The sequence below is a fragment of the Microcystis protocystis FBCC-A270 genome (assembly GCF_050500235.1).
In the GTDB taxonomy this organism is placed as follows: Bacteria; Cyanobacteriota; Cyanobacteriia; order Cyanobacteriales; family Microcystaceae; genus Microcystis; species Microcystis ichthyoblabe_A.
Genome location: NZ_CP191407.1, coordinates 230,687 through 341,487 on the forward strand (window position 1 = coordinate 230,687; position 110,801 = coordinate 341,487).

The following is a 110,801-nucleotide window of genomic DNA, read 5'->3' on the forward strand; positions in this document are numbered from 1 at the left end:
ACCTTGCTCAAGCTATCCGCTATGCAGTGGATAATGGCGCTCGCGTCATTAATATGAGTTTGGGATGGTCTGATTCAACTGCTTTACGCGATGCCCTTGCCTATGCCGCTAGTCGCAATGTGATTACGGTTAGTGCAGCTGGCAACTCTAGCTTGTCTTCTCCCGGAACACCTGCATACTACGCTACCCAATACGGTTTTTCCGTCGGTGCCGTCAATAGCAACCGGACAATTGCTAGTTTCTCCAATCGTGCCGGAACTAACAGCAGTATGCAGCACGTTATGGCTCCGGGGGTGAATGTTTATTCGACCTTACCAGGCAACCTATACGGGAATTCCAGCGGAACCTCGATGGCGGCTCCCCATGTGGCAGGAGTAGTGGCTTTAATGCTCGGGGCTAATCCCAACTTAACCCATGCTCAAGTCCGCAGTATTCTCACTAGCAGTGCTGTCCGTCTTGCTTAAAACGCTATTAATGCTCACAACCCAGAGCATTCCTAGTTAACCAATGCTGAAGAAAGTCTCTGTTGGATTCTGCAGGAGGCTTTTCTTCAGCCAAAATAACAGCCAAATCGCCAAAACTATGATTTATCCTAACTTTCGCTGGTTCCTAAGTTTGACCATTATTCTAGTTACAATGATGAGCTTTACTGACCCGAATTTTTCTCAATCAAAACAGGGTATTTCTGGCACTATTCTTCGTCTTAGCGGCGACCAAATGCCCACTATAGACACAACATCCTTAAGAACAAAACCTGAACCTATTAAAACAACTGTTTGGATTTTTTCAGGTAGAATTCCCGCTCAAGGAACCAACTGGCCAGTAGCCCAAGCCCAAAAACATCCTCACCTAATCAAGCAAATAAGTAGTGATTCTCAAGGTAATTTTTTGGTGGAATTGCCCTCAGGGGAATATACTCTCCTCGCTCAATATGATGACAATTTGTACCTCAATAATTTTTTAGGGGACGGCAGCTATGGAACCGTACAAGTGACTAACGGTCAAATTGTCAATATTCAGTTAATTAACACGGAAAAAGCTTATTTTTAGCAATTATTGTCCCAAAACGCTCAAGAAATAACATTTCTTGAGAGTGAGATAGAAGAAAATAATTTACTATCTTGCTTGATTACGTCTGCATTTCGCCAGTATTTGAATTGGCGAATTCCTAGTCTTTTTAATTACGATAGGTCTGGCTCTGTAATTTCTTCGGCGATGTTCTCTAGCATTCTTGGAATCTCTTCTTCCGTTACGTCATTTCTTCGGCTAACATTTAAAATATCACCTTCTTTTAATTGTTCGAGTATATTCTCGGCTAGTCTTTTCGTATAAGTTCGTTTACTGGCGACAAAATCTAACTCTTCGCTCAAGGGTTTCCGACAATTATCGCACTTAAATTGACGACGATTAACTTGTGGGTACACTGGTTGTCCTGAGAGCGGCGAATCTTTGACTAAATGGGGTTTGCTGAATAAATCTAAAAACCTTGTTTGATAAGACTTTTAGACTTTTTTGAAATCCAAAAGTGGTGGACATGGGAGTGATCAGGGGGAAAATCCCAGGACTTTTTCCCTGAAAATTAGGTAATTGACCCCCTCAAAATGGGTAAAACCCCACACTCTACCCCCACGAAAAACTTTTTGCCACAAACCCTATCTAGTGGGTGGGGATTGATGATTGCTCTTGCCGATCGAGTAATCGATCGAGGATGATAGAAAATAGACAAAATACATAGGCAGTAAGGGGAAGCAGTGGAAAAGGGAACGCTGGTAGAATTTCGGGTGCAAGGAGAAAGGCGCTTAGGGGTGATCGATCGCCCAGAAGGTAAAAAAGATTGGATCGTCATCGATCAAGGGGGAAACCCGCATAAACTGCGTCCCCAACGCTTCGATTACATTATCAAAGCAGGTCCGTCCAACCATAAGGAGATTGGCAATTTTCTGCGGGAAGTCCAACCCTATCTAGATCCCAGTGGTTTAGAAGTGGCCTGGGAATTATTAGCCGGGGAAAATCAGTTAGTCACTCCCGAAACCATGGCCGAGATTCTCTTTTCCGATCGCAGTCCCCAGTCTTGCTATGCAGCCCATTGTCTCTTGAGTGATGATAAAGTTTATTTTAAAAATAAAGGGGATGGTTACGAGGCCCGCTCGGAAAATCAGGTAGAGGAAATCAAACACCAGCTAGAGGTAGAACAACAGCGTCAACGGGAAAAAGGCCAATTTCTCCAACGTCTCCAACAGACCCTGGCCGGTGAAACGGTAGAATGGTCAGAAAGCGATCGAATTCGTCTGGAGTCTCTAGAAAAATTTATCCTCCAACCCGAACAAAAATATCCGGCAGCCACGGACATACTCTCGCTGCTAGGCCGTTCCCAAACCCCCGAGGCTGCTTTTGAATTGTTAGTCGATTTGAAATGGTGGAGTAGTCACGAAAACCTTTTCCTGCGACGCAGTTCCTACCCTGTTCAATTCTCGAAAAAGGTACTTGATGTGACGCGTCTTAATTTACTCAATCCCCCTGCGGATGCGGATGTCAACAATCGTCTCGATTTAACCCACCAAAAAATTTATACCATCGACGATGAAAGTACCGAGGAAATCGATGACGGATTATCGGTGGAAATGCTCGCGGATGGTGGTCATCGTCTCTGGATTCATATTGCCGATCCTAGCCGTTTAGTGCTTCCCGATGATGAATTAGACCTAGAAGCGCGTCGTCGCAGTACCAGTCTCTATCTTCCCACGGGAATGGTTCCCATGTTTCCCCTAGAGTTGGCCGCCGGTCCAATGAGTTTGGTACAGGGTAAACTTTGTCCCGCATTGAGTTTTGGGGTAATCCTCGATGAAACGGGGGCGATCGCCGATTATCGTATCCATCCCAGTACAATTAAACCCACCTATCGCCTCACCTACGAAGATGTGGACGAAATGTTACATCTGGATCTGCAGCATGAACCGGAAGTGAAGATTCTCAACCGTTGGGCCAAACAACGCCACGCATGGCGCAAATCTCAGGGATCGATTAACATCCAAATGCCAGAATCATCTATTAAGGTGAAGGCTAACGACGAAATTATCATAGAATTGCAGGAAGTTTCCCCATCTCGGCAATTAGTGGCGGAAATGATGATTTTAGCCGGAGAAATCGCCGGTCGCTACTGTCAGGAACACGAGATCCCCGTGCCTTTCCGCGGACAACCACAACCGGAATTACCCCCCGATGAGGAGTTAATTTTACTACCTGCGGGCCCAGTGCGTTCCTGTGCCTTGCGTCGCTGTATGCCGCGCAGTGAGATGACGACGATTCCTAACCGTCATGCTAGTCTGGGATTGAATACCTATTCCCAAGTAACTTCGCCAATTCGCCGTTATACTGACCTTTTGACCCATTTTCAACTAAAAGCCCATCTCCGGGGCGATAAACTGCCTTTTACCCGGGATAGAATGCAGGAAATTCTCTATAGTGTCGCTAGTTCGGCCCTGGAAGCCACCTCGGTGGAACGACAAACTAATCGTTATTGGAGTTTGGAATTTTTGCGACGACAGGGAGATCAAGTCTGGCAAGCTTTGGTATTGCGCTGGCTGCGGGAAGAGGAAAATTTAGGCTTGATTTTATTGGAGGAATTGGGGTTAGAATTACCCCATCGTTTTGAGCGATCGGTATCTTTAGGCGATCGCTTTCAAGTACAAGTTAGTCGCTCTGATCCCCACCGCGATGAGATCCGTTTTCGCGAGTTATCGGGTTTTGTCTCCTCCCAAGCAAGTTAATCTCTCGCGGAGACAGAATTCAGGAGTCGGGAGATAGGGGTTTAGGGGTTTAGGGAAATTTCAGCCAAATGCTCCACTCCCCTCTACCCTCTCCTTGAGTTAGCGGGTTCGTCATCTGATCCGTCTATTTCGGGTGCGGAACCTCTTGGCAGACTTTAAATACCGAACAATTTATTATACTAAATCCGTTGAGTATAGGCCACATATCAGGAGAGGCACTCATGCAAGAGGCAAAAGGGAGAATAATCGCTCTTCTGGAACTTTCGGAAATCCCCGACCGAATCCAGATTCTGAAACCCTTGCTTGACAAGTGATCGCTAACTTTTTTTCTAATAAAAACTCAAATTTGGCTCTCTTGGATTTGGTGGGTAAAATGTATTCTAAGATACATTCCTCCTAGCGAGGGGGTGGAACGAACCACAAAGACACAGAGGACACAAAGATTGATCGATCCTATGTAAGTTAAACTTATCACACAGAACCTAGAAGATCCGAAGAGCGATAAGCCGTCAGCTTTTTGCTGTGATCAGTAAACAGTGAACTGAAAACTCAAATCCGATCCCTGATAGCTGTCTCCTGACTCCTGACCCCACTAACAAACTTTTTCAGAAAACCCTACTCACTTTTCACCCGATCTGCCCGGTCTTGCTATTGTTAAAAGTATAGAACCTCCGAAAAAGGTCTCAACTCTGTGCAGTTAAAACAAGTCATCATCGCTCATAAGGCCAACCATCCCCAAAGTAAAGCATGGGCGGAAAAATGCGCTAAACAGTTAGAAGCCCGTCAGTGTAAAGTTTTAATGGGACCCAGTGGCTTTAAAGATAATCCCTATCCGGTATTTTTAGCCTCAGCATCGGAAAAAATCGACCTTGCCATCGTTTTGGGGGGAGATGGAACCATTTTAGCTGCCGCTCGCTATTTAGCTCACGAAGACATTCCGATTTTAGCGGTGAATGTCGGCGGCCATCTGGGATTTTTAACGGAACCCTTTGATATTTTCCAGGATACGGAGACGGTCTGGGAGCGTTTACAATCCGATCACTATGCGGTACAACAACGGATGATGTTAACGGCCAGAATCTATGAAGGGGATAAAAGAAATCCGCAGCCAGTGAGCGAGGCATTTTATGCCCTGAATGAGATGTGTGTGAAACCCGCTAGTATCGATAGGATGCCCACCTCAATCCTCGAAATCGAAGTGGACGGGGAAATAGTAGATCAGTACCAAGGCGACGGACTATTAGTGGCTACTCCCACGGGATCCACCTGTTACACCGCTTCCGCTAATGGTCCGATTATACACCCCGGCATGGAAGCGATCGCTGTCACCCCGATTTGTCCCTTGAGTCTCTCCAGTCGGCCGATTGTCATTCCCCCGGCATCTCTGGTCAGTATTTGGCCTCTAGGAGACTACGAGTTAAATACTAAACTCTGGATGGATGGTGCTTTAGCCACTTCCATTTGGCCCGGGCAATGGGTGGGAGTTACTAAAGCCGAAAAATTCGCCCAATTTATTATCCTGCGGGAAAGTTATTCTTTTTATCAGACTCTACAGGAAAAACTGCAATGGGCCGGGGCGAGAATTCATTATGATGGCAATCGTCATAATTAGGGTTTGCGGCAAAGTTTTTCGTGGGGACAGGGTGTAGGGTGTAGGGTTTTACCGATTTTGAGGGGGTCAATTACCTAATTTTCAGGGAAAAAGTCCCTGAATTTTCCCCCCAATCACTCCAAAGGTCGACACTTTTTGAGGGAAAAAAAGTCTAAAAACCTTATCCAACAAGGTTTTTAGATTTATTGAGCAAGCCCTAAGTATATCTTCTAAAATTGGTCATTACTTCCGATTTTATCAGTAAATCTAGGCTTTTGGGGGTAGAACCCCCCAAACCCAGAAGCGCATTTGCTGATTGTCGGTATTTCTGCAAGAGAGGGTCAAAAGTTGTCAAAATATTTGACAAAGTTGCCACTTTATGGTAAGAAATTGGGTTATTATTATCCCTTAAATTTTAAATTTCATCCCATCCAGTTAAGCCAGAAGACATAACATAACTGGTAACAGTTGCTTCAAAAAAGTTAGCTTTGGTGTGGCCTTCTTTTTTGGTATCGGAAAAGCGTTCCAGATGGTTATAGGGACTTTTGTTATACTTTTCTTCCCTGTATAAAGGCTCAAGTCCGATCGCTTTTAGCCGAATATTAGCGAGGTATTTAGTGTACTGTTCGGTACTGTATTCGGTAATACCTAAAATGTCGTTGCCAACGATGTGATTTGTCCAGCGACATTCGTGTTTAACGGCACTATCGAACATCTCATAAATCTGTTCAACGGAATGGGGAAAAATTGCCATGGCTTCAGGAATAAGTTTTTGATACAAACGGACGTGACTTAATTCGTCCCGGTTGATCATTTTGAAAACGTCAGCACTACCGGACATTAGCTGTCGAGAAGCGAGATTATAGAAAAAGATAAAGCCGTTATAAAAATACAAACTCTCCAGTAAATAGTCGGCAAGAAGAGCGATAAAATAGCTTTCAGTAGTTTGTTTATCGATGTATTGCTGGTAGAGACTAGCAATAAATTCACAGCGATCCTTGAGAACTTTATCGGTGCGCCAAAAGTCATAAACTTCGCCTCTGCGATCCGAGGGAATAATCGTTTCAATTAAGTATTGATAACTTTGATTGTGCATGGCCTCTTGAGAAATTTGTTCCGCCATACAAAGACTAATTTCTGGCGCAGTGACGCTACCTTTTAGGTGGGGAATATTACAGGTTTGCACGGAATCAAGAAAAGTTAGATAGGACAAAATACCATCATAAGCATATCTTTCTTCGTCGGTAAGATGCCCGTATTCAGTCACGTCTTGAGTGATATCTAAGCGTTGCGGGATCCAGAAATTTTCCCGCATTTGTTGATATAAACCCACCGACCAGGTGTAGCGGACATCGTTTAATTGCATCAGGTTGGTGGTGTTACCAAACCAGATCGAACGGTTTTCGATCGCATCATCTCCCGACGGATTGAAGATCGGGGAAATGGGCATCGAATGGCAAGAATTAACTAAATGTAAGGACATGACTACTTGGACATTAAGGCACTTTTAGTTTATAATAGGTTTTCGGTAAAAAGTCAAATGGTTTGATTAGGGATAAATTCAAAATCTAGGGCTTCTGCCAAAGTAAATGGGCAATCGTTCGGGAATTTATCTAGGTTTATCCCTGTTTCAATAGCGGCTTTTTTTCTAGCCTTATTATAGCATTTTTTGAAATTTTCTTCTGTTAAAAAACTCTTAAGACTAGGGCTATTTTCTAAATCTTCTTCGATTCTTTCGCGATGCTCAAAAAGGTTTAATGCCCAGCTTCTGGTTTGTTTTTCTGGCTCTTGTAAGTATTTTAGTAAATGCCATAAAATCACGCTCAGATTGCTTTTTAATGCTTTCTGTTGACTGATAGATATAGATTTTATTTCTTCAATTAAATTCTCTAAATCTAATTCAGAAAATTGATTATTTTCTAGCAAAAATATGGTTTTATCTATCCAGGGATAGTAGTCTTTTTTGTATAAGTTCTTTTCCATAATTCGCCAATTCAAAAATGAAACGCATCAACCTCAAGAGTTGACAAAGAAATGCTCATCAGGTACTGTCTGATCATTAACAAAAACAAATCAGACCCAAAAACGAAGCCCCCAACATCTTAACATAGAACAAAGAAACTTGCTCTACCAACTTAGTCAAGAGGGAAATTTATCGTATAACTGCTAAAATAGCAATGACTAAAATATCGGTTAATAAATGTTTTTGGGTTGGGGACACTCTCGGTTCAGGAATATCGGCTCTTCCAGGTTTGGTGGGTAAAATGTATTCTAAGATACATTCCTCCTAGCGAGGGGGTGGAACGAACCACTCCAGACACAAAGGACACAAAGATCGATCAATCCTATGTAAGTTAAACTTATCACACAGAACCTAGAAGAGCCATTAATTTTGCTGAGATACTTAAAAAGTAAAAAAGGGGTTGGGGGAAGAACCTCGGCCTGACTGTAGCCAATTTGACAGAATTAATCGATAGATAAGAGTGAATGGAAGTAACTAGGATAAGTTCGCAGTTTTTAGCAATCTTATCCCGTTTTTTCCCTGTAAATGCTGTATCTGTGCGGCTTTTCCCAATTATCTCCCTCAACACTCCTACCACTTAATTTCCATGCAGGGTTATAATTGTATTAAGATGTGTAACAATTCTCTGGCAAACTCTTGACAAAGGATAACAAATCTGCTCTACCAAAAAACAGGAAAGGTTTTATTTCTATGACATTAATTCAAACCGCCCAATTATCGCTAGAAACTTTGGCTTTAGCCTTTTTTAAGCAGACAGAAGGACGCTGGCAATCCCAGAGACGTTATTACACCCTCACCCAAGAAACGGAACCCCAAGAAGTTATCAGCGCCATCGAGATTAAATATTTACCCCAGGGCAGCGAACCATTAATTCAACTGGCCCGTTTACATAATCTGGAAGATACAACTTTATTAGGTGGTACGGAAGTGACTTGGCAAAGTAATTATCTCCGTCCCCAGAGTAAAAAACCCTCCAACGGTTCCACTATATTCGGTATTTTAGATAATATTCTCTATCGCGATCGGGGATTTGCGACGGATAAACCCGTTAGTGCCATTTATACCTTTCCTAACCCCTCTACTCTCTGTCTGAGAACAGAATACGCCGGTTCTGTCTTTGAAGAGGAAATTAAACTCATCGGTCAACAATATCGCACTCGACAAACTATTATCTCTCGCGCCGGTCAAGAATTGATGATCGGTCAATATCTAGAAAAACGGGTTAATTAGTCAAAAAAATGGCGGCTATTCCCAGAATTTTGACTTCTATCCTAGGAATAGGGCTGAAATCAAATCAGCCCTTCCCATAACTCCCCTTTAAACCGGGGTTAAATTGTCTTGATTCTGACTAGCGAGAAACTTCTCTAATTCCGTAATCGCATCGGCATCGACTTTAGTTTGCATGGGACAGAATTTCGGTCCACACATCGAACAAAACTCCGCAGTCTTATAGATATCTGCGGGTAAAGTCTCATCGTGGTATTCCTTAGCGCGATCGGGGTCCAAGGATAACTGAAATTGACGATTCCAATCAAAATTATAACGAGCAATGGAGAGTTCGTCATCACGATCCCGCGCCCCGGGACGATGACGGGCGATATCTGCCGCATGAGCCGCTATTTTGTAGGCAATTAAGCCATTTCGCACATCTTCAGCGTTGGGTAAACCGAGATGTTCTTTCGGGGTGACATAACATAACATCGCCGTCCCGTACCAACCCGCCAGAGCCGCCCCGATCGCCGAGGTGATATGATCGTATCCGGGGGCAATATCGGTGACAAGGGGACCAAGAACATAGAAAGGTGCTTCGCTACACTCCTCCATTTGTTTTTTCACATTAAATTCAATTTGGTCCATGGGAACATGGCCCGGTCCTTCCACCATCACCTGTACATCGTGTTCCCAAGCGCGACGCGTCAGTTGGCCGAGGGTTTTCAATTCCGCTAATTGGGCTGCATCGGAAGCATCGTGGGTACAACCGGGACGTAGGGAGTCACCGAGACTAAAAGAAACGTCATAACGCTTGAAAATCTCGATAATTTCGTCGAAATGGGTATATAGAGGATTTTGCTTGTGGTGGTGCAGCATCCACTTAGCAATAATACCACCCCCCCGGGAGACAATCCCGGTCAGACGAGTTTTGACTAAAGGCAGGTGTTCGATGAGGATTCCCGCATGAATCGTCATGTAATCCACCCCTTGCCTGGCGTGTTTTTCGATAATATGGAGGAAATCTTCGGGGGTGAGTTTTTCAATATTGCCGTGAACGCTTTCCACCGCTTGATAGATGGGTACAGTACCGATGGGGACGGGAGAAGCATTGATAATCGCGGTGCGAATTTCGTCCAAATTACCGCCACCGGTGGAAAGATCCATTACCGTATCGGCGCCGTATTTGACCGCTAGGTGTAATTTTTCCAGTTCTTCGTTAATATTCGAGGAGTTAGGGGAAGCCCCGATATTAGCATTAACTTTACACTTAGAAGCAATACCGATCGCCATGGGTTCGAGGTTGAGGTGATTGATATTAGCGGGAATAATCAGTCTTCCTCGGGCGATTTCGCTGCGAATCAATTCGGGAGAGAGATTTTCCCGTTTTGCCACATACGTCATCTCTTCGGTAATTATCCCCTGACGGGCGTAGTGCATTTGCGATACATTTGCTTGTCCGCGCCGGGGGGCAACCCATTCTTGTCTCATAATTTTATTTCCTCTGTAAACAGCTTCCCTACGCTGGAATTACCCAGTCTCAGGTTCTAAGGGTCTTTCTCAGCCTGATTGCCTCAGACACCCCTAGCTATGACGGCAATTGTATCACTGTTGACGACTGAGGAGATCAAGCTTAAGATTGTTGTTTGATTAGGCGGTTATCAGTTATCAGTTATCAGTTATCAGTTATCAGATGTGAGTTTTGGCTCTTCTGGTTTCTGTGTGGAAACGAGGTCTATACTGATAGTTTATTTAACAAAATAGTCCTAAAAGTCTTTCCCAGTAAACATTTCACGATTTCATAAGCAAAAATTATCACACAAAGTCGAGAAGAGCCGAGTTTTCAGTTCACTGATTACTGTTTACTGTTTACTGTTCACGGCAAAAAACTTCCCACTTCCCCACTCCCCTGCTGATTCCGAAAAAAAGGGGCAGGCAAAAGCCTACCCTAGGATTAATTATCAATCAAACCTTAGACATCGTAGTAGAGAGAGAACTCGTAGGGGTGGGGACGTAAGCGCATCGGGTTAACTTCGTTATCGAGTTTGTAGGTGATCCAGTTGTGGATAAAGTCTTCGGTAAAAACACCAGAATCGGTCAAAAAAGCGTGATCTTTTTCGAGACTTTCTAGTGCTGCTTCTAGAGAACCGGGGGTAGAGGGTATTTTTGACAATTCTTCGGGACTGAGTTCATAGATATCCACATCGAGAGGTTCTCCCGGTTCAATTTGATTTTTAATCCCATCGATACCAGCACAGAGCATAGCTGCAAAAGCGAGGTAGGGATTAGAAGTCGCATCAGGACAACGGAATTCTAAACGTTTAGCTTTCGGGTTGCTTCCCGATAAAGGAATCCGAATCGAAGCGGAGCGATTACCTTGGGAGTAGGCCAGGTTTACTGGGGCCTCAAAACCGGGGACGAGACGCTTGTAGGAGTTGGTGGTGGGGTTAGTTAAAGCTAAGAGAGCGGGAGCGTGTTTAAGCAAACCACCGATGTAGTACAGTGCCATTTGGCTGAGTCCGGCGTATTTATCCCCGGCGAACAGGGGTTGACCATCTTTCCAGATAGACTGGTGAACGTGCATCCCGGAACCATTATCGCCAAAGATGGGTTTGGGCATAAAGGTGACGGTTTTACCGTATTTCTTAGCCACGTTCTTAATGCAGTATTTGTAGGTCATCAAGTAGTCGGCGGCCCGTACTAGGGTAGAGAATTTAATCCCTAGCTCGTTTTGACCACCGGTAGCGACTTCGTGGTGATGTTTTTCGATGGGAACTCCGCAGTCGGCCATGGTTAAGAGCATTTCCGTGCGAATGTCTTGAGAGGTATCGGTGGGACTAACGGGGAAATAACCCTGTTTGTAGGCGGGTTTATAGGCAAGATTTCCGTCCTTTTCGTCTTTACCGCTATTCCAACGACCTTCGACACTATCCATGTAGTAATAGCCGGAGTTGGCGGTTTGGTCAAAACGAGCGCTATCAAAAAGGAAAAATTCTGCTTCCGGTCCAAAATATACGGTATCACCTAAACCGGTAGTGCTAAGATAATTGATCGCTTTCTGGGCAATAGAGCGAGGATCGCGGCTATACCATTCACCGGTTCTCGGTTCTTTGATGCTACAGATCATGCTTAGGGTCGGTTCCTTGTAGAAGGGATCGATCCAAGCGGTGGTAGGATCGGGAACCATGGCCATGTCGGATTCGTTAATTGCTTTCCAACCGCGAATACTGGAACCATCGAAGGCAACACCATCGCTGAAAGAGCTTTCATCGATTTGATCGTAGTAGAACGAGCAGTGTTGCCAGATACCTGGCATATCAATAAATTTCAGGTCAATAATCTTAATATTGTTGTCCTGAATCATTTTCAAGACTTCTTGTGGCGTTTCGGGCATGGAAAACTCCTTTGACTTATGGATCGGTTCTTAAGCTTCTCAAAAAACCCATCCTAAACAGTCACTTTGTCCAGTTTTGTATTTTTCGATACAAAATCTTTGATCCTAGCTTGAAAAAATCTGTAATTTTCTTGTTGAGTTCGGTAATCGCCCGGAATGGCGATTTGCCTATCAGCTTCTACTGCCTCTTGCCACACTTCAAGGAGGTTCGTTTGTGCAAACATTGGCCGTTTGGAGATTTTCTGCTCACTGAAAAGCTTCCAGGGTAATGATTTGGTAGTAGTGGCGTAGCCCTCTTGCTTACCTGGTAGGAAGTGTGTAAAGTATTTATTAATAAAAATAATTGGAACCCGATCAGTCTTTGAACCTCCTCAGAAAACTGGTGATTTTCTAGTAAAGATATGGTTTTCTTTATCCAGAGATAGTAATCATGTTCGTATAAGTTCGTTTCCATAATTATTCCCATTATTTTGATATTTCAGGAAACCAATCCTCATTTAACGCCTGTTCTATAGTACAAATTGGAGCTAAACTGACCAAATTTTCAGCCATTCCCGATAATTCGATAAAAGAAATACGAGCTTCTTGAAAAGAGTTGTTAAAAATTTCAATCAGATAAGGCTGTAAACTAGGACTATCGGCAATAATTCTTTTTATGGCACGACGAAAATTCCTAATTTCATTTTTCCATCCTCTTTGATTATATTCTAATTCCGACTGCCAGTAAACCAGTTTTAGCAAATGTTCTAATAAGCGAGTTAAATAACTTTCTAAACTTCGTTTCTCACTTTTACCAATGCTGCTAATTTCTTCAATTAAATTCTCTAAATCCAAATCAGAAAACTGATTATTTTCCAGTAAATTAATGGTTTTTTCTAACCAGAGATAGTAGTCTTTTTCGTATAAGTTCTTTTCCATAATTATCCCCCATTATTTTGATATTTCAGGAAACCAATCCTCATTTAACGCCTGTTCTATAGTGCAAATTGGAGCTAAACTGACCAAATTTTCAGCCATTCCCGATAGATCCAAAAATAATTTACGAGCATTTTGATAACAGGGCAAGAAAATTTCCGATAGATAGGACTTTAAACTGGGACTGTCTTCAATAATTTGTTGAATTCCTAGGCGAAAATTCCTAATTTCATTTTTCCATCCTCTTTGATTATATTCTAATTCTGATTGCCAGTAAGCTAGTTTCAGCAAATGTTCTAATAAGCGAGTTAAATAACTCTTTAAGCTTTGTCGTTGACTTTTGCCCATGTCGCTAATCTCCTCGATGAGATTATCTAAATCCAAATCAGAAAACTGGCGATTTTCTAGTAAAGATATGGTTTTCTCTATCCAGAGATAGTAATCCTGTTCGTATAAATCACTCTTCATTGCTTAATCCTCTCCGAGAAACTCAGGAAACCAATTTTCATCTAAAATTTGGTTGATTGATCCAATAGGTGTAGCACTTAAAAGTCTTTTATCGATGCCAGAACCTTCGACAAATAGATGGCAAGCATCCTCATAACATTTATCGAGAATCTCGGTGAGATAAGATACTAAGTTTGTATTATAGTTTCCATCCTTTTTGTTGCTAATAATTCTTTTTATTTGAATGCGAAAATTTAAAATCTCTCGTCGCCACTTGTTTTTATTGTAATCGCGCTTAGATTGCCAATAAGTTAATTTAAGTAAATGTTCCAAGAGTTTAGTTAGTAAACTCTCTAACTTCTGACGTTCTCTTCTGGACATATCTTTTATTTCTTCAATTAAATTTTCTAAATCCAACTCAGAAAACTGACGATTTTCTAGTAAAGATATGGTTTTCTCTAACCAGAGATAGTAATCCTGTTCGTATAAAGTCTTATCCATAGCTGTGATTAGGTGATCAATAAAACTCACCTTTAAATTATATAAAAAAATTAAGGTGGGCATTGCCCACCCAAGTTAACTTTAATTAGCGCAACTAGAACAACTATCGTCAGACTCTCGAAAATTGTCCTTTTGTACGGTACGGACATAATAAATCGCTTTACACCCCAATTCCCACGCCATGATTAGAGTATCAAAGATATCTTTAGCGGTGAGACAACGGTTAGGTTCTGCGGGAAAGTAAACCCCTTCATTGAGGTTGAATAATAACTCCATAGAAATCCCCGTATCGATCCATTCTTGCATAGTAGCGATCGCTTTTACCACCTGCTGCTGTTCGAGATTTTTATTCTCTGGATAAAACCAGAAAGCTTCTTCAATAAAAGGTGGTGCGATGGGAACGGTTCCCTTTGCCCATTTATCGTAGAAAAAGCGACTATAAACCGGCAAAACACTAGCGGTACATCCCTGTACCAAACTGGAGGAAGTATTAGGAGCAATGGCGGTAATATGGGAATTACGGATGCCAAATCGTTGAATATCTTCGGCTAATTGTTGCCATCTTTGCGGTTGCACTGCGTTATTTAAAAACCATTCCACTGGTTTGGCACCGATTAATTTACCTTGGCTCCATTCGCTACCCAAGAAAGCTTGATAAGCGCCGCGTTCTTTGGCTAATTCCATCGAGGAATAGGTACACCAATAGCCAATTTCTTCAAATAAATTACTAATTTCTGACAGGTTATTGTAGGATAATTTCCGTTTAGCTAACCAGTCAGCCAATCCCATCGCCCCTACCCCAATAGTGCGATATTTATCGTTGTGGTTTTTAGCATTATCAAAGGGAGGGTTAGTGATATCGATAGTATTGTCGAGAATTCTGACAGCGATTTGACAATTAGACTCGATTTCTTCCTTGTCGATGTTGGCTAAATTAAGGCTAACTAAATTACAGCAATGGGCAGTTTTATCCGGGGTGACATTCGAGAAACTCTCCGTGCATAAATTTACACCAGGGATATAGCCATCGTGTTTATTAGGATTAGCGCGATTGATGGTATCTTTGAAGGCAATGTAGGGCATTCCTGTTTCTACTTGGGAACGCATGATACTTTTAAATAAGTCCCGGGCATTGATTTTTTTATAGAGGAGAACCTCTTTATCTAAATTAGCCTCTACTAAACGATAAGCCTCTTCAAATTCTTCCCCCCATAGTTCCGCTAATTCTATACCTAATTTTGTCCGAACTTCGTAGGGATCTACTAATGTCCACTCGGCTTTAGTTATCACCCGACGCATAAATTCATCGGTGATAACTAATTGGGGAAAAACATCATAAGCTTTGCGTCTTTGATCACCGTTTTCTGTCTGCATTTCCAGAAATTCTGGCACATCTAAATGCCAGATGTCAACACCGATAGTTACTGCCCCAGCGCGTCTTCCCCCCTGATTTACTGCAATAGCTGTATCGTTGAGTAATTTAATCCAAGGAATAATCCCCCCAGAAGCATTAGCTTTCCCCATTACCCAGCTACCAGTGGAGCGAATTCTACTCACATTCACCCCGACACCGCCACCATTTTTGGAGATGCGGGCAGCATTAGTAATCTCGCTGAAAATGCTTTCTAAACTGTCATCAATGGAAAGTATAAAACAACTGGTTAGGGAACCTTTGGGTGTGCGTAAATTGGCTAAAATTGGGGTAGCAAGAGAGATTTTTCTTTGAGCAATTGCTTGATAAAATTTCTTAGCCCAGGGGAGTCTATTAGCTGGCTCTTCCACAGTGGCAAGCAGTAAGGAACAGGTTAATAATGCCTCTTGGGGTAACTCATTTTTGAGTAAATAACGGCTAGTGATTAACAATGCCCCAGCGTAATCATAATCGATATCCCAATCGGGATTAATCCAAGAACCGGCTTCTTTTAATTCTGCTTCGGAATAGATGAGAATCCTTTCGTCGTACAGCCGATTTTTAACTTGAGTTTTGACGGTTTTCTCGTAATTTCCGTACTGATAACCTCGGACTACTAAGGTATCTTTCCACAGACTCCAAATATGCAATCTTCCCGCTACATAGCGCCAATCCGGTTCCTCGGGACTACACATTTCTAGGGCGCAATTGATTAAATTATCCTGTATTTCCCTAGTGGTAATCCCATCCCGCAGGCGTGTGGTTAAACCCGCTTCTAAGGCGATTGAATTGACTTTTTTACCTTCACAAGCCCACTCTACCACGTCGCGAATTTTGCCGATATTTAAGCTGGTGGTGGAACCATCGCGCCGAATCACTCTAATTCCATGGCTGCCCATATTAGCTAAAGGGGTAGAACGAAAGGGTATTACTTCGTTATTTTTGTGAATGGAGACGGCAGTAGTCAAGGGCTTCGATTGCATAATTGGGAAATTGCGGCGTTAAAAAACTTGACAAATTAATCTATTTGTACTAGAGCATTCTATCAGATTTTCTGGGAAAACACAACATCTAGCGTGTTAAATAATTTTATCACTCTATATGTGGTATAACCAGGATTATTTTGTTCCCTAAAAACCGTGTTTTGGATGACATTTTCTGGAAAAAATTCTCGATTCTCTCTCAAAGTGGTTCTTTTGTATGCTTGACAAAAAGCTTTTTCTTTGATAGCAAAACAGACTGACTGCTGAGGAGGTTATGGTGAGATTTTATTTGTTCTTAACTTTTCGATAATTTAAGACAAGAGTGGATTAAAAGTCAAATTTCCTCTGAGAACCTCTGAGAGAGTAAAATTTCTCTTTTCGCTATTTAGTGGCTTACCGCTAGAATAATAGGACAAAACGCTATATATAGCGTCTAGCCAGTAGAGGACAAGGATGAAATATTTAGAAGAATGGCGTGGTAGCGGGGTGGATGCGGAGTTAATCGCTCTCAATGTCACCAGTTTAGCGGGGTTATCTCCCAGTGAATACCTACTCTACTCCCAAGAATTACCGCGACGCAATGATGGCAGAGTTAGGGATAGTATTCTCAAGCGTTATGAACATACCAGTCAAGGCGGTTGGTGGTGTTCAGGAATCGACCTACTAACGGGCAATTATGACTCTTGGGGCTGTTTTAAGCCCGATTTTCCCCGTTTAAGCTTCGATAATGCTAAACCGATTAAGTACGAACATCCTCCCCAAACCCCCACGGGAGTCTTTGCTTTGCGGGTTCCCCTGAAAATTTGGCAAAAAGTAGCCCAGCGTATCAGTATTAATATTTTAACTGAAGAAGTGGATAATAAGCAAGAGGATCTCGGTTTTTGGTCCTGGGTAATCAAACATCCAGAGATACCTATTTGTCTTACGGAAGGAGCGAAAAAAGCGGGGGCATTACTAACAGCAGGTTATGTGACAATTGCTTTACCCGGGATTCACAATGGTTATCGTACTCCCAAGGACGAACTAGGTAGGAGAATCGGTAAATCTCATCTAATTCCGCAGCTAGAAAAATTAGCTAATTCCGGACGCAAGATTTATCTAGTTTTCGACCAAGAAACTAAACCGAAAACCCAGCAAGCGGTTAATTTAGCTTTACAGAGAATGGGTTATCTATTCACCCAGGCTAACTGTGAGGTAAAGGTGGTTACTTGGGATGCTGCTGACGGTAAAGGAGTGGATGATTTACTAATCAATCGAGGAGAAGATTACTTTAAACAAGTCTATCAAAAAGCTACCTCTTGGGAGATTTGGAAGGCAGCAAGTTTAAATAGTTTAACTCTCCCACCTCATCTAGAGTTAAATAGCCGTTACTTGCCAGATATTTCTGTTCCTACATCAGCGCAGTTAATAGCGATTAAATCGGCTAAAGGTACGGGAAAAACTGAGTTTTTAGCCAAGATAGTTAAACAAGCTATTGCCAATCAACAAAAAGTTTTAGTTATTGGTCATCGGGTGAAACTGGTAGAGGAGTTGTGTCAACGCTTTGGTTTAAACTATATCAGCAAAATTAGAGATAATCCTGCGGCACAAATTTACGGTTATGGTTTATGTATTGACTCTCTCCATCCCCAATCACAAGCTAAATTTAAAGCAGAAGATTGCCAAGGTGCTATCATTATTATCGATGAGATCGAACAGGTTCTATGGCATGGGTTAAATGGGGATACTTGTAAAACTAATCGTGTGGCAATTTTAAAATCCCTAAAGTCCTTGCTGCAAACTGTGGTCAGCAGTGGGGGTAAAGTCCTAGTCGCTGATGCTGATTTAAGTGATATTTCCCTAGATTATTTAACTTCTTTAGCTGCAATTAAACTAGAAACTTTCTTGATTAGTAACGAGTGGAAACCTAGTTATCAAGAAGCTTGGCGAGTTTATAACTACTCCGATAATACTCCCCAACGGCTAGTTAATGATTTGGTCAAGCATATTAAAGACGGAGGAAAACCCTTTGTTTGTCTATCAGCACAAAAATTAACCAGCAAATGGGGAACAATTACCCTAGAGTCTTATCTAAAAAAGCAATTTCCTCATAAGAAAGTTCTGCGGATAGACTCAGAGTCATTGCAAGATTCTAGTCACGCTGCCTATCAAGCGATTGGCAATTTAAATCAGTTGTTACTTAACTATGATATAGTTCTAGCTAGTCCCGCGATCGAAACGGGAATTAGTATTGATATTCAGCAACACTTTTCCTCGGTTTGGTGTTTAGCACAGGGAATTCAGAATCCCACTTCTATCGCTCAATTTTTAGGAAGAATTAGAGAGAATATTCCTCGTTATATTTGGTCAGCAGTGTACGGATTTAATCAGGTGGGCAATGGATCCACTTCTATCCCCAAACTTCTCACCTCTGGACACCGATTAACCGAGGTTAATATTCGCTTACTACACCAATCAGATTTAGAATCTCTGGAGGATTTAGATACAACTTTTCAAGCGGAATCTCTCCTCTGTTGGGCAAAAATGGCCGTAAGAGTCAATGCTTATATGCTTAATTATCGTCAGTCAATTCTAGGGATTTTACAAGCAGAAGGTCATAGAATTAAAGAACGAAATCAGGAAGAAGAACTAGACATAACTAATCAGTTAACGGAAGCAATTGAAGAAATTATGGAACATAATTATCGTTCTGAATGCGAGGCAATTGCCAGCGCAGCCGAGATAACGGAATCAGAGTGTCGTCTGCTAAAAAAACAGTTAGTTAAGTCAGTAAAAGAAAGGAGAATTATCAGGAAATATGACCTATACAAACGCTATGGAATCCCCGTCACACCACAATTAGTAATTAAAGATGATCAAGGATGGTATCAAGAACTACGCTTACATTACTTTTTGACAATTGGGCGACAATTTTTGTGTGATCGAGATGCTTTAATTGCGCGTAAACTGATAGAATCAGGTCACGGAAGTTTATTTATTCCCGATTTTAATAGTAGTCAATTAGGAGTGATTATCGGGACGTTAGAATTGTTGGGAATTCCCGTATTATTAGCTAATCCTGAAAGAGAATTAAATAATCATGATGCCGATTTACAAAAAATGGCGGAAATTGCCATTAAAAACCGTAACGAGATTAAAACTATCACCAAGATTAACCTCGCTAATACTTCCCGTCCTCTGACGATTATTCGTAATTTTTTAAACTTGTTAGGTTATGAATTAACTGACAAGGGCAGCCAGAGAATTGCTAAAAAATCTCTAAAAGTTTATCAGATTGTTGCACCTTATGACGGTAGAGAACAAGTGTTTCAACAATGGTTATTTAGAGACGAAAAATGTGCGGGAAGTTCCGAGTTTTGGTATGAATAAGGTTCTTATACCAATTCTCCAAAGTCTGACTACAGAAGTTTAATCCCCCTAAATCCCCCTTAAAAAGGGGAACTTAAAGGGGGATTTAAATTCGATGTGTAGTTTTCATTTAGAGAAATGGTATTAGGGACTTGTTATACAAATAATTAACCTTATATCTTGTGAAAAAATTAAGATCGATGTCGGCTGTATTAGCGCAGCTTGATGCAGATTAAATTGTTAATTTTGCCACAATACAAGGCGTTGCTGAATCAAGCTATGAATGCCAACCGTGCCATCCTATCTAAAAGTTAGTTTGCCAGAAGCTTCCTATCTCAAATCAGCAACACCAACTCCTGCAAACCGACACCGACACCCACCCCCAAACCACCGGACAAAACAGCGATCGAAACGAGATTAAATCCAGTTAATAGAGTTTAGATTTGATAGGGATTACCCAAGCGATCCACAAAAACATTGTAATCTAAAGGTAAACGCCCCGGATTAAGCCGAGGTTCCGCCGCGTAACCGATGGGAACGACAACAGCGATCGCCAGATCGGGATGATCGGCAGCACCGATCACAGCTTTTACCTTGTCCTCGATCCAACCGTTGAGAAAACAACTAGATAAACCGAGACTTTCGGCAGCTAAAACCAGATGAGTAGCGGCGATCATGGCATCTTTAATCGCGTATTCCCGGGTTTTTTCGCCCAAATCCTTTTGAAATCCCGGGATTGCCTGTTTAAAATATTTTACCGTGCCTTCGCTCCAGGCACCTGTACTGAGAGCCTGTTCATAGATAGGAGTTAGCTCTCCTCCTCCTGCGGCAGCATCGGCAGCGAAAACAAAAGTAACTGGTGCTTGGATAATTTGCTTTTGTCCCCAAGCGGCCTCGGCTAAAGCGGCCTTTTGTGCCTCATCTTGTACTAAAATAATTCGCCAATCTTGGATGTTGAAACTACTAGGTGCGGCAACGGTTAATTCTACTAGGGTTTTCAGCAGTTCTGGGGCGATCGGATCGGTGGTAAAATTTTTAATAGAACGACGTTGATTAATCGCCGTGGGAACATCGAGAGGCAAGGTCATAAAGTCAATGGATCAAGTTAAATACTTCTAATTATTATAAGGTCAAGCTATCAGCCTCAGTCTTAGGTGTGAAAAAACAGAAATAGTAAAACATCAGGGTTAAATTGTGGCAGTCAGGAAAAGATCGACTATACTGTTAAACTTAAACAGGTCATAACCCAATGACCATCTAGCTATAATCATGTCACCGCCACAAAAATCATTTTATGCTTTCTGAGCCGGAACCGAGGGACACTCTCACCACTGCCACCGTCAATATGGGCGATCAAAGTGCCGATATTAAGCCAATTTTAGCCTTAAAAGAGTTGGTCGCCAGTTTATATCGTGAACAAAACAAAGTTCAAAATCTCTTAAGTTCCCTCGGTTTTGCCCTGCGGAGTTTCAATAATTTAAACCAATTCCTCGATCTTACCCCCTTGATGGCCGCACGAGTGGCAGACGCGGAGGGAGGGGCGTTGATTTTGAGTAAAAATAACGGTCAAGTGGCGCTTGATCAACTGCATTGCCAAGATAATCAAATTAATGGGGAACTACGCCGACAATTAGAGGCAATTATCCGACAATTAAACCAAGAAACGCCACTTGAGAATAAAAATAGTCGATCGCTTCTCGATAGTCTCGACCATCAAATCCGGCAAACTCTCGGACAGGGTACGCAGATTTATAGTACACCAGTTTTGGTAAAAAATAGTGAGCGGGGACGTTTATACGTTTTCAGTCGCGATCCCGATTATGGTTGGACACCCACCCGTCGTAAACTGTTGCAGCTAGTGGCCGATCAAACGGCGGTAGCTATAGCTAATAATGAATTAACGATCGAATTACGGGCCAAGGAACGTCAGGATCGAGAGTTAGAAATCGCTTCCGAAATCCAAAATCGTCTTTTACCCCGGCAATGTCCGAAAATTCAGGGGGTAGAATTGGCAGCCCACTGCAAAACGGCTAATCGCGTTGGTGGCGACTATTATGATTTTATCCCCTGCAACTACGATCAATTTAAACCGGCAAGGGAGGCGGAAATGGAAGCCAGTACCGCTCCTTGGAGTATAGTCATCGGTGATGTCATGGGAAAAGGTGTCCCAGCAGGATTATTGATGACCATGACCCGGGGAATGTTGCGAGCGGAAGTGTTAAATCGTCACTCCCCGGCCCAGATTTTGCGTCATCTTAATCGGGTTATGTATGCCGATCTCGATAATTCTCATCGTTTCGTGACATTATTTTATTCCGAGTATGATCCCCTGACGCAGCGTCTTGGCTACAGTAATGCTGCCCATTATCCCACCCTCTGGTGGCGGGCTAAAACGGCAGAGTTAGAGTCTCTTGACACGGAAGGGACATTAGTTGGTTTAGAGGCCGATTCTATCTATGATGATGCCCAAGTGCAATTAGAAGCGGGAGATACGCTGATCTATTATACCGATGGCTTTACCGATGCAGTCAACTCGAAAGGGGAAAGATTTGATCAGAAAAATTGGCTATCGGCAGTTAAAGAAGCCTGTCAACAGTACAACGATCCTGAACAGATTCTAAAATATTTATTTGGAAAAGTGGACGCTTTTACTGGGTTAGGAAATGACAGTAGTGACGATATGACTTTAGTAGTTATGCGAGTGAAATCGGAGGAATAAATCATCGGTTTCTAGCTAAGTAAATTAGCCTAATTCGGCTCTTGCCATGGAGCAAATAAAGGCAATAAAGCTAACCCGGGTAAAGCGGCAATTACTGTGATTAAAAAGAACCACTGCCAACCGATCGCCGCTGCTAAAACTCCGGCGGGAGCGACTAAAATATCGCGACTAAAAGCCATTAAACTCGATAAGAGGGCGTACTGAGTAGCAGTAAAACGAGCATTACAAAGACTCATTAAAAAAGCCACAAAAGCGGCAGTACCTAGACCGCTGCAGAAGTTTTCAATATTAATAGCTAAGACCATAAAAGGATAATTTTGCCCTAAATTTGCTAAAATAAAATAGGCTAAATTACTAATAGCTTGTAGGCCGCCAAAAATCCAGAGCGATCGATTAATTCCCCAACGACTTAACAGGGAACCACCTAATAAAACTCCCACCATAGTTGCTATCATGCCCATACCGCCTTGGATCGCCCCGATAGCGGTTTGACTGAAACCAGTTTTTAAGAGAAAAGGAGTCACCATATTATTAACTAAAGCATCCCCTAAACGATAGAGAACAATAAAGGCGAGAATGCCGATTCCTTGACCTAATTGATAGCGTTGAAAAAACTCCCAGAAAGGCAACCAAACCGCCTCTAAAAGAGTTTGGGGAGTATCATCTCTAGGGGGAGTAGCTGGGGCGAAAAAAGACCAAATAATCGTTAAAGCCATCAATCCAGCTAGGAAAAGATAGACAAGGGGCCAGGGAAAGTGATCGGCTAAAATTAAAGCGATCGAACCAGTTAAAATTAAAGCCAAACGATAACCTAAAACCCCGATCGCTACCCCGGCACCCATCTCCCATTTTTCTAAAATATCTGTGCGATAGGCATCGTAAGCAATATCTTGAGTGGCACTAAAAAAAGCAATCAGTAGAGCATTAATTGCCAATAATTCCAAAGATTGTTTTGGTTGTTGAAAAGCCATGAAACCAATCGCTAAAGTTAGACAAATTTGAGCGATTAAAATCCAACCGCGACGACGACCAAGAAAAGGAGGAACATAGCGATCGAGTAAGGGAGACCAAAGAAATTTAAGAGAGTAGGGGAGAGCGACTAAACTAAATAAACCGATCGATTTCAGATCAACTCCTTCGGTGGTCATCCAAGCTTGCAGGGTGCGACTGGTGAGCAATAAGGGTAATCCAGAAGCAAAACCTAAGAATAGCAAAGCCGCCATTTTTTGACTGCGGAACACTTGCAAATAAGCGGAAATTTCTTTGATCATAGAGGGGGTAGGAGGATAGATTAGATTAAAGAATATAGTTAATTGACCCAAAAAGAAAGAAATTAGTTCTGACCGGCATCATTCCATCTTAACCATGGCCCGGCGATCAAAAAAAATTCCCGAAAAATAGCGGTCTTTCCCCCAGCCGTGGCTATAGGCAGTAGAATAGATGAGATTTTGATTCAGTAGTCTTGAAAAATTGCGGTCTTCTCCTTAAGATAGATGCTTGATTCCCCCAACTAGCTCCCATCCCTATTTACCCTTCCTAGATAAGGACCGCCACCCCCATCTTCCCTCCCGACTCCTGTGATTAAAGTGGACTCCTGTTTTATCTCATACCTATTGTCTCATCCCTCCGACTCGGAAGCGACCGGTGACACTGCCGCCATTACCGTCGAGGTGCGTTTGGCCCAAAGCCAAGATCTCAAAAGCTTGGCGGAGATTATCGCCGATAGTTTTTTCCCCACGGCCAATTATTGGTCTTTTCTGCGTCCTATCTTTAAATTAGGCATTTACGAGGACTTACGGGGACGATTGCGCGCCGATACCCCTTACTACCACTGTCTGGTAGTCAGTCAAACCAGCGTCACTGCCACGGGTCCTGAGGAAATTATTGTCGCTACGGCGGAAATCGCCTTAAAATCCAGTGCTTTTTTAGCTGTTCCCATTCCTTATATCTCTAATTTAGCCGTTAGTCCCGATCACCGGCGTGCCGGTCTGGCCCGGAGATTGCTGCTCAAGTGTGAACAGATCGCTAGAGAATGGGGTTTTGAAGAACTTTCCCTCCATGTTCTCGATAATAATCTAGCAGCCCAGTCACTGTACTTAAGTAGCGGTTATCGTCTGCAAAAAACCGACGGTTGGTTGAGCAATTGGTTATTTAATCGACCACAAAAGTTATTTCTGCACAAAAAAATCAGCCATTGAGGAGTCAGGATTCAGGAGTCAGGAGACGGTAATCAGGAGTCAGGATTCAGGAGACAGTAATCAGGAGTCAGGAGTCAGGAGATTATTTTTATTTATTCTCCCCATTTCCCCACACCCCACACCCTACACCCCACACCCCACACCCCACACCCCACACCCCACACCCTACACCCCACACCCTACACCCTACACCCCACATCCCACACCCCACTTTCCCACTTTCCCACTTCCCCACCAGCAAACCCTAGATATTTCGACAAAATTGCCATGCAGAACAACGATAAGGAAAAATTCTGCTATATTATCTGCTAACTCTCTAGAAAACCCAATTAGTTTAATAATCTTTTCCGGGTATCTGAGAAAAAAAATAGTTCATCCCTTTAAAATATGGTTTTAGGGAGATATTTAGTGATTGTGTGAGGCAATTTGTGGTTAACAAGACAAAATCAAGGGCTAAAAGTAGAAAATCAGGCAAATTAGCAGCTAAAACTGTTAAAAAGCGGCGATTGTCCAGTAAATGGTTCCTGACAGCCCTAGGCTTAACTGGCTGCGCCCTAGTTTCCGCTACGGCCGGTGCTATGTTGGCTGTGTCTCTCTCCTCCACACCTTTGCGACAAGCTGCTCTTAGTCCTCAAGAAGCCGCCGCTTTTAACAATCAGCAGGCCATATCCTATGAAAATCTGCAACTTCCCGCCCTCAACCGCCCCGTTAATATTCTGGTAGTCGGCGCGAAAGTGTTGACATCCGATGTCAAGGAGGCACAAACCCCAGATTTGGGTTATCATGCCCCGGTTAATTCCTTGGAGGGTTTAACCGATACCATGCTGTTACTGCGTTTTGACCCCCAAAGACAGAAGTTAACCATGCTTTCCATCCCCCGGGATACCCGCACCGATATCGAGGGTTACGGGGAGAAAAAAATCAATGAAGCTAACGCCCTCGGTGGACCTGCTTTAACGGCGGAAACGGTTAGTCATCTTTTAGAGGGAGTCGCTATCGATCGCTATGTTCGCATTAATGTGCAGGGTGTGGAAAAATTAATTGATGCTTTAGGGGGGGTGACGGTATATGTTCCCAAAGACATGAAGTACCAAGATTTTAGTCAACACCTCTACATTGACCTGAAAAAAGGGGAACAACACCTCAACGGCGAGAAATTCCTCCAGTTTGCCCGTTTTCGTTACGATGCTAAAGGCGATATCGGTCGTATCCAACGACAACAGCAATTAATGCGGTCTTTAGTGGAACAAACCCTAAAACCAGCAACTTTATTGAAAATTCCTGATATTATCGAGGTTATCCGCAATAGTATCGATACTAATCTCAGTTTAGAGGAGTTACTCGCCCTAGCCGGTTTTGCCTCCAAAACTGAGCGAGCTGATGTGCAAATGCTACTCCTACCAGGAGACTTTAATGGTGATGGGCGGCAAGGGATCAGTTATTGGTTGCCCAATCAAAGTAAAATTCAAGAGCTAGTGGCTCAACATTTCAACCACGGCTTTTTTATGGCTGACACTGAAGAAACTACGCAACCGACTCGCATCGCTGTGGAAGATAGCACCGATAATCCAGAAGCGGTGCAAACTCTAGTCAGATATCTGCGCTCATTGGGTTATGAAAATGTTTTTGTCTCTAAGTCTTCATCGCCAATTCTAGAAACTACCAAAATTATTGCTCAAAAAGGGGATAATTCCCTCGCTGCTGCCCTGCATAATAGCCTTGGTGTCGGGGAAGTTTTGGTGGAAAGTACAGGGAATCTCGCTTCTGATGTGACAATTAAAATTGGTCAAGATTGGCAAGAAAAATCAGCTAATCTTTCTGAGCTATCCCCTGGCAACTAAGAGAAAAATCAAGTTTATCTGAGTTAGTAGTTGCCCATTGACAAAAAACTCATCCATTATCAGTTATCATTGATTAGTGATTCTGTTTACTAATTACTGATTAGTGATTACTCTCCCATGATTCCTTTTTTTGAGAAACTAAAAACTCCTTTAACTAAGCAAAAAATCTCGGTTCTGCAAATTAATTTAGGGAAAAGATGTAACCTTGCTTGTAGCCATTGTCATGTGGAAGCTAGTCCAGTTCGCTCCGAAGAAATGACTCCAGAAGTATGCGAACAAATTATCGAACTGATCGCAAGATTTCCCCAAATTAAAACCGTCGATCTGACCGGCGGCGCTCCCGAAATGCTCTACGGTTTTAAACCAATTGTGGAAACCTCTAGAAAAGCGGGAAAAGAGGTAATTGTGCGCTCGAATTTAACTATTTATTTTGAGAAAGGATTTACTGATATTCCTGAATATTGCGCTGCCCATCAGCTGCGGGTGGTGGCTTCTTTACCCTGTTATCTTGCCGATAATGTGGATAAAATGCGCGGTCTGGGAGTCTATGATCGATCGATCAATGCTTTACAATGGTTGAACCGTCTTGGTTACGCTCAAGAGCCGAATTTGATTGTGGATTTAGTCTATAATCCCCAGATTCCTAAGTCAGAGAATTTTTCTCTCACACCGGATCAGGTATCCCTAACACGGGATTACAAAAAGTTCTTGCAAGAACATTTTAATATTTCTTTTAATAATCTGTTTACTATCACTAACTTACCCGTCGGAAGAACCCGTTTCCATCTGGAACACCGGCAACTCTATCAACCCTATCTTCAATTCCTCGAAGACCATTTTAATGCCGATACTGTCGAACATTTGATGTGTCGTCATCAGCTTTCCATTGATTATTTAGGTAATATCTATGACTGCGATTTTAATCAGATGGAGGCTCTGGCTGCTTGCACCAGTCAAGGCCAAAAATTAACCCTGTCGGATTTATTACAAGCGGGTAGTTTAGATGTAATTGCAGAGGTACAAACCGCTTCCTATTGCTACGGTTGCACTGCCGGGAGCGGTTCCAGTTGTGGGGGAGCTTTGACTTCAACCTGAACAAGTGTACTGGATTGACAGCCTGTCTCGGGAAATTTAGTACAAATGCTCGGAATAGCTCTCCCTGCTGCCCACTCCGGTGCTGTCTTAACGGGGTAGGGTGTAGGGTGTAGGGTGTAGGGTGTAGGGTTTTACCGATTTTCAGGTGGTCAATTAGCCAATTTTCAGGGAAAAAGTCCCTGAATTCTCCCCCCGATCGCTCCAATCGCTGGCACTTTTTAGTCAAAAGTTGGACTATTGATTAGGGACCGGAAAAAACCGCCGATTCGATATCTTGACGACTAAGGGAGTATTTAAAAGCGCGATTGATGTCACTGCCATCATTGGCTGCCCGAAAGTAACGAACGGTGATTTCTTCGATATCGAGGCAGATTTCCGCTTTCCATGTCAGTTTTTCCACAGTCCAACAGTGGACATTCTCGGTATTTTTCCGACAACCTAACTTAACTAGCCATGCTTCGATCGCCGGTAAGGGATGATTATAGAGGGGAGTATCAGCAGTGGGAATCTTCATCGCATCTAAATCAAAAATAATTGGGCTACAGTGACAGCATTCTCTCCTCGAAGCATAGCAATAATCACCGCCAGTAACAAGCAGCCGAGCAGGGTGAGTGCCAAGATAAACAAAGCAAAAATTTCTCCCGAAGATAGGGGGCGATCGGTCGGATCGAGATAGGCGCTACGATTAGCTATGGGTTGATCGCCATCGGGGATGGTTTGGATGACATTCCAGCGCGAGTAACCTATCTGTAAATCATACAGGGAACGGCGATCGGGATTACTCAGGGTGGCATAAGCTTCGTTAAGACGCTGGAATTTAGCCGTTGCCACTTCGGGGCTGAGTTCGGTAGTATCGGGGTGGTATCGTTTGCTCAGTTCCCGATAGGCTCGTCGCACTTCGATCACCGAGGCACTCGGATGTAGTCCTAGAATGGCATAATAAGTATTGGCAAAGCGCGAGTTAGCGGCAATGACTCGCGAGGTGGTTTGGGAATTATCGCGCTCGAAGGTCACAAGATTTTTTACACTAAAAATTGTCTTAATATTTTAACCCTGTTGATCATGAAATCTCGTTATCGGCTGCGTCTTCAGATCTGTCTTGTCTTTCTCATTGTTGCTCTGACGAGTTGGTCTCCTTGGCTAACCCCTAGCGCCTACGCGGGGATCGATGACGATCGCCTCGATGGTAATATTTTTGTGGTCTATGCGGGTAATGGTTCCCTCGTACCACCGCGTTTAAATTTAGCGGAAACTTTTCAACGGAAAATTCCGGCTATTATTGTCTATTATCTGGATGATAGTAGTGATTGTAAGCGATTTGCGGCGATTGTCTCCCGTTTTCAAGAGTTTTACGGTCGCGCCGCCAGTATTATCCCCGTTACTGTCGATTCTATCCCCTTAAAGTCTTCCTATCGTCCCGATGAACCGGGTTACTATTATCGCGGTGGGGTTCCCCAAACGGTGGTTTTAGACCAACAGGGTAAAGTGGTTTATGATGGTTTGGGCAATGTTAAATATGAAGATGTGGATGATGTCTTAAGAAAGGTTTTTGAGCTTCTGCCTCGATCAGAATCGGTAGAGTTAAAAAGACGCTCTTTTAACGAGTTTAACGCTGAATTGCGCTAGTTACCTCTTTTTTATCCTCAATTGAACCAAAAATAATCATTTAGAGATGCTGTCAGCAGCGTCTCTATCTTGTTTTTAGCAACAATAAAATTATTTACTTATTGCTTTTATTATCATTTAAGATTTATTTTAATCAATAAATGCTAGGCAATTCAGATTTTATCTAGAGTAACATTTGAAAAACATTTGCAACAGTGCCAGACTAGAAAAAGTTTGCTAACCTAATTATACTGAGAACAATAATCATTCTTATAGGTGTAGGAGACAGCAATGAAAATCAAGCAAAATTTCCTAACAGCAGCGATATTACTGGGTTTTTCTAGTCCGGTACTGGCTAATAGTCTCGAAAACCTCTCTAGTAACCCCATGGCACAGGTAACAAGTGTCAATCAATTGCGGGATGTTTCTCCCACCGCCTGGGCGTTTGAGGCCTTAAGAAGTCTCGTGGAGAGGTATGGTTGTATAGTAGGTTATCCTGACCGCACTTTTCGCGGTGAACGCGCTTTAACTCGTTGGGAATTTGCCGCCGGGTTGAATGCCTGCTTAAATACCCTAGAAAGATTGATTCAAGAAGGAGTAGCGGTATTAAAAGAAGATCTAGACAAAATCAAGCGATTAGTCAAGGAATTCGAGACAGAATTAGCGGCATTGGGTGCTAGGGTTGATAACTTAGAAAATCGAGTCGCTTTTCTGGAAAATAATCAATTTTCCACCACTACTAAATTAACCGGGGAAGTGGTGATGGCATTATATGGGGTAGCCACAGGAGAAAAAAACGGTGGTGAAGGGATTCCCCAAGTGCCAGCTTTTGGTTATCGGGCCCGTTTAGAATTAAATACTAGCTTCACAGGTAAAGATTTACTCTATACCCGTCTAGCAACGGGAAATATTGCCGATTTAGCCGATACTACGGGAACTTTTGCAAGTACCTTAGCCTTTACCCAACCGGACGGCAACGATTTACTGCTAGAAGTTTTAAACTACAGTTTCCCCGTCACGGAAAATATCTACCTCTGGTTAGAAGCGACGGGAGGTGCTAAAGATGACTTTACCAATACCCTCAACTTTTTGGATGGAGATGGTGCTAGTGGGGCGCTTTCCGCTTTTGGTACCCGCAATCCCCTTTATTTTGCCCCCGGACAAACTGGACTCGGTTTACAGGGTAATTATGGGGCTTTGCAATTCAGCGCCGGTTATCTTGCCGGGGATGCTAACGATCCTAACCCGGGAGCGGGTTTATTTAACGGTTCCTATACTGCCCTAGGGCAGCTGGGTTATGTTCCAAACGATAATTTTGGCATTGCTTTATCTTACCTTCATGGTTATAACCAATTAGATACGGGAACGGGAAGCCAGCGCTCGAATTTCCGATTTTTCACCGAAGAACTATTCGGGGAGGCTGTCCCGACAATTAATAATAGTTTGGGGTTACAATTTACTTGGCGAATTGTCGATGGTTTTGTCCTCGGTGGTTGGGGTGGCTATACAAAAGCTATCACCCTTAGCACCTTAGATGGACAACTAGAACGCGGGGATTTAGATATCTGGAATTGGGCGGTAACTTTGGCTTTTCCTGATTTATTTAAGGAAGGAAATACGGCTGGTATTATTGTTGGTATGCAGCCCTGGGTATCTAGTTCTAGTATTCGATTAAATGATGGTAGTGCCACTAATGATCCCGATACTTCCTTTCATATCGAAGGATTTTATGAGTGGAAACTCACCGATAATATTGCCCTTACTCCGGGGGTAATCGTGATTACTTCCCCTAACTCAAATAACAACAATTCCACCTTAGTTATCGGCACTATCCGCACAACTTTTACTTTCTGATTTGTCTAGGCAGCCAGTCAGAAATAAAGATAAAGTATGACGGGATTTAACATCATTTCTCGACAACTGGCTGCCGTTCCGCACTCTCAACTAACTGAATTAAGGGGGCATTTATGGTATTTTTAGAGACAATTTACCCTACTTTTGTGGTTTCTTTTTCGGTGGATTTAGAGGGTTTTAGTTTACGCTTCAGGGTTGAAGTTGTGGCGAAGAGGTCGAGGACGATTTGAGGAACACTGTTAAATGTGATTAAATAGGGTACAATGAAAATTGAAGATACACCTAGTTAAGCCATGAAACAAGTTCTCAAAAATATTAAGGTATCGGAGATTCCTGCACTAATCGCTCAGTTAGGTTTTTCTCCTGAACAAGAAGTTAATCTGACGATTGAGGAAAATTCAGAAAGTCTTATCTCAATTATGGATAAAGTCGGCAAAAAAGCTCAAGCTAAAGGTTTGACAGAAGATAAACTAACAGAACTATTAGTAGATGAATCCTAATCGAGTTGTTATAGATACAAATGTTTTTATTAGTGCTTTACTCAATCCCCTAGGAACACCCAAAAAAGTAATCAATATAACAGTCAGTCAATTTACTATTCTCCAGAGCGAGGCAACTTATCAAGAATTGGCAACGAGAATAAGTAAAAAGAAATTTGACAAATATTTAGAAAAAGATGATAGGTTAGATTTCTTGTCGTCTCTTAGAAATAGGAGCTTATTTGTTGATATATCGCATGAAACGAGAGTTTGTTCCGATTTAGATGATAATAAATTCCTAGAATTAGCTGTATCTGGAATGGCACAATACATCATAACAGGCGATAATGCTCTTTTAATTCTCAATACTTATCAAGGGATTCCAATTATTACTCCAGCAGAGTTTTTAGTGATTTTCTAGTGTCTTTGAGAATTTTTTGAGGGAGGAATTCAAAAAAATAAACCCATCAACTGACTGAATGAAGAGGAATTTATGGTATTTTTAGAGGTAATTTAGCCGACTTTTGTGGTTGCTTTTTCGGTGGATTGGGACGGTTTTAGTTGGCAACTGATAATAAAGTCTCTTCTATTAGCTTTGGTAACTCAATAGCATAAAACCGATTCTTAATGTGTAAAATGTGTAAGAGGAAGAGACGCAAAAAATAAACCCCCTCAACCGACTAAATGAAGGGGGTTATGATATTATTCCAATAGGAAGGGATAGATAGGGTTATAGCCATGAGTATTGATATCTCCGATGAAATTCTCAGTGCAACACGCATGACTGAAGCTGAGATGAGGCAGGAAATTGCGGTCATGCTCTTTCAAAAAGAGAAGCTCACCCTTGCTCAAGCGAGTCGATTTGCAGGAATGAATCGTATTGCTTTTCAACACCTACTTGCAAGTCGTCAAATTCCAGTACACTACGATGTCGAAGATTTTGAACAGGATATTAAGAACTTGCGGGAGATGGGAAGATTGTGATTGTTGTCAGTGATACATCCCCTATCAACAATCTTGCCGCCATTAATCAACTTCATCTGCTACAACAACTTTACGAAATAGTTTTTATTCCTGAAGCAGTTTATCGAGAATTAACTGAGCCTGATTTTCCAGTAGCAGGTTCAATAGAAGTCCAAACCTTAGATTGGATTCAAACTCGAACGGTAACTAACCACACAGTGATTAAAGCTCTTGCTGATGAACTAGATAAGGGAGAAGCTGAGGCTATTGCTTTAGCACTTGAGTTGGGAGCAGATCAAGTTTTGATTGATGAGCGTCGTGGTCGTAGGATTGCTGCTAGACTTAATCTTCGATACACAGGAATTCTGGGCATTTTGGTTGAGGCGAAGAATCAAGGGTTAATCTCTGAGGTGAAACCCCTACTAGACGCTTTGATCAATCAAGCAGGATTTTGGGTTGCTGCGCCTTTATACAGCAGTGTTTTACAGATGGTTGATGAAGGAAAAAACAAACCCCCTCAAGATTGAATGAAGGGGTATTTATAGTATTTTAGAGGTAATTTAGCCTACTTTTGTGGTTTCTTTTTCAGTGGATTGAGAGGGTTTTAGTTGGCAACTGATAATAAAGCCTCTTCTATTGGCTTTGGTAACTCAATAGCATGAAACCGATTCACAGAAAAAGCGTAATCTTCACCACTTTCATCAATAACCCGAATTAGACTGTTTATTTCTGCTGTCTCATCAGGGATAACGCGGTATATTTTGCCCACCTCTAGTGAAGCTTCGTAGCCTTCATTATTGAGACAAACTGCGAACTTATTTGTTGGAGATGACTCTATTTTCATGGTCAATCTAGAAACGGTAACTTGAGCTTAAATTCTTTTTTGCCGATGCCATGAGCTTCATACCAATGGACTTCAGCTAACCTTACTATACCATTGGCAAGCTGAACTTGGGCTATGCCCTTTAATTTTCTCCATTTACCTTTGCCATACTGTTTTTGCAACCGTTCCCGATTACGAATTCCTGTTCCTGTGGCAATAATCTCGATATTCGTGATACCGCTGATAATCTCAAAGTCCACGATCGATCAAGCAATCTTAAAGAGTGGCCCCCTATTATAGCATCTATTGCCAAAAAAGAGATATAAAAAAACAAACCCTCCTCAAGATTGATTGAAGGGGTATTTATGGTATTTTAGAGGCAATTTAGCTTACTTTTGTGGTTTCTTTTTCAGTGGATTAAGAGGGTTTTAGTTGGCGCTTCAGGGTTGAAGCTGCGCCGAGAGTGCCGAGGGCAAGGAGACTGAGGGTTGAGGTGGGTTCAGGGACTGAGGTTGGTGCGTTGCTTCCTGTCAAAGTTCCTTGCAATCTTACTCCTTCTAGGAAGTTATCTGTTGGATCAATAATCCGAATGGTTAGTTGATTCTGTCCTTGATTGAGAAGTGCAGCCGTGGAAGAACCTGCGGCAAGAGAAAATGGTGTTAAACTACCCCAAGCGCCAGCACTTAGTGAGGCAATCTGTTGCCCATTGAGAGCCAAAATACCAGTATCATCTACCGCCCAACTCCCTGTAATAGAGACTGTCGAGAGATCGACCCCAGTCAGATCAAAGGCACGAGTATAAGTTCCAAGTCCATTAGCTGGTGTATTGGCATCTCTAGCAATCCAAGTGGAATTATACTTTAGACGTTCATAATCTGAGATTTATTAAACTTCTGAAATCGTAGAGTCAGCAAGGAATCCAGTTCTTTTTTATGTTTCAGATGGGCATCATTCAGACATTCATAAATGGCTGAAGAAAAGTCAGAAAAGTTTTCATAATATTTACCATGTAAACATTTCTTTTTGACAAATTTCCACAGCCTTTCAATTAAATTTAGATTAGGCGAATAAGACGGCAGATAGAGTAGCTCTATTGACAAAGAAAGAGCCAATTCTTCAACAATTTTACATTTCTGATAGCGGGCATTATCTAAGACTAGAGTGATGGGAATCATTAGTCCTAAAGCAGCTATTTTTTCAAGAAGTTCACAGACTTGAGTTGCCGTAATATAAGTGTCATTAGTAACTAGAATAACTTCATGAGTTATTGCATTTAATGCTCCTAAAACATTGAAGCGTTTACGCCCGCTCGGTGACTTAACAAAAAGTCTCTCAAAACACCAAACAAAACCGAGAAATGCTCCCATGACGAAGTGAGCGGCATCAACAAAAAAAACAGCCCTTTTTCCTTCTTTAGCCTCATTTAGTCTGGGTTCTAGCTTTTTTTCTTTGTAGTCTTCTTGTTCATCTGGGTCAGCTTTAGAAGGAAGAGAACCTATTTTTAAACATTTCATTCCCAAGGATTTTAAGAATTTCCTCACTTGGGTAGGACTTCGTTTTATCCCTGTCAATTCTTCTATTCTATATACAGCTTCATTTATTGTGGCTGGTGGATTTTTCTCGAAATATTTTTTGAGTGTTTCTCTTTGAGACTCTAATTCACTTTTAGGGCGATAGAAGTTGATTTCTTTTAATTTTTCTATTCCGCCCTCTTGATAATCTCGAAGATAGGTTAATAAGGTATTTGGCGAGATTCCTGCTAACTGACAAATTTTTTTGTGCGGTATCTTTTGGCTTTTTAACCAGAGAACTTCCATCTTCAGTTGAACCCGGGGATAAGGATGATGAAATCTTTCATAATACAGTGAGTTCTTTTCTTCTTCCGTGAATTCTAGGTTAATCATGTTTTTAATGAGTGCTTTGCTTCTAATTATGACTCTTGAACTATATTATTGTCTTTGAGTAAAAAATGCAAGTTATAACCGTGCAAAGTATAGGCCCATTAGCCAACCATCCACCAAACCAATTTGGATTGCCCGGATAGACTGTTTGAGCCGGAGTAGTAGTTGAACTGCCTTGAGGGTTATCTACAGTCCAGTGAGCGTCAGATTGTGCTCCTGTTGTGATTAAGGTATTGGAAGCATCTAATCCTGTTGCTAAATTAATAGTGATCGCTTGAGCTTGAGTCGGAAAAAATAAAAAAGGAATGACTAGAGTAGAAACGGCGGCTAAGTTTTTTAGCATTCTAACCTCTCTTTTTTGCTAAATATATATATTGTTAAGTGCGATCACACTCTCTCGCAGTCAGGTCAAGCGACAGCCTAACCCAACAGCAAAGGCGAATAGCAAAACAATACACATTTCCCCCCCCACAACTGTATCAAAAGCTACAATTTAATAAATCTTTGCATTCCTCTCCCTTCAGATTTTGGGGTTTTTGGGGAGTTCAAGAGCTTGGAATTGTACAATAAGGTTGTACAAGTCTTCCCTAAAAATCATGTTAAGCAAAGAAACCACCTACTCTCAGGCGAGAATGAATTTAGCCAGTATCTTAGATCAGGTGTGTGACGAATCGCAAATTATCGTCATTAAGCGTCGCAATCAGAAAAATGTGGCCTTAATTGCTGAAGATGAGCTTTCCAGTTTATTAGAGTGTGTTTATTTATTGCGATCTCCAGAAAATGCCCAACGCTTATTTCGCTCTTTAGCATGGACCCAGACAGAAGATGCAACTCCTCAAACATTAGCTGAATTGAAAGGGGAGTTAGGAATTGAGTCCTAAAAGAGAAAATAAGCCAGATAAACCTCAAAACAATCCTATTCATGGTTATTTGCCCGTTTTTAGTCCTGATTTCAAAGCAGATTTAGCTTGGTGGTATCGGAACGAACCGAAAAAAGGCGATAAAATTTTAGACTTAGTGGCAGATATTTTGGATGGCGATCCGTTTACAGGATTGGGTAAACCCGAACCTCTTAAGTATATTGCTGCCGACACTTGGTCACGACGGATCGATTTAGAGCATCGTTTAGTTTATAACTGAACTTCCCCCATACATATATACTATAATAGCCGAAAACCCTTATCCATCAATGGATACGCCCCTTAACTTTTCTTAATGTACCCATGTAATTTGTAACATTTCTTAATGGACAAGAATTCTCTCTATTTGCTAGAATGATAGCCATGTATATAGAAAAAGTTCCTAACCGTAATTCCCCCCCCGCCGTTCTTCTTCGGGAGTCCTACCGAGAAGGAGATCAAGTCAAAAAAAGAACCCTGGCCAATCTCTCAAAATTACCCGATGATATTATCGACAATTTGAAACTGGCTCTCAAAGGGGCAACACTGTCCATGAATGAAGGCATTCCCAATCATTTTGAAGTGATTAGAAGTCTTCCTCATGGTCATGTGATGGCTATTTTAGAGACGATTAAAAAATTAGGTTTAGATAAAATAATCAGTGAAAAATCCTCACGAATCAGAAACTTAGTAGTGGCGATGATTGTGGCAAGAATCATCAATCCTAAATCGAAACTAGCCACAGCGAGAGGGTTTAATAGCGAGACTTGTAGTCAGAGTTTAGGACAATTGTTAGACTTAGAGAAAGCCGATGAAGACGAATTATATAACGCCTTAGATTGGTTATTAGAAAAACAAGAGAAAATTGAGAAGCACCTAGCAATTAAACACTTAGAATCAGGAACATTAGTCTTGTATGATGTCACTTCTACCTACCTAGAAGGAAATGGTTGTGAACTGGGAAAATATGGTTATAACCGAGATAAAAAGAAAGGGAAAACTCAGATAGTTTTTGGTCTGCTCTGTTCAGCCAAGGGTTGTCCGATAGCGGTAGAAGTATTTGAAGGAAACACTTCAGACGGTGCTACTTTAAGCGGACAAATTGAGAAAGTCAGAAAGGGTTGGGGGATTGAGAATGTTGTCTGGGTAAGCGATAGAGGAATTTTAACCAACTCGAAAATCAACGAATTAGTAAAACCCATAGAAGGATTAGACTATATTACTGGTTTAACTAAGCCTCAAATTCGGAAACTGGCTGAGGTAGAAGTGATTCAATTAGGATTATTTGATCAGGTAAACTTGGTGGAATTTGAGAGTGAAGATTATCCCGATGAAAGATTAATTGCTTGTCGGAATCCCTTAATCGCCCAGAAAAATCAACTACAAAGAGAGGCATTATTAGAAGCGGTAGAGAAGGAACTAGATTTGATTGTTCAGGCGACTCAAAGGGAGAAAAGAGCTTTAAAGGGTCAAGATAAGATAGCTTTGAGAGTGGGCAAGGTTCTTAATCAGTTTAAGGTCAATAAATACTATAACTTAGAGATAACAGAGGAAGGCTTTTCTTATCAGCGTCAGCGGGAATTAATCGCTCAAGAAACGGCTTTGGATGGTGTGTATGTGTTAAGAACTTCTCTGGAGTCAACTTTGATGGATGCAGCGACGACGGTTAAAGCTTATAAAAGTTTGTCTCAAGTGGAGGAGGCATTTCGCTGTTATAAGTCAATTGATTTAAAGGTACGTCCTATCTATCATTATAAGGGTGATAGAGTCAAAGCTCATATCTTTTTATGTATGTTGGCTTATTATGTGGAATGGCATTTAAAACAGTGCTTGGCTCCTTTGTTATTTGAGGATGAAGAAATTGATGATGGTTCTCTGAATGTGATTAAAGCGAGTCGCAGTGAATCCGCTCAGTCTAAAGAGAGAAAAAAACGGAATCAAGAGAACCTCCCTGTGCATAGCTTTCGGACTTTGTTGGAAGACCTGGGGACAATTTGCTTGAATACAGTGGAATGTACGATTAGGGAGGGAAGTTATCGTTTTTCTAAGATAACTCGACCGACCCAACTGCAACAAAAAGCGTTAGATTTATTGGGAGTTTCCCTGATTTGTACCCAGTAACGGGGCGGCGGAAATTCTCTTAATCCCTTCTACAGCACAGGTTATGGCCTTTTGTCAACGGGGAAGTCCAGTTATAAAGTCACAGGAAATAAGGTTTATTTTTTACAAGCTCGCTATCATTATCAATCAGGCTAAACTCAGACAAACCCATTAAGAACTGTTACAGGAGAAAGGGGACAAAGAACGTAGTACGTTCCCCCTCGCAGCTTGGGTTAGGCGATAGCCCAACCCAAGACAGAAGGAGGATAACAGCACAGCACACACCCCCACAACTGTATCAAAAGCTACAATTTATAAATCTTTACATTTCTCTCCCTGACGAGCTATCCACCATGAAACCCATCCTCAACGCCCAGATGATTTCGGAAGTTAGAGGACAACCAGAATCACGACCAATATCAACGGACGGGACTCAACTGCCCCAGTTCAACGCTCACCGCATCAAAGCGATTGTCCCCAGGGCGATAGGAGAGAATTTCCAAGCCAATCGGCTCGCCACTGGTGGAATCCTTAATCAGAATCACCCCATCCCCCAGTTCAGTACAAATCTGCTCCTTTCTGGGTTGCTGCCAGAAGACAGTGAGTAATTCCGTTTCCGGTTCATAGAAAACTTTTACTTGAGCCATAGCATTTCCCCTTCTTTAATCCCATCGGTTTGGTAGGCAGTAATCAAGAACCCATCTCCATTTAAACGCCGAGCCACTGCCACAACCCAACGTTTTTCCTGTCGCTGGCGATAGAATAGCAGCACCCCAGCATCGTGGCTACTGCGTCGAATTTCATCCGGTAAAGCTAGGGTAAGGGTCACTAATTCCTCCAACTCCTCAAGGTCAGGATGTTTGCCCATTAGCCTCTGCCAATAACCTTCTGAAGTTCTAACTGTAAATCCCAAAGGGGTAACAACTTCAAATTTCATTGCCAATCATGGATAGGATTCTCGCTTCGGTGTTCGATAAATATAGTGGTCGTGTTGCCGATGCTCAATCTTCAATTCCTGAATCTACAAGACAATTGGCAATGAGTTGGTCAAATTGCTCCCAATCTTCACTATCCCATGATGAATCATCATTTGAGGGAGTATTTTGAGCAGATTCAATCAAGGTAATAATAACCGACCCTCCATAAAACCACACACTATCCCCCGTAACTGTATCAAAAGTTACAATTTAATAAATATTTACATTCTCCTCCCTTGAGATTTTGGGGTTTTTGAAGAGTTCAAGAGCTTGAAATTGTACAATAAGGTTGTACAAGTCTCCCCTAAAAATTATGTTAAGCAAAGAAACCACTTACTCTCAAATACAGTATTTTATCAACTGTAGATATCTCGGCGATGTCCAACCTTGTGGATGGTAATGCGTTCTGCTTCGGGTGCAAAAGAATAGATAACTCTATAGTCACCGACTCGAAGCTTGAAAAGACCACTCAAATTAGCACTTAAAGCTTGAGGACTAACATTTTCAAAATTATCCGACAACCAGCGAACTTTCCGCAAAATTCGCTCTTAAATGATAGGAGCGAGTGCTTCTAAATCAGCAATTGCTTCGCGGCTAAATTCTACAAAGTAAGCCATTACCAGTTTAATCCTAATTTTTTGGCTACTTCCTCGGCTGAAACCCCCTTTTCTCCTATTTCAGTCCGTCTTAGAGAGTCAAGAACTTGTTGCTTAACTTCAGGTTTGACTTCTTTGTCTTGGTCAGGATCGAGTAAGATAGATTGGATGGTTTCGGCAACAGTTTCTTGAATGAGGAGCTTGAGTTCTTCAACAGTTAGCTCTTTAACTTGCATATTTTTAACTAGGAGAGAAGAATAAATAAACTACTCCTAATTTTGGCACTAAATTGGCTATTTGGCTCTTCTCGACCTTGTGTGATCATCAATGCTTTGTCTCGTTCTAAGGTAGAACCTCTGGAAATACCTTGCCAGGAAGATCCTAGCAACGAGGTGATAGTTGTTTAATAAGCGAAAGGAAAAAATAAACCACCTCAAGATTGATTTAAGGGGCATTGATGGTATTTTTAGAGGCAATTTAGCCGACTTTTGTGGTTTCTTTTTCGATGAATTGGCAGGGTTTTAGTTTGCGTTTGAGGGTTGAAGCTGCGCCGGAGCCGAAAGGGATAATAATTAACACATACCGCTCAAACTGTTATCTTTTGATGATGAGTAATTTGTTTAGCTTGCTCTTGCTGCTAAATCGGTAGTGATACTGGCATTATATCTGGATAATGTTATCATCCCGACAGGGGTAAATTTTATTGCGATTGCGTTAGCGCAAATACAATGTTGATAAAAATTAATGTAGTAACCATAATGTAGCTACATTTGGAGAGTAAAATTGAAGTGGACATGGGACGACAACAAAAATCGGACAAACAGGCGCAATCACGGCTTGAGCTTTGAAGCCGCTCAATATGTTTTTGCCGATCCTCTCGCTGTCAGCCGTCCTGATCCATACCCAGAGGAAGAACGCTGGCAGACTATCGGACTGATCGGTAAACTGACTGTGTTTGTGGTGCATACTGGGCCAGAGTCTAATTCAGTGACAGGAGAGGAAACGGGACGAATTATTAGCGCACGCAGGGCAACAGCCCATGAAAGGAGGGCTTATGAAGAAGGGAGATTCTAATCCAGTACCGCTAGAGATACAGGCTGAAATTGACGCTCTAGCCGCATCACAAGAGCCTATCCGCACAGATCTGATCCCAGAGGCTACGGGAGATTGGAGCAGGGCGCGGCGTGGTGTATTTTGTCGTCCGCTCAAACAGCAGATCACTCTAAGCCTTGATGCTGACCTGATAGACTGGTTCAAAACCCAGGCCACACAAGAGGAGGGGTATCAGACCAGTATTAATCGCGTCCTGCGAGAATATGTGGAAACACGGGCAAAAAAATAAACCCCCTCAAGATTGATTGAAGGGGCATTTATGGTATTTTTAGAGGCAATTTAGCTTACTTTTGTGGTTGCTTTTTCAGTGGATTTAGAGGGTTTTAGTTGGCGCTTAAGGGTTGCACCTGCGCCGAGAGTGCCGAGGGTGATGATACTCAAACTGTTATTTTTTGTACTGTAGATTTTGTGGTTATTTCCTTAGGATGTCTGAACAATTGACCTTCATTTTGGTAGAAAACTTCATAATCCGGGGCCAGTTCAAGACGTAACTGTTTCCATAAACTAATTCCTTCTTGTTTAAAATCCATTTCAGCTTGCTGATTAGGAAAATCTGATAAAGGTGGATAGTCTTGATTTAAAGTCTTATCGTAAGTATCCTGCCATGCGTTTAAACGCTGAATAGTTGCTTGACTTAATGGTAATTCTTCAGGAGCAATGTTATCAATTTCATCTACTCCCCAAAGTGGGTAACTTCCATAATCTGCCCAAAGTTTGATTCTGATTGCCATAACTATCATTCCTGAATAAGTTTGTTAATTAATCGAGTTGGAGTTGGATTAGCACTCACTAAGTAACCATTATGACTAATTTCTAGAGAAACATACTGAATAATTCTATTGATTTCTACTTTATAAATTATGCGACTTTTTCCTTGTATGCCAATAATTGTCCCCTCACTAATAGCTGTTATAATTAAATCAGGAATTTGTTCTTCGGTAATACCTCTCTGGAGGAAATCTTCTCGATGATTTTCTAGAATATGCAGTAATCCAGAACCTCTCTCTCCTCCTTTTCCTGTTTCTAGAAAAACAATTTTCCCGCTAGGATCTTGAGTAATTATGATAATATTTTCTGGGGTATGTTTGATTGCTGCTTTTTTAAGTTCAGCAATCAGGAGTTTTTTCTGATCGTTGTTCGGATTCGACCTCATTGCCGATTATAGCTCAAGATTGCGTAAGTTGATCTAGTTTACTCATCCCTCAATTATACAATAAAACCCCCTCAAGATTGATTGAAGGGGCATTTATGGTATTTTTAGAGGTAATTTAGCCTACTTTTATGGTTTCTTTTTCGGTGGATTGGGATTGTATTAACCAGATTTAGGCTGAATTAAAATGTGTCTAAAACACTAGCTAAATCCTCAAGAAAATTAGCTCTCTCATCTTCAGAAAGTTCGTCTAAAAATTGATTTAACTTCAGGTAAACTTTGCCTTCGTCGGTTAAATTTGTAAGACTAACTTTAAGTCCGTACTTAGATAAAAGCTTTTCAACCTCTAGTTTCTCCTGATCAGTAAAATCAGATGGATTACATAAATCCCAAACTGCTCCAGGTATAGAACCAATTTTGTTAACTATAGCATCGACAGAGAGACTACTAACTCCATCAACAATTTGTTTACCATGCTCTTTAGCAAGCTTTGCAAGCCGTTCCGCAAGATTATCTTTCCAGCCCATTTGACAAGAATCCTCCTGTTGATTTTTGTGGGTTTTACTCAAGCATTACTTCTACCGCACTGAGCAGTGCGATCGCACTCTCTCGCAGTCAGGTCAAGCGACAGCCTAACCCAACAGCAAAGGCGAATAGCAAAACAATACACATTCCCCCCCAACAACTGTATCAAAAGCTACAATTTAATAAATCTTTGCATTCCTCTCCCTTCAGATTTTGGGGTTTTTGGGGAGTTCAAGAGCTTGGAATTGTACAATAAGGTTGTACAAGTCTCCCCTAAAAATCATGTTAAGCAAAGAAACCACCTACTCTCAGGCGAGAATGAATTTAGCGAGTCTCTTAGATCAGGTGTGTGACGAATCTCAAATTATCGTCATTAAGCGTCGCAATCAGAAAAATGTGGCCTTAATTGCTGAAGATGAGCTTTCCAGTTTATTAGAGTGTGTTTATTTATTGCGATCGCCAGAAAATGCCCAACGCTTATTTCGCTCTTTAGCATGGACCCAGACAGAAGATGCAACTCCTCAAACATTAGCTGAATTGAAAGGGGAGTTAGGAATTGACTCCTAAAAGAGAAAATAAGCCAGATAAACCTCAAAACAATTCTATTCATGGTTATTTGCCCGTTTTTAGTCCTGATTTCAAAGCAGATTTAGCTTGGTGGTATCGGAACGAACCGAAAAAAGGCGATAAAATCTTAGACTTATTGGCAGATATTTTGGATGGCGATCCGTTTACAGGATTGGGTAAACCCGAACCTCTTAAGTATATTGCTGCCGATACTTGGTCACGACGGATCGATTTAGAGCATCGTTTGGTTTATAAAGTCACAGGAAATAAGGTTTATTTTTTACAAGCTCGCTATCATTATCAATCAGGCTAAACTCAGACAAACCCATTAAGAACTGTTACAGGAGAAAGGAGACAAAGAACGTAGTACGTTCGCCCTCGCAGCTTGGGTTAAGCGATAGCCCAACCCAAGACCAAAGGGAGATAGCAGAAGGATACACACTCCCCCCCATAACTGTATCAAAAGCTACATTTTAATAAATATTTACATTTCTCTCCCTAGCTTAGGGGTTGACAGAGCAGGGAGTCTCAGGTGTTTTCCGCTGCTTTACCCCTTCTCAGAGGAACTATCGTCTTCCTTGAGTTATTGTGGCGCGGTCTGTCGGATTCGTCTTTGCGTTCACCTCTGTCTCGAAGTTGTTGAAGCGGATTTTCTATGGTTCTTCGTTACTTGGTATGGTTCGATAGGGGGGCATAAATGGACTAAATCCTTATCTGGCAAGAGATTTAATTGATTAGTTCGCTCTAGATCGAAAACAATTAACAAAAATCGCCAAATGTCTTTCTCTATAAGAGTTTAATTCCTTGTAACCCCGTCCATTGCATAAGACAAACCGAGGCGTTGTCAAATTGAAAGATGCTCCGAATCAGCTTGGAACTGAAATTACTTTGATAGCAAGGATTGCATTGCATCTTTCATATTCTGATCTGACAACGCCCAAACCGAAGAACCTAATAAAGTTTTCCCACAGTCGGTAGTGTTGCTCCACTATTCGGATCTTGTAGATGAGGTTTAGGGGCCAAAGCGCGAATTTGATGCGTTGTGGAGCCTTGTTTAATTGTGCAATCCATGACAATACCAAAAAGATTACCAGTTACAGAATAATCATAGTCGGTATTTTTTATTTCACCCTTGTAGGAAAAGTCATTCGTTGTCATGGCAATTTCCATCATCTTCTGAATGATAACACCCTGGTTTTTAGGGCTAAGCCCCCACTTTTCCATATTGCGTTTGGTCTCGCTGTATGAAGATTTAACACCACCCGAAAGAAAATCAAAAAAACTCAGACCACCACTAACGTCTGTTTTGGCTAAATCACTATATGAACCCTGTTTTGATGCATCCAGAAGTGACTTCACCAAATTATCGAGATTTGTGATATCGGCTGGCGTAACGCATAGCAGGTGAAGCTCAAAATCCACGTTGATATCACCATGTGCGGGAACAGTGTAGGTAACACCGGTAAGTTGTCCTTGGCCGTAGGAATCCACACTAACGCCGTCTTCACTAGAATCTAAAGCAATTAAAGGGAGTCGAATGTACATTTGATGACCTCACTATCTTTGAAAAAAGGGCTGTGGCGAAAGCGAAAGTCCGCCCCATAAAGGCCTAACTGTGTGATTGCCCTCTCGCAGCTAGGTGAAGCAACAACTTAACCCAGTACAGAAGGCGGATAGTAAGACAATACACACTACCCCCCCCCACAACTGTATTAAAAGCTACAATTTAATAAAAATTTACATTGCTCTCTCTTCAGATTTTGGGGTTTTTGGGGAGTTCAAGAGCTTGGACTTGTACAATAAAGTTGTACAAGTCTCAAAAGACCAAGCAAATTAGCGCTGAAAGCTGGAGGATTACAACTTTTCTCCCGTCGATCCTAGACATCATTCTAAAAGTCGGCACTTAAAGGGGTGCGGGGGAAAGGAATCACATCGCGAATATTGGTCATTCCCGTCATGAATTGTACCAGACGCTCGAATCCTAAACCAAAACCGGCGTGGGGAACGGAACCGTAGCGACGCAGGTCTAAATACCACCACAAATCATCGGGATTCATTCCCTGTTCCTGCATTCTTTGGATTAATACATCTAATCGTTCTTCCCGTTGGGAACCGCCGATAATTTCGCCGATCTTGGGCGCTAAAATATCCATAGCGGAAACGGTTTTATTACTGTCATCTAGACGCATATAAAAAGCTTTGATTGTCTTGGGATAATTAGTGACAATCACGGGTTTTTTAAATAGTTCCTCCGCTAGATAACGTTCGTGTTCTGACTGTAGATCTACGCCCCATTCTACCGGAAACTCGAACTGACGATCGGCTTTTTCTAATAACTCGATCGCTTCGCTGTAGGTAATCCGGCCAAACTCACTATTAACGATATTTTCGGCCGTACTTAACACCGTTTTATCGATACGTTCGTTAAAAAACTGCAAATCTTCGGGACAATTTTCCAAGACGAATTTAAAGATATATTTCAGAAAAGCTTCCGCTAAATCCTGATCTCCTTCCAAGTCACAAAAAGCCATTTCCGGTTCCACCATCCAAAACTCGGCCAGATGACGGGAAGTATTAGAATTTTCGGCGCGAAAAGTCGGGCCAAAAGTGTAAACATTAGATAAAGCCATGGCCATTACTTCCGCTTGTAATTGTCCACTGACGGTTAAATAGGCCCGTTTACCGAAGAAATCCTCGGCAAAATTGGCGGGTTTTTTTAAATCTAAACTGGTGACTGTAAATAATTCTCCCGCACCTTCGCAGTCGTTAGCGGTAATAATGGGAGTATGTACCCAAATAAAGCCCTTTTCTTGGAAAAAAGTGTGGATAGCGGTAGCGCAAGCGTTTCTAACCCGCATTACTGCTCCTAGGGTGTTGGTTCTTGCTCGCAGATGGGCAATAGTTCTCAGAAATTCAAAGGAATGACGTTTCTTTTGTAGGGGATAATCCGCAGGACAGTCACCATAAAGGGTGATTTCGGCCGCTTTTAACTCGATATTTTGCCCTTTACCCGGGGAAAGAACCAAATTTCCCGAAACAGCGATCGCTGTTCCTGTACTAATTGTTTTTAGTACATTATCATAATCGGGTAAAGTCGGTTCGAGGATAACTTGTAAGTTGGCCAGGGATGAGCCATCATTAACTTCCAGGAAAGTAAATTCTTTTAATTCTCGTTTTGTTCTCACCCAACCCTGCACGGTGACGGATTGATCCGGTTGTCCTGTTTGAAAGATTTCCTTGATTCTGCTAGTCATTGCTTATCCCTATGTTAAGTGGCTGAGTGGAATTAAATATAAGATGAACGTAGGTTGGGTTGAAGCATGAAACCCAACGCCAGATTATGTTACGCTACCGCTAACCCATCCTACAAATAATTGTGTCTCCCTACTTAGAACCAAAGAGTATTTTAGGATAGAAGGTTCAGATCAGGCTAAAATCAATCTCGAACAGGTGTCATGCTTCTGGTGGAAAAATTATTAAGTAAGCCCAAAAGCCGTAAATTAGCGATTTTTCTGGCTTTTATCGGTAGTATTCTCGCTTTACCCTTTCCTATCGCCGGTATTCATAAATTCTATCTCGGTCAACCTCTCTGGGGAATTATCTATCTTCTCCTTTGGCAAACTCCGATTCCCCGGGTGGCTTGCGCGATCGATGCGGTGTGGTATTTAATCCAAGATAACCAATTTTTGGCTAACTATTTTCCCACTGCCACCGCTGCTGCCACTGTCCCCAGTTTAGAGCCTAAACAAGTAGAGGCGATCGGGGCAGCTTTAAGGGAATTAGAGCGCCTCCGGCAAGAAGGATTAATTTCTGAGTACGAATTTGAAGAAAAACGGCGACAACTACTATAATGACACCGCAAAACTGGTTAGGACGCACTTTTAACCCTTTAAAAGCCAAAATTAGCAATGATCCCTATTATCGCTTCCGTTCCCTTGATGAGATCGCTATGGCGGCACAATTGGGCATTAAAATTAATGTCAGTCAAGCGGGTGTGGATGATTGGCTGCGATTGCCAGGGATATCCATCCATCAAGCGCGAATGTTGGTGGAATTGCTGGGTATGGGGGTAGAATTGCTTTGTCTTGAAGATCTAGCGGCTGCTTTGAGTGTTCCTGTGGCTAGATTGAAAGTTTGGGAACCGATTCTAGAATTTGCCTATTATAGTCCCGAAAGTCACCTCGCACCCCCTAAAATCAATCCTAACACTGCCTCGATCGAGCAGTTAACCACCCTGCCCCTAATCAGCGATAATTTGGCAGCTGCCATTATTAAAAACAGGGAAGAAAAGGGATTATTTAAGAATATTGTGGATTTTAAAGGGCGTTTATCCCTAGACGCTCAGGAAATCTCCCAATTAATGCACTTTTTCCAGTTTTAATCCCAAATACTCAGGAAAGGAGACAGGAGATAGGAGTCAGGAGATAGGAGATAGGAGACAGGAGATAGGAGATTATTTCTATTTATTCTTCCGACACCCCACACCCGACACCCGACACCCCACACCCCACACTCCACTTCCCCACTTCCGGGCAAATCTAAATGTCTTCAGATTCCTCCGCATCACTAGGGGGAACTAGGGCTACCGCAGCGATCGCATCGTCCTCATCGAGTTTTTGTACCCGGATGCCTCCGGCCGATCGCGATTGAGGAGTAATAGCATCGACGGATTGACGGATGATAATGCCCCGTTCGGTGATAATCATAAATTCCTCGTGGGGGTTAACAACGTGCAGAGCCGCTAATTTATCGTTCTTTTTGCGGAATTTAATCACTCTGACTCCTAATCCCGCCCGATTTTGCAGACGTAGGAGGGTAACGGGAACCCGTTTTCCTAGTCCTGCCATGGTAATTGCTAACACCCAGGGGCCATTATTAGCCACTTCGGGGTTAATTTCTTCGCTTTCGTCCTCGGTTTCTTCTTGGTTAGATTCAGCGATTTGGGCGACAATTTGACTAGGCAGAATGTCCATACTAATTAATTCGTCACCTGAGCGCAATTTCATCGATTTTACGCCCTTAGTTGCCCTTCCCAGGGAGCGCAATTGTTGACTATCGGCCTTAAAATGAATTGCCATCCCCTGACGAGAACCGATAATGACGCTATCTTCCTCTTTAGCCAAGCGAACCCAACGCAGTTGATCACCGTCTTCGAGAGAAATGGCGATTAAACCGTTTGATCGAATATTACTAAAGGCAGCGAGGGCGGTTTTCTTGATAAATCCCTTTTGTGTGAGCATAATCAGGTAATTATCCTCGCTGAACTCGCTGACTGCCACCACCGAGGTGATTTTCTCCCCTTTGGGAATCTCTAACAGTTGCACGATGGGAACGCCGCGAGCGGTACGGGAACCGGTGGGGATATGATAGGCATTGAGACTATAGACAACCCCGCGATCGGTGAAAAAGAGAACGCTATCGTGATCGCGGCAGGTGATAAAGTGATCGATGCCGTCGTCTTCTTTCATTTTCGCGCCAGCTTTGCCCCTTGTTGCCCGATTTTGGGACTCAAAGGTATTAACGGGCATTCTTTTGATGTAACCCTGTTCGGTGACGAGAATTAAGGCCTGTTCGTTGGCAATCAGGTCAGTTTCGGCGATTTCTCCTTCCCGTTGTTCAATATGACTGCGACGGGGGGTAGCGTGAATCGTTTTGATCTGTTGCAGTTCTTCCTCGATAATGCTGTCGATCCGTTCTTTTTTGGCTAAAATATCCTGAAGATCGCCGATTTTTGTCAGTAATTCCCCGTGTTCTTGCTGAATTTTCTCCGATTCTAGGGCGGTTAACCGTCGCAGCTGCATTTGTAGGATTGCGTCCGCTTGCACCTCTGAAAGACCAAAATTCTGCACTAATCCCTCTTTTGCACTAGCTGTGTCGGCAGCACTGCGAATCAGGGCAATGACTGCATCGAGACTAGCGAGGGCAATTAGTAAACCCTGAAGGATATGATCCCTTTCCTCGGCCTTGCGGAGTTCATAACGGGTACGACGGGTGATCACTTCTACCCGAAAATCGAGGAAAACGCGGAGAAACTCTCTTAAAGTCAGTAATCTCGGTTCGTTATCGACTAATGCCAACATATTCGCCCCAAAATTCGACTGGAGGGGCGTTTGTTTATAAAGATTGTTGAGGACGACGCGGGGATAGGCATCCCGTTTCAGTTCGATCACCACCCGGATGCCGTCGCGATCGCTTTCGTCCCGCACATCGGAAATACCGTCTATTTTGCGATCATTGACCAAATCGGCGATTTTTTCGATTAATGCCGCTTTATTGGTTTGATAGGGCAGTTCGGTGATGATAATAGCATCTCGATCGGGTCTTCCCCTTTGTTCGATGGTTTCAAAGGAGGCGACTCCCCGCAGGGTAATGGAACCGCGGCCGGTGGTGTAAGCTTCCTGAATACCGTCTCTACCGAGGATATGCCCCCCGGTGGGAAAGTCCGGCCCCGGGATATAACGCTGTAATTCCGTATCGGTGAGATCGGGGTTATGGATGAGGGCAACGGTTCCATCGATAATCTCGGCCAGGTTGTGGGGGGGGATATTGGTGGCCATACCGACGGCGATACCCGATGAGCCATTAATTAGCAGTTGCGGGACTCTAGAGGGTAAAACCACGGGTTCCTGTTGGGAACCATCGAAGTTATCGGCAAAATCGACGGTTTCTGACTCGATATCCTGTAGTAGGGCGTTGGTGGCCAGGGTGTGCAGACGACACTCGGTATAACGCATGGCTGCCGGGGGATCGTTATCGATCGATCCGAAGTTACCATGACCGTTAATCAGGGGATCGCGCATGGAGAAATCCTGGGCCATGCGGACGAGAGCATCGTAAACAGCAGTATCCCCGTGGGGGTGGTATTTTCCTAATACTTCCCCGACGACTCTAGCGCATTTCCGGAAGGGGCGATCGGGGGTTAATCCTAGTTCGTACATCGCATAAAGAATGCGCCGGTGTACGGGTTTCAGTCCGTCCCTAGCGTCGGGCAAGGCGCGCCCAACGATGACGCTCATGGCGTATTCTAGGTAGGAACGGGACATTTCATTGCTTAAGTCTGTGGGGACGACATGATCCTGGGCGGCGGTCATAGGGGGGTTAACTCCAATAACAAGGCAAAAAAAGCGTTTTTGTGATTAAATTCGCTAAAAATCGGGCTTTTGCCCTTTTGATGTGCAGAATATGCCCATTTGTACGACTATTTTACCATAAAATCCCTCTTTTTTGGGGTTTGAGGCGGCACTCAAACTTTTGCCGAAAGTCTCTTCCCTCATTCCGGCCCGATCTTGACACTCTGTGGACTATCTGTCACAATATTGTCATATAGGCCATTTGTTCTTAAAGTAATGGATTTGCAATTATCATTATTTCCAGATAATCAACCAAGTCAGGCGGTAAGCAAACAGAAAAAAGCCAAGTTAGGTCGTTACGAAAGAATTCAGCGCGAACTAGCAACGGTAAAGCGTGATCCCTATCAAGTCCTGGTCGATGTTAACGTTCCGCTTCAGCCTCTCAATAGCTATAATTTTATCGATCTATTCTCCGGTGCGGGTGGTATCACCCAAGGTTTATTGCAAGCAGGTTTTAACCCTGTAGCCAGTGCAGAAATTAGCCCGATCGCCTCAGCAACCCATCAAAAGAATTTTCCCAATTGTCATCATTTTTGTGGTGATATACATGATTTTAATACTCAAGAATGGTTGGCCAAAATTGGCAATCCATTCATTCATCTTGTGGTGGGCGGACCACCATGTCAAGGATTTTCCGTTGCTGGAAAACGAGATGCTAATGATCCACGGAATCATCTGTTTCAAGAATTTATCCGCCTTGTTTCTGAAATACAGCCTTGGTACGTTGTCATGGAGAATGTACCCGGTATTCTAACAATAAAAAAAGGAGAAATTAAGCAAAATATTCTGGAAGCTTTTCAAAGTATTGGCTATAGAAATATTTCAATAGCAATTCTTGAATCTGCCGCCTATGGCGTTCCTCAAATAAGACCAAGAGCTATTTTCATAGCTAATAGATTTGGGCTGCCAAATCCTTATCCAAGTCCTCAATTAGTACCGGAGAAATACCAACCGATTGAAGCCGCCATCTGCGATTTACCTGCTTATGAACCTCTTCCCAGTATCAATCACGAATGGACTCGTCACTCCCCCGAATATATGGCCAGAATAGCTCAAGTTCCTCCCGGGGGTTCCTTATATGAAACTTATGTTGATGCCTTCAAACGACAGTATCGGGGTAAGCCAAGTATGACAATTAAAGAAAATCATGGCGGTACTCATATCCATCCCTATTTAAATCGGGTTATTTCAGCCAGAGAAATGGCTAGATTACAAACTTTTCCCGATTCCTTTATTTTTGAAGGAACAATGAAAAAAGCGATGTGGCAAATTGGAAACGCCGTACCTCCACGTTTGGCAGAGTGTATTGGCTATGCTCTTATTCCCTACTTAAATCTAATAGCTACAGGTAATAAAAATATTGGAGAGGTGGCAAGATAAATCACCGCTCTTCAGTCAATTTGATATTAAGAGAATTACGCCATGTTTCAAAATCATACCAACCGCAACCTACACAGCCCTGTTCTGCTTCTGCTCCAGATTGAGGAATATTTTCCGGCCAGTTCTCTCCACCGGAATACCAAAATCTGATATCCATTGGTGTTCCTCGCTTACCAGTTTTAATACATTTTTCACAACTTCTTGACTTTAATAAATTATGATTTCCCGCACTATCTTTTTTGAGAAGCTGAAACTTGTTTCTCATCTCAGCTACACTCATATTGACATCATGACTTGGTTCACTTATCCCCCAACGTTCCATAGGAAAACGATGGTCAATAACCAGTTCATGTGACTGTCTGATTCTGTTTTCAATCACATCTTTATATCGATAAAACTCCAAAATTCTAGCCACTAATTGAGGCGGTATGTTGGCAGAGGCATTCGCCGCTCGCATCTCTCCAGTCCATCGATCCCAAGTTGTTGTTTTCTGACAAATTGGACAGTATTCTCGTTTTGTTTCTATTACTAGCCCCTGGCGACCGCTCCTATTTCCGCGCTCTAATCCTTGGATACCACCGCCACCAGCATATTGCTCCGATGCTATTTTTTTTCCTTCACAGGTACGACAATGCCAAGCTCGATCTGATAATAACTCGAAGACTTTGTACTGTGATGAACCCTGTTTAAACTTTGCTTTTATAGCTTCTACTAAATCAGAACTCATTCCGGTTTCTCTATTTCTATCTCTAAATTTTCCAGTAATTGGGATACAGTTATGTTTAAGCCCTTCGCCAGAGTGACAAGAGCGGTAAGAGAAGGATTTCTTACTCCTCGCTCTAGTCCAGATATATAGGTACGATCAAGATGGCAACGTAGCCCTAGTTCTTCTTGTGATATGCCTAAAGCTGCTCTATGCTCTCGGATCATTAACCCCAATGCCCTTAAAATTACTGCTTTTGATTTTTCCATAAAGTCTATAATCGTCTTTAGTGGACGATAAGTCCACGGACTATATGTCACAGGAATAATTTTCCTCTCCTCCCGTCAACCAAACAGCCTCTTAATCAGAATCAAAAGATCGTCAAGGCAGCTCACAGGGGGACAAAATCGGATTTTTTAGCAGTTTTTCCCCCGATAATTTAGGATAAAATAAAAATGCGATCGAGAGTTAATACCATGGCCCGATCGGCAGCTCGAGAATCGATGATAATTGAGATTAATGATCCCTTAACTCCAGCGAAAACTATTAACCTGATTTTCCCAGCCCAAAAATTCCCCCAAAATGCTTAATCCTCTCCTCTGGCAAAGTGCCAATCCCCACCCCGATAATCTGGAGAATTTCCAAATTATTAGCCAATGGTGGCAAGATTTAAATCTTAAGGAAGTCTTCTGGCAACAGCGTTTAATTCCCGATACTGGCTCTCTGGAAGATATTAATTGGGAGCAGCAAGGTTTTGATGAAAAGTTTAGCCTCCAAATGCCCCAAATTCGCGGGATTACCCTCTATTGGCATAAATCTACTTTTGCTGACGAAAGAAGCATGACACCTAAACAATTAATTTTAGATCGGGAACGGGAGCAATTAGACATTTATCCTCAATCCCAAGCTAGTTTAGTTATTCGGGTGACGAAACCCCATCTAGTTTATAAAAAATTCGAGCTAAAAAATCCTCTCCTAGTCGGCAAAAAAGCGGAAAGTGAATATATTTTACTGATCAGGGATAAAGAACAGCAAATAGAAGTTAAAATTAATCTTAGTCCTGAAAATTATCGGCAATTTCTAGAAACCATGACTGAGGAGCAATAATGTGGCAGGGAAACCTAGAACTAATTTACAAGCAAAAAAATCTCGCAACCCAGATTAATCACGTCTATGCTACCGCCCCTTTAAAAGTACAAAGACCTTTTTATCCCGAGGGAAAAAACCTTTGTCACACGGTGATTTTACACACTGCGGGGGGAATAGTTGGGGGTGATGTTCTTCAACAAAAAATTCATCTCCAAGCCGCTACTAATGCCCTGATTACCACTGCTTCTGCTGGAAAAGTTTACCAGAGTAATGGTCAGATGGCACAGCAATTAATCGAGATTAAAATCGATGACAATGCCGGTTTAGAATGGCTACCCCAAGAAACAATTATCTTTAATGGTGCAGCATTTCGCCAACATTTACGAGTGGATTTAGGGGAAAATAGCAGTTGGTTGGGATGGGAAATTACCCGTTTTGGTCGCAGTGCGCGAGGCGAGAAATTTTTAGCGGGAGAATGGCATTCTAATTGGGAAATTTGGCGCTCAGGACAACCTTTATGGCTCGATCGATCCTTCCTGTTGGGTGGTAAAATGATCGAGGGATTTTCTGGTTTAAATGATAGCGCCCTGATCGGTACTTTAGTTTATATCGGTCAACCGGTGGGCAGAAATTTAATTGAGAAAGTGAGAGATTTTTCCCTAGAAGGGGAGATGGGAGTTACTAACACTTTAGGAGATGGTCTTTTGTGTCGTTATCGGGGTAATTCTAGCGGTGAAGTGCGACAATGGTTTCAGCAGGTTTGGCAAATTTTAAGGCGAGAAATGAGCGATCGAGAGGCAATTATTCCGCGAGTTTGGTTATCTTGGTAAAGGCGGTCAATTTTAATTTTCTCAAGTCACTTGAATGCCTGTATCGGTGATTGGGGCTATCCAAAATTGTAGATCGGGAGCGACGAGAATTTCCCGGGCCTCTTTAACGATAGTTTCCGCCACTTCCTGAGATGAACAGAGAGTAAAAACCGTTGGGCCAGAGCCTGACATCATCGTTCCCAAGCCGCCTAAATCCCCTAGAACCTGTCTTAACTCGGCTACGAGGGGAAATTCCGGTAAAACCACCTTTTCGAGGTCATTATGGATAAATTTGCCGATAGCGGCTGGTTGTTTATGGGCGATCGCTTGTACCAAAGCCCCGGAACTCACCTGCTGACGACGGTGATGAAAGTCCTCTGGAGAAGACAGATAGGTATCCTGAAATTTTTGCCGATAGCTTTGGTAGGCCCAGGGTGTAGGAACGGATAAATGATCGTATTTGGCTAAAATCACCCATAATCCGGTTAAAGGAGCGATCGGATCGAGAATTTCTCCCCTTCCCGTACAGATAACCGTTCCTCCTGTCACACAAAAGGAAGTATCGGACCCCAATCTTGCCGCTAAAGTTTCTAATTCCGGACGGGTTAAGCCTAATTCCCAGATTAAATCGATACCGACTAACACCGCCGCTGCGTTGGTGGAACCCCCCGCTAAACCGGCAGCCACGGGAATATGTTTCTCGATGGTGATATCGATGCCGCCGTAATTGGCAAAGAGGCGGGGGAATTCCTTCGCCATTAAAGTGGCGGCCCGATGGGCGAGATTACTGCTATCTTGGGGGACGAGGGGATGATGGCAAAAGAGACGGAATTCCTGCAATCCGTTCGGCCGGAGAGTGATGCGATCGCATAATGCCACCGTCTGCATCACCATGACTAACTCGTGGAAACCATCAGGGCGATCGCCAACGATTTCTAGATATAAATTAATTTTAGCGGGGGCTAGAAGGGTATAACTGTGCATTTGTCAAGAAAAAAAATCTAAAATTTTGGCAATTGACCTAATTTTTCCGCCAAGTCAATCCATTGCGATAAAGTGAGATCTTCGGCACGAGCGAGGGGATTAATTTCTAATTGTGTCAGGATTTGGATTAATCGATCGCTATCTAGACAATTTTTTAGATTATTGCGTAACATTTTGCGCCGGTTGGCAAAACCAAGGCTAACTAAAGTGGACAAAAAGGCCGCATTACTGACATTATTCGGCAAAACACGGGGTAAAAGCTGAATTACCGCCGAATCCACCCGGGGAGAGGGGGAAAAGGCCCGCCGGGGTACGTCACAAATCCATTGACAATCGGCAAGGTATTGAATGCGGACGCTGAGAGCGCTGTAAGCTTTGGTGGAGGGGACAGCGACTAATCTTTCGGCGACTTCTTTCTGGACCAAAAGGGTAATACTCTGGTAAGGGGGGGTGAAGGGATGGGCGATCGAACCGAGCAGCTTTTCGAGGATCGGACCGGTGATATTATAGGGAATATTAGCCACTACTTTATTAACCGGCGGCAGTTGCTCCGGTTTAAGGCTAAGAAAGTCGCCCGGGATGAGATGAAAGTTATCTTGTTGGCCAAATTTTTTGTTTAAAATTGTCCATAGATCTCGATCAATTTCTACAGCGACAACCAATTGAGCGCCATCGAGAAGACGACGGGTTAAAATGCCTGTACCAGGACCGATTTCTAATACCCGATCCTCTGATTGTAAATTAGCAGCGCCGATGATGCGATCGAGTATCGATTCATCTTTTAACCAATGTTGTCCAAAACGTTTACGCGGTTGAATTTTCATACCTCTATTTTAAAATCAGAGGGTTGTTCTCGACAATAACACCCCTGAAAATATGGGCCATGCGATCGATAACCGCATCAATTATCATAGAGCCTAGGCAAAGATAGCAAAAAAATTAGATACAATGTCAGATGTGAACGATGTTTTCGCAATTGTAGCCGGAGCGGTTCCGGGGGCGTTATCTCGTTATTATATTACCGAATGGACAAAAGCAAAATTCGGCTTGCGCTTTCCCTATGGAACCTTTATTATTAATTTAACTGGCTGTCTAGCTATCGGCTTTTTTTGGGCTATTTTACCCAGTTTTCCCTTTTATTCCCACGCACTAGATTTAATGGTTAGAACGGGATTTTTAGGAGCTTATACCACCTTTTCTACCTATAGTTTAGATATCTTGATCCTCTGGCGCAATCAGCAAAATTTTCTCAGTCTTTTTTTTGCCGTTGCTAGTATAATTTTCGGATTGATTGCCGTGAGAATCGGGGCAGCTATTGCCCAATTTTTTCTAGGTTAAGTAGGTAGGCGTTAAAAACTATCAGATGCCCCCCTTATCAAGGGGGGATTAAGGGGGGATCGAACCTAAAATCCATTTTTAATTTAATTATAATCAGCTACTTAATTCTCCAATTTATTGACTATTGAAGGGCAGGAGAGACAGCATGAATTTTTTCAGGGGACGTTATAGTTTATTCGTGGCGATTGGAGCTATTTTTGGGGCTTTGAGTCGTTTTTATATCGGAGAATTAATTGACAGTATTTTCGGTCAAGAATGGGGATTTTTGGGGACATTTTTTGTCAATATTTCTGGTTGTTTAATTATTGCCTATATTTTTACTATGGTTAAGGAAAATATTCGCATAATTGCCCCAGAATTAGGATTGATGATTGCCACGGGTTTTTGTGGTTCCTATACAACTTTTTCCACCTATAGTTTGGAGGTCAACAAGTTTTTAGAGCAGGGAAACGTGACTTTCAGTTTAATTTACTGGTTGGGCAGTGTTCTTGGGGGGATGATTGCGCTTAAAATTGGAGTTATTTTAGCAAGAACAGGTTTTCCTAGATGAATTATTAAGGGCGCAAAAATAGATAAATATCTAAGCACAATTGAGACCATCTTTTTCCTTTCCTACTCAGTGTTAATAAGTAATGTCTCCATTGGTTTGAAACCAATTGACGGCATCAGCTAAAGCTTGTCTAATCGGCGATTGGGGTAAGCCTAGTTCTTGCACTGCCTTCGAGGAATCGTAGTACATGGACTGTTTTGACATTTTCACGCCATCAAGGGGTATAGAGGGGGATTTTCCGAGGACAGGAAGAACTTTTTCATCTAACCAAGATATTAGTAAAGGAATCCAAAAAGGTAAAACAATTTTCGGGGCATTTATGCTGGTAATTTCGGCTAATTCTGTCAACAAAGTTTTTAAAGAAGTGTTTTGATGACCTAAAATATATCTTTCGCCAGTTCTGCCCTTTTCTAAAGCTAATAAATGTCCCCAGGCCACATCGCGCACATCAATTAGATTTAATCCCGTATTCACATAAGCGGGCATTTTTCGCCGCAAAAAACGGAGAATAATGTCGCTGGTGGGTGTAGGCTTGATATCAAATGCTCCTATGGGCGTACTAGGATTAACTATAACGATATCCTGTCCTCTTTGTACTGCTTTGAATGCCTCCTGTTCTGCCCAATACTTCGATTTTTTATAATAACCCACTAATTGATGGGCGGGACTTTGATAAGTTTCATCGACACTTTCACCCTTTTTACCCACTCCAATAGCGGCCACGGAACTGGTATAAACTATTCTGGTAATTCCCGCTAAATGCGCCGATTCCAGGACATTTCTTGTGCCTAAAACATTGTTTTGGTAGAGTTGATATCTATCCTTTTGCCAGAGAGAATAGTGCGCCGCTACATGAAAGAGAACTTCGCATCCGACCATTAATTTAAATAAGTTCTCATCATTTAAATCACCCCAGACAATTTCCACGTCTAAACCCCACAAATTTCTGAGATTACTGTGGGGACGGACGAGGACGCGCACTTGGTAGCCTTCGACTAAAAGCAATCGCACTAAATTCGCCCCGATAAAACCTGTTCCACCCGTCACAAAAGCACGCATTGCTCAAACTTTCCCCTGTTTTCGCTTCCTATCGGTAACTGAAATTTAATCACCTTAACTTCATCATTACTATACCTTAATCTTAGTCAAGATTTAAGCTTTTCTTGATACAATTTCAGGGCGGGTTATCTTAGACTAAGAGCAGTAAATCTTCAGTAAAAATGCTCCTATGAATCCATCTCCAGAGTCAACTTTTGTTTGTCCGATTATCATCGAAGACGACAGAACAGGATTAGACACAGAAACTATCCGACGGGCTTTAAGGGATAATTTACTCTATATTCAAGGTAAATTACCGGAATTAGCCAGCAAAAACGATCTTTATATGGCCCTAGCTTATACCATACGCGATCGTTTATTGCAGCGTTGGTTAACCACCCAACAAACCTATCTAAAAAAAGATGTCAGAACCGTTTGTTATCTCTCGGCCGAATTTTTAGTCGGTTCCCATTTGGCCAATAATTTAATTAATCTCGGTATCTACGAACAGGTCCAGAAAGCTGTCAGCGAATCGGGATTAAAACTAGAAGAATTAATTGCCCAAGAAGAAGAACCAGGGTTAGGAAATGGTGGTTTAGGTCGTTTAGCTGCCTGTTATCTCGATTCCCTTTCTACCCTAGAAATTCCAGCTATTGGTTACGGTATTCGCTACGAATTTGGTATCTTTGATCAAGAAATTCACGACGGTTGGCAGGTGGAAATAACCGATAAGTGGTTACAGTATGGAAATCCCTGGGAAATTGCCCGACCGGAAGCGGGAGTAGAGGTAAAATTTGGCGGTTATACCGAATCCTATACCGATGAAAATGGTAATTATCGCAGTCGTTGGATTCCCGATTATGTAGTCAAAGGAATTCCCTACGATACCCCAATTCTCGGCTATCGAGTTAACACCGCTAATACCATGCGTCTATGGAAGTCAGAAGCTTGTGAATCTTTTGATTTTGGACGCTTTAATCGCGGCGATTATTATGGTGCGGTGGATAATAAAGTTCACTCGGAAAATATCAGTAAAGTTCTCTATCCTAACGATGAACCAATTCAAGGCAAAGAACTACGTTTAGAACAGCAATATTTCTTTGTTTCCTGTTCCCTACAGGATATGATTCGTATTCACTTACATGAGAACCCCAGTCTCGATAATTTTCATCAAAAATGGTCGGTACAATTGAATGATACTCATCCTTCCGTTGGGGTGGCCGAGTTAATGCGCTTGTTAATTGACGTGCATCATTTCGATTGGGATAAAGCTTGGTTTATCACTCAAAATACCTTCGCCTATACCAATCATACTCTTTTGCCAGAAGCTTTAGAAAAATGGCCTTTGAGTATTTTTGGTCGTCTTTTACCGCGATTAATGGAAATTATCTACGAAATTAACCATCGTTTCTTGGATAAAATTCGCATTATTTATCCCCAGGATGACGGCAAAATGTCCCGTTTATCTATAATCGATGAAAGCGGCGAAAAATACGTCCGTATGGCTCACCTTGCCTGTGTGGGTTCTCAGGCAATTAATGGGGTGGCAGCCCTCCATACAGAATTACTGAAAAAAGATGTTCTGCGCGATTTCTATGAACTCTTTCCCGAAAAGTTTAGCAACAAAACCAATGGAGTTACTCCCCGGCGCTGGATAGTTTCTAGTAATCCCCGCTTGACTTTTGCGATTACCGAAAAAATCGGCGAAAATTGGATTAAGCATCTGGAGGATTTACGCGGTTTAGAAAACTATGTGGATGACGGTGGATTTCGGGACTCTTGGCGACGAATTAAATACGATATTAAGGCAGATTTAGCCAATTATATCGCTAAAAAAGTCGGCATTAAAGTTGATCCTAGTACCCTCTTTGATGTGCAGGTAAAACGCATTCACGAATATAAACGGCAACATCTCAACGTTTTACATATCGTCACTCTCTATCATCGCCTCAAAAATAATCCCAATCTCGATATTACCCCCCGTACCTTTATTTTCGGTGGTAAGGCAGCCCCGGGTTATTTTATGGCGAAATTAATCATTAAATTGATTAATTCTGTGGCAGAAGTGATCGATAATGATCCGACAATTGGAGGACGGTTAAAAGTGGTTTTCCTACCCGATTATAATGTCACCTTCGGTCAACGGGTTTATCCAGCTGCCGACTTGTCCGAACAAATTTCCACGGCCGGGAAAGAAGCTTCGGGAACTGGTAATATGAAATTCTCTATGAATGGGTCCTTAACTATCGGCACTCTCGATGGGGCAAATATCGAAATTCGTGAAGAGGTGGGAGCGGAAAATTTCTTTCTTTTCGGCTTGACAACCGAGGAGGTTTATGCTAAGAAAGCCGCCGGTTATAATCCCCAAGAATACTATTACCATAACGAAGAATTGCGGGCAGTATTAGACCTCATTGGTTCGGGATTTTTTAGCCGGGGTGATAGTAGTTTATTCCGTCCGCTTGTGGATAATCTTATCTACAATGATCCCTATATGTTACTGGCCGATTATCAGTCCTATATCGATTGTCAGGAAGGAGTCGGTTGGGCCTATAAAGATCAAGAACATTGGAGTCGTTTAGCAATTCTTAATGTGGCCCGCATGGGGAAATTCTCTAGCGATCGATCGATTCGGGAATACTGCGAGGAAATCTGGCGGGTACAACCGGTAAAGATTGAATTACCCGATTATATTCAAGCTAATGCCGGTTTATCGGTAAATTAGAACAAATCTAGGCAGTGGGAACGTCTTCATCGATCCTACTGCCCACAGGATAACCAGCCTTGAGCGACTCTAATCTAGATTTTACGGGATTGACGGGGCTCGAACCCGCAACTTCCGCCGTGACAGGGCGGTGCTCTAACCAATTGAACTACAATCCCATTTTTGCGACAATTCCAATTGTAACTTCATCATCAGGGTTATGTCAAGCATCTCTGGGAAAATTTTTTTTGAGGGAGTGGGGAGAGAGGAGATGGGGAGAGGGGGGAAACAATTGATAACTGGGTTTTGAAAGTTGGATTGGGAGTTAATCGTACTATCGATCAAAAACGGATTTGCTATACTTCAAACGGTCACAATGCGAGTTTTTGCGGCTCTTCTCGACTTTGTATGATAATCAGTGCTGATCATTCCTAGTAGTCTTGCTAGGCAAGGCTTTGAAGACTATAGTTCTGGAAAATTATCCCTGACAGGGGGACAAGCGAGCTAGAAACCTTGCCAACAAAGGCTTATGGCTTCTCTCACTAGAAATAGATCTAGCAATTCTAGGCAAAAAGCTAACGAAAGAACTAGGGATAGGGGCTAGCTTACTAGGAATTATTATTAATAAGTGAGAGATGGTGCGGCAAACTTTGTCGAGCTAAAACAATGAAAAGCTTACGATATATCGATTTCAGCCTTCTTGTCCCCCTGTCAGAAATTATCCCTATTCTTCTTCCTTCCACACAGAAACGAAAAGAGCCGTTAGTTAAAGCCAAAAAATCCCAATCAAGTCAATCAGGAAAAATGTAAAGAATTATCAAAAAAAGTCCTTGGGCTAACACCCGCAGCAAAGACTTTGAGCTAGAATCTAGTTGTGGACAGACTAAGAAGGAGGTTTCTATGAAACTTAACTTGTTCGCTTCACTAATGGCGGCTAGTACGCTGGCTGTTGGGGCTTTGGCTATTGGTGGGCAGCCCAGTTCTGCTCAAACTCAGAAGTTTTTTTGCAGTATGAGCAGAGAAGGAGGACCTGCAACCTTTGTTGTCACTGAACTTGCGGGTAATGTTGAGCTAATTCGTTGGCAAGACGATTCTTTTCCTCCACCTCATACTCCTCAACAGCGTTGTGTAATTGTATCTCAAAGATTCCAAAGATTTTACTCCAATGGTACATTGAAGTTTATTAAAGCGTCAACACTCAGAGGGGAACCTATCTTGTGCGTTGCCACTTTTAAAGGCGGCCCTTGTCTTAAAGACGGAGTGCTAGTGACTTTCAAACGCGGGACAAATCCTGAGATTATTTTAGAACAGATCAAAGATAATGCCAGACTTGCTTCAGGTAAACCCGTCCTTCTAAGTGGGGGTAGCGAAATTTCCGAAGTCAATGGCGAATTCTACCTAGATGTAAACAGTTTGTTGGGAGGGGTGAATCCTTCAAATTCTTCCTCGCCATTTGATCAAAATTCAGACCTGTGGGATCAGTGAGTGAATTACAAAACAAACTAATATGCGGTGGTGGACAGTAATAGTAGTTGCTTGTATGGGGAGTTCATCGATCTTCATTCCTTTTGGGTTGCTCAATGGTGGGGTGTCTATTCCAAGTAGAGACTCAAAGATTTCTCTTTTGGGTTTATCTTGGCAAGCGGCTGGGCTATCTTTAATATCGGAGCAATTGCCAAAACAGGCTCAGTCTATCACAGTCAGAATTCTCTCAAGAGAAGTCATAGGGTCGGGATTCCTAGTAAACCGGCAGGGAACAGTTTATACAGTTCTGACTAATGCCCATGTCCTGAGATCTGGTACTCCCCCATATCATATTCAGACTTCAGATGGCCATGTTTATTTAGCTAATTTATTCCAGTCTGTATCATTTAAGGGTAATGATTTGGCTTTGTTGCAGTTTCGTAGCTTTAAGGTTGTATATAAAGTAGCGTCTTTTGGTGATCCTGCGATAGTGGGAGAAGAGGTGTTTGCTGCAGGGTTTCCCTTGTCAGTAGAATCATCTACAAGGCCAATCTCACCGTCCATTACAGACTATAATACTGGCTTTGTTTTTACCAGCGGGAAAGTCACGCAGATACTAAGTAAGCCCTTAAAAGGTGGCTATCAAATTGGCTATACTAATGTAATTGAAAAAGGAATGAGCGGGGGGCCACTATTCAATCATCGGGGTGAAGTTATTGCTATTAATGGAATGCACGCAGAACCTCTCTGGGATATTCCCTATGAATTTACAGATAATTCTGAAGCAACACCAGATCAACATAAGAAAATGAGCCAATATAGTTGGGGAATCCCCATTGAAACCTTCAAACAGTTAGGACTTCCAGCACTCAGAACCCACAAGCAGTAGTAATTCTTCAAAAGAAATATGATAATGATGAAATTTTCCTATCAAATTCCAGTCGCACTAATTGGGGCAGTGGTTTGTCTAGTGCAACCTCAGCTTGCTATAGCGTTGACACTTCAAGAGATTCAAGTTATTGCTGAAGAAATTACGGTAAAAATTGACGGTGCAGGAACTGGCTCTGGGGTGATTTTTGACCGACAAGGTAACAAATATTTTGTCTTAACTTGTCGTCATGTTTTCTATAACGACAAAAGTAATGAATTTCAAGCAGGACAATATGAAATTCAAACCTCAGATGGAAATCGTTATCCTATTTATAATAGAAAAGAAATACCAGGGCTAGACTTAGCAGTAGTGGAGTTTGAGAGTAATAAAAATTATAGAATTGCTAAGTTAGGCGATTCTGACAAAATCATAGGTTCTGCAATAGTTTACGCTTCGGGTTGGACGGCTAAACAACCAAAAACCGAAAAACGTGAATACAGTTTTAATGTTGGCTCTTTTATAGAACGACGCTCTACGCCAGAAGGTGGAGGTTATGCTTTAGTTGTTAATAATACTATCTTTGTTGGGATGTCAGGGGGTCCGTTGTTAGATGAAAAGGGTTTTCTAATTGGTATTAATGGGCTACGTGAGTCACCAGATGATAGAGCTTTGAGGTTGGCAATTCCTATCAAAACTTTTTTGGCGGCTCGGAATAATCCAGTACTATCGCCACCTGCGGTAGCTCTTCAGCCTACTGCAGAAGACTTACTAACTCTAGGAATATCTAAGGCCAATAGCGGTAACTATGAAGAAGCGATTGCAGCTTACAATCGCGTTTTGCAAATTTCACCTAACAATGTTGATGCTTATTTACAAAGAGGCATCGCATATATCGAGCAAAACAAATATCAAGCAGCCATTGCGGATATGACTGAAGTTATCAAGCTGAACCCGAACAACTCCAGAGCTTATTTTTGGCGTGGTTTAGCTCGTGATTATAGTGAAGATAACCAAGGTGCGCTCGAAGATTATAGCCATGCGATCCGTCTCGATCCAGAATACAGCGGAGCTTATAACAACCGAGGAACTGTCTATGCAGAACTCGGGGAATATCAGAAAGCAATCTTGGATTACACTGAGGCAATTCGCCTCGACCCTGATGTTTTTCTGGCTTACGAAAATCGTGGCGATGCCCGCTATTCTTTAAAAGACTACCAAGGAGCGATCTCTGATTATACTCAAGCCCTTAACTTCTTAGAATACTCTGGCTTGGGTTTTCAATATCGGAGACATGAATCTGGTCAAGGGCTAATTATTACCAAGATTTTTGAAAACTCTCCTGCTTTCAAACAAGGCTTGATTCTAGATGATTTAATTATAGCTATTAATGGTAAATCAACACTGAACAAAAGTGCGGAAGATTTAGTTGAACTAACTGTTAATCAAATGAGCAGTGAGTCGGTTACTCAAGTCACCTTGAAGCTTAGACGCAAAGATAGAGGAGATTTTGATGTTACTCTAACTAAGGAGAATATTGCTGTCCCTAGATCTGCGAGTATCTATTTCGGCAGAGGAAACGCCCGCTATTACTTAAAAGATTATAAAGGGTCAATATCCGATTACAATGAAGCAATTAAGCGCAACCCAAAATATGCAGCTGCCTACAGAGAACGGGCAGATGCTAGAGATGAATTAGGGGAACACCAAGAAGCTATTAAAGATCTGAACCAAGCTATTAGCCTCAACCCCAAAGATGCTCGTGCCTATTTTCTTCGGGGTTGGATTCATTCTAATCGGTTTAAAGCTTATCAGGAAGCACTCAAGGATTATAATCAAGCAATTCTCAACGATCCTCAATATCGCATTGCGTACTTTGAGCGAGGTTTGATTCATCGTGAGTTGGGAGATAATCGGGGAGCAATTAATGATTATACTCAGGTTATTCGTCTGGTTCCCGATTGGGCGAATGCTTACTACAACCGCGGGCTTTCATATAGAGATCTCGGAGAAAAACCAAAAGCCTTAGAAGATTTTAAAAAAGCAGCAGAACTTTATAAACAACAAAATAGAAAAGAAGATTACCAAGATGCGATTGACAGAATTAATGAGCTTCTAGGTGGAAGAGTATAAATTTCTCTCTCAATCTGTAGACCTGTTATCAAAATTGATTTTTCTCCTCATATTTTGCTAGAGATTTGGATTCAGTTCAACTTGGAATGAATTAATCATAACCTTTGTTACAAGCGGCAAAAACTCAGGAAATTCTTTATTTTCCGCCGTGTAGGTGATTCTGTAAATTTTTTCTCCTTTTATCATTAAGAACTGTAAAGATTTCAACTGAAAACCTAGATCATCTTGCCAAGTATACTCAATGAGATGAGCTTGATTATTCGCTAAGGTCGTCTGCTCAGACCTAAGAATAATGCTGGAGTTTTGTTGATTTATTATTTTAGAGATAGTGTCATTCACATAATCGTCTAACATAGGTGGACCAATCAAATATTCGTCTAGGCTAATAGTAAGGCGAGGAGGAAAAGAGGATAAATCGTTTTTATCTGGTGAAAATTTGACAAAAATTCCTGATCCTTCTAGGTCGCCTTTTCCCTCTTGTAATTGCCAGTTACGGGGATATTTTATTGAAATTCCGTACTTGTGGAATTGATAGGTTTCAATTTCTGGCGGTCGATTTGGAGGTGAATTTTCATTGTGATTTGACATTGAGATAATGCTAGGTATAATAAACACCAGTGCCATCGAAGCGGCAAAAACAAAGGGAAGTGCTATCCAAAAACGGATAGGCAGCCTCTTCTGAGTTTGCCAAATTATAGGAACGGCAGCAGGATTTTGACAAATAACGGGCAGCCCCATCACCCCCGGCAGTTCCGTATCTAATCCTTCTTCAGCTAGACGTTCTCTCGCCGTCCGCACCGACAAATACAAAGATTTACCCCTAGAAAATGCCTTGAGAAAATGCTTTAAAAACTCCTGTGCCACCTTATCGGGTACAGGTTCTCGCATGACGATCGCTTGAGGAATTTGCAAATTCTCCAATTCCTTGGCCAACCCTAACCCATCACAAGAGTTAAAAATGGCTAACTGTAACCCCCCTTCGATCGCTGTCCTCAAACCATGTTTTAACTCACCGATAGTCAAACTTTCCCTTTGATTAATATAAATGCGCCCCACTTCCCCTTCCGTATGGCTGTGTCCGGCAAAAAAAAGGATGTCCCAGTGTTGTTCCCAAAGTTGTTCGCTAATCTTTTGTCGAGGCGGTTCTACCAAAAAAACCGTCTCAGCCCCTGGCAAATTCTCCAAGAAGCGTCTATCTGCCGTCACGTCAATGCCCTCGCTATTGCCTAAAATTGCCAAGATTCTCAGCCTTTTGGTGGGGGAAGGTGGGCTAACAATTTTTTCAAAGACAGGAGCGGCGATCGCAACCTCTGACTTGGGATAATGGTCAAAGAACTCAATCAAATTCCAAGGTAGCCGCCGCAAATAGCCATCCCCAGCTTGAATGATGAAGCGAATGGGTTCGGAACGGTTCAAATTCTCTAACAGACGCTCTCTCACTGGACGAAACGACTCGGAGTTCAGCCAGCGTTTGAGGCTATCTTGCAAAGTTTGAAGGGTCTGGCGACAGTCGGCAGTAGTGGAAACATTGGTAATTTGGGTAGCAGGTGCTGTTAGCCTGACAACAACAGGCAAATGTCTATAACTAGACTGCCATTGGTCATAGTTTTGGGGAATTTCCGGAGCGCTTGGCAATCTACCTGTAACTTCGATCGAAGGAGGGGAGCCTTCCTCAGCAATTTGCAGGATAACGGGAAATCCCTGTTCCCAGTTGCCTTCTCCCAATTTAACAGTCACTAACTTAGCCATCGCTACCACCTGTCGTAATAAAGTTTGAGGCTCACTTGAGAATTCCTTGTGTTTTAAGTCTGGCCACAAAAGGCGACTCGATCGCTGAGTGCCGCATTTTTTGGGCATATTCCAGATCGGCAGCGATCGCCCCGTCCAATTCTTCTTTATGATCCCAATAGTAGGCGAAGGCTGAGTGAATCTGACTCATACTCAAATGGCGATGGTTGATTTGAATTTCTTCAGGAGTCCAACCGTAAGCCATCTGAGCCATCACCAGATCAATCACCTTCATTGTCGAGCTTGCAATGATTGGTATCCCGCGTTCGTCTATTTGAATATGCTTGTATTCGGTTAGTGCGGTTTTCATGATTAAACTTTCTCCGTTTACTTGTACTTTAGTTCCTAGCAATTTCTCAGGGGGAAAGTTCTGCTAGAGGGTAAAATCTTCGGTAATATTTGCCTCTCCCAGTCCCACCCTGACACTGAACTGTTCTCCCGGTGAACCACTAAACTTGAGTTGGATGTAATTGTCCAGTTCTCTTGCCTCAGTTTCCAAAAAGGTTTTCCCAGCCTCATCCAGCACCACTAATTGTAAGTGGGCAGGCAAATATTTCTGGTTTCGCATCGGATAGACCCTGAGGAGAACCGCTATCATTTGGTCAGTTTTAGGCAAGACAGCCACCATTAGAGTCACTGGGTGTTCCCCGATCAGCATTCCTAAATCTTTAACTCTCCTCAACCCACCTGCCAAGTTATGCGGAGCGAGCCGCCATAAACTCTCTGCCGCACTCCAACGGGTTTCTTCATCCTGAGTTACCCCCAGCAAGTGAGTCAGAGCCGCCAATACCTCAGAAGATGCAGTTCCCATCTCTCCCAAGCGCAGTGCTGCTTGTCTGCGGCGATGCTCCTCCTGACTGGTATAAATCGTCTCAATTAAATCGCGAACCGTCTTGGAATCCATAAAATCAGCCCCGCGCTCGCGTAAGGCATAAGCATAGGCAAAACAGGGTTCTCCAGGTGCAAAAAGCTGTTCAATCGTCTGCCAGCTTTCCTCAAAAACATTTTGTAACCATTGGCTCAAATTGACTCGGCTTTTTAAGGAAACTGAACGAGATTGTTCCTTTTCAACAGCAAAGAGCTTTTCTAAACGGTAGTCTTGACTGGATTTCTGCCGCTCTGGTAAGCGATTAAGTTTTCCCAGAACTACTTTTTGGTTATTTTGGGCTGTCTCAAAGTCCGGGGAAGCGGGAGAGATATTTTCATACCCTTCACTAGCTTCTTGGTATTCCTCCCTAGCTTCCTCATATCGCTGCAAGCGAGTTAGATAATCCCCGATTAATTGGGCAATTTGACCGTCTAGAAAGGAATTTCTTTCTTGATTTCCGCTAGTGCCTGACATAGTTCATTGTCCTCCTGTTGGTTGGCTTTTCCAAAAACTTCGATCCACTCCTCTTTTGCTCTCAGAGGTTCTTGCCAGTAAGCATGATAGAGAGCTTCAGCCAGATTGCCCCTTTCTCGATAGTACCGCTCCAAGACCTGATGGGCAGCCTGGGTTCGCTCCCGCTTCTGCTCGTGGTTGAAACGACGGATGAAGGGATGAAGACGATACCACCCTTCACCTTGTTGCTCTGCCTGCCAGACGAAGGAAAAACTGAGGAGCGAGTCAAAGGCAGCATGGGAGGGATTGCATTTCAAGGATTCGCCCAGATGAAAGTAAAGGTCTTCATTAAAGGCTCGACAGGCACTCAAGACATAAACCGCATCTTCCAACACCCTGTCCGTGTATTTCAGGAGTCTTTCTACCAAAATCCCTAATTTCCGATTAAATCCCTCTCCTGTCTCGGAAACGGATTGAAAGTCGGCGGCGGTAAAGGCTTCTTTTTTTTCTGGCGCCATCCTGACTAAATCCGCGCATAGCCCCAGCAAGAGAGGATGAACGGAATCGCCATCAAAACTACTATAGGCAATCAAGCTCTGCTGCACTTGGGTATCCTCAATTCCTACTCTTTGTAGGTAGTCGAGGGCATCGGTTACTTGAAAGTTGAACACTTGCCTGCACTCTAACTTGTCCGCTGTAATTGAACAATAGCTGGCTCGATGCCACTGGGGAATTTCCCGTCCTGCCATGACGATGACAATTTGGGGCAACTCCAACAACTGCGACAACAGACACCGCAGCCATTCATCCTGCTTGAAAAATCTGGCACTTCCTTGATTGCGCCCTTCTCCCCAAAAGGCTTCGTGGGTGTCGAAAAACAGCACCAGTTTTTCAGGAGCGCCCTCTCTTTGCATGGCGACCTTGAGATCTTCCGCAAAAAAGTTAGGTAAAGCAACAATCAATTCCGTATCGGGGTCTAACTCGGTGATCCGTTGAAAATCTTTTTTCTGGAGTCCTCGACCATTTAGGTAACGATTCAAGTCCTTACCCAAATGTTTTGCTATGAGATTCAACGTGCTGGCTGTTAGTGTCGCTAAGGTACCGGGCAAGCCTAGTATGGCCGCCAAGTCTTTGTTCTCCTGAGCGATCGTTTTAATTGTGTTAATAATCCCACCAACTACAAATAACTCTTGTGAAGGAAACCACTTAGTTATATCAGTTTCATTCGTGAGTTTTCCTGTCTGTTTTAAATGCCAGATGCAAGAAAATTCATAGAGCGGAAAAGAGAGTTTATATCCCAAGCGAACAGCATTGGTTATTAACTGATTATGCAAAATCAGTAGCCCGTCAAAGGCTTCTTGAGGTTGTTCTGGTCGCGATGACCTGGCTGGGGATTCAAAATCCAACAGTGTGGCTGGCACAAATTGAAAGTCACTTTCCCAGTCAGTAATTGTCTTAATAAACTCAACAATTTCAGGATGGGTTTTGGTTTTAAGTTCTGTCCAAGTTTCTAAAGGAAAGCGCTTGCAACAATTTTCCAATAAGAATTTCAGCAGCAGCGACTTGCCATTGCCACCATCCCCATAGAAGAATAGGATTTTATGGGGGTCAAGCTCGTCATCGTTGAGATATTCTGCAAATCGCAAGGTTAACTCGTGTCGGTCGGTAAAGTGCCGGAGAGCGCGATTTAGCTGAGTTAACGAGGCTTTTTGGCTAGTGGGATCGCTGATGCTCATAGCCGTACTACTTAGAAAATGTAATTGCTATTAAAGTCTAAAATCTTCTCTAATTCTAGCCTTTCCTCTTGCCATGCGGACAATAAACTGCTCTTCCACTAAACCGCCAGACTTGAGGGTGCTGATTGGGTAGTATTGCTGAACTTCCCACCCCATACATATCTACTACAATAGCCGAAAACCCTTATCCATCAATGGATAAACCCATTAACTTTTCTTTATATACCCCGTGTTTATTGTAATATTCCTTAAATAGACAAATGGGGGAAGTTTAGGCTAAAATGGCGGCCGTGTATAGTGATTCAATTAGTATTATTCGATCGAGTGAACTTAGTGGAATTTGAGAGTGAAGATTATCCATCAGAAAGGTTAATTGCTTGTCAAAATCCCTTAATCGCTGAGAAAAATCAAAAACAAACAGAAGCCTTATTCTTTACAATACAATAAAAGTGTAATTAAGCTTGTTGGGAGCCTGAGCTATGACTAACCCGAATTCGATCGAACAGCTATCGCAGGAATTACTCGATCTAGACCAAGTAGATGCCGATACCGGGGCAGATTTGCGGCAAAAAGCCCAAGAAATCCTCGCTGAAACCAGTATTGACCTACCGATTCGAGAAGCGATCGCCGATAGTCTCAGTCAAGGCAATCAACTACTTACCCTCAAAACCGTCGGCAAGGAAGAAAGTTACTAGCACATTTGGGGTCAAAAGTCAAGATGAAAGAAAAAATTTTTTTTGTCTGGCTGGGGCGATTTTTGGCCTCTTTTGGGCTGTTATCGGGGATAAGTGGCTGTAATTCCCCTCTCTTGATCACTCCCCAAGTTCCCGCCAGTGGTTTAAATAGTTTTGCTCCCGATCAATTCCCCAGTTATAGTGCTGATGGTCGCTATTTAGCCTTCGCTTCCGATCGCTCCGGTCGTCGTAGTATATATCTATTCGATCTGCAAGAAAAGCGCTTAGTTAATCTTCCTAACCTAAATCGTGGCGATTCTAGCCAAGATCAGCCATCTCTGAATGCTGACGGTCGTTTAATTGCCTATATCTCCAGCGAACGCGGTAAAAGTGATGTCATGGTTTATGATCGTTCCCAGTCCCGTGCAACCCTATTAACCGCTAACCTGCGGGGAAGCGTCCGCAATCCCACCATTAGCGGTGATGGTCGCCAAATTGCCTTTGAAACCAACCAAGACGGTCAATGGAATATTGCGATCGTTAACGGACAATTTTAAATTTGTTCTACTCGGTCTTAATCGTTAAAACCTGTGGAGGGGTCGCATCTGGTGGATATAAAAAATTTACCTGTACTACACGCCAATCCCCCGGAGGAATAGTCAGAGTCACTAAAGATTGCCCCTCTTGTCCGCGTCTTTGGACGAGATGGAAAAATCTGCTTTGTACCTGTCCTTGGTCATCGCTATAATTGACGGCTACTGTTCCCCGAAAAAACACTTGTGGGGCAGCCGGATCGAGAAAACGCAAACCCTGCCCAATAACATCCTCTTTAATCGGTGTTTCTAGCGCAATAGTCACCGTTTTCGCCTCATCACTTCGATTAAATAGAGGTAAACTTAACCGATATTCCACACCGTAATTACCATGAGCTTGATAGGCCGTATCGGGATAGCGAACTAACATACTAGCACTTTGATTTTGTTCCGTTCCCAATTTGCCCCCGGGTAGGGTGCTAATCCCATAGGCTATAGATTGACCAGAATCAGGAATATTTAACCATAAAAAAGCTCGATCGACCAATCGGGCTGGCCAAGCTGAACCTTGGGACACCCCCGCTACCCGTCCATAAATTATCTGTCCTTGACTATGGGGAGGAGTGGGCGCTCGATCCCGCGGAGTCGATAAATCGCCTTTTTCTAGCAAATTTTGCCACTCTGTCAGATTTGGGGGTCTTTCCTGCCCATTTTCGTCTAGGGGTGCATAAAGAGCTAAACTAGCAGCGTAGAGAAGACCGTCACTTTCCAGACGGAGATAAGTGGACCTACCGTTTAAAGGGGGAGTCAAATCGCGCACGGGAATCGCCGCATTTAAGACCATAAAACTCTCCCCAGGGGGAATAATAATCCTATCGGGAAAAATATCCTGACGCTGCCCCATTAAAATATCCCCCATTACCCGACTTCCCGGCCCGGCAAAAACCGTCCCCTGATTATTTTCCACTTGTGCGGGTAAATCGATAAAAGCTGCATCGGGTTGACTCAAATAACTAGCTCCTTGCAGAATTTTAACGGTCACGGGATTAGGACTGGGATTGTGGAGTAATATCCCCAAATAAAGGGTGCGTAAATTATCGGGAAAACTCCCCCTCGCTACATGGTGGGCAAAAATATCAAAGCGTCCCTGAAAAGCATAATTTAAATGGGCCGAGGGAAAACTTTTCTCTTGAGGGGGAAAAGTCGAAAGCAAAATCCCTTCTCCTAACAATAATTCGGGACTATTACTATTAAAAACGGGAACTTGATCTAGTTGATTCGGTAAAGGACGCACCTGCACCGGTCGAATTATTTCTACAATAGGAGGAGTTTGGGCAATGGGTAGTAAAAAAGGTAACATCACAGAAATTACCATCTCAAGATAATTAATTTTTGATCATAGCATTATTGGCTCGCTCAATTTAGATAGTATTCTGTTTGTCCATATCTAGAGGATTGTTTAATATTTCTTTCTGGTGTTAGCTGACATTTTTGGTTAAGTACAATCAAGAAAAATTATCAAATTTCCCAATCGTTATTTGCCCTTGCCATTGAGCAAATCTATTGTCATCATAGACTAATATCTAGATGTTACCGTGGTTTTCTGGAAACTTGTCCCGATGTCTAGATATCGATCGAGCCAGAATTGTTATGATAAATTCATGAAGTTTTATAACAGTATTTCCCCGTGAACATGAACCAAATTGACTATCTCAGGATTAGTTTAATCGATCGCTGTAACTTTCGCTGTCAGTATTGTCTGCCTGAAGATGCAGAATTGGCCTATGTTCGACCGCAAGACTTACTCACCCGGGAGGAAATTCTTACTTTAGTCAAAAATGTCTTTATTCCCCTTGGTTTCCGCAAATTTCGCCTTACTGGTGGGGAACCTCTCTTACATCCCGAAGTAGTGGAGATTGTGCGCGATATCGCATCTTTATCTGCTACTAGCGATTTAGCCTTGACCACTAACGGCTATTTACTTGACAATTTAGCCGAAATGTTGTATGACGCTGGACTAAGACGGATTAATATCAGTTTAGACTCCCTCGACCCCGACACTTTCGATAAAATTATCGGTAATCGCGGCCGGAGTCGTTGGCAAAAAACTTGGGCAGGTATTCAAGCAGCCCAGAGAGTGGGTTTTGACCCCTTAAAATTGAATGTGGTGGTAATTCCGGGGATAAATGAGGCAGAAGTGGAAGATTTAGCGGCTTTGACCATCGAGAAGCGTTGGCACGTCCGTTTTATCGAGTTTATGCCCATCGGTAACGGTGATTTATTTCAAGAAAAAGCTTGGATTGCGAGCGAGGAATTAAGGGGGCGAATTCGGGCAAAATGGGGCTTAAATGAGGGTCAAGTGCGGGGAAATGGTCCAGCCGATGTTTTTCAAATTCCAGGGGCTAAGGGTACAATCGGCTTTATTAGTCAGATGTCGGAATGTTTTTGCGATCGCTGCAACCGCCTACGTCTCTCGGCCGATGGTTGGTTGCGTCCCTGTCTCCTCAACGAAACCGGACAAATTGACCTAAAAACTGCCCTCCGTCAGGGAATTTCGCCGGTAGAAATCAGGGAAAGAGTGCGGGAATTAATAGAACTGAAGGCAGAAATAAACTTTAAACTGCGTGATTCCGGCACATCAAGCGGCATTTATACCCGTACTATGTCCCAAATTGGCGGCTAAAAATCTACTGTCCGAATTCTATTCTAGCCTGTTCTACCATTTCCACGGTAACTCGATCGGAACCGGCATGACGAGCTAATTCTTCTATCCTTTGACGCGCTTGGGAACGAACAAAATAGGGAATATTTTTCAGTTTTGCTTTTGCTTCTGCAGTCCATTGTAGTTGATCGGAAAAATCTAGAGCGTCCATAGATTTAACATATAGTAGTCCGTCTATTATACCAAAAAAGATGAGCTATTTTGAGATAACGATTTTCTTAACAGCGAGTCTTTTTCACCTTTCTTTTAATTTTAGGTTTCTGCTAGGTCAAAATTTACTCTTTGATATAAATCTTGCAAAGAAATCTGCCAATCCACCGACACCAATTGTAAAACCGCATTTTCCCCCATGACGAAATCAATTAACCATTGATCATCCTTTTGTTTATAGTAACGTTCCACACTATAACTAGATTGTTCAATCAGAATATATTCCTGAAAAGTTGGCAAGGAACGATAGAATTTAAACTTATCCCCTCGGTCATAAGATTGGGTAGAATTAGAGAGAACTTCGACAATAATTAAAGGATTGATCACGTTAGATTGACTATTCCCTTGATAGAGAGGTTGACCTTTAATCACCATCACATCGGGATAGGTGTAAATGCTATAATCTGACAGCCATAAACGCACCGTTTCCATGTAGGTATAATAATCTTGATTATTGATAGTCAGAGGAAATCTTCGATAGAAGTTTCCAGCAATCTGATTGTGATTAGTGGTAGCTCCTACCATTGGGATAATTTCTCCTTGACGATATTCATTTTTATCTTCGGACGTTTCCTCCAGAGCGAGATATTCTTCGGGAGTATAATATTTAGTTTCGGTAGTGGTTAACATTTTTGACTCTCCTTCCTATTCTATTTTCTAGGATACAGCATTTCCCTAAAAAGAGATAAAGTTATCCTTGAGCAAGGTTATCAATTGACTTGCTCGAAAAAGTGTATTTTCAATATCTCAGAAATCCTTTGACGCGCTTGGGAACGGACAAAATAGGGAATATTTTTCAGTTTTGCTTTTGCTTCTGCAGTCCATTGTAGTTGATCGGAAAAATCTAGAGCTTCCATAGATTTAACAATAGTAGTCCGTTTTGAGATAATGATTCTCTTGACAGCGACTCTTTTTCACCTTTCTTTTAATTTTAGGTTTCTGCTAGGTCGAAATTGACTCTTTGATATAAATCTTGCAAAGAAATCTGCCAATCCACCGACACCAATTGTAAAACCGCATTTTCCCCCATGACGAAATCAATTAACCATTGATCATCCTTTTGTTTATAGTAACGTTCCACACTATAACTAGATTGTTCGATCAGAATATATTCTTGAAAAGTTGGCAAGGAACGATAGAATTTAAACTTATCCCCTCGATCATAAGCTTGGGTAGAATTGGAGAGAACTTCGATAATAATTAAAGGATTGATTACGTTAGATTGACTATTCCCTTGATAGAGAGGTTGACCTTTAATCACCATCACATCGGGATAGGTGTAAATACTATAATCTGACAGCCATAAACGCACCGTTTCCATGTAGGTATAATAATCTTGATTATTGATATTTAAGGGAAAATTACGGCAAAAATTTAGACAAATCTGATTGTGATTAGTTGTTGCTCCTACCATTGGGATAATTTCTCCTTGACGATATTCATTTTTATCTTCGGACGTTTCCTCCAGAGCGAGATATTCTTCGGGAGTATAATATTTAGTTTCGGTAGTGCTTAACATTTTTGATTCTCCTTCCTATTCTATTTTCTAGGATACAGCATTTCCCTAAAAAGAGATAAAGTTATCCTTGAGCAAGGTTATCATTTTTTCCTTAATCTCTAGCAAAAAATGCTGAGAAATCCACAATTAAAAATCTAACTATCAAAATTGCTCACTTCAAAGGTTAAAATAAACTAGATAAATAGTTTTATGTTTAGTTTCTCCTATGTTTAACTGGTTCCGTCGTCAGAAAGTCCAACCCGAACAAGAACAAGCACCCCCCGCACCCGTAGAGGAAACCCCCAGCGAGGCAACCAGTCAGGAAGAGTATTTAGATTGGGCCAAAAAAGCCTTTAAAAATATTCAAGAGAAAAAAGCCACGGCCGAGGCCGTCGTGAGCGAAACCCCTGAAACATCTATTGCTGAAACGGAACCTCCGCAAGAGGAAGAACCAGTTAAAGAAGAAGAAACCGAGGATAATACCCCCGCATGGCTGAAAAAATCTGATCGCCTCGAAATTCTCAAAGAAACCGCCATCGAAACTCCCACAGAACCGGATGAAGATTTTATCTGGTCGGCCAAAGTTTTAGCCAATCAGGGACGACAAGCAGAGGACGTTTCAGAAGAAGAAATCACCTGGTTAAAAAAATTGCGTCAGGGTTTAGGCAAAACGCGCCGCAGCTTGGTCAATCAGCTTAAGGCCGTGGTCGGTCAGGGTCCCCTCAATCAAGACGCGGTGGAGGAAATCGAAGCTTTATTGCTTCAGGCCGATGTGGGGGTAGATGCCACCGATTATATTATCACTACCCTCCAAAATAAGCTAAAACAGGAAGCTCTGCCCCCCGAAAAAGCGATCGAATATCTCAAAGAAATTATCCGCGAGATTTTAGATGCACCTTTAGCCAATTATAGCAACCCCGGTTTTGAGCCAGAAAAAGGTAAATTAAATATCTGGATGCTCACAGGAGTTAACGGAGTCGGTAAAACGACGACTATCGGCAAATTAGCCCATTTATCTAAACAATCTGGCTATAGCTGTATGATCGCCGCTGCCGACACCTTTCGCGCTGCTGCCGTGGAACAGGTGAAAGTTTGGGGAGAGCGATCGCAAGTCGAAGTCATTGCCAACCCGGGCAAAAATACCGATCCGGCCGCCGTGGTGTACGATGGCATCGAAGCCGCTAAATCCAGGGAGATAGAATTACTCTTAGTAGATACGGCGGGAAGATTGCAGAATAAAAAGAACTTAATGGCAGAATTAAGCAAAATTCGCCGCATTATCGACAAAAAAGCCGAGAGTGCTGTGGTGGAATCGCTTCTAGTTCTCGATGCCACTTTAGGACAAAACGGGCTGCGACAGGCAGAGGTTTTCTCGGAAGCTGCCCAATTAAGCGGCGTGATCCTGACTAAAATCGATGGTACAGCTAAAGGGGGTGTTGCCCTTGCCGTAGCGCGTCAGCTTAACCTACCGATTCGCTTTGTTGGCGCTGGGGAAGGAATCGAGGATCTGCGGCCCTTTTCCAGTTACGAATTCGTGGAAGCTTTACTAAGTGGCGATTAATCTCACCCCGCCTATCTTTCATAATCTTTTCATGGTTGCTTCATAATTGTCTCATTTTTAGCTATGCTAGAAATGGAGACTCAGGGTAACAACTATGCAAACGACAATTACAGTTAGTCATCTAGGAGTATATTATCGCGGCGTGGAGGCCCTACGGGATATCACCCTGAAAATTTATCCAGGACGATTAACCGGTATTATTGGTCCCAACGGTGCGGGCAAAAGTACCCTGATCAAAGCCATGCTAGGATTAATTCCCGTACAACAGGGAAGCGTTAACTATCAAGGGCAATCTCTACAGCAACAACTGGATAAAGTCGCTTATGTTCCCCAAAGATCTCAAATCGACTGGACCTATCCCGTCACCGCTTGGGATGTGGTAATGATGGGGAGAGTCAGAAAAACGGGTTGGTTTCGTCCTTTTTCCCACATTAGTCGTCAACGGGCTTTAAATGCCCTAGAACGGGTGGAAATGGCTGATTTGCGCCATCGTCCCCTCGGTCAGTTGTCGGGGGGACAACAGCAAAGAGTCTTTTTAGCCAGATCTTTGGCCCAAGAAGCGGAGATTTTCTGTTTTGATGAACCTTTCGTTGGGGTAGATCAAAAAACCGAGGGGGTTCTTTTTAATATCTTTGGTGAGTTAGCCCAAGAAAATAAAATTGTCCTGGTGGTTAACCATGATTTAGGCGAATCTATCACCCATTTTGCTGATTTAATCCTCTTAAATAAAGAATTGATCCTCGCCGATCAACGAGCTAAGGTCTTAACCGATTTTAATCTCCGGCGTGCCTATGGGGGTAAAGTCTCCTTCTATGATGCCATGACACCACCAGATCATCGCCGATCGAGTCTCGATTATCTCGATCGCTTCTCGAAAAACAATGCGATAAACTAGAAGCGAAGATATTTTGGCTGACTGCCGATAGGGACACCGATGACAACTATTTCCCCGCAAGAAGTAACAGGAACGATCGAACTGGCTCCTAACTATCGAATTCCCCTGTTTTTGGTAATTTTATCGCTGCCTTTACTCTTTTTACAGGTCTGGCTCGGCATAATTTTCTCCCTGTTAGGGCTATTCTTGATGTTCCAGACTACCCGCATTCGTCTCCAGTTTACCCCCACTTCCTTAGATGTCTATCTGTCCGGGCAACAAATTCGCTCCTTTCCCTACCAAGAATGGCAAAATTGGCGAATTTTCTGGAATAAAGTCCCGATACTATTTTATTTCAAAGAAATTAACAGCATTCATTTTTTGCCCATTATCTTTGACAGCGCAACCCTGAGACTGTGCCTCGAAAAATACTATCCTTTAGCAGCATCGCAAGCGATCGACTCAGAAGCGAACTAAGATTGAGATAAAATAAAATCTGGCTAATAGCGTCTTAAGTAGGTAGGTGTTAAAAATTGTCAGATCCCCCGCCTATCGGCACCCCCCTTATTAAGGGGGGCAGGGGGGATCCCCCGCCTATCGGCACCCCCCTTATTAAGGGGGACAGGGGGGATCGAAGGCAAGATATATCGTCTATTAATTAGAACCACTTACTTAATTGCCTGCCTTGGCCCTTTGTTCGCTCTGCATTTCTAAAGCCGATGAATTCAGAAGATTTTAATGTTTTACCCCTTGACAAAATGACAGACTTACCCAATGAATCTGTCGAAGAATTTAGTTTTGATGATCTCTGGAACGATCGCCCAGTAGAGAATCCCCTGCCATCGGAAACCGCCCCCGAAGGCGAATTAGTTCCCGCAGCGCAGGCGGAACCCCTACGAGCAGAAATCGAGGCTCTAGAACGGCAAAAACAGAGCCTAGCGGCAGAAATCTCGGCATTAAAAGCGGAAAAAGAACGCTTGATCGCCGAGGAATTGGGGGATATCAAAGCTCAAATCGAAAGAATGCTCAAGGAGGGCGTAAAAGACCTAGAACAACGCAAACAGGCTTTAGAAGTGGCGATCGAACAGTTAGAACGCCGTCGTGAGCGGATTCGACAGGAAATGCGGAGTAATTTCGCCGGAGTCTCCCAGGATCTAGCCGTGCGGGTTCAGGGATTTAAAGACTATCTGGTGGGCAGTTTACAGGATTTGGCCGCGGCTGCCGAACAGTTGGAATTACCCCGTTTTGAAACCCCCGAAAAATCCCCCCGACCTGTGGAACCTCCCCAGCGGACCGAACGAGAGGAAAACCCCCGTCCATCCCGTGGCAGTCAAGGCCGGGATGATCGCGGAGAAATTCCCCGTCCCCCCCGTACCAGTAACCAGGGCCGGGATAATTGGCAAGAACCCCGTCGTTCTAATCGTTCGGGTTATGAATCGGAACCGGTGGGGCAATCCACCCCTAGACAGGGCTTTTCTGAGCAAAATCAGCGCATCCAAACTCTTTTAGACCGTTATCGCAGTCGTCCTGACTATTACGGTCCCCCTTGGCAATTACGGCGCACTTTTGAACCAATTCACGCCGAACGGGTGCAACAGTGGTTCTTTAAACAGGGGGGGCCGGGGTACTGTTCGCGGTATGGGCAGCCGTCTCCAGAATATTCTGGTCGCTTCGGCAATTATCTCGATTATGGCGGAATTACAGGGCGATCGCTTCCGTTCTCTCGTTCTGGCTAATAGTCCCGAACGTTTAGGCGAATGGCGGCGCGGTCTCCAAGATTGTCTCGGCATTTCCCGCGCCGATTTTGGACCTGACCGCGGCATCGTTCTCTTTGAGTCTCCCGAAGCTTTAATTCAAAAAGCGGAACGTTTAATCGACGATAAGTATTCACCGCTCATTATCATCGATGATACCGAAGAACGGCTGAATTTCGCTCTTTTACAATTCCCCTACTGGTTAGCTTTTGCCCCTGAACCCCAACAAAGTTCTAGTTATTGGTATTAACTAATTAGTCCTTGAGTATTGCGATACATTGGGCTAAAGAAGCGTTAGTTTTCACCGCTTGCGGGTTAATATGGGTGGCAGCAGCTCGATAACCTTGTTCTAGGAGAGCTGCAATTAAATCTTCCCTTTTAGGTAGATCTAATTTGCCCCTTCTACCAATTTCCCGAAAGCTATAAAAATAGGGAGGAAAATCGTTTTCTTCCCTCATTATTTCTAACAATTTAACTACCTTTTTCCACTGCCATTGATCGGCTAAATCTGCCATTTTTTCTAGATAAAAACGATCGTGTAAACTGCCTAACCACAAAGGTCCGGTTAAGGTTAAAGGTTGTCCGTCCCCAGAACAAACTATCTTGCCTAACTTCGGCCAAGGCACTGATTGATATTCTCCGCAGCTATGACAATAACCGAGAAAACCGTAGTTATGACTATTTAATTGTCTATTAGCCGTTAACCGCACCATCACCCGATAACTTTGACCAAAAAAGAAGGAAAAAACCGGCGTAATTCCTAAACCTAACCGGGCCGATTCTAATTGCAAACCGGCGATAATTAATCTTAATCCCTGTTCGTGGGCAGCCGGATGATTGCGAGCAGATGCTCCATAATCAGCTAAACTATTTTCTAGATTATGACCCGTCAGCGTTCGTCCATCGGTATTAGTCAGATAAATTAAACCACCGATTTTAGTGGCTAAAGGAATAGCACTAAACAGAGATGCAGGGGAACCAAAAGCATCAATATCAACTAGATCATAATGGTCTTTTTCAAGATAACATTCTAGGAGAACTTCTTGAGCAGATTTATAGGTTATTTTCCCTTGTTTCTGTTGTAATAAACTCTCTAAGTTAGCGTCTAAAGTTGGCTTAATTTCTGGATTTCCATCATTAACCCACAGCCAATCCGCACCACTTTCTAACCAATACCTGAGCGCTCGCACACCAGAGCCGCTCATTACTTCTAAAACGCGCAAACTGCCCCGCTCTTTTTGGGCAATTGCCGCCCCTAAAACTCCTAAATCTCGGACGATTTTACTATCTGGTCTATAGAAAGTATTGTTGATATTAAATATCGCTTTTTCTTCCTGCATCGCTCATCTCATAATTAGCACTCGATCGCTACTTTTTTTCTTTCCACAATTCCCTAGTAGCGAAAAGGGTCAACCACTGCCAAAACCGATCAGACATCAAGATAGAGGATAAATCTAAAGATAGTGTGAAATTAGCAGAAATTGCCGATTTTTTTAGTATTATATCCCTGAAAAGCTGATAGTTTCCCCGTGGGAAGGGCAAATTAAAGGTAAAAAAACAGTTATTTTTTTACATCTTATAAGTAGTTAGATGTTAAAAACTATCAGTTCCCCCCTTATCAAGGGGGGATTAAGGGGGGATCGAACCCAACATCTATCTTAGATGCCCAGAGTTACGGCTAAAGTTTGATTGCTTCAAAAGTCAAGTGCTGATAGCGATTCCTGTGGGGTCGCTATTTTTTTCCTCCCCACCGACAAAATTGAGCAGCGCTCGTCGTCCCTGCTCGCCTCGATCGAGTAAAGTAATCTCTAGATAATTTTCCGGCAAAAAAGTTAAACGTTCCGACCATTCGATCGCCACTATCCCTAAATCTACCTCGATTCCCTGCCAATAATTTTCTAGGTACAGCGCCTCGATATCTTGACCCTGCAAACGATACAAATCCAAATGATACAAAGGAAGGCGGCCTTCGCTATACTCGTTAACGAGGGTGAAGGTAGGACTAGCTATAGGCTCTTGAATACCCAATCCTAAGCCAATTCCCTGTACTAAGGTGGTTTTTCCCGCTCCCAAATCGCCTTTTAATAAAATTACACTGCCGGAGGCCAAGGTTTGCCCCAGTTTTTCCCCTAAATTGACAGTAGCTTCTCGATCGGGTAAGTCGATAATCATTTTTTTCCGCTAGGATGCCAATTAACCACTGATTCTAATATAGCGATCAGAGCAGCTTTCTGACCTTCTTGGCTCTGGGGGGCCAAATTTGGTCTTTTGATCGATAAAAATAGAAGCAGTTAAACTAATCTCTTATCTCTTAGTCTTACCTTTGGTCAAATGGTCGCCATCAAGACAGAGATAAGCGATCGGCGAAACCTTCTGGTAGATTAGACTAAATGGGAATTGGTTAACTGCTTTTATAAAATTGATTGTTCCCTAACCATCAGCATTGTCTGGGGTCGAAGGGAATAAAACAACCGAAGTTTAGGACTTTAAGTCAGAAGTTAAGAAAAACAGTGAAATTATTATTTTTGAGTAATGGCCACGGTGAAGATGAGATCGCGATCCGGATTATTAAAAGACTGCAATCATCTCCCCACTGTCCGGGTATTACTGCTTTACCCCTAGTGGGTAACGGTTATGCTTATACTCGTCTGGGGATTCCCCTTCTCGATCGAGGTCAAAAAATGCCCTCTGGGGGTTTTATCACTAGGGATGCGAAACAATTATGGCGAGATCTACGGGAGGGATTATTAGGATTAACCTCCCGTCAATACCGTCTGGTCAGAAATTGGGGCCAAGAAGGGGGAAAAATTGTTGCGGTGGGAGATATCTTACCCCTTGCCCTTGCTTGGTTAAGCGGGACAGATTATGCTTTTGTGGGAACGGCTAAATCAGAATACTATCTCCGGGATGAGCAGGGATGGTTAGATAGTAGCTCGATGATCGATCGCCTTTGGGGTTCCTACTATTATCCCTGGGAACGCTGGTTAATGGCTCATCCTCGCTGTCGGGGGGTTTTTCCCCGGGATAGTTTAACTAGCAAAATTTTACAACAGTGGTCAATTCCCGTTGTCGATGGGGGTAATCCGATGATGGATGACCTTTTACCCTCCATAACGGGCGATTTTCCCCAAGATTGCCTAAATATTCTGCTGCTACCCGGTTCGCGCTTTCCCGAATCTCTCCACAATTGGCAGCAAATTCTCGCAGATGTGGCCGCCATTATCGGCCGTTTTCCCGATTACAAGCTGGAGTTTTTGTCGGCGATCGCTCCTTCTCTCCCCCTAGAATCTTTTACGGCTGCTTTAATTGACCGGGGTTGGCGAGAACATAGCACAAATAAGTTTATTTGTCAAGAGGTATTTATAACTATTTCTCAAAGGGATTACGCCGAATATTTAGGCCGTTGCCATCTAGCGATCGCCATGGCGGGAACTGCCACGGAACAGTTCGTCGGTTTGGGTAAACCGGCGATCACAATTGCGGGATCTGGACCACAGTTTACTCCCCATTTTGCCAAACTGCAACAGCGTTTATTAGGCTGTTCAATTCTCTTAGGCGATAGTGCCGAGTCAGTGCCAGACAAGTTAGAATATTTATTACAAAATCCCCCAAAGTGGCAAAAAATCGCCTTTAATGGTCGTCAGAGAATGGGTTCAGCCGGTGCCTCCGATCGCATTGCCCAATGGTTACTAGGCAATTTTTGCCCTTAAACGAAAGTATCGGTCTGATTTTCGCCGCTAGTGGTCCCCTCAAAAATAGTTTCTAGGGCGATTTTTTGGGCGCTTGGTTGTTGTCCGTAGCTGAAAAGATAGGGAATGTCTCCGCTTTGTTGACGAAACCACTGGAAAACGTAGGGACTACCATAAACAATCAATGCTTGAATTTGTCCAGTTTTCAGCAAAGCTTGATAGATAGCTTTCGTTTCCTCCCCTAATCCGGCACTACCCCGAAAAGGATTACCACGGATAAATACTTGTAGGAGAGTCGTTTCTGGGGAGACGAGGGACTGATTAAAGGTGCTACGGTCGATTATTTGGGTTTGATAACCCCATTGTCGGGGAATTGTCACCGCCGGACAAGAGCGATCAAGAAAGTCACAGTTGAGTAAATCATCGATAATGATTAAATTGCGGCCTTGAGTGGCTTGAATCGGTAAATTAGCGCTAACTGTTTGGGAATCTTTTAAAATATCGCTGACAATCTCTAGAGCTTGCGGTGCCGCTAAACTGCTTAAGGATTCTAAGGATGGCTGTCTTTGCCCCAATTTCTCTTTTGCTCGTTGAATACGTTGCCAAGAATCATTAATTCTCGCTTCGCTAATTGTACCCGCTTGCACGGCACTATACACCGCTTCGATCGCTTCGATCGGATCGGGAGGCATTAACAGTATATCAGCCCCCGCCTGTACCGCCCTCACTGCTATGGCGGCAGCACTGGCAATTTTGGTCACTCCTCCCATAATCAGGGCATCGGTGACGATTAAACCCTGAAAACCGAGATTTTGGCGCAGTTTTTCCGCGAGAATTTTCGAGGAAAGAGTGGCGGGAAACTCGGCATCCCAAGCGGGAATTAACAGATGGCCTGACATAATACTATCAACCCCCGACTCGATCGCCGCTTGAAAGGGGGGCAATTCGATCGCTTCTAGGCGATCATGATCGTGGTTGATGATGGGAAGATCGAGATGGGAGTCATTGCTGGTGTCACCGTGGCCGGGAAAATGTTTGGCCGTGGTCAAAACTGGATAGGAATTCGCCCCTAAAATAAAAGCTTGAGCTAGATTAGCGACGATTTCGGGAGTTTCAGCGAAGGAACGAATATTAATAACGGGATTGTCGGGATTATTGTTCACATCGACAATTGGGGCTAAAATCCAGTTAATCCCGATCGCTAGAGCCTCCTTAGCGGTAATTGCTCCCATTTCCCTAGCATATTCTGTGGCTTTTGTCAAGCTTTTTTCGGCTATTTTTCCTAAAGCCATCGGGGGGGGAAACCAAGTGGCGCCGGAAAACCTTTGGCCGACTCCCTCCTCGATATCGGCAGCGATGAGGAGAGGATTATCGCCGGACCAACTTTGTAATTGTTGGCTGCGGAAAGCGATTTCGGCGGCGCTACCTCCTAATAGAATTACCCCACCGAGGTGGAGGGTTTCTAACCAATGTTTTAGGGTAGCGTTGACAGGTTCCCAAGCAGGATAGCGGATTTGTTGGTCAAAGAGATAGCCGGAAGCGCGGACTACTATCATCTGACCAATACGTTCTTTTAGGGATAAAATGCGATCGCTCATTATTCAGTTATCAGTTATCAGTTATCAGTTATCAGGAGACAGGAGACAGGAGATTATTTTTATTTGTTCTCCCCATACCCCAATTCATAATTCATAATTCATAATTCCCCCACTTCCCCATCACCCCACACCCTACACCCTCTTTCAAGTCAGGAGACTCCGAGACAGGAGACAGGGAGAAAAAAGACGGCTAATAGTTCTATTCTTCTTCGGAATCGTCATCTTCTGGGGGTCGATCGGTTTTAATATGATCAAGAAGATGTAACATTCGATCGCCGCGTTCAAGAGAAGAATCTTCTAGGAAGACCACTTCGGGGGTACGTCTCAGACGGATGCGTTGGCCCAGTTCACGTCGGACGAATCCCGCAGCAGCTTTTAACCCGGCCATGGTTTCGGCCTTTGCATCTTTGTTGCCGTAGATAGACACAAAAATCCTAGCGTGTTGTAGGTCGTGGGAGAGATCTACATCGGTAACGCTAACCATACCGGCACCGACGCGATCATCTTTAATTTCCATTAATAACATTTGGCTGACCTCGCGCTTAATTAGCGAGGACACGCGAGATACTCGACGATCATTGGCCATAATTTTCGTCCCCTAAAAACAGCGAAACCTTTACCATTGTATCAAGCTAATCCGAGCATGGCTTTGAGGGTGAAATAAAGAAAGGCGAAAGTTCCCCCCAGAAAGCCCACAAGTGCGATCGCTGTGAGGGGATTTTTTAATAAAGGGGCCAACCAGCCGAAAAAGGCGAAGAAAATCCCTAAACTAAAGCTAATCAGATAGCGGGGGTAACGGCTCACGTTATCAAAAAAGTCGCCCATAAATTTTATTTATTATCTTTGTCCGTAAGTAATTATAGCAGTAAGCTTCGATGCTGCCACGCCGCCCGATTCAAGGAACTTAACAGAATCTCTAGACTTTTGTACTATTTAGCAGTACAACATCTGGCTGGAGAGAAATACGGAATCACTCTACTCTAGATACAGTTAAGGGTACAGCCATTTTCAAGCTGGCGACGGGCATCGATCGATCCCTGAATTTCGGCTAACCAAAAGAGGATAATTAATAGCCGGATGACAGCGATCGAATATCGAATCTTGGCGGAGAGAGTCAGAAATTTCCCCGACTAATAAGGGATTGTTAAAACTTAGCTCCAAACTAACTTTTGGATGGGTGCAAGGTTGGCATTGATACCTTAATACCTTAATTTAGCAACGACTAAGAATGCGGTGCTGGGGCAGAGGGTGATTAGATAGATAAATTCTAATTGTTAAGAAAATCTTAAACTTGGGTGTTGTCTGGAAAAAATCCGTCTAGGATTACAGTTATGATCGTCGAACAGTAAGCTCGATAATAAGTTCGCAGGAACATTTAAAATTAAACACTTATGGCTCTTCGTTTTGTGTCATGCAATGGACGGGGGTTATAAGGGATGGAACACTTATATAGAAAGGCATTTAGCGATTTTTGTCAATTATTTTCGATCTAGAGCGAACTAATCAATTAAGTCTTTTACCAGATAAGGATTTAGTCGATTTATGCCCTCATATCGAACCATACCAAGTAACGAAGAACCACACTTATTTCCTAAATTCATAAATGTCCTATGTTAAAGATTGCCACAATTCCCTATCCAATTGCCACAAAATACAAAAGCTTGTTTGGACAGGCAGAACCAATAGTAAAAAACCCTATTTGGTTGAACTGTTTTGCTCGTGGTGTCGATGGTCGTGTTTATCGAAAGTGGTTCAACAACAACGCCGGGTGGAAACCATCTGACTTTGATTGGCAGCCGCTTGGGGGAGGGATTACGGATTACCCAGTTGCAGTGGCATGGTCTAGCGATCGACTTGATATTTTTGCCCGCGGTGTTGATGGCGCTCTGTATCACAATTATGGAAGTAACAACGATAAACCTTTAGCAGGATGGGAACTACTGGGTGGTCTGATTCAAGGTTCTCCTACAGTTGTTTCTTGGGGAACTAATCGAATCGATATTTTTGCCCGTGGCACGGATAATCGTATTTACCACAAGTGGTGGGATGGCAAGGGATGGAAACCCTCACAATTAGATTGGCAACCCCTGTTGGGGATTGAAACATCTGAGCCTCCTGCCGCAGTAACATGGTCTAAAGGTCGTTTAGACATTTTCGTACTCGGTTTAGACGGGAATGTGTATCACAACTATGGAAATGGCAATCCTAATAACTGGAGCGGATGGGAAACACTAGGTGGCTCACCGTTAAAAGGAGCGCCAACGGTTGTTTCTTGGGGGGCTGAGAGGATTGATATTTTCGTCCGGTCGTGGGATGGTACCATTAAACACAAATTATGGGATGGAGTATTTCCCTGGAAACCATCACAATTAGATTGGTATGATGTAGGTGGTCCGATTAACACCAATAGACCGGGTACATCTGACCCTCCTGCTGCGGTTGCATGGTCCAAAGGCCGGCTAGACGTATTTATACGCGGACAAAAAGAGGGGGCTGTGCATCATAATTATGGCAATGGAAGTCCTGGCAGTTGGAGTGGATGGCAATCACTGGGGGGCAAAATCCAAGGACCTCCTACAGTTGTTTCTTGGGGGACTAACAGGCTTGATGTTTTTGCCCGTGGCATGGATGATGGGGTTTGGCACAAGTGGTGGGATGGCGTACCCCCCTGGAAGGGTTGGGAATTATTGGATAAACCAGTGAGTCCATCAATCGTTGTTTTTACTACAAAGAATCAAACTGGTGGAGCCATAAGGGTTAGCGGTAAAGGTTTTACCCCTGGTGGAAGAGTCAAGTTCTATGTTGAGAATCTAGTCAATCAAAAGAATCCATTCCATCTGACGGAAGATCGTGCAGATGCACAGGGACAGTTTTCGGAAAAAACTAATTTCTTCCAGGCCAACTGTTGGCCAAATCAAGTTAATCCTGCTGTAATTCGCGCAGTTGATGTGGTGACTGGTGCATCAGCAACAGGGACATCAAATGCTTATACTTGCTAATTGTTTATTAAGTTTGATCCCATCGCCTCGTAGCGACTGTTTTGATTGTCAAGGGGTAATTCAAAAAACACTCAAGCAGTTACCCTAAAACTCAAAATCTCAAGCCGAAAAAAAACGCAGGAAAAGCTAATCCGATCAGGCTAAAATAAAGCAGCTAAAACCCTTGATCAGAGACAAGAAGGGGTGTGATACTAAATCTCGTCATTAGAGACTGATTATCTATTGCCCCTTTTGTCTATTGCCTATTGCTTGTCCTGATATGTAGCCTATACTCAACGGATTTAGTGTGAATCTCTGGCGCAGAAAATCCCTAAACTAAAGCTAATCAGATAGCGGGGGTAACGGCTCACGTTATCAAAAAAGTCGCCCATAAATTTTATTTATTATCTTTGTCCGTAAGTAATTATAGCAGTAAGCTTCAATGTTCAAGGGTAATTCGATAATTTCCCCGATTGAGTTTCACTGGGATTGTGGGACATCTGGCGCGAGAATCATCAATTGTCCTTCCTTATCCTCGCGAATGGCTAGAATCGCCGGACGTTCATTTTCTGCCGACTGAGGGGATAACCCGCGAAAAACATAAGTCCAATTGTTATTTTGGATTAATAACCGCCAAACTCGCGGGGGATTGACTTTACTATCATTCGTTTCTTTTCCCCGCAGCTCTTCGAGTAATTTAGTCTCACCGATAATTCGATAACCTTTGAGAGAAGGATCGGTAAAAACATCCTCTGGATTACGACCGATCGCTATCTGTTTTTCTGGTAAAACTAAAGTGATAACTGGTAAGGTAGAACTATCATTAACTGCATCGCGACGGGCATCGATCGATCCCTGAATTCGGGCTAACCAAAAAAGAATAATTAATAGCCAAATAACAGCGATCAAATCTTTTCGGAGAGCTTCGGGAATTCCCCGGACTAATAAACCTAGGGGGTGAAATATTTGATGAAATTCCCGTTTAGATTGACTGACAATTAAATAGGATGGCAGGGGAGACAAAATCCAGAGGGTAAATTGAATCGCAAAGGCAACGGCAACCAGCGCCAGAAAAGTTCGCAGCAACGCCCCGAAATCGCCACAGAAGACCTGTATCGGCACGAAAAGGAAGGAACGCAAGGGCAAGTGCAGACGGTTAATCTCAAGGCTAAACCAGCCGAAATAGGACTACCGATAAATCCATCCCGTAAAATAGAGAAAAATCCCCAGCAAACCGAGAAGACTGGCGAAAGTTCCTAGTATCTGTGTTCCGGGAGGGGGCGAATTCGGAGCGCTCACGGTAAAATGTCCCTGATTGGCGTTTTCGATCGCTATCCTACTCGATCGATCGGGTTCTATCGCCAGTTCTTTGTATTTTATCAAGGAGAATAACCCATGTCCATCGACGATCCCCGACAAGTTCGTTTGTTAATTGAGAAAATGGAAGCGAGTTTACCAATCCCTGTGCGTGCAACTCCCGAAACGTTAAAACTAGCTGAAACAAAAGGCGAGCGATACAAACCCGATCACCAGTTTTCGATCGATAAAATTTTCTACACGGGAGACGAGGGGGGAATTATTTGTTTCCTAAAAAATGAATTGGGAAAACAAACGGGTCTTATCTGTTCTTTAACCCATCTACGTATCGATAACTCTCATCCGTTAGCGGCGGATATTCAATCCTACCAGAAAAAGCGATCGATGCGGATTGCACTACAGGATGGCAAAACTGGAAAAGCCCTCCGTATTGCCAAACAAAACCGCCCGAACAAAGGTTTCGGAAAGTAAAAATATATTGACAAAAACCGCAGGTTGGGTTACTGTTACTCCTAACCCACCGCATCCAAGATTGAAAACAGAACCAACCCAATCCCGATCATTCAGGCAAGGTAAAGATGAAAAAACTCTACCCAATAATAACCGCAACTAGCCTAGTTTTTATCGCCTCTCTTGCTGGCTATCATCTACCAGCCACCGGCGATCTATCTCCCGTCAAGAAAATCCCCGTATTCATGCCGGATGATACGAAAGTATCTTTAAAAAATGGCACTTCTCTATCTGGGAGATTAATCAAGTTCGATTCCCAAGCAAAAACGATCGCTTTAGGGAGAGAATCAAAAACAAAAGAAGTGGCAATGAAAGAGATCAAACAGATAGAGTTTCAAGGCAAGGTTATTATCAGAGAATCCCAATCTCTTGTCATTAGTGCAGTAGAAGAAATATTAAATGACGAACAACAACAGAATAGAGCACGCTGGCATGAACCCCTACAGAACTTCAAAATTGTTGATGTTAATGAAGGAAAAGCGGAAGTAACTTTAACCTCGCTAAACCCTCGACAAATAGGATATATATCGGGTGTATTGCATAACAGTTCCTACGTTGTCGAGGAAATTAAGTTCAACCCCTCGGACAAAATTGGGATTCAAGTAAACCGTTGTGTAGCTACTTACCAATATGGGAGGTGCTATGATTGATATATTTACTCAGTCAAAAAACGATGATTAAGTTAAAAGTCACAACGGTAGGGAACTCTATGGGGGTGATTTTCCCGAAAGAGTTGGTGGAGAAGCTGCGCCTTAGTAAAGGCGATATGCTCTACCTCTTGGAAACGCCGAATGGCTTTGAGCTTACACCCTACGACCCCGAATTTGTCCAGCAAATGGAAGTGGCGGAGGAAGTGATGCGCGAAGACTGGAATGTTTTGAGAAAGCTGGCAACTTAGGCTCATGAACCAGCTAATCTGGATAGCTGATGGGGTAGCTCTCGCGATTCATCACCGCCAAATAGCCGAGCATGGTGGATTAGAGGGTATTCGAGATGAGGGGTTGCTAGAAAGCGCACTTTCCCGACCGCAAAATCTTCTGGCTTATTCTGAGTCGCATCCTGACATGGCTTCTTTGGCAGCAGCCTACGCTTATGGGATTGTCAAGAATCACCCTTTTGTAGATGGGAATAAGAGAACGGCCTATGTAGTGACGAGGACTTTTCTGAGGCTCAATGGCTACGATCTTCAAGCTTCTAGTCAAGAAAAATACCAGATATGGATCGATCTTGCTGTTGGTAAGCTTTCAGAGGAAGAATTAGGGACTTGCGCTTTGATAATGTACCTTTTGGGCGAACGCAGTTCGCCCCTACATTGTGGACAAAATCCGTTACTGTAGGGGCGCAAAGCTTGCGCCCTCCGATCGATTGGGATATTATTCCCACGCAAGTCCCTTAGCTGATTGGATTAGGAAACATTTATTAAAGATTCTTCTAATGTCGGGTTAGCGAGGGGAAAAATCATGTCATTGATCAGATCTTCGTACTTAAATAGGACTGTTATCGCATGAAATTTAACAAGGGAGTTGAATATGATTACCTTTGAAAACGCGCTGGAGTTGGTTAGTCAATTACCCAGGGAACAGCAAGAAATGTTAATCGAGTCAGGGGAGAATATCAGGAATTGAGAGCTTGTTCCTGTAGTTATGATTGCCGCATCATTTTCTATTTGGAACGAGACGAAAAAACTCAAACAGATAGGATAGTTTTGATTAACATTGGAACTCATGATGAGGTGTATTAACTAATAACTGATAGCGGAAATAACTATGAATCCCAAATTTTACGCCTTACTTACCCTTTCCCTAGTGGCTACCGTCACCCTACCAGTTGTTAACGGGAAACTCTCCTCTCTCGTCCCTGCGGTAATAGCGCAAAATACGGATGCGAGGAAAGCCTAAAATTGTTAAGTGATGTGAGAAATTCAGGAAATTTTCTGCAATGCCCGACCTTTTTCTCTCCGTAAGCTACAGACGAAAAATGGCAACAGCAGCATCTATCAGTAATTTTTGATGAGCCTCAATTTCACTCTTTGTCCAAGCTGTCTTTGAGCCTATCTCTTGAGTTAATAAAACTGAAGATTTTTGATAGAGCGGTTTTTTAGTAGAAAAATTGTCGTTGCCTCCAATACTATTTTGTGCAGGGTCTAAAATAGTAAGATTGCCAAGAGAATTTTTGAGTTGGTCAAGCTCATTATCTTGGTCAGATTCACTGACGTTACGAGGATATATATGTTCGATCGATGTGCCAGCAAAGTCATATAATCTGCTTTTGTCAAGACATACAGACTCACCACTTGCACCGTCTTTGTACCATTGATAGTAATACTCAATTGTCATTAAAAAATATTTTAGAGGCTTGTTGCTACCACCAGATTCTTGATATTCAAGGGTAACTAGGTTATCCCTGAATTTTTGATCTGATGCCTTTGATTCCATAAGTTTTTGTAGCTCATTTCTGAGATTATTAACATTATAATTATTGGGATTTTTGCGAATATTAAGAGCCTCTTTGGCGTAGATATTTTTAAGCGGTGTTATGTGTTGATTACATACTATTTTATACCGAAAGAATACCTTTTCTAAAATATTAACTATTTCTGAGAATGATTTTTGATTGAGTTCAGATGCTGCCAGTAATAAAGGAATTGATAAAGTATGTCCAAGTTCAACTATAAGAATGTTCAAACGAGTTTTATCCCAACTGGTTAGAGGTTGCCGAAGTTCATACAACCATTCTCCTTTTACCAGTTTTCTACACTTAAAAATGTCTTCGTGAGTCTTTTTTACTACTTGATAAATTTTTTCGGCATCATCTTCTGTAAAATTTTGTTTCTTATGTTGTGGGAAAAATTTATCAAGAAACATATCAAAAACGGCATTCTGTTTTGGTCTATTACCTTGATAAGAATCATAAATCCAATTTAAATAATCAGTTGTGTCGGTTGGTGAATCGGACAGGATATTGTCCCATAATTTTTCTACAGAATCTTGGTTTCTGGAATAGCCTTCGAGAAGTTCCAATGTTTTAGCTCTTAATAAATCTCCATCTGTAAGATTGGTTCCTCGATCATTAATAACTTGAAAAAGTCTAAAAGCATCCTCTCTATTTTCAGTTACCATGTGCAAAATTGTAAAATCATTGTCTAATATATTTTGAATAATTTCGAGATCATCTATCTTGTGGTTCTTCGGTTTGTCTTATGCAATGGACGGGGTTATAAGGAATGAAACCTTTATAGAGACAGACATTGCCGCAATTTTTGTCAATTGTTTGCGATCTGGAGCGAACTAATCAATTAAATCTCTTGCCAGATAAGGATTGAGTCGATTTATGCCCCCCTATCGAACCATACCAAGTCCCGAAGAGCCTATCTTGTTTTCTATTCTGTGATGACCATTGATTATTCTTTGGATTTCATCTAATAAAGTTTTATGTGCAAATGAAATTTTATTGTGTGAGTCTCTTGAGGGAGATGGATTTATATTACGAATCAAGTCTTTATAGAAAGGGCTGTCGGCCGTTGAAAGTGTTAAAACTTCCACAGGGGTTACTTGTCTCTGAATCTCTTGATCGAATTCAATAAATCTGTTTGACAAATCTTGAATACGTTTGTTGATAATTGATACTAAATCATTTTCCCCTGGTGACTGTTTAGCCTCTGATTTTAGGTTCTGATAAGTTTGAATCATACAAGCAACCAACAAAGCAAATGTAGCTATTCTTTGTTGTCCATCAATTATTTCATATTTATGCTGATCAAATGCTCCAACAACAGGGTGTTTGACACTCAGAATGCCACCAAAAAAATGATTTATTGGCGAATCTTGCTTTCTTTTTTCAAAGCAATTAAGTAAATCCTTGATAAAATCTGAGACTGATTCTGATTCCCAGGCATAAGCTCTCTGATATTTAGGAATAAAAAACGTAGATTGACGCTTAAAAAGTACACCGACCGATGTGTATGTGGGTTCAATCTTCATAACTCATCTAAGCCTATAGAACATTTCAGTACAGTATCTAGAACGGGAAAAGAACTAACTGAGCCTATTCAATGCTAACATACCCCAGCAGGCGAAGACAAGTCCTCTGAGGCAATTAATTCGATTATGATGGCTGAATTCTATCAAAATCTCCAGAAAGGAATGAGCAAAAGCGCATCGATGAGAGAGGCAAAATTAAGCCTGATCGAAAAGTATCCCCACCCTTATTTTTGGTCGCTATTTATTTTGATTGGGGCTGCTAATTAGACCTCTTGCATAATTTTTTTATGGTATAATGGAAGGCCTTGCTTTTTTCTCGATTTTTAGATGGAAGTGGAAAAAAGAATAAAATGTAATCTTAGGTCAGGAAATCATCCATACTTTTGCTATGTTTATTAGCAAAAATATGGATTATCAAAACTTATCAGATGAACAGTTCAAACGCCGTTTCGGTGTGTATAAACAAACCTATAGAAAGATGGTAGGATGGTAGAATCAGTAAAAAGTGTTGAAGCCGACTCTAATTCAGTATCTAAAAGCGGACCGAAACCTAAACTATCTATAGAAGAACAAGTTTTAGTAACGTTAGAATATTGGCTCTTCTAGGTTCTGTGTGATAAGTTTAATTGACATTATGATCGATCGATCTTTGTGTCCTTTGTGTCTTTGTGGTTCGTTCCACCCCCTCGCTCTTGAGAAATGTATCTTAGAATACATTTTACCCACCAAAGCTGGGAGAGCCGAATATTGGCGAGAATATAGAACATATTTTCACATTGGTACAAGCGGTCAAATATCAGAATTAACTATAGGCTGTAAATAAGACGGAAAAAATGCTTTCACAATCGGGAAACTTCCGTTTAAAAGGAAAAAAAGCTCTACTAAATCAAGCAGAGATACCGGTCGTAAGGGTAGTGGATGTAACGGAAACTCCCATTGAACGCCCCAAAAAGAAACAGAAAAATTTTTTTTTCAGATAAATAAAAGGTTCTTCGTTACTTGTTATGGTTCGATAGTGCGGCATAAATCCACTAAATCCTTATCTGGCAAGAGATTTAATTGATTTAGTTCGCTCTAGATTGAAAACAATTGACAAAAATCGCCAAATGTTTTTCTCTATAATAGTTTGATTCCTTATAACCCTGTACGTTGCATAAGACAAACCGAAGAACCGTTTTATTTTCCCCCAATATCTTATCATCTAAAATGAAATAGCCCCGGGTGTTAGGAGGAATTTGCCCTATTTCCCAACACCCTAACAACTTAGATAATTAACCCCTTTGTCGAGTATTAATCACCTTACCAGCTGCATTAACTAACTCTAGCTGTAGCGGCATTTGTCCCATAGCGTGAGTGGAACAACTTAAACAGGGATCATAGCAACGAATACCCGCTTCTACGCGGTTTAACATCGCTTCGGGAATTTCACCACCATGGATATAATGTTGGGCGATTTGTTTCACCGTTTGATTCATGGCCAAATTATTATTACCTGTGGCAATAATTAAATTCACCGTTTCAATCAAACCATTTTCATCCACTTTATAATCATGGAATAAAGTACCCCGGGGCGCTTCACTAACTCCCACCCCTTGCAGATTATTAATTCCTGCTTCGGCCCGGCAGCGTTGAGAAACTATATCGGGATCATCGATTAAACGTTCAATCTGTTCTAAACAAGCCAAAATCTCGACTAAACGAGCATAATGATAATAAAAAGAAGAGGTTGCTACACCACCGACCCGATGGCGATATTCGCGTAACTCGATATCCGCTCCCTCCGTGCCAAAATGGGAACAAACATTTAAGCGGGCCAAGGGACCAACTCGATAGATACCATTGGGATAACCGAGGGGTTTATAGTAGGGAAACTTCAAATAAGACCATTTTTCCACTGATTCGCCGATATAATCGCGATAATTGTCTTCGCTCAGGTTATCGGCTACGATATTGCCTTGACTATCGGTAAAACGAATATGACCACCGTAGTGTTCCCACTCGTCCCGTTTACCAACCAATCCCATAAATAGAGAAGGGAAATTACCAAAAGCGGCGATTTCTGTGGTTAAATTGTCCAGAAGTCCTTTAAATAGGTTTAAAGCCGTGTAAAGAGTCGCTTTAGACTCCGGCAGTCGTTCTTTAATCCATTGTCGCCCTTCTTCGCTTAAAGGGGAACGCACACCCCCCGGGACAGACCAAGCGGGGTGAATTTTTTTTGCTCCCAAAAGTTCAATAACTTTCTGTCCAAATTGACGTAAACGGATGCCTGCTCGCGCTAGGTCGGGATCGGCCGCAATTAAACCGAAAACATTCCGTTTAGCGGGGTCACTTTCCCAACCAAGCAGAAAATCGGGACTGCTAAGATGAAAAAAGCTTAAAGCATGGGATTGGGTTAATTGTCCCAAATTCATCAAGCGCCGCAGTTTTTCACCCGCAGGGGGGATTTGCACCGCTAGAATTTTATCGCCGGTTTTGGCGGCACAAAGTAGGTGACTAACGGGGCAAATGCCGCAAATTCGGGCAGTAATTCCCGCCATCTCCCACATCGGCCGTCCCTCGCAGAATTTCTCGAAACCACGATACTCGACCACATGAAAACGCACGTCATCCACTTCCCCCCCATCGTCAAGGAAAATCGAGATCTTGGCATGGCCTTCGATCCGGGTGACGGGATCGATAACGACGGTTTTAGTCATAGTAAGTCCTCATTGTTCAGGAGTTCCACAGAACGGCATTGTGGAGACTGCGATCGAGCTTGGTTTAAACGATAATTTATCCCGATCTCCGCCCTGCTGTTTCTATGATAGTTATTACCCTCCTAGCAATCCTAATTTTTATAACAATTTTTCCCGATTCTCAATCGCGGCTAATTTGGCATTTTGTAACAAATACTACAGAAAATAGTTCGGAAATCCGCAATGATTACATCTCACTTTGCTGGTGTTGATCGGTCATTATATATATAGAAGTCGGTTCTCGGCTGTCAGTCTTCCTCTCAAAGCTGAGGGCGAAAGGGTCGGAAGTCAGCCAAATTGTTTATGACTAATCGGGAAAATCACCTTTTTGTCTTGTAATCTTACCTAACAGTATCAGCGGCACTGCCGAGGATTCGGGAAAAAGCGACCCAAAAACAAGCGATTGTAGTTGATAGTTCTAGGCTGTAATACTTTTGTTCTAAATGTTGGGGGAAAAAGGATAAACCTAACATCATACCAAAGAATGAATTAGCTTTGAACCTTTAGGGGATTGTCTGCGTCTAAAAGCACAGGATACAATCAAAGGAATTCCGAATCGAACTCATACCGACTTCAGATAAGCCAGACTCACCCGCGAGTCGGAATAGTAACAGACTTTTTCTGTGTCAAGGAGTCACCACCAAACCAATGCCCACAGCAAAAACCAACCAAACTCAACCACAGCCCACCCTCAATGCCGATATGGTGCGTACCTATCTGCACGAAATTGGGCGGGTTCCCCTCCTAACTCACGAACAAGAAATTATTTACGGCAAACAAGTCCAACGGATGATGAGCCTGTTAGAAGCGAAAGAAGCACTATCGAAACAATTAGGACGGGAACCACAGCGCTTGGAGTGGGCGGATTCGGTGAATTTAAGCGAAAATGAACTGGATCGCGCCTTGAAAACTGGCGATCGAGCTAAACGGAAAATGATTGAGGCTAACCTCCGCTTGGTAGTTGCGATCGCAAAGAAATATCAAAAGCGGAACATGGAATTCCTCGATCTAATTCAAGAGGGTAGTCTGGGATTAGAAAGAGGTGTAGAGAAATTTGATCCCACCAAAGGTTATAAATTTTCTACCTATGCTTACTGGTGGATTCGACAAGCGATTACCCGTGCGATCGCTCAACAGGCCCGCACCATTCGTTTACCCATCCATATCACCGAAAAACTGAATAAAATCAAAAGAACCCAGCGCGAACTCGCCCAAAAACTGGGAAGAAGTGCCACCCCTGCCGAGATTGCCCTGGAATTAGAGCTAGAACCCGCTCAAATCCGCGAATATCTCAGTATGGCTCGTCAACCCATCTCCCTTGATGTGCGCGTCGGCGATAACCAAGATACGGAATTGTCGGAATTATTGGAAGATAGCGGAGTTTCTCCCGATACCTTCATCACCCAAGAGTTATTACGGCAAGACTTAGCCAATCTCCTGGCCGAATTAACCCCCCAACAACGGGAAGTGATTACTCTCCGTTTCGGTTTAACCGATGGCAAGGAGTTATCCCTAGCCAAAATCGGTCAGAGAATGAACATCAGTCGGGAACGGGTGCGACAATTAGAACACCAGGCCCTGGCTCATTTACGCCGTCGCCGGGCCAACGTCAAGGAATATATTGTCGCTAGTTAGTAAGATTAGCAAATAACCAAGAAGGAGAGTTCAAGCTCTCTTTTTTTTGGGTTTAATTAATATAGAATCCCGATTAGTTTTCACCTGTGGCAGTTCCGTCATGACTAGATCAACAGAAACAGCGACCCCAACACTATACGAAGAAGATTTTTATCTCTGGCTAAAAACCACGGCAGAACAATTAAAAAAAGGCCAGTTTGCCGAGGTGGATTTAGACAATTTAATTGAGGAGATTGAATCGATGGGGAGAAGTGAAAGACACGCGCTCAAAAGTCTTTTAACTCGTCTCCTAGAACATTTACTCAAATTAACTTACTGGCAATCGGAAAGAGACCGGAATGGTAATCATTGGAATGGAGAAATCAATAATTTTCGGGCAGAAATTCAAGATTTACTGGAGGATAGCCCTAGTTTAAAGCCCTATCTTCGGGAGATTTTTGAGCCATCCTACCATACAGCTTTAGAGGCCGTCCGGAAAAAAATGGGTTTATCCCCCGGCGGTTTACCCAGTCAGATAATTTTTAATCTCGAACAGGTTTTAGATCATCAATGGCTGCCGATCGATTGGGAATAAACTATTGACTATCTAATACTAAATCTGGTTATTAAAGACTGATTATTTATTCCCCCTTTTGCCTCTTGCCTATTGCATGAGTGCCTGTCCTGATAAGTAGCCTATATTCAACGGATTTAGTATAAATTACTCCTTGATCGCTAAACAGTCATCAGTGAACTGAAAACTCAAATCTGATAACTGATAACTGATAACTGATAACTGATAACTGATCTGGTTTTACTCAAGCAATTTCTTCAGCAGGGCATCCACTTCCTCCAGGCCAGATTGATTATTTTTCAGCACATAAACCGCTCGCGCTTGCTTAAAAGCTTCCTCCGCCTCTCTTTTTCGTCCTCGGCCCGCGTAGGCCCGACCGAGATTAAGATAGACATCAGCGTTATTGGGGGCGATTTCGGCCAAATCTTGATAGGCGATAATTGCTGCAAGATAATCTTTTCTGGCCAGATGGATGCGACCGATTCCCGCTTGTGCTTCCAACGATTGGGGTTCTAGGAAAACAGCCCGACGATAAAAGGGGAGAGCCTCGTCAAAACGCTCTTGTTTTTCGAGTAAAATCCCTATTTTTAGCTGAATTAAAAAATTTCCTGCACTTTGTCGCTCTATTTCCTTTAAAATTTGGGTTCCACCATTTAAATCGCCCTGTTTGAGCAAAAGGCTGGCCAGTTGCAATCTTAATTCACTATTGTTAGGGAATCTTTGCAGGGATTTTTGGAGAAAATCGAAGGCTTCGCTGCTTTTATTCTGTTCGATCAAGGCTTTACCCATGATTTCGTGGGCTTGCTGATTATTGGGGTCGAGAGCTAAAATCCATTGGTAAACTTCGCCCGCTTTTGCATAGTTTTTTTGCCGTAATAATACCACCCCTAAACCGAGGTAGTGTTGGACGTTTTTCGGTTCTATTTGGATAGCGTAGTAGTAAGAAGTGGCTGCATTGTCGTAATCGCCGATATTAGCCAAACTATAACCGAGAGCATGGAAAAAGTCGGGATTACTCGGATCGAGACTTAAAGCTTTTTGGTATGCTTGGGCGGCGGCGTTATAATCCCCTTGCCGCGTTTGTAAAAAGCCGATCCCAGAGAAAATTTTGGCATTATTGCCATCAAGGGCGGCGGCCTGCTCGTAAATGGCTATAGCTTCCCCATAATTGCCATTTTTGACCAATTGCCGCGCTTGACGCAGTAGTTCGTTAACCTGTGAATCCTTGCTCACGATTGCCCCCGCCGGATTATCAGCGATCGCAATTGAGGCAGAGAAACAGCCCCCCGCAAGGAGACTGACGAGCAAGATTAAACGGGTAAATTGTTCCATCGCTTTACCTTTGTTAACGATTCTTAATTAAAGTTTATTGTAAATGGTATTGACAAAAATCAACTATTCTGCATCACCCTTGGACGAGATTATTGCGGGCCTCTTGGGCAACTTGGGCGCTTTTATCGCTGGTTAACTGGGTCAAAACAGCGATCGCATCTTCCCCCCCTAAGCGGCCTAAAGCTTGAGCAAGACGATAGCGCAGTTGCCAGTCATCATCATTAGCCAAGGGAACGAGTAAAGAGACGGCGCGAGGGTCGCCTAGTTCCCCAAAAGCGCTAACGGCGGCCGTTTTTACCAGTTCATTATCGGAGTTTAGGGCGATTTCGAGCAGTTCAAAGCCCCGGGGTTCCCCCAATTCGCCCAAAGCTGCCACAATGCTAAATTGAATTAACCAGTCGCTGGATTGTTCATAGACGGCCACCAGATCATCGTAGGCTGCCGTTAATTTTAACCCCCCGATCGCATCGGCCGCGGCTGCTTTCACGTCCGCTTCGGGATCATTTAACAAGCGATCGCGTAGAATAGTTAAGGCCAGATCGAGATTCTGACGACCGAGGATATCTAGCTGACTTACCGCCGAATAACGCACCCTAGCGTTACTATCGTTAATTAAAGGCTGTAACATCTCGAAGGCGATTTCTGGGGCTAAATAACGCAGTTGATTAACTCCCGATAAGCGATCGCCATAATCATCGGAATCGAGCAGCCGTTGCACGGATTCAGGGGAATAATTCATAATTTGATGACACCCTTAACAATTGGACTGGTATTAATTGTCCCATGAATAGTTATCGAATCCTGACTATCTTGATCATGTTTAGTTCCCCGGTTTTTTGGGGCTGTAGTCCCCCCTCTCCCCCTAAAAAAGAACCGACGGCTAAGATAATCATTTCTCCTTCTCCCAGTCCGATTATTCCCCCATCAGACATTAAGGCTGCTAATCGTTATCGTCAATTGGGATTACAGTATCGTCAACAGGGAGATTTTATCAAAAGTATTGAGGCTTTAAAAAAATCGGTACAGTTAAACCCCAATCATCTAGACGGGAGAGTAATTTTAGGCTGGACACAACACCTAGCTAAACAACCTTTAGCGGCACAAACAACTCTCGAAGAAACGATTAAAATTGCTCCCGATCATGTGGCTGCTTATAATGCTTTGGGTATTGTTTATCTTGTCGGTGGTCATCTTGAAAAAGCCGTAGTCACTCATACTAAAGCCGCTAGTTTAAAACCCGATAATGAAATCGCCTACTATAATTTATCCCTCGCCTATCATCGCCTAAAAGATTTTGATTCAGCTATTACTAACGCTAAAAAAGCAGTTAAATTAGAGCCGAATAATCCCCATCCTCTTGTGGCTTTGGCAATGATTTATTTAGATCAAGGTGATAGTAAAAAAGCGCGGGATACCTACAAAAAGGCTAGGGATTTAGACGGTCGTTATCGACAACAATGGTTTCTGGCACATCTGAAGGAAGCGGGTTTTAGTCAGGAGCAAATTAAATTAGTCGAAAAGTTACTATCTGGTTAGATTTAAAAATTATTATTTCCCCTTAAGATGCCTGTCGATGTCCCAGTTTTAGGAAAATAGTTTCTAAATCTTCGCGGCAAGTATAAAACTCCCTTAAGGCCAGGCCAGAAACGACTAAAGATTTCAACAATTCGGCACTATCTTCTAGGGTTCCTGTAAATTTAACTCGGAGAGTATTAGTATTAATAATTCTTTGCCAACTTTCCACAAAAACACATTGTTCAAGAGCGGTTTCTAAGGCTTCTAAATTGCCTAGAGTCGTAATCTGCAAGTATTGACCAGCTAGACGTTGATTTAATTCCTCTAAAGAGGTACTTTCCACTAGATAACCTAATTCCATTATACCCACAGAAGTACAAAGTTCCGCTAAATCACTAAGGACATGGGAGGAAATTAAAATAGTCATACCTGCCGATTGTAAGACTTTAATAATCTCACGAAATTGTAGGCGAGCGATCGGGTCTAATCCAGAAACCGGTTCATCGAGAAGTAAAATTAAAGGTTCATGGATAATCGTTCGGGCTAAACTTAAACGTTGTTTCATCCCCCGGGATAAAGTAGCGATCAAATTATGACTTTTATTGGTTAATTGTACCAGTTCTAGAACCTCATAAATGCGGCGATGACGTTGGGAGCGAGGGATATGATAAAGACGGGCAAAATAATCCAGATAATTCCAGACATTTAGGTCATCGTAGAGGGGAAAATTATCGGGTAGATAACCTAAATTTCTTTTGAGACGGGGATTACTCTCATCTCTTAAAAGACGTTCTCCGTGCAGATATATTTCTCCCGTTGTCGGTTCTTCCGCTGCCGCTAACATCCTAATTAAAGTGGTTTTTCCCGCTCCATTTGGACCGATTAACCCGTAAACTTCCCCTGCTTCAATCTGTAAATCTACTTGATTAACAGCCCCATGGCGGTCAAATTGTTTGGTTAAACCAACGGTAGCAATGGCTAATTCGGGTGCGTTCATAAAGTTTTTTAGTTAGGTTCTGAGGGTGACTCGCTAACCAAGAATACAGGGTTTATCTCCCATGACTTCCGCTGGTTGTTGTTAAATTGTTTAAGTCTTAATATCTTCTCAATTTTTTGATAATTGACCACTGTTACATTTGGTAAATCGAGGAGTTGATTAAAATTTATCCAGATAACCCACCTCCTATTCTGTATTGATATTATAACATCCTCACACAGAACCTAGAAGAGCCGCCTTATCTTCTGAGTATTCACAATTGATCGGTAAATACCTTGTATAAGAAGAGTCCAGGCGAAAAAAAGCCAAAAAGTAGCGGAATGTATAGCGCGGCACTACATCTCAGAAAAAACATCCTACAATGGAGACAAGAATAATCGGAGATCAATGGGGGTGAACGTCATGTTAGTGATTTTAACCGACGAACACATTCTCGATACGGGTTCTGTGTGTCAGGGCTGTCTTTTAGCCAACCAGCAGGGGCAACCCCGGTGGCGAGAGGGTAAACTAGGCTGTGGTCATTCCCTAGGCAAAGGGGGCAGCCAACAGCCCAATCTCTACGAGTGTCAGATGGGCTTTACAATTGCTAATATTGAAGGCTAATCGAACCTACTAAAGGATCAACCTAGAGTTGAATTAGGGGGGTTTGCTTGGGACTCCGAGGAGAGAATCAAGGCTATTGCTCATCCCCAATTCAGCTTAGATACAATGACAATAATGGCTAAGGGTTTTGTAGCATTGATCGTAGGCTTTTTGGGCTTGGGTTAAAACATCGTCGGAAATTTCTATATCTAATTTTCTGGCTTGTTTAATAATTTTACCCGCTCTGATATTCTCGGAAGAATCGCCTAGCCCACGAATGCCAGTAGTGTTTAAAACTCGATATTCTTCAGAAAATCCCGTTTTAGTATCGAGATGACTCTGTAAACTATTAAAGACCAATTGACTTTGGTTTAATAGTTGATCGTGGGTGATAAGTAAACTCTTTTCTTGACTGTTAATTAATCGGGCATAACTTTCTAAGGTGGCTAAACGACCAGTATAATAACCCAGGGCTTGCTGCTCATTGTGATGGGGTTTAATATCTAGAATACTAGCTAAAGTGCGCTTCGGTTCTCGTAGTAAAAATATGGTCTTAACCGCATCAGATTGCAAAAAACTATGATCTAAAAACTTCTCATCGTGAAGAACTTTATCTAAAATATATTTATGATTCATGTTTAAATCTTTCAAACGCCAGTGGAGTCTAAACATTAAAGTTTTAAAATCCTGTTCACTCTCATAAACCAGATGAGTTTCGCCAAAACCGATAATTTCAGGATTAGAATTGAGGATATGGGTCAATAAAGACGAACCCGATCGCATATGGCTAAGAATAAATAAAACCTGATAGGGTTGGGGACGAAAGAGAATTTTATAAGGGTCTTTGGGTATATCAATGCGTGCCTGAAAATACTTATAAGTTAAACGATGGGCTAAACCCTGCCAAGATTGGGGTAAGCGATCGAGGGCTATAGTCATAGGTTAATCAGGAATTGCGTCAATTTGTCGCTAAGATTCCCCTATAATGTATCCCATTTAAGACCCAAATAAAAGTGAGGTTTATACAAAATGGGATTGCCAAGTTGTTAGCTCTGGTTTTTTACAGCGCGAACCAATGTCTGGTTTATGATCAACCAGCAATTCTCATTTTGAAACGATTTTGCGTTGTTTCAGCGATCTAGAGATTCGTTAAGAATTATTAACCCCTCTAGGTGCAAGGGTTTTAATGTCATGAAACCTTAAAATGAGAATTGCTGAATAATAATCCCTACTCCGTCGTTGTGCAAAATGGTGTTATTTATGCCACCGATGCGGGGGGAAATTCCTTGCTCAGAGTTGATGGCAACGGCGATATAAAAGTGATCGCTGCTTTTCCCGTTCCCTCAGTTACACCACCACCCTTTATTCCTAATTTAAAGTCAACTTCTTTGTAACCGTTCGGGGGGAGACGAAATCTGGCAATCTGAGAGATATCGCTCTTGGAGGGACTCTGGCAAAAGTCTTACAGTCTCTAAACTCTAGCTCTCTTATGGGGTAAACCTTCAAGCTATCGCTAACTAACAGAAACCGGAAATTTGAGTTTTTATTAGAAAAAAAGTTAGCGATCATTTGTCAAGCAAGGGTTTCAGAATCTGGATTCGGTCAGGGATTTCCGAAAGTTCCAGAAGATCGATAATGACTCTACTAGCCTCAAGATAGCAAAAAACCCGGCGGGAAAATCTCCCCACCGGGTCAAAAAGGCAAAAGTAAAGAATTATTTCTGATCAGCCTTTTTGCTTGACTTATCACCCATTTTGTACTTACGCAAGAAGCGATCGACCCGGCCCTCCGTATCAATCATCTTCTGGGTTCCCGTATAAAAAGGATGATTACCAGACCAAACCTCCACATGAATTTCTGGTTTGGTCGAACCCACCGTCATCACCACTTCACCATTACAGATCACCTTAGCTTCCGGATACCAAGTAGGATGAATTTTTTTCGGCATAATAAACCTCTCTATTAACCTAACGTTTCGAGTATTGAGGCGCTTTACGCGCTTTGTGAAGACCGTATTTTTTCCGTTCCTTCGCCCGGGGATCCCGAGTCAGATAACCTTCACTCTTGAGGGGAGGACGATTTTCCGGGGCCAATTGACATAAAGCTCTAGCGACACCCAATTTCACCGCGTCCGCTTGGCCGGTCAAACCACCGCCCTCGGCCTTAACGATGATATCATACTCGTTTTCCAGTCCCAAAGTCTCCAGAGGAGCCTTAATCGTCTGGATATAGGTGGGAATGCGGTTAAAGTGGGTTTCCCCATCGCGACCGTTAACGGTAATTGCCCCCGTCCCCGGCACGAGACGCACGGAAGCGACCGCCGATTTGCGTCGTCCCGTTCCCCAATAAACTACCTTATTTTTACTGTCCGTGGCTTGCATTGACTTAATTTCCTCCTGCGGGAATCGTATTAATCGCTAAAACTTCCGGTTGTTGTGCCTGATGGGGATGTTCCGCACCGGCATAAACTTTCAGTTTCGTGAACAATTTCCGACCTAAGCTATTTTTCGGGAGCATTCCCTTAACAGCGTGTTCGATAATCCGTTCGGGAATGCGTTTTTGCAGTTTATCGAAGCTTTCTACCTTCATACCACCCGGTCTGCCGGAGTCGCGGCGATAAACTTTCTGTTGGCGTTTTTTGCCCGTTACCGTCACTTTTTCGGCGTTAATAACAATGACAAAATCCCCCGTATCCAGATGGGGGGTGAAGGTGGCCTTATTTTTGCCCCGTAGAATCATCGCGATTTCGGTGGCCAGACGACCTAGACGCTGATCGGCCGCATCAATGACGTACCATTTCTGCTCTAGAGTCTCTAAATTTGGTAGCGGTGTTTTGTTCATGGTCAGTTTGCCTTGCTTTACAAAAATAAACTTTGAATCTCTATGCTCGGAAATAATAAAGAGGCTGAGTCTCGCACCAGACGCTATCGGCAAAGGGAAAATCGGCGTAACCCACCCGCAGTAAACATAGTCCTTTAGCTGGTGCGGCGTATTTGACCAATTCTCGGCGCTGATTGACCCAGATGTCGGTAAAGTTTTCTAGCGATCGCTCACCAGTTCCCACCTCTACCAACATTCCCACCAATAGCCGCACCATCCCGTACAAAAAGCCATTGGCTTGAATTTCCATCTGTATAAACGGCCCTTGACGATAGCATTCCACCCCCTGTACTTCTACCCAAGAATGGTCACGGCTAGAGTTGGCACGGTGAAAGGCGGCCAGATGGTGCTTACCCAATAGGGGGGCCAGGGCCCTGGCCATCAAATCGGCATCGAGGGGACGATGGTAGTAGTGCCAACTAAAGGGGCTAACAAAGAGATTGGGGATGGGGTCGGTATAGAGGGTGTAACGATAACGTCGCCAGAGGGCCGAGAAACGGGCGTGCCAGCGATCGGGAACCTGGGCCGAGGCCCGAATGACGATATCGTCATCTAGCCGAGCATTGAGAACCTTGGCCCAATGGGCAGCTGGGATCGGACTTTGCTGCTGGAAATGGGCAACTTGGGCGGCGGCGTGAACACCGCTATCGGTACGTCCGGCCCCGTGCAGAGTGACAGCATGACCGAGAATATCGGCCAGAGCCTTCTCGATTTCCTCCTGCACGCTCCTGTGATGGGGTTGCCGTTGCCAGCCGTGGAAATTAGTTCCCACATACTGGATAACTAGGGCGATCCGCGACTGGGGGCAAGCTGTCATCGTTACATCAGTTCGATAATCGCCATGGGGGCATTATCCCCGCGACGGCGCAGGGTACGCACGACCCGGGTATAACCGCCGTTACGGTTGCCATAACGGGCTTGTGCGCCTTCAAAGAGGGCGTGAACCAGTTGTTTGTCGTAGATGTAGCCCATGGCTTGGCGACGGGCGCTCAGGGAACCGTCTTTAGCTAGGGTGATAATGTGGTCTACCTCTGCTCGCACCGCTTTCGCTTTCGCTAGGGTGGTGGTGATCTGACCATGTAGAATTAGCTGGGTGGCTAAGCTGCGCAGCAGTGCCTTTCTTTGGTCAGCCGGCAGACCCAATTGAGGCACTTTACACCGATGTCTCATGGTATTTTCCTGGAATTGGGTTTACTTGCTTTTTTCTTGGGGTAGGGTGATGCCTAACCGTTTTTGTAGGGCTTCAATGACTTCTTCAGCCGATTTCTGCCCAAAGTTTTTGATTTCTAAGAGATCTTCTTGGCTGTAATCGAGGAGGTCGGCTACGGTGTTGATCTGCGCTCGCTTCAGGCAATTGTAGGCGCGCACGGATAATTGTAGTTCCTCGATCGGAATTTGGTTTTCTTGGTTGATCTCTTGGTCGTCAAAGTTACCGGAGGATTCGAGGGCGTTGAGATCCTTGAGCGGGTTAAAGAGATTAACCAGCATATCGGCCGCTTGGGAAAGGGCTTCTTTGGGGTTAATGCTCCCGTTTGTCCAAATTTCTAAGAGCAGACGATCTCTAGCTTGACCGCTTTCGGAACGGATATCTTCGACGCTGTAGTTGACTTTGGTTACGGGCATAAAGATAGAGTCGATTTGCAGAAAGTCGAGCGAAGTGGCTTCTTCTTTACTGCGATCAATTGCCCGGTAGCCTTTGCCTTTTTCCACGCGAAATTCCATCTCTAGCTTGGCCCCTTCGGCTAGGGTGGCGACGTACTGATTGCGATCAACTATCTCGATTTCTGAGGGTAAATCGAATTGTGCCGCCACTACTGTCGCCGGCCCAGTTGCCACTAAACGCCCGATCTGGGTTTGATTGGTGTAGCTTTTCAGAATGATTTCTTTCATGTTGAGCATGAGTTCCATCACGTCCTCGCGTACCCCCTCGACGGTGGCAAATTCGTGATTGACTCCCGCGATCCGCAGGGCCGTCACGGCCGCCCCTTCCAGATTGGAAATGAGAATCCGTCTCAGGGCATTACCTACGGTTGTACCCTGGCCTCTTTCCAGAGGCTCTAGTACAAATTTACTGTACTGACTCTGATTCTTGTAAGTTTTTGCTTCTACACACTCGATTTGAAATTGCGCCACCGATTGACCTCCCTTGTTCAGTTATCAGTTATCAGTTATCAGTTATCAGTTTTCTTTGGCTTTCAGCCTTTAGCTTTTTGCTCAGATGGTCTTTGACGACCCGATTCTGCTGCTGATGCGCTCAAAGCTAACGGCTGTCGGCCTCAAGATCCCTGTCACCTGAAAAAGCTGTTCACTGTTTACACTCTCCGGCGTTTGGGAGGACGACAACCATTGTGGGGGATGGGAGTCACGTCCCGGATCAGGGTGATTTCTAATCCTGCTCCTTGCAGGGCCCGGATTGCGGTTTCCCGTCCTGCCCCGGGGCCACTAACCATCACTTCTAGTTGACGCATTCCCTGTTCGATCGCTCGGCGGGCGGCGTTATCGGCGGCGGTTTGGGCGGCGAAGGGGGTTCCTTTTTTGGCTCCTTTAAAACCACTCGATCCCGCCGATGCCCAAGAGATCACATCGCCTTTGGTATCGGCGATCGTGACAATGGTATTGTTGAAGGTCGATTGAATGTGAGCGACTCCGGTAGGAATATTTTTTTTCTGTTTTTTCGGTCCGGTTTTTTTGGTTGGTCGCGCCATAGTTTTTCTTGATTGGGGGATATCGCAATGAATAAAAAATTATTTCTTGGAGGGGGCTTTTTTCTTCCCTGCCACTGTCACCCGACGACCGCGACGGGTCCGCGCATTGGTTCGCGTCCGTTGCCCGCGCACGGGTAATCCTAGCCGATGCCGACGACCTCGATAGGTGCCGATATCGGCGAGGCGTTTGATGTTCATCGCCTCCCAGCGTCTCAAATCCCCCTCGATTTGATAATTTGTCTCGATATAAGTCCGTAGCGCCGCCACGTCTTCATCGCTGAGATCCTTGACCCGAGTGTCAGGGTTAACACCCGTCGCGGATAAGACTTCTTGGGAACGCGATAGACCCACTCCGTAGAGGTAGGTCAGGGCGATTTCCACACGCTTATCGCGAGGTAGGTCTACACCAGCTATCCTTGCCACGCTTTTTTTTTCTCCCTATGAACGATTTTTTTTCCAAAAACGACTACAATTAACGGTAACGATTCTCTGCCCCAAGACAGTGACTTTGGTTGATTAACCTTGTCTCTGCTTGTGTTTGGGGTTAGAACAAATTACCATGACTCGACCGCGCCGACGGATGACGCGGCACTTTTCGCACATTTTTTTGACAGACGCTCTAACTTTCATGCCTAACTATTTTGGCAACACTGCAAGCTTATTATTATATCAGATTTCTTTTACTCGTGTCACCTATTTTTTTTAAATAAATTTGGCTGCTTATTAGGCTTTTTGGCTTCTCTGCCCCTATTTATCGCTATTTTTTTTGATTTTTCAGGCGATAGGTAATTCTGCCTTTGGTTAGGTCGTAGGGTGTGAGTTCCACTTTTACTCGATCGCCAGGGAGGATTTTGATATAATTACGGCGGATTTTGCCGGATATGTGAGCTAAGACGTTGAAACCGTTATCTAAATCCACCCTAAACATGGCGTTGGGCAAAGATTCGGTGACGGTTCCTTCCATTTCGATGAGATCTTGTTTAGACAAAGTTAATTCCTCAATTTCACTGGGGACAATTTATTTAATGATTCGGAGCTCTCTTGGGTTTGGTGGTTAAAATGTATTCTAAGATACATTCCTCCCAGCGGGGGGGTGGAACGAACCACAAAGACACAAAGGACACAAAGATTGATCGATCATATAGTAAGTTAAACTTATCACACAGAACCTAGTAGGAGAGCCGATTCGGCAGCAGCAACCGTGCTGTCACCACAGTTCCCCCAGTATAGCTTATCAGTGATCAGATGTGAGTTTTCAGTTCACAGCAAAAAAGCGCCCCATCTTCCCTCTCCCATCTCCTGACTCCAGTCTCCACCCCCATCTCCCCACTACTAGGCAGTATTGTAAAGTTTTGTAAAAAATATATGCAAATGACTGCAAACAACTGCTAATATGGTTAGTACAAGTTTACGTTGCAGTTCACATGAAACTATCAGATTATGCTAAGAAAAAAGGGATCAGTTATGATACTGCTTGGAGAATGTGGAATCGAGGGCAGTTACAAGGAGAACGTCTTCCTACAGGAACAATTATTATTTTTGAAGATGACCGTTCTTGCGGTGAAAATAAAGTAGCTATTTATGGGCGAGTTTCTAGTTCAGAAAATAAATCTAACTTAGAGACTCAGGCAAAAAGATTGGAAGCTTATTGTATTGCGAAAGGCTATCAAATTGTTCGAGTAGTTAAAGAAGTAGGAAGTGGAGTCAATGCTCATCGAAAGCTATTATTAAAACTTCTAGAACAAACTGATTATAATTTGATTGTCGTAGAACATAAAGATCGTTTAAGCAGAGTAGGGTTTAATTATCTGAAAGTTCTTTTAACTCAAACAAATAGAGATCTAGAGGTCGTTAATCTAGCAGAAGAAAGAAAAGACGATTTAATGCAAGACTTCCTGAGCATAATTACCTCATTTTGCGCTCGATTATACTCATTAAGA

Annotated in this window: 119 protein-coding genes, 1 tRNA gene, 11 pseudogenes and 1 riboswitch (2 of these 132 running past the window's edge); of the genes and pseudogenes, 61 read left to right on the plus strand and 70 right to left on the minus strand. The window is 42.9% G+C overall.

Translation table 11 applies throughout. The annotated features are described in order from the left end of the window. Positions 1–464, plus strand: partial view of a S8 family serine peptidase gene (locus ACQY1X_RS01055; RefSeq protein WP_430015279.1) — the end only. It extends 1,477 nt beyond the left edge of the window; 464 of the gene's 1,941 nt are visible here — the last part of the coding sequence; its start codon lies off the left edge, out of view; it ends in the stop codon at positions 462–464. A gap of 175 nt (positions 465–639) precedes the next feature. After that, positions 640–1,050 carry a hypothetical protein gene (locus ACQY1X_RS01060; RefSeq protein ID WP_262382225.1) on the plus strand — a complete coding sequence of 137 codons (411 nt, stop codon included), beginning with the start codon at positions 640–642 and terminating at the stop codon, positions 1,048–1,050. A gap of 134 nt (positions 1,051–1,184) precedes the next feature. Here the strand turns inward: ACQY1X_RS01060 and ACQY1X_RS01065 are convergent. Beyond that, positions 1,185–1,460, minus strand: a pseudogene (locus ACQY1X_RS01065) (helix-turn-helix domain-containing protein); the annotation flags it as partial. 291 nt (positions 1,461–1,751) lie between these two features. Here ACQY1X_RS01065 and ACQY1X_RS01070 point away from each other — a divergent pair. Both ACQY1X_RS01070 and ACQY1X_RS01075 read left to right on the plus strand, forming a co-directional pair. Beyond that, complete coding sequence (locus ACQY1X_RS01070) at positions 1,752–3,767, plus strand: ribonuclease catalytic domain-containing protein (RefSeq protein ID WP_123230230.1); 2,016 nt, start codon at positions 1,752–1,754, stop codon at positions 3,765–3,767. A 691-nt stretch (positions 3,768–4,458) separates the two neighbouring features. Further along, positions 4,459–5,379 carry an NAD(+) kinase gene (locus ACQY1X_RS01075; RefSeq protein WP_002751885.1) on the plus strand — a complete coding sequence of 307 codons (921 nt, stop codon included), beginning with the start codon at positions 4,459–4,461 and terminating at the stop codon, positions 5,377–5,379. A 394-nt stretch (positions 5,380–5,773) separates the two neighbouring features. Here ACQY1X_RS01075 and ACQY1X_RS01080 read toward each other — a convergent pair whose 3' ends face one another. Beyond that, the gene (locus ACQY1X_RS01080) at positions 5,774–6,841 is read right to left on the minus strand and encodes a ribonucleotide-diphosphate reductase subunit beta (protein ID WP_016515829.1); all 1,068 of its coding nucleotides are present in this window, start codon (positions 6,839–6,841) and stop codon (positions 5,774–5,776) included. Between the two features lie 53 nt (positions 6,842–6,894). After that, complete coding sequence (locus tag ACQY1X_RS01085; RefSeq protein ID WP_430013802.1) at positions 6,895–7,341, minus strand: DUF29 domain-containing protein; 447 nt, start codon at positions 7,339–7,341, stop codon at positions 6,895–6,897. A gap of 730 nt (positions 7,342–8,071) precedes the next feature. On the opposite strand from ACQY1X_RS01085, the gene ACQY1X_RS01090 reads away from it, so the two are divergent. Then, complete coding sequence (locus ACQY1X_RS01090; protein WP_002738011.1) at positions 8,072–8,611, plus strand: phycobiliprotein lyase; 540 nt, start codon at positions 8,072–8,074, stop codon at positions 8,609–8,611. 87 nt (positions 8,612–8,698) lie between these two features. Here the strand turns inward: ACQY1X_RS01090 and thiC are convergent, their stop codons facing one another. From thiC to ACQY1X_RS01130, 8 genes and pseudogenes are all read right to left on the minus strand, one after another. Continuing rightward, complete coding sequence (thiC, locus tag ACQY1X_RS01095) at positions 8,699–10,081, minus strand: phosphomethylpyrimidine synthase (protein ID WP_430013803.1); 1,383 nt, start codon at positions 10,079–10,081, stop codon at positions 8,699–8,701. An 8-nt stretch (positions 10,082–10,089) separates the two neighbouring features. Then, a riboswitch (TPP riboswitch) is annotated at positions 10,090–10,186 on the minus strand. 376 nt (positions 10,187–10,562) lie between these two features. Beyond that, the gene (glnA, locus tag ACQY1X_RS01100) at positions 10,563–11,984 is read right to left on the minus strand and encodes a type I glutamate--ammonia ligase (protein WP_002737277.1); all 1,422 of its coding nucleotides are present in this window, start codon (positions 11,982–11,984) and stop codon (positions 10,563–10,565) included. A 53-nt stretch (positions 11,985–12,037) separates the two neighbouring features. Beyond that, positions 12,038–12,208 carry a hypothetical protein gene (locus ACQY1X_RS01105; protein ID WP_016515827.1) on the minus strand — a complete coding sequence of 57 codons (171 nt, stop codon included), beginning with the start codon at positions 12,206–12,208 and terminating at the stop codon, positions 12,038–12,040. 128 nt (positions 12,209–12,336) lie between these two features. Then, positions 12,337–12,438, minus strand: a pseudogene (locus ACQY1X_RS01110) (DUF29 family protein); the annotation flags it as partial. 11 nt (positions 12,439–12,449) lie between these two features. Next, a complete protein-coding gene (locus ACQY1X_RS01115) occupies positions 12,450–12,902 on the minus strand; it encodes a DUF29 domain-containing protein (protein ID WP_002777790.1) in 453 nt (150 codons plus the stop codon). A gap of 12 nt (positions 12,903–12,914) precedes the next feature. Then, the gene (locus ACQY1X_RS01120) at positions 12,915–13,367 is read right to left on the minus strand and encodes a DUF29 domain-containing protein (RefSeq protein WP_024968827.1); all 453 of its coding nucleotides are present in this window, start codon (positions 13,365–13,367) and stop codon (positions 12,915–12,917) included. Between the two features lie 3 nt (positions 13,368–13,370). After that, positions 13,371–13,847 carry a DUF29 domain-containing protein gene (locus tag ACQY1X_RS01125; protein WP_430013805.1) on the minus strand — a complete coding sequence of 159 codons (477 nt, stop codon included), beginning with the start codon at positions 13,845–13,847 and terminating at the stop codon, positions 13,371–13,373. An 81-nt stretch (positions 13,848–13,928) separates the two neighbouring features. Continuing rightward, the gene (locus ACQY1X_RS01130; protein WP_430013806.1) at positions 13,929–16,241 is read right to left on the minus strand and encodes a ribonucleoside-diphosphate reductase subunit alpha; all 2,313 of its coding nucleotides are present in this window, start codon (positions 16,239–16,241) and stop codon (positions 13,929–13,931) included. A gap of 453 nt (positions 16,242–16,694) precedes the next feature. Here ACQY1X_RS01130 and ACQY1X_RS01135 point away from each other — a divergent pair, with 453 nt between their 5' ends. Beyond that, positions 16,695–19,610, plus strand: a complete 2,916-nt coding sequence (locus ACQY1X_RS01135) for a plasmid replication protein, CyRepA1 family (protein ID WP_430013807.1) — start codon at positions 16,695–16,697, stop codon at positions 19,608–19,610. Positions 19,611–20,026: 416 nt separating this feature from the next. On the opposite strand, the gene ACQY1X_RS01140 is transcribed toward ACQY1X_RS01135, so the two are convergent. After that, positions 20,027–20,677, minus strand: a complete 651-nt coding sequence (locus ACQY1X_RS01140) for a nitroreductase family protein (protein ID WP_002735609.1) — start codon at positions 20,675–20,677, stop codon at positions 20,027–20,029. A gap of 206 nt (positions 20,678–20,883) precedes the next feature. On the opposite strand from ACQY1X_RS01140, the gene ACQY1X_RS01145 reads away from it, so the two are divergent. Further along, on the plus strand, positions 20,884–22,308 hold the full coding sequence (locus ACQY1X_RS01145) for a PP2C family protein-serine/threonine phosphatase (protein WP_287636275.1): 1,425 nt from the start codon (positions 20,884–20,886) through the stop codon (positions 22,306–22,308). Between the two features lie 29 nt (positions 22,309–22,337). On the opposite strand, the gene ACQY1X_RS01150 is transcribed toward ACQY1X_RS01145, so the two are convergent. Next, positions 22,338–23,579: an AmpG family muropeptide MFS transporter gene (locus ACQY1X_RS01150; RefSeq protein WP_103113345.1), complete on the minus strand. Its 1,242-nt coding sequence runs from the start codon at positions 23,577–23,579 to the stop codon at positions 22,338–22,340. Positions 23,580–23,885: 306 nt separating this feature from the next. Here ACQY1X_RS01150 and ACQY1X_RS01155 point away from each other — a divergent pair, with 306 nt between their 5' ends. The 3 genes from ACQY1X_RS01155 to arsS all read left to right on the plus strand — a co-directional run bounded on the left by ACQY1X_RS01155 (position 23,886) and on the right by arsS (position 27,442). Next, the gene (locus ACQY1X_RS01155; protein WP_042790588.1) at positions 23,886–24,506 is read left to right on the plus strand and encodes a GNAT family N-acetyltransferase; all 621 of its coding nucleotides are present in this window, start codon (positions 23,886–23,888) and stop codon (positions 24,504–24,506) included. A gap of 428 nt (positions 24,507–24,934) precedes the next feature. Continuing rightward, the gene (locus ACQY1X_RS01160; protein ID WP_002737974.1) at positions 24,935–26,347 is read left to right on the plus strand and encodes an LCP family protein; all 1,413 of its coding nucleotides are present in this window, start codon (positions 24,935–24,937) and stop codon (positions 26,345–26,347) included. 117 nt (positions 26,348–26,464) lie between these two features. Next, a complete protein-coding gene (gene arsS / locus ACQY1X_RS01165) occupies positions 26,465–27,442 on the plus strand; it encodes an arsenosugar biosynthesis radical SAM (seleno)protein ArsS (RefSeq protein WP_430015280.1) in 978 nt (325 codons plus the stop codon). 241 nt (positions 27,443–27,683) lie between these two features. Here the strand turns inward: arsS and ACQY1X_RS01170 are convergent, their stop codons facing one another. Next, positions 27,684–27,956 (minus strand): DUF3143 domain-containing protein, encoded by a 273-nt coding sequence (locus tag ACQY1X_RS01170; RefSeq protein ID WP_002737741.1) that lies wholly within the window; start codon positions 27,954–27,956, stop codon positions 27,684–27,686. A gap of 5 nt (positions 27,957–27,961) precedes the next feature. Further along, positions 27,962–28,456, minus strand: a complete 495-nt coding sequence (locus ACQY1X_RS01175; protein ID WP_002736811.1) for a J domain-containing protein — start codon at positions 28,454–28,456, stop codon at positions 27,962–27,964. A gap of 48 nt (positions 28,457–28,504) precedes the next feature. Here ACQY1X_RS01175 and ACQY1X_RS01180 point away from each other — a divergent pair, with 48 nt between their 5' ends. The 6 genes from ACQY1X_RS01180 to ACQY1X_RS01205 all read left to right on the plus strand — a co-directional run bounded on the left by ACQY1X_RS01180 (position 28,505) and on the right by ACQY1X_RS01205 (position 32,870). Next, positions 28,505–29,068 carry a thylakoid membrane photosystem I accumulation factor gene (locus ACQY1X_RS01180; protein ID WP_002737509.1) on the plus strand — a complete coding sequence of 188 codons (564 nt, stop codon included), beginning with the start codon at positions 28,505–28,507 and terminating at the stop codon, positions 29,066–29,068. 270 nt (positions 29,069–29,338) lie between these two features. Then, positions 29,339–30,901 (plus strand): iron uptake porin, encoded by a 1,563-nt coding sequence (locus tag ACQY1X_RS01185; RefSeq protein ID WP_002777814.1) that lies wholly within the window; start codon positions 29,339–29,341, stop codon positions 30,899–30,901. A 293-nt stretch (positions 30,902–31,194) separates the two neighbouring features. Further along, a complete protein-coding gene (locus ACQY1X_RS01190; protein ID WP_002737474.1) occupies positions 31,195–31,401 on the plus strand; it encodes a hypothetical protein in 207 nt (68 codons plus the stop codon). Then, positions 31,391–31,801 (plus strand): putative toxin-antitoxin system toxin component, PIN family, encoded by a 411-nt coding sequence (locus ACQY1X_RS01195; protein WP_002751856.1) that lies wholly within the window; start codon positions 31,391–31,393, stop codon positions 31,799–31,801. Before ACQY1X_RS01190 ends, ACQY1X_RS01195 begins: the two co-directional genes overlap by 11 nt. Positions 31,802–32,118: 317 nt before the next feature. Next, positions 32,119–32,364: a UPF0175 family protein gene (locus tag ACQY1X_RS01200; protein WP_002748168.1), complete on the plus strand. Its 246-nt coding sequence runs from the start codon at positions 32,119–32,121 to the stop codon at positions 32,362–32,364. Next, positions 32,361–32,870, plus strand: a complete 510-nt coding sequence (locus ACQY1X_RS01205; RefSeq protein WP_430013808.1) for a DUF3368 domain-containing protein — start codon at positions 32,361–32,363, stop codon at positions 32,868–32,870. The genes ACQY1X_RS01200 and ACQY1X_RS01205 overlap by 4 nt, the downstream gene beginning before the upstream one ends. Positions 32,871–32,947: 77 nt before the next feature. Here ACQY1X_RS01205 and ACQY1X_RS01210 read toward each other — a convergent pair whose 3' ends face one another. From ACQY1X_RS01210 to ACQY1X_RS01230, 5 genes and pseudogenes are all read right to left on the minus strand, one after another. Further along, entirely contained in the window at positions 32,948–33,187 is a 240-nt protein-coding gene (locus tag ACQY1X_RS01210) for a hypothetical protein (protein WP_002751846.1), read from the minus strand. Between the two features lie 2 nt (positions 33,188–33,189). Beyond that, complete coding sequence (locus tag ACQY1X_RS01215) at positions 33,190–33,426, minus strand: hypothetical protein (protein ID WP_002777819.1); 237 nt, start codon at positions 33,424–33,426, stop codon at positions 33,190–33,192. Between the two features lie 157 nt (positions 33,427–33,583). Beyond that, positions 33,584–33,676: pseudogene (locus ACQY1X_RS01220) on the minus strand (PEP-CTERM sorting domain-containing protein); the annotation flags it as partial. A 350-nt stretch (positions 33,677–34,026) separates the two neighbouring features. After that, a complete protein-coding gene (locus ACQY1X_RS01225) occupies positions 34,027–35,070 on the minus strand; it encodes an IS630 family transposase (protein WP_430014867.1) in 1,044 nt (347 codons plus the stop codon). A 40-nt stretch (positions 35,071–35,110) separates the two neighbouring features. Beyond that, positions 35,111–35,410, minus strand: a complete 300-nt coding sequence (locus tag ACQY1X_RS01230; RefSeq protein WP_430013810.1) for a hypothetical protein — start codon at positions 35,408–35,410, stop codon at positions 35,111–35,113. A 253-nt stretch (positions 35,411–35,663) separates the two neighbouring features. On the opposite strand from ACQY1X_RS01230, the gene ACQY1X_RS01235 reads away from it, so the two are divergent. From ACQY1X_RS01235 to ACQY1X_RS01250, 4 genes and pseudogenes are all read left to right on the plus strand, one after another. Continuing rightward, positions 35,664–35,948, plus strand: a complete 285-nt coding sequence (locus tag ACQY1X_RS01235; protein WP_002771558.1) for a type II toxin-antitoxin system Phd/YefM family antitoxin — start codon at positions 35,664–35,666, stop codon at positions 35,946–35,948. Then, positions 35,938–36,207, plus strand: coding sequence for a Txe/YoeB family addiction module toxin (locus ACQY1X_RS01240; protein WP_430015281.1), 270 nt, complete (start codon positions 35,938–35,940; stop codon positions 36,205–36,207). The genes ACQY1X_RS01235 and ACQY1X_RS01240 overlap by 11 nt, the downstream gene beginning before the upstream one ends. 143 nt (positions 36,208–36,350) lie before the next feature. Continuing rightward, positions 36,351–38,087 (plus strand): IS1634 family transposase, encoded by a 1,737-nt coding sequence (locus tag ACQY1X_RS01245; RefSeq protein WP_430015718.1) that lies wholly within the window; start codon positions 36,351–36,353, stop codon positions 38,085–38,087. Between the two features lie 72 nt (positions 38,088–38,159). Beyond that, positions 38,160–38,222, plus strand: a pseudogene (locus ACQY1X_RS01250) (Txe/YoeB family addiction module toxin); the annotation flags it as partial. A 263-nt stretch (positions 38,223–38,485) separates the two neighbouring features. On the opposite strand, the gene ACQY1X_RS01255 reads toward ACQY1X_RS01250, so the two are convergent. Both ACQY1X_RS01255 and ACQY1X_RS01260 read right to left on the minus strand, forming a co-directional pair. Next, positions 38,486–38,713 carry a hypothetical protein gene (locus tag ACQY1X_RS01255; protein ID WP_002735928.1) on the minus strand — a complete coding sequence of 76 codons (228 nt, stop codon included), beginning with the start codon at positions 38,711–38,713 and terminating at the stop codon, positions 38,486–38,488. After that, complete coding sequence (locus ACQY1X_RS01260) at positions 38,701–39,003, minus strand: hypothetical protein (RefSeq protein WP_016515170.1); 303 nt, start codon at positions 39,001–39,003, stop codon at positions 38,701–38,703. The genes ACQY1X_RS01255 and ACQY1X_RS01260 overlap by 13 nt, the downstream gene beginning before the upstream one ends. 8 nt (positions 39,004–39,011) lie before the next feature. On the opposite strand from ACQY1X_RS01260, the gene ACQY1X_RS01265 reads away from it, so the two are divergent. Further along, complete coding sequence (locus ACQY1X_RS01265; protein ID WP_162205107.1) at positions 39,012–39,173, plus strand: hypothetical protein; 162 nt, start codon at positions 39,012–39,014, stop codon at positions 39,171–39,173. Positions 39,174–39,399: 226 nt separating this feature from the next. Here ACQY1X_RS01265 and ACQY1X_RS01270 read toward each other — a convergent pair. The 3 genes and pseudogenes from ACQY1X_RS01270 to ACQY1X_RS01280 all read right to left on the minus strand — a co-directional run. After that, positions 39,400–39,660, minus strand: a pseudogene (locus tag ACQY1X_RS01270) (type II toxin-antitoxin system RelE family toxin). Next, complete coding sequence (locus ACQY1X_RS01275; RefSeq protein ID WP_012264484.1) at positions 39,660–39,875, minus strand: hypothetical protein; 216 nt, start codon at positions 39,873–39,875, stop codon at positions 39,660–39,662. Before ACQY1X_RS01275 ends, ACQY1X_RS01270 begins: the two are co-directional and overlap by 1 nt. 241 nt (positions 39,876–40,116) lie before the next feature. Next, a pseudogene (locus ACQY1X_RS01280) lies at positions 40,117–40,191 on the minus strand (PEP-CTERM sorting domain-containing protein); the annotation flags it as partial. 285 nt (positions 40,192–40,476) lie between these two features. Between ACQY1X_RS01280 and ACQY1X_RS01285 the strand changes: the two are divergent. Both ACQY1X_RS01285 and ACQY1X_RS01290 read left to right on the plus strand, forming a co-directional pair. Next, positions 40,477–40,713 (plus strand): BrnT family toxin, encoded by a 237-nt coding sequence (locus tag ACQY1X_RS01285; protein WP_230401244.1) that lies wholly within the window; start codon positions 40,477–40,479, stop codon positions 40,711–40,713. Then, complete coding sequence (locus ACQY1X_RS01290; RefSeq protein ID WP_194033361.1) at positions 40,694–40,981, plus strand: BrnA antitoxin family protein; 288 nt, start codon at positions 40,694–40,696, stop codon at positions 40,979–40,981. Before ACQY1X_RS01285 ends, ACQY1X_RS01290 begins: the two co-directional genes overlap by 20 nt. A 148-nt stretch (positions 40,982–41,129) precedes the next feature. Here ACQY1X_RS01290 and ACQY1X_RS01295 read toward each other — a convergent pair whose 3' ends face one another. The 3 genes from ACQY1X_RS01295 to ACQY1X_RS01305 all read right to left on the minus strand — a co-directional run bounded on the left by ACQY1X_RS01295 (position 41,130) and on the right by ACQY1X_RS01305 (position 42,429). Then, positions 41,130–41,483 (minus strand): hypothetical protein, encoded by a 354-nt coding sequence (locus ACQY1X_RS01295; RefSeq protein WP_036402756.1) that lies wholly within the window; start codon positions 41,481–41,483, stop codon positions 41,130–41,132. 5 nt (positions 41,484–41,488) lie between these two features. After that, a complete protein-coding gene (locus ACQY1X_RS01300) occupies positions 41,489–41,905 on the minus strand; it encodes a hypothetical protein (protein WP_271989625.1) in 417 nt (138 codons plus the stop codon). Between the two features lie 179 nt (positions 41,906–42,084). Further along, positions 42,085–42,429, minus strand: a complete 345-nt coding sequence (locus ACQY1X_RS01305; RefSeq protein WP_430015282.1) for a hypothetical protein — start codon at positions 42,427–42,429, stop codon at positions 42,085–42,087. 280 nt (positions 42,430–42,709) lie between these two features. On the opposite strand from ACQY1X_RS01305, the gene ACQY1X_RS01310 reads away from it, so the two are divergent. Together ACQY1X_RS01310 and ACQY1X_RS01315 are read left to right on the plus strand one after the other, a co-directional pair. Further along, a complete protein-coding gene (locus ACQY1X_RS01310; RefSeq protein ID WP_430015283.1) occupies positions 42,710–42,994 on the plus strand; it encodes a type II toxin-antitoxin system Phd/YefM family antitoxin in 285 nt (94 codons plus the stop codon). Continuing rightward, a complete protein-coding gene (locus tag ACQY1X_RS01315; RefSeq protein ID WP_430015284.1) occupies positions 42,984–43,307 on the plus strand; it encodes a Txe/YoeB family addiction module toxin in 324 nt (107 codons plus the stop codon). The genes ACQY1X_RS01310 and ACQY1X_RS01315 overlap by 11 nt, the downstream gene beginning before the upstream one ends. 638 nt (positions 43,308–43,945) lie before the next feature. Here ACQY1X_RS01315 and ACQY1X_RS01320 read toward each other — a convergent pair. Further along, positions 43,946–44,539 carry a hypothetical protein gene (locus ACQY1X_RS01320; protein ID WP_430015285.1) on the minus strand — a complete coding sequence of 198 codons (594 nt, stop codon included), beginning with the start codon at positions 44,537–44,539 and terminating at the stop codon, positions 43,946–43,948. 344 nt (positions 44,540–44,883) lie between these two features. Then, entirely contained in the window at positions 44,884–46,248 is a 1,365-nt protein-coding gene (gene asnS, locus ACQY1X_RS01325; protein WP_430015286.1) for an asparagine--tRNA ligase, read from the minus strand. A 201-nt stretch (positions 46,249–46,449) separates the two neighbouring features. Here asnS and ACQY1X_RS01330 point away from each other — a divergent pair, with 201 nt between their 5' ends. Both ACQY1X_RS01330 and ACQY1X_RS01335 read left to right on the plus strand, forming a co-directional pair. Beyond that, on the plus strand, positions 46,450–46,845 hold the full coding sequence (locus ACQY1X_RS01330; RefSeq protein ID WP_002759086.1) for an NINE protein: 396 nt from the start codon (positions 46,450–46,452) through the stop codon (positions 46,843–46,845). Further along, positions 46,845–47,375, plus strand: coding sequence for a ComEA family DNA-binding protein (locus ACQY1X_RS01335; protein ID WP_430015287.1), 531 nt, complete (start codon positions 46,845–46,847; stop codon positions 47,373–47,375). Before ACQY1X_RS01330 ends, ACQY1X_RS01335 begins: the two co-directional genes overlap by 1 nt. 157 nt (positions 47,376–47,532) lie before the next feature. On the opposite strand, the gene gyrA is transcribed toward ACQY1X_RS01335, so the two are convergent. Next, positions 47,533–50,085 carry a DNA gyrase subunit A gene (gene gyrA / locus ACQY1X_RS01340; RefSeq protein WP_004162097.1) on the minus strand — a complete coding sequence of 851 codons (2,553 nt, stop codon included), beginning with the start codon at positions 50,083–50,085 and terminating at the stop codon, positions 47,533–47,535. 255 nt (positions 50,086–50,340) lie between these two features. Between gyrA and ACQY1X_RS01345 the strand changes: the two genes are divergently transcribed. Further along, positions 50,341–51,504, plus strand: a complete 1,164-nt coding sequence (locus tag ACQY1X_RS01345; RefSeq protein WP_016516841.1) for a DNA cytosine methyltransferase — start codon at positions 50,341–50,343, stop codon at positions 51,502–51,504. A 1-nt stretch (position 51,505) separates the two neighbouring features. On the opposite strand, the gene ACQY1X_RS01350 is transcribed toward ACQY1X_RS01345, so the two are convergent. Both ACQY1X_RS01350 and ACQY1X_RS01355 read right to left on the minus strand, forming a co-directional pair. Next, positions 51,506–52,231, minus strand: coding sequence for a hypothetical protein (locus ACQY1X_RS01350; protein WP_016516842.1), 726 nt, complete (start codon positions 52,229–52,231; stop codon positions 51,506–51,508). Beyond that, positions 52,228–52,527: a helix-turn-helix domain-containing protein gene (locus ACQY1X_RS01355; RefSeq protein WP_223211029.1), complete on the minus strand. Its 300-nt coding sequence runs from the start codon at positions 52,525–52,527 to the stop codon at positions 52,228–52,230. Before ACQY1X_RS01355 ends, ACQY1X_RS01350 begins: the two co-directional genes overlap by 4 nt. 135 nt (positions 52,528–52,662) lie before the next feature. Between ACQY1X_RS01355 and ACQY1X_RS01360 the strand changes: the two genes are divergently transcribed. Genes ACQY1X_RS01360 through ACQY1X_RS01370 form a run of 3 tightly spaced genes read left to right on the plus strand, consistent with a single transcriptional unit; the run spans position 52,663 to position 54,126 of the window. Further along, the gene (locus ACQY1X_RS01360; RefSeq protein WP_002736832.1) at positions 52,663–52,797 is read left to right on the plus strand and encodes a hypothetical protein; all 135 of its coding nucleotides are present in this window, start codon (positions 52,663–52,665) and stop codon (positions 52,795–52,797) included. Continuing rightward, positions 52,790–53,314, plus strand: a complete 525-nt coding sequence (locus ACQY1X_RS01365; protein ID WP_002737570.1) for a hypothetical protein — start codon at positions 52,790–52,792, stop codon at positions 53,312–53,314. The genes ACQY1X_RS01360 and ACQY1X_RS01365 overlap by 8 nt, the downstream gene beginning before the upstream one ends. Beyond that, complete coding sequence (locus tag ACQY1X_RS01370) at positions 53,314–54,126, plus strand: urease accessory protein UreD (RefSeq protein ID WP_430013815.1); 813 nt, start codon at positions 53,314–53,316, stop codon at positions 54,124–54,126. Before ACQY1X_RS01365 ends, ACQY1X_RS01370 begins: the two co-directional genes overlap by 1 nt. A gap of 21 nt (positions 54,127–54,147) precedes the next feature. Here ACQY1X_RS01370 and ispE read toward each other — a convergent pair whose 3' ends face one another. Together ispE and rsmA are read right to left on the minus strand one after the other, a co-directional pair. Then, positions 54,148–55,089, minus strand: a complete 942-nt coding sequence (gene ispE, locus ACQY1X_RS01375) for a 4-(cytidine 5'-diphospho)-2-C-methyl-D-erythritol kinase (protein WP_430015288.1) — start codon at positions 55,087–55,089, stop codon at positions 54,148–54,150. A gap of 17 nt (positions 55,090–55,106) precedes the next feature. Next, positions 55,107–55,913: a 16S rRNA (adenine(1518)-N(6)/adenine(1519)-N(6))-dimethyltransferase RsmA gene (gene rsmA / locus ACQY1X_RS01380; RefSeq protein ID WP_430015289.1), complete on the minus strand. Its 807-nt coding sequence runs from the start codon at positions 55,911–55,913 to the stop codon at positions 55,107–55,109. Between the two features lie 124 nt (positions 55,914–56,037). Between rsmA and crcB (ACQY1X_RS01385) the strand changes: the two genes are divergently transcribed. Further along, positions 56,038–56,427, plus strand: coding sequence for a fluoride efflux transporter CrcB (gene crcB, locus ACQY1X_RS01385; RefSeq protein WP_430015290.1), 390 nt, complete (start codon positions 56,038–56,040; stop codon positions 56,425–56,427). A 145-nt stretch (positions 56,428–56,572) separates the two neighbouring features. Beyond that, positions 56,573–56,977 carry a fluoride efflux transporter CrcB gene (crcB, locus tag ACQY1X_RS01390; protein ID WP_002735948.1) on the plus strand — a complete coding sequence of 135 codons (405 nt, stop codon included), beginning with the start codon at positions 56,573–56,575 and terminating at the stop codon, positions 56,975–56,977. Positions 56,978–57,049: 72 nt separating this feature from the next. Here the strand turns inward: crcB (ACQY1X_RS01390) and hpnA are convergent, their stop codons facing one another. Continuing rightward, entirely contained in the window at positions 57,050–58,036 is a 987-nt protein-coding gene (gene hpnA, locus ACQY1X_RS01395) for a hopanoid-associated sugar epimerase (protein ID WP_430015291.1), read from the minus strand. A 169-nt stretch (positions 58,037–58,205) separates the two neighbouring features. Between hpnA and ACQY1X_RS01400 the strand changes: the two genes are divergently transcribed. Further along, positions 58,206–60,740: a glycogen/starch/alpha-glucan phosphorylase gene (locus ACQY1X_RS01400; protein WP_430015292.1), complete on the plus strand. Its 2,535-nt coding sequence runs from the start codon at positions 58,206–58,208 to the stop codon at positions 60,738–60,740. 84 nt (positions 60,741–60,824) lie between these two features. Here ACQY1X_RS01400 and ACQY1X_RS01405 read toward each other — a convergent pair. After that, positions 60,825–60,898: transfer RNA gene (locus ACQY1X_RS01405), tRNA-Asp, on the minus strand. Between the two features lie 721 nt (positions 60,899–61,619). Here ACQY1X_RS01405 and ACQY1X_RS01410 point away from each other — a divergent pair. The 3 genes from ACQY1X_RS01410 to ACQY1X_RS01420 are packed head-to-tail and all read left to right on the plus strand — an operon-like array spanning position 61,620 to position 65,184. After that, entirely contained in the window at positions 61,620–62,204 is a 585-nt protein-coding gene (locus ACQY1X_RS01410) for a COP23 domain-containing protein (protein WP_430015293.1), read from the plus strand. Positions 62,205–62,259: 55 nt separating this feature from the next. Next, on the plus strand, positions 62,260–63,072 hold the full coding sequence (locus ACQY1X_RS01415) for a S1 family peptidase (protein WP_002751807.1): 813 nt from the start codon (positions 62,260–62,262) through the stop codon (positions 63,070–63,072). A gap of 27 nt (positions 63,073–63,099) precedes the next feature. Continuing rightward, positions 63,100–65,184, plus strand: coding sequence for a serine protease (locus ACQY1X_RS01420; RefSeq protein ID WP_287744924.1), 2,085 nt, complete (start codon positions 63,100–63,102; stop codon positions 65,182–65,184). A 57-nt stretch (positions 65,185–65,241) separates the two neighbouring features. On the opposite strand, the gene ACQY1X_RS01425 is transcribed toward ACQY1X_RS01420, so the two are convergent. The 4 genes from ACQY1X_RS01425 to ACQY1X_RS01440 all read right to left on the minus strand — a co-directional run bounded on the left by ACQY1X_RS01425 (position 65,242) and on the right by ACQY1X_RS01440 (position 70,029). Continuing rightward, positions 65,242–66,933 (minus strand): CHAT domain-containing protein, encoded by a 1,692-nt coding sequence (locus ACQY1X_RS01425; protein WP_287231552.1) that lies wholly within the window; start codon positions 66,931–66,933, stop codon positions 65,242–65,244. 31 nt (positions 66,934–66,964) lie between these two features. Continuing rightward, positions 66,965–67,282, minus strand: coding sequence for a DUF433 domain-containing protein (locus tag ACQY1X_RS01430; RefSeq protein WP_430013820.1), 318 nt, complete (start codon positions 67,280–67,282; stop codon positions 66,965–66,967). Between the two features lie 63 nt (positions 67,283–67,345). Then, entirely contained in the window at positions 67,346–68,314 is a 969-nt protein-coding gene (locus ACQY1X_RS01435; protein ID WP_430013821.1) for a DUF1822 family protein, read from the minus strand. Continuing rightward, complete coding sequence (locus ACQY1X_RS01440; RefSeq protein WP_430013822.1) at positions 68,272–70,029, minus strand: hypothetical protein; 1,758 nt, start codon at positions 70,027–70,029, stop codon at positions 68,272–68,274. Before ACQY1X_RS01440 ends, ACQY1X_RS01435 begins: the two co-directional genes overlap by 43 nt. A 297-nt stretch (positions 70,030–70,326) precedes the next feature. Between ACQY1X_RS01440 and ACQY1X_RS01445 the strand changes: the two genes are divergently transcribed. Genes ACQY1X_RS01445 through ACQY1X_RS01455 form a run of 3 tightly spaced genes read left to right on the plus strand, consistent with a single transcriptional unit; the run spans position 70,327 to position 71,260 of the window. Continuing rightward, complete coding sequence (locus ACQY1X_RS01445; protein ID WP_172963149.1) at positions 70,327–70,476, plus strand: hypothetical protein; 150 nt, start codon at positions 70,327–70,329, stop codon at positions 70,474–70,476. Positions 70,477–70,508: 32 nt separating this feature from the next. Then, entirely contained in the window at positions 70,509–70,724 is a 216-nt protein-coding gene (locus ACQY1X_RS01450; protein ID WP_002737387.1) for a hypothetical protein, read from the plus strand. A gap of 23 nt (positions 70,725–70,747) precedes the next feature. After that, positions 70,748–71,260, plus strand: coding sequence for a TolB family protein (locus ACQY1X_RS01455; protein WP_004162117.1), 513 nt, complete (start codon positions 70,748–70,750; stop codon positions 71,258–71,260). A gap of 7 nt (positions 71,261–71,267) precedes the next feature. Here the strand turns inward: ACQY1X_RS01455 and ACQY1X_RS01460 are convergent, their stop codons facing one another. Then, complete coding sequence (locus ACQY1X_RS01460) at positions 71,268–72,611, minus strand: DUF3370 domain-containing protein (RefSeq protein WP_430015294.1); 1,344 nt, start codon at positions 72,609–72,611, stop codon at positions 71,268–71,270. Positions 72,612–72,929: 318 nt separating this feature from the next. On the opposite strand from ACQY1X_RS01460, the gene moaA reads away from it, so the two are divergent. After that, entirely contained in the window at positions 72,930–73,919 is a 990-nt protein-coding gene (gene moaA, locus ACQY1X_RS01465) for a GTP 3',8-cyclase MoaA (protein ID WP_002737057.1), read from the plus strand. A gap of 4 nt (positions 73,920–73,923) precedes the next feature. On the opposite strand, the gene ACQY1X_RS01470 is transcribed toward moaA, so the two are convergent. The 4 genes from ACQY1X_RS01470 to ACQY1X_RS01485 all read right to left on the minus strand — a co-directional run bounded on the left by ACQY1X_RS01470 (position 73,924) and on the right by ACQY1X_RS01485 (position 75,687). Next, positions 73,924–74,109, minus strand: coding sequence for a PCP reductase family protein (locus ACQY1X_RS01470; protein WP_002737708.1), 186 nt, complete (start codon positions 74,107–74,109; stop codon positions 73,924–73,926). 101 nt (positions 74,110–74,210) lie between these two features. Further along, positions 74,211–74,798, minus strand: a complete 588-nt coding sequence (locus tag ACQY1X_RS01475; protein ID WP_430015295.1) for a Uma2 family endonuclease — start codon at positions 74,796–74,798, stop codon at positions 74,211–74,213. An 80-nt stretch (positions 74,799–74,878) separates the two neighbouring features. Then, complete coding sequence (locus ACQY1X_RS01480; protein ID WP_430015296.1) at positions 74,879–75,025, minus strand: PCP reductase family protein; 147 nt, start codon at positions 75,023–75,025, stop codon at positions 74,879–74,881. Positions 75,026–75,099: 74 nt separating this feature from the next. Continuing rightward, positions 75,100–75,687 (minus strand): Uma2 family endonuclease, encoded by a 588-nt coding sequence (locus tag ACQY1X_RS01485; RefSeq protein ID WP_430015297.1) that lies wholly within the window; start codon positions 75,685–75,687, stop codon positions 75,100–75,102. A 205-nt stretch (positions 75,688–75,892) separates the two neighbouring features. Here ACQY1X_RS01485 and ftsY point away from each other — a divergent pair, with 205 nt between their 5' ends. The 4 genes and pseudogenes from ftsY (at position 75,893) to ACQY1X_RS01505 (ending at position 80,105) form a co-directional block, all read left to right on the plus strand. Next, positions 75,893–77,227 carry a signal recognition particle-docking protein FtsY gene (ftsY, locus tag ACQY1X_RS01490; protein WP_002751781.1) on the plus strand — a complete coding sequence of 445 codons (1,335 nt, stop codon included), beginning with the start codon at positions 75,893–75,895 and terminating at the stop codon, positions 77,225–77,227. 94 nt (positions 77,228–77,321) lie between these two features. Beyond that, the gene (locus ACQY1X_RS01495) at positions 77,322–78,122 is read left to right on the plus strand and encodes a metal ABC transporter ATP-binding protein (protein ID WP_430015298.1); all 801 of its coding nucleotides are present in this window, start codon (positions 77,322–77,324) and stop codon (positions 78,120–78,122) included. 39 nt (positions 78,123–78,161) lie between these two features. Beyond that, positions 78,162–78,578: a DUF3119 family protein gene (locus ACQY1X_RS01500; RefSeq protein WP_002751775.1), complete on the plus strand. Its 417-nt coding sequence runs from the start codon at positions 78,162–78,164 to the stop codon at positions 78,576–78,578. A 242-nt stretch (positions 78,579–78,820) separates the two neighbouring features. Continuing rightward, positions 78,821–80,105: pseudogene (locus ACQY1X_RS01505) on the plus strand (DUF3086 domain-containing protein). Positions 80,106–80,109: 4 nt separating this feature from the next. Here ACQY1X_RS01505 and ACQY1X_RS01510 read toward each other — a convergent pair. Then, positions 80,110–81,195, minus strand: a complete 1,086-nt coding sequence (locus ACQY1X_RS01510; RefSeq protein ID WP_430015299.1) for a tRNA (guanine-N1)-methyltransferase — start codon at positions 81,193–81,195, stop codon at positions 80,110–80,112. Positions 81,196–81,556: 361 nt separating this feature from the next. Continuing rightward, positions 81,557–82,027, minus strand: coding sequence for a tRNA (adenosine(37)-N6)-threonylcarbamoyltransferase complex ATPase subunit type 1 TsaE (tsaE, locus tag ACQY1X_RS01515; protein ID WP_430013827.1), 471 nt, complete (start codon positions 82,025–82,027; stop codon positions 81,557–81,559). Positions 82,028–82,365: 338 nt separating this feature from the next. Between tsaE and ACQY1X_RS01520 the strand changes: the two genes are divergently transcribed. Beyond that, positions 82,366–83,565, plus strand: coding sequence for a lipid-A-disaccharide synthase-related protein (locus ACQY1X_RS01520; RefSeq protein ID WP_430013828.1), 1,200 nt, complete (start codon positions 82,366–82,368; stop codon positions 83,563–83,565). Here the strand turns inward: ACQY1X_RS01520 and ACQY1X_RS01525 are convergent. The 3 genes from ACQY1X_RS01525 to ACQY1X_RS01535 form a co-directional block, all read right to left on the minus strand. Further along, positions 83,562–85,142, minus strand: coding sequence for a glycoside hydrolase family 3 N-terminal domain-containing protein (locus tag ACQY1X_RS01525; RefSeq protein ID WP_430015300.1), 1,581 nt, complete (start codon positions 85,140–85,142; stop codon positions 83,562–83,564). The genes ACQY1X_RS01520 and ACQY1X_RS01525 overlap by 4 nt on opposite strands. 199 nt (positions 85,143–85,341) lie before the next feature. Beyond that, positions 85,342–85,728: a 30S ribosome-binding factor RbfA gene (rbfA, locus tag ACQY1X_RS01530; RefSeq protein ID WP_430013830.1), complete on the minus strand. Its 387-nt coding sequence runs from the start codon at positions 85,726–85,728 to the stop codon at positions 85,342–85,344. Between the two features lie 41 nt (positions 85,729–85,769). Further along, positions 85,770–85,967 carry a DUF751 family protein gene (locus ACQY1X_RS01535; RefSeq protein ID WP_002737592.1) on the minus strand — a complete coding sequence of 66 codons (198 nt, stop codon included), beginning with the start codon at positions 85,965–85,967 and terminating at the stop codon, positions 85,770–85,772. Positions 85,968–86,752: 785 nt separating this feature from the next. Between ACQY1X_RS01535 and ACQY1X_RS01540 the strand changes: the two genes are divergently transcribed. Continuing rightward, the gene (locus tag ACQY1X_RS01540; protein ID WP_430013831.1) at positions 86,753–88,141 is read left to right on the plus strand and encodes a carbohydrate-binding protein; all 1,389 of its coding nucleotides are present in this window, start codon (positions 86,753–86,755) and stop codon (positions 88,139–88,141) included. Positions 88,142–88,437: 296 nt separating this feature from the next. Here the strand turns inward: ACQY1X_RS01540 and ACQY1X_RS01545 are convergent. Both ACQY1X_RS01545 and ACQY1X_RS01550 read right to left on the minus strand, forming a co-directional pair. Continuing rightward, positions 88,438–88,512 (minus strand): annotated as a pseudogene (locus ACQY1X_RS01545) (DUF751 domain-containing protein); the annotation flags it as partial. An 88-nt stretch (positions 88,513–88,600) separates the two neighbouring features. Further along, a pseudogene (locus tag ACQY1X_RS01550) lies at positions 88,601–89,503 on the minus strand (hypothetical protein). A gap of 12 nt (positions 89,504–89,515) precedes the next feature. Here ACQY1X_RS01550 and ACQY1X_RS01555 point away from each other — a divergent pair. The 5 genes from ACQY1X_RS01555 (at position 89,516) to ACQY1X_RS01575 (ending at position 91,845) form a co-directional block, all read left to right on the plus strand. Continuing rightward, positions 89,516–89,908, plus strand: a complete 393-nt coding sequence (locus tag ACQY1X_RS01555; RefSeq protein ID WP_004162137.1) for a hypothetical protein — start codon at positions 89,516–89,518, stop codon at positions 89,906–89,908. 107 nt (positions 89,909–90,015) lie between these two features. After that, a complete protein-coding gene (locus ACQY1X_RS01560) occupies positions 90,016–90,597 on the plus strand; it encodes a hypothetical protein (RefSeq protein ID WP_430015301.1) in 582 nt (193 codons plus the stop codon). Positions 90,598–90,620: 23 nt separating this feature from the next. Beyond that, a complete protein-coding gene (locus tag ACQY1X_RS01565; RefSeq protein WP_080600713.1) occupies positions 90,621–90,845 on the plus strand; it encodes an AbrB/MazE/SpoVT family DNA-binding domain-containing protein in 225 nt (74 codons plus the stop codon). Between the two features lie 4 nt (positions 90,846–90,849). Beyond that, complete coding sequence (locus ACQY1X_RS01570; RefSeq protein ID WP_430015302.1) at positions 90,850–91,284, plus strand: type II toxin-antitoxin system death-on-curing family toxin; 435 nt, start codon at positions 90,850–90,852, stop codon at positions 91,282–91,284. Between the two features lie 429 nt (positions 91,285–91,713). Next, positions 91,714–91,845, plus strand: coding sequence for a hypothetical protein (locus ACQY1X_RS01575; protein ID WP_265578834.1), 132 nt, complete (start codon positions 91,714–91,716; stop codon positions 91,843–91,845). 66 nt (positions 91,846–91,911) lie between these two features. Here ACQY1X_RS01575 and ACQY1X_RS01580 read toward each other — a convergent pair whose 3' ends face one another. Beyond that, the gene (locus tag ACQY1X_RS01580; protein ID WP_430013833.1) at positions 91,912–93,066 is read right to left on the minus strand and encodes an HNH endonuclease family protein; all 1,155 of its coding nucleotides are present in this window, start codon (positions 93,064–93,066) and stop codon (positions 91,912–91,914) included. A gap of 219 nt (positions 93,067–93,285) precedes the next feature. Next, entirely contained in the window at positions 93,286–93,927 is a 642-nt protein-coding gene (locus ACQY1X_RS01585; RefSeq protein WP_430015303.1) for a DUF262 domain-containing protein, read from the minus strand. A 129-nt stretch (positions 93,928–94,056) separates the two neighbouring features. Here ACQY1X_RS01585 and ACQY1X_RS01590 point away from each other — a divergent pair, with 129 nt between their 5' ends. The 3 genes and pseudogenes from ACQY1X_RS01590 to ACQY1X_RS01600 form a co-directional block, all read left to right on the plus strand. Further along, positions 94,057–94,194, plus strand: a complete 138-nt coding sequence (locus ACQY1X_RS01590; protein WP_430014633.1) for a CHAT domain-containing protein — start codon at positions 94,057–94,059, stop codon at positions 94,192–94,194. A gap of 121 nt (positions 94,195–94,315) precedes the next feature. Next, positions 94,316–94,515, plus strand: a pseudogene (locus tag ACQY1X_RS01595) (IS5/IS1182 family transposase); the annotation flags it as partial. A gap of 154 nt (positions 94,516–94,669) precedes the next feature. Then, a pseudogene (locus tag ACQY1X_RS01600) lies at positions 94,670–94,898 on the plus strand (IS5/IS1182 family transposase); the annotation flags it as partial. A gap of 300 nt (positions 94,899–95,198) precedes the next feature. On the opposite strand, the gene ACQY1X_RS01605 reads toward ACQY1X_RS01600, so the two are convergent. Continuing rightward, positions 95,199–96,623, minus strand: a complete 1,425-nt coding sequence (locus ACQY1X_RS01605; protein ID WP_271936289.1) for a Ni/Fe hydrogenase subunit alpha — start codon at positions 96,621–96,623, stop codon at positions 95,199–95,201. A gap of 687 nt (positions 96,624–97,310) precedes the next feature. On the opposite strand from ACQY1X_RS01605, the gene ACQY1X_RS01610 reads away from it, so the two are divergent. Next, complete coding sequence (locus ACQY1X_RS01610; RefSeq protein ID WP_002737778.1) at positions 97,311–98,297, plus strand: RNA polymerase sigma factor, RpoD/SigA family; 987 nt, start codon at positions 97,311–97,313, stop codon at positions 98,295–98,297. A gap of 100 nt (positions 98,298–98,397) precedes the next feature. Further along, complete coding sequence (locus ACQY1X_RS01615) at positions 98,398–98,871, plus strand: DUF29 domain-containing protein (RefSeq protein ID WP_002737830.1); 474 nt, start codon at positions 98,398–98,400, stop codon at positions 98,869–98,871. Positions 98,872–99,090: 219 nt separating this feature from the next. On the opposite strand, the gene ACQY1X_RS01620 is transcribed toward ACQY1X_RS01615, so the two are convergent. Further along, positions 99,091–100,182, minus strand: a complete 1,092-nt coding sequence (locus ACQY1X_RS01620) for a tetratricopeptide repeat protein (RefSeq protein WP_024971237.1) — start codon at positions 100,180–100,182, stop codon at positions 99,091–99,093. Positions 100,183–100,255: 73 nt separating this feature from the next. After that, on the minus strand, positions 100,256–100,921 hold the full coding sequence (gene nblB / locus ACQY1X_RS01625; RefSeq protein WP_004162148.1) for a phycobilisome degradation protein NblB: 666 nt from the start codon (positions 100,919–100,921) through the stop codon (positions 100,256–100,258). A 44-nt stretch (positions 100,922–100,965) separates the two neighbouring features. Here nblB and ACQY1X_RS01630 point away from each other — a divergent pair, with 44 nt between their 5' ends. Continuing rightward, complete coding sequence (locus ACQY1X_RS01630) at positions 100,966–101,718, plus strand: tetratricopeptide repeat protein (protein WP_430013837.1); 753 nt, start codon at positions 100,966–100,968, stop codon at positions 101,716–101,718. Positions 101,719–101,740: 22 nt separating this feature from the next. Here the strand turns inward: ACQY1X_RS01630 and ACQY1X_RS01635 are convergent, their stop codons facing one another. Next, positions 101,741–102,694 (minus strand): ABC transporter ATP-binding protein, encoded by a 954-nt coding sequence (locus tag ACQY1X_RS01635; protein ID WP_103113343.1) that lies wholly within the window; start codon positions 102,692–102,694, stop codon positions 101,741–101,743. Between the two features lie 402 nt (positions 102,695–103,096). Between ACQY1X_RS01635 and ACQY1X_RS01640 the strand changes: the two genes are divergently transcribed. Then, positions 103,097–103,297: a hypothetical protein gene (locus tag ACQY1X_RS01640; protein WP_002735656.1), complete on the plus strand. Its 201-nt coding sequence runs from the start codon at positions 103,097–103,099 to the stop codon at positions 103,295–103,297. A 96-nt stretch (positions 103,298–103,393) separates the two neighbouring features. Here the strand turns inward: ACQY1X_RS01640 and ACQY1X_RS01645 are convergent, their stop codons facing one another. After that, positions 103,394–104,215 (minus strand): sulfotransferase, encoded by an 822-nt coding sequence (locus tag ACQY1X_RS01645; protein ID WP_130758081.1) that lies wholly within the window; start codon positions 104,213–104,215, stop codon positions 103,394–103,396. A gap of 272 nt (positions 104,216–104,487) precedes the next feature. On the opposite strand from ACQY1X_RS01645, the gene ACQY1X_RS01650 reads away from it, so the two are divergent. Further along, a complete protein-coding gene (locus ACQY1X_RS01650) occupies positions 104,488–104,670 on the plus strand; it encodes a hypothetical protein (RefSeq protein ID WP_002746279.1) in 183 nt (60 codons plus the stop codon). A 320-nt stretch (positions 104,671–104,990) separates the two neighbouring features. Here the strand turns inward: ACQY1X_RS01650 and rpmE are convergent, their stop codons facing one another. From rpmE to infA, 10 genes are all read right to left on the minus strand, one after another. Then, positions 104,991–105,224 carry a 50S ribosomal protein L31 gene (gene rpmE, locus ACQY1X_RS01655; RefSeq protein WP_002735793.1) on the minus strand — a complete coding sequence of 78 codons (234 nt, stop codon included), beginning with the start codon at positions 105,222–105,224 and terminating at the stop codon, positions 104,991–104,993. Positions 105,225–105,243: 19 nt separating this feature from the next. Beyond that, complete coding sequence (gene rpsI / locus ACQY1X_RS01660) at positions 105,244–105,657, minus strand: 30S ribosomal protein S9 (RefSeq protein ID WP_002737094.1); 414 nt, start codon at positions 105,655–105,657, stop codon at positions 105,244–105,246. A 4-nt stretch (positions 105,658–105,661) separates the two neighbouring features. Further along, positions 105,662–106,117, minus strand: a complete 456-nt coding sequence (rplM, locus tag ACQY1X_RS01665; protein WP_002735375.1) for a 50S ribosomal protein L13 — start codon at positions 106,115–106,117, stop codon at positions 105,662–105,664. A gap of 40 nt (positions 106,118–106,157) precedes the next feature. After that, positions 106,158–106,973, minus strand: a complete 816-nt coding sequence (gene truA / locus ACQY1X_RS01670; protein WP_016514326.1) for a tRNA pseudouridine(38-40) synthase TruA — start codon at positions 106,971–106,973, stop codon at positions 106,158–106,160. Between the two features lie 2 nt (positions 106,974–106,975). Continuing rightward, positions 106,976–107,326, minus strand: coding sequence for a 50S ribosomal protein L17 (gene rplQ / locus ACQY1X_RS01675; RefSeq protein ID WP_002760055.1), 351 nt, complete (start codon positions 107,324–107,326; stop codon positions 106,976–106,978). A 21-nt stretch (positions 107,327–107,347) separates the two neighbouring features. Further along, entirely contained in the window at positions 107,348–108,289 is a 942-nt protein-coding gene (locus ACQY1X_RS01680) for a DNA-directed RNA polymerase subunit alpha (RefSeq protein WP_002737965.1), read from the minus strand. Between the two features lie 179 nt (positions 108,290–108,468). After that, entirely contained in the window at positions 108,469–108,861 is a 393-nt protein-coding gene (gene rpsK, locus ACQY1X_RS01685; RefSeq protein WP_002735413.1) for a 30S ribosomal protein S11, read from the minus strand. A gap of 39 nt (positions 108,862–108,900) precedes the next feature. Next, positions 108,901–109,284, minus strand: a complete 384-nt coding sequence (gene rpsM / locus ACQY1X_RS01690) for a 30S ribosomal protein S13 (protein ID WP_002735415.1) — start codon at positions 109,282–109,284, stop codon at positions 108,901–108,903. Positions 109,285–109,377: 93 nt separating this feature from the next. Beyond that, positions 109,378–109,491, minus strand: a complete 114-nt coding sequence (gene rpmJ / locus ACQY1X_RS01695; RefSeq protein WP_012593611.1) for a 50S ribosomal protein L36 — start codon at positions 109,489–109,491, stop codon at positions 109,378–109,380. 127 nt (positions 109,492–109,618) lie between these two features. Continuing rightward, entirely contained in the window at positions 109,619–109,849 is a 231-nt protein-coding gene (infA, locus tag ACQY1X_RS01700) for a translation initiation factor IF-1 (protein ID WP_002737109.1), read from the minus strand. A gap of 436 nt (positions 109,850–110,285) precedes the next feature. On the opposite strand from infA, the gene ACQY1X_RS01705 reads away from it, so the two are divergent. Next, positions 110,286–110,801, plus strand: partial view of an IS607 family transposase gene (locus ACQY1X_RS01705; RefSeq protein ID WP_430013838.1) — the 5' portion only. Its footprint extends 78 nt past the window's final position; 516 of the gene's 594 nt are visible here — the first part of the coding sequence; its start codon is at positions 110,286–110,288; its stop codon lies beyond the right edge, outside the window.

Excerpts from the sequence above, each read along its gene's own strand:
- ACQY1X_RS01060 (WP_262382225.1), top strand. The coding sequence starts at position 640 with ATGAGCTTTACTGACCCGAATTTTTCTCAATCAAAACAGGGTATTTCT.
- ACQY1X_RS01080 (WP_016515829.1), bottom strand. The coding sequence starts at position 6,841 with ATGTCCTTACATTTAGTTAATTCTTGCCATTCGATGCCCATTTCCCCG.
- ACQY1X_RS01085 (WP_430013802.1), bottom strand. The coding sequence starts at position 7,341 with ATGGAAAAGAACTTATACAAAAAAGACTACTATCCCTGGATAGATAAA.
- ACQY1X_RS01090 (WP_002738011.1), top strand. The coding sequence starts at position 8,072 with ATGACATTAATTCAAACCGCCCAATTATCGCTAGAAACTTTGGCTTTA.
- thiC (WP_430013803.1), bottom strand. The coding sequence starts at position 10,081 with ATGAGACAAGAATGGGTTGCCCCCCGGCGCGGACAAGCAAATGTATCG.
- glnA (WP_002737277.1), bottom strand. The coding sequence starts at position 11,984 with ATGCCCGAAACGCCACAAGAAGTCTTGAAAATGATTCAGGACAACAAT.
- ACQY1X_RS01105 (WP_016515827.1), bottom strand. The coding sequence starts at position 12,208 with ATGTTTGCACAAACGAACCTCCTTGAAGTGTGGCAAGAGGCAGTAGAA.
- ACQY1X_RS01115 (WP_002777790.1), bottom strand. The coding sequence starts at position 12,902 with ATGGAAAAGAACTTATACGAAAAAGACTACTATCTCTGGTTAGAAAAA.
- ACQY1X_RS01120 (WP_024968827.1), bottom strand. The coding sequence starts at position 13,367 with ATGAAGAGTGATTTATACGAACAGGATTACTATCTCTGGATAGAGAAA.
- ACQY1X_RS01125 (WP_430013805.1), bottom strand. The coding sequence starts at position 13,847 with ATGGATAAGACTTTATACGAACAGGATTACTATCTCTGGTTAGAGAAA.
- ACQY1X_RS01130 (WP_430013806.1), bottom strand. The coding sequence starts at position 16,241 with ATGCAATCGAAGCCCTTGACTACTGCCGTCTCCATTCACAAAAATAAC.
- ACQY1X_RS01135 (WP_430013807.1), top strand. The coding sequence starts at position 16,695 with ATGAAATATTTAGAAGAATGGCGTGGTAGCGGGGTGGATGCGGAGTTA.
- ACQY1X_RS01140 (WP_002735609.1), bottom strand. The coding sequence starts at position 20,677 with ATGACCTTGCCTCTCGATGTTCCCACGGCGATTAATCAACGTCGTTCT.
- ACQY1X_RS01145 (WP_287636275.1), top strand. The coding sequence starts at position 20,884 with ATGCTTTCTGAGCCGGAACCGAGGGACACTCTCACCACTGCCACCGTC.
- ACQY1X_RS01150 (WP_103113345.1), bottom strand. The coding sequence starts at position 23,579 with ATGATCAAAGAAATTTCCGCTTATTTGCAAGTGTTCCGCAGTCAAAAA.
- arsS (WP_430015280.1), top strand. The coding sequence starts at position 26,465 with ATGATTCCTTTTTTTGAGAAACTAAAAACTCCTTTAACTAAGCAAAAA.
- ACQY1X_RS01170 (WP_002737741.1), bottom strand. The coding sequence starts at position 27,956 with ATGAAGATTCCCACTGCTGATACTCCCCTCTATAATCATCCCTTACCG.
- ACQY1X_RS01180 (WP_002737509.1), top strand. The coding sequence starts at position 28,505 with ATGAAATCTCGTTATCGGCTGCGTCTTCAGATCTGTCTTGTCTTTCTC.
- ACQY1X_RS01185 (WP_002777814.1), top strand. The coding sequence starts at position 29,339 with ATGAAAATCAAGCAAAATTTCCTAACAGCAGCGATATTACTGGGTTTT.
- ACQY1X_RS01190 (WP_002737474.1), top strand. The coding sequence starts at position 31,195 with ATGAAACAAGTTCTCAAAAATATTAAGGTATCGGAGATTCCTGCACTA.
- ACQY1X_RS01195 (WP_002751856.1), top strand. The coding sequence starts at position 31,391 with ATGAATCCTAATCGAGTTGTTATAGATACAAATGTTTTTATTAGTGCT.
- ACQY1X_RS01200 (WP_002748168.1), top strand. The coding sequence starts at position 32,119 with ATGAGTATTGATATCTCCGATGAAATTCTCAGTGCAACACGCATGACT.
- ACQY1X_RS01210 (WP_002751846.1), bottom strand. The coding sequence starts at position 33,187 with ATGAAAATAGAGTCATCTCCAACAAATAAGTTCGCAGTTTGTCTCAAT.
- ACQY1X_RS01225 (WP_430014867.1), bottom strand. The coding sequence starts at position 35,070 with ATGATTAACCTAGAATTCACGGAAGAAGAAAAGAACTCACTGTATTAT.
- ACQY1X_RS01230 (WP_430013810.1), bottom strand. The coding sequence starts at position 35,410 with ATGCTAAAAAACTTAGCCGCCGTTTCTACTCTAGTCATTCCTTTTTTA.
- ACQY1X_RS01235 (WP_002771558.1), top strand. The coding sequence starts at position 35,664 with ATGTTAAGCAAAGAAACCACCTACTCTCAGGCGAGAATGAATTTAGCC.
- ACQY1X_RS01245 (WP_430015718.1), top strand. The coding sequence starts at position 36,351 with ATGTATATAGAAAAAGTTCCTAACCGTAATTCCCCCCCCGCCGTTCTT.
- ACQY1X_RS01255 (WP_002735928.1), bottom strand. The coding sequence starts at position 38,713 with ATGGCTCAAGTAAAAGTTTTCTATGAACCGGAAACGGAATTACTCACT.
- ACQY1X_RS01260 (WP_016515170.1), bottom strand. The coding sequence starts at position 39,003 with ATGAAATTTGAAGTTGTTACCCCTTTGGGATTTACAGTTAGAACTTCA.
- ACQY1X_RS01265 (WP_162205107.1), top strand. The coding sequence starts at position 39,012 with ATGGATAGGATTCTCGCTTCGGTGTTCGATAAATATAGTGGTCGTGTT.
- ACQY1X_RS01275 (WP_012264484.1), bottom strand. The coding sequence starts at position 39,875 with ATGCAAGTTAAAGAGCTAACTGTTGAAGAACTCAAGCTCCTCATTCAA.
- ACQY1X_RS01290 (WP_194033361.1), top strand. The coding sequence starts at position 40,694 with ATGAAGAAGGGAGATTCTAATCCAGTACCGCTAGAGATACAGGCTGAA.
- ACQY1X_RS01295 (WP_036402756.1), bottom strand. The coding sequence starts at position 41,483 with ATGGCAATCAGAATCAAACTTTGGGCAGATTATGGAAGTTACCCACTT.
- ACQY1X_RS01300 (WP_271989625.1), bottom strand. The coding sequence starts at position 41,905 with ATGAGGTCGAATCCGAACAACGATCAGAAAAAACTCCTGATTGCTGAA.
- ACQY1X_RS01305 (WP_430015282.1), bottom strand. The coding sequence starts at position 42,429 with ATGGGCTGGAAAGATAATCTTGCGGAACGGCTTGCAAAGCTTGCTAAA.
- ACQY1X_RS01310 (WP_430015283.1), top strand. The coding sequence starts at position 42,710 with ATGTTAAGCAAAGAAACCACCTACTCTCAGGCGAGAATGAATTTAGCG.
- ACQY1X_RS01320 (WP_430015285.1), bottom strand. The coding sequence starts at position 44,539 with ATGTACATTCGACTCCCTTTAATTGCTTTAGATTCTAGTGAAGACGGC.
- asnS (WP_430015286.1), bottom strand. The coding sequence starts at position 46,248 with ATGACTAGCAGAATCAAGGAAATCTTTCAAACAGGACAACCGGATCAA.
- ACQY1X_RS01330 (WP_002759086.1), top strand. The coding sequence starts at position 46,450 with ATGCTTCTGGTGGAAAAATTATTAAGTAAGCCCAAAAGCCGTAAATTA.
- ACQY1X_RS01335 (WP_430015287.1), top strand. The coding sequence starts at position 46,845 with ATGACACCGCAAAACTGGTTAGGACGCACTTTTAACCCTTTAAAAGCC.
- gyrA (WP_004162097.1), bottom strand. The coding sequence starts at position 50,085 with ATGACCGCCGCCCAGGATCATGTCGTCCCCACAGACTTAAGCAATGAA.
- ACQY1X_RS01345 (WP_016516841.1), top strand. The coding sequence starts at position 50,341 with ATGGATTTGCAATTATCATTATTTCCAGATAATCAACCAAGTCAGGCG.
- ACQY1X_RS01350 (WP_016516842.1), bottom strand. The coding sequence starts at position 52,231 with ATGAGTTCTGATTTAGTAGAAGCTATAAAAGCAAAGTTTAAACAGGGT.
- ACQY1X_RS01360 (WP_002736832.1), top strand. The coding sequence starts at position 52,663 with ATGCGATCGAGAGTTAATACCATGGCCCGATCGGCAGCTCGAGAATCG.
- ACQY1X_RS01365 (WP_002737570.1), top strand. The coding sequence starts at position 52,790 with ATGCTTAATCCTCTCCTCTGGCAAAGTGCCAATCCCCACCCCGATAAT.
- ACQY1X_RS01370 (WP_430013815.1), top strand. The coding sequence starts at position 53,314 with ATGTGGCAGGGAAACCTAGAACTAATTTACAAGCAAAAAAATCTCGCA.
- ispE (WP_430015288.1), bottom strand. The coding sequence starts at position 55,089 with ATGCACAGTTATACCCTTCTAGCCCCCGCTAAAATTAATTTATATCTA.
- rsmA (WP_430015289.1), bottom strand. The coding sequence starts at position 55,913 with ATGAAAATTCAACCGCGTAAACGTTTTGGACAACATTGGTTAAAAGAT.
- crcB (WP_430015290.1), top strand. The coding sequence starts at position 56,038 with ATGTCAGATGTGAACGATGTTTTCGCAATTGTAGCCGGAGCGGTTCCG.
- crcB (WP_002735948.1), top strand. The coding sequence starts at position 56,573 with ATGAATTTTTTCAGGGGACGTTATAGTTTATTCGTGGCGATTGGAGCT.
- hpnA (WP_430015291.1), bottom strand. The coding sequence starts at position 58,036 with ATGCGTGCTTTTGTGACGGGTGGAACAGGTTTTATCGGGGCGAATTTA.
- ACQY1X_RS01400 (WP_430015292.1), top strand. The coding sequence starts at position 58,206 with ATGAATCCATCTCCAGAGTCAACTTTTGTTTGTCCGATTATCATCGAA.
- ACQY1X_RS01410 (WP_430015293.1), top strand. The coding sequence starts at position 61,620 with ATGAAACTTAACTTGTTCGCTTCACTAATGGCGGCTAGTACGCTGGCT.
- ACQY1X_RS01415 (WP_002751807.1), top strand. The coding sequence starts at position 62,260 with ATGGGGAGTTCATCGATCTTCATTCCTTTTGGGTTGCTCAATGGTGGG.
- ACQY1X_RS01420 (WP_287744924.1), top strand. The coding sequence starts at position 63,100 with ATGAAATTTTCCTATCAAATTCCAGTCGCACTAATTGGGGCAGTGGTT.
- ACQY1X_RS01425 (WP_287231552.1), bottom strand. The coding sequence starts at position 66,933 with ATGGCTAAGTTAGTGACTGTTAAATTGGGAGAAGGCAACTGGGAACAG.
- ACQY1X_RS01430 (WP_430013820.1), bottom strand. The coding sequence starts at position 67,282 with ATGAAAACCGCACTAACCGAATACAAGCATATTCAAATAGACGAACGC.
- ACQY1X_RS01435 (WP_430013821.1), bottom strand. The coding sequence starts at position 68,314 with ATGTCAGGCACTAGCGGAAATCAAGAAAGAAATTCCTTTCTAGACGGT.
- ACQY1X_RS01440 (WP_430013822.1), bottom strand. The coding sequence starts at position 70,029 with ATGAGCATCAGCGATCCCACTAGCCAAAAAGCCTCGTTAACTCAGCTA.
- ACQY1X_RS01450 (WP_002737387.1), top strand. The coding sequence starts at position 70,509 with ATGACTAACCCGAATTCGATCGAACAGCTATCGCAGGAATTACTCGAT.
- ACQY1X_RS01455 (WP_004162117.1), top strand. The coding sequence starts at position 70,748 with ATGAAAGAAAAAATTTTTTTTGTCTGGCTGGGGCGATTTTTGGCCTCT.
- ACQY1X_RS01460 (WP_430015294.1), bottom strand. The coding sequence starts at position 72,611 with ATGGTAATTTCTGTGATGTTACCTTTTTTACTACCCATTGCCCAAACT.
- moaA (WP_002737057.1), top strand. The coding sequence starts at position 72,930 with ATGAACCAAATTGACTATCTCAGGATTAGTTTAATCGATCGCTGTAAC.
- ACQY1X_RS01470 (WP_002737708.1), bottom strand. The coding sequence starts at position 74,109 with ATGGACGCTCTAGATTTTTCCGATCAACTACAATGGACTGCAGAAGCA.
- ACQY1X_RS01475 (WP_430015295.1), bottom strand. The coding sequence starts at position 74,798 with ATGTTAACCACTACCGAAACTAAATATTATACTCCCGAAGAATATCTC.
- ACQY1X_RS01480 (WP_430015296.1), bottom strand. The coding sequence starts at position 75,025 with ATGGAAGCTCTAGATTTTTCCGATCAACTACAATGGACTGCAGAAGCA.
- ACQY1X_RS01485 (WP_430015297.1), bottom strand. The coding sequence starts at position 75,687 with ATGTTAAGCACTACCGAAACTAAATATTATACTCCCGAAGAATATCTC.
- ftsY (WP_002751781.1), top strand. The coding sequence starts at position 75,893 with ATGTTTAACTGGTTCCGTCGTCAGAAAGTCCAACCCGAACAAGAACAA.
- ACQY1X_RS01495 (WP_430015298.1), top strand. The coding sequence starts at position 77,322 with ATGCAAACGACAATTACAGTTAGTCATCTAGGAGTATATTATCGCGGC.
- ACQY1X_RS01500 (WP_002751775.1), top strand. The coding sequence starts at position 78,162 with ATGACAACTATTTCCCCGCAAGAAGTAACAGGAACGATCGAACTGGCT.
- ACQY1X_RS01510 (WP_430015299.1), bottom strand. The coding sequence starts at position 81,195 with ATGCAGGAAGAAAAAGCGATATTTAATATCAACAATACTTTCTATAGA.
- tsaE (WP_430013827.1), bottom strand. The coding sequence starts at position 82,027 with ATGATTATCGACTTACCCGATCGAGAAGCTACTGTCAATTTAGGGGAA.
- ACQY1X_RS01525 (WP_430015300.1), bottom strand. The coding sequence starts at position 85,142 with ATGAGCGATCGCATTTTATCCCTAAAAGAACGTATTGGTCAGATGATA.
- rbfA (WP_430013830.1), bottom strand. The coding sequence starts at position 85,728 with ATGGCCAATGATCGTCGAGTATCTCGCGTGTCCTCGCTAATTAAGCGC.
- ACQY1X_RS01535 (WP_002737592.1), bottom strand. The coding sequence starts at position 85,967 with ATGGGCGACTTTTTTGATAACGTGAGCCGTTACCCCCGCTATCTGATT.
- ACQY1X_RS01540 (WP_430013831.1), top strand. The coding sequence starts at position 86,753 with ATGTTAAAGATTGCCACAATTCCCTATCCAATTGCCACAAAATACAAA.
- ACQY1X_RS01555 (WP_004162137.1), top strand. The coding sequence starts at position 89,516 with ATGTCCATCGACGATCCCCGACAAGTTCGTTTGTTAATTGAGAAAATG.
- ACQY1X_RS01560 (WP_430015301.1), top strand. The coding sequence starts at position 90,016 with ATGAAAAAACTCTACCCAATAATAACCGCAACTAGCCTAGTTTTTATC.
- ACQY1X_RS01565 (WP_080600713.1), top strand. The coding sequence starts at position 90,621 with ATGATTAAGTTAAAAGTCACAACGGTAGGGAACTCTATGGGGGTGATT.
- ACQY1X_RS01570 (WP_430015302.1), top strand. The coding sequence starts at position 90,850 with ATGAACCAGCTAATCTGGATAGCTGATGGGGTAGCTCTCGCGATTCAT.
- ACQY1X_RS01575 (WP_265578834.1), top strand. The coding sequence starts at position 91,714 with ATGAATCCCAAATTTTACGCCTTACTTACCCTTTCCCTAGTGGCTACC.
- ACQY1X_RS01580 (WP_430013833.1), bottom strand. The coding sequence starts at position 93,066 with ATGGTAACTGAAAATAGAGAGGATGCTTTTAGACTTTTTCAAGTTATT.
- ACQY1X_RS01585 (WP_430015303.1), bottom strand. The coding sequence starts at position 93,927 with ATGAAGATTGAACCCACATACACATCGGTCGGTGTACTTTTTAAGCGT.
- ACQY1X_RS01590 (WP_430014633.1), top strand. The coding sequence starts at position 94,057 with ATGGCTGAATTCTATCAAAATCTCCAGAAAGGAATGAGCAAAAGCGCA.
- ACQY1X_RS01605 (WP_271936289.1), bottom strand. The coding sequence starts at position 96,623 with ATGACTAAAACCGTCGTTATCGATCCCGTCACCCGGATCGAAGGCCAT.
- ACQY1X_RS01610 (WP_002737778.1), top strand. The coding sequence starts at position 97,311 with ATGCCCACAGCAAAAACCAACCAAACTCAACCACAGCCCACCCTCAAT.
- ACQY1X_RS01615 (WP_002737830.1), top strand. The coding sequence starts at position 98,398 with ATGACTAGATCAACAGAAACAGCGACCCCAACACTATACGAAGAAGAT.
- ACQY1X_RS01620 (WP_024971237.1), bottom strand. The coding sequence starts at position 100,182 with ATGGAACAATTTACCCGTTTAATCTTGCTCGTCAGTCTCCTTGCGGGG.
- nblB (WP_004162148.1), bottom strand. The coding sequence starts at position 100,921 with ATGAATTATTCCCCTGAATCCGTGCAACGGCTGCTCGATTCCGATGAT.
- ACQY1X_RS01630 (WP_430013837.1), top strand. The coding sequence starts at position 100,966 with ATGAATAGTTATCGAATCCTGACTATCTTGATCATGTTTAGTTCCCCG.
- ACQY1X_RS01635 (WP_103113343.1), bottom strand. The coding sequence starts at position 102,694 with ATGAACGCACCCGAATTAGCCATTGCTACCGTTGGTTTAACCAAACAA.
- ACQY1X_RS01640 (WP_002735656.1), top strand. The coding sequence starts at position 103,097 with ATGTTAGTGATTTTAACCGACGAACACATTCTCGATACGGGTTCTGTG.
- ACQY1X_RS01645 (WP_130758081.1), bottom strand. The coding sequence starts at position 104,215 with ATGACTATAGCCCTCGATCGCTTACCCCAATCTTGGCAGGGTTTAGCC.
- rpmE (WP_002735793.1), bottom strand. The coding sequence starts at position 105,224 with ATGCCGAAAAAAATTCATCCTACTTGGTATCCGGAAGCTAAGGTGATC.
- rpsI (WP_002737094.1), bottom strand. The coding sequence starts at position 105,657 with ATGCAAGCCACGGACAGTAAAAATAAGGTAGTTTATTGGGGAACGGGA.
- rplM (WP_002735375.1), bottom strand. The coding sequence starts at position 106,117 with ATGAACAAAACACCGCTACCAAATTTAGAGACTCTAGAGCAGAAATGG.
- truA (WP_016514326.1), bottom strand. The coding sequence starts at position 106,973 with ATGACAGCTTGCCCCCAGTCGCGGATCGCCCTAGTTATCCAGTATGTG.
- rplQ (WP_002760055.1), bottom strand. The coding sequence starts at position 107,326 with ATGAGACATCGGTGTAAAGTGCCTCAATTGGGTCTGCCGGCTGACCAA.
- rpsK (WP_002735413.1), bottom strand. The coding sequence starts at position 108,861 with ATGGCGCGACCAACCAAAAAAACCGGACCGAAAAAACAGAAAAAAAAT.
- rpmJ (WP_012593611.1), bottom strand. The coding sequence starts at position 109,491 with ATGAAAGTTAGAGCGTCTGTCAAAAAAATGTGCGAAAAGTGCCGCGTC.